This window comes from Ruegeria sp. AL2 (assembly GCF_056540845.1).
Window position 1 is genome coordinate 1 of record NZ_JBQFXM010000015.1, and the last position, 86,329, is coordinate 86,329.

83 protein-coding genes are annotated in these 86,329 nt (G+C 56.8%); 34 read left to right on the plus strand and 49 right to left on the minus strand.

What is annotated here, in order from left to right:
• Nucleotides 1-230: 230 nt before the first annotated feature.
• Nucleotides 231-1,079 (minus strand): HTH-type transcriptional regulator BhcR, encoded by an 849-nt coding sequence (gene bhcR / locus ACR0ID_RS15895; RefSeq protein WP_480606898.1) that lies wholly within the window; start codon nt 1,077-1,079, stop codon nt 231-233.
• A gap of 169 nt (nt 1,080-1,248) precedes the next feature.
• Between bhcR and bhcA the strand changes: the two genes are divergently transcribed.
• The 4 genes from bhcA (at nt 1,249) to bhcD (ending at nt 5,692) form a co-directional block, all read left to right on the plus strand.
• The gene (gene bhcA / locus ACR0ID_RS15900) at nt 1,249-2,439 is read left to right on the plus strand and encodes an L-aspartate--glyoxylate aminotransferase BhcA (protein ID WP_480606901.1); all 1,191 of its coding nucleotides are present in this window, start codon (nt 1,249-1,251) and stop codon (nt 2,437-2,439) included.
• The gene (gene bhcB / locus ACR0ID_RS15905) at nt 2,439-3,407 is read left to right on the plus strand and encodes a beta-hydroxyaspartate dehydratase BhcB (RefSeq protein ID WP_480496144.1); all 969 of its coding nucleotides are present in this window, start codon (nt 2,439-2,441) and stop codon (nt 3,405-3,407) included. Before bhcA ends, bhcB begins: the two co-directional genes overlap by 1 nt.
• 41 nt (nt 3,408-3,448) lie before the next feature.
• Nucleotides 3,449-4,612 (plus strand): 3-hydroxy-D-aspartate aldolase BhcC, encoded by a 1,164-nt coding sequence (gene bhcC / locus ACR0ID_RS15910; RefSeq protein WP_480606904.1) that lies wholly within the window; start codon nt 3,449-3,451, stop codon nt 4,610-4,612.
• Between the two features lie 114 nt (nt 4,613-4,726).
• Nucleotides 4,727-5,692, plus strand: a complete 966-nt coding sequence (gene bhcD, locus ACR0ID_RS15915) for an iminosuccinate reductase BhcD (protein ID WP_480606907.1) — start codon at nt 4,727-4,729, stop codon at nt 5,690-5,692.
• 143 nt (nt 5,693-5,835) lie between these two features.
• On the opposite strand, the gene ACR0ID_RS15920 is transcribed toward bhcD, so the two are convergent.
• Genes ACR0ID_RS15920 through puuE form a run of 3 tightly spaced genes read right to left on the minus strand, consistent with a single transcriptional unit; the run spans nt 5,836 to nt 9,210 of the window.
• The gene (locus ACR0ID_RS15920) at nt 5,836-7,260 is read right to left on the minus strand and encodes a uracil-xanthine permease family protein (RefSeq protein WP_480606909.1); all 1,425 of its coding nucleotides are present in this window, start codon (nt 7,258-7,260) and stop codon (nt 5,836-5,838) included.
• A 55-nt stretch (nt 7,261-7,315) separates the two neighbouring features.
• Nucleotides 7,316-7,801, minus strand: coding sequence for an ureidoglycolate lyase (locus ACR0ID_RS15925; protein WP_480478180.1), 486 nt, complete (start codon nt 7,799-7,801; stop codon nt 7,316-7,318).
• Nucleotides 7,798-9,210, minus strand: a complete 1,413-nt coding sequence (gene puuE, locus ACR0ID_RS15930; RefSeq protein WP_480606912.1) for an allantoinase PuuE — start codon at nt 9,208-9,210, stop codon at nt 7,798-7,800. Before puuE ends, ACR0ID_RS15925 begins: the two co-directional genes overlap by 4 nt.
• A 147-nt stretch (nt 9,211-9,357) precedes the next feature.
• Here puuE and uraH point away from each other — a divergent pair, with 147 nt between their 5' ends.
• Nucleotides 9,358-9,711 carry a hydroxyisourate hydrolase gene (gene uraH, locus ACR0ID_RS15935; protein WP_480496112.1) on the plus strand — a complete coding sequence of 118 codons (354 nt, stop codon included), beginning with the start codon at nt 9,358-9,360 and terminating at the stop codon, nt 9,709-9,711.
• 133 nt (nt 9,712-9,844) lie between these two features.
• Nucleotides 9,845-11,077, plus strand: a complete 1,233-nt coding sequence (locus ACR0ID_RS15940; RefSeq protein WP_480476997.1) for a urate hydroxylase PuuD — start codon at nt 9,845-9,847, stop codon at nt 11,075-11,077.
• Nucleotides 11,078-11,189: 112 nt separating this feature from the next.
• Here the strand turns inward: ACR0ID_RS15940 and ACR0ID_RS15945 are convergent, their stop codons facing one another.
• The 15 genes from ACR0ID_RS15945 to ACR0ID_RS16015 form a co-directional block, all read right to left on the minus strand.
• The gene (locus ACR0ID_RS15945; RefSeq protein WP_480606915.1) at nt 11,190-12,431 is read right to left on the minus strand and encodes an acyl-CoA dehydrogenase family protein; all 1,242 of its coding nucleotides are present in this window, start codon (nt 12,429-12,431) and stop codon (nt 11,190-11,192) included.
• 324 nt (nt 12,432-12,755) lie between these two features.
• Nucleotides 12,756-13,517: a Phenylacetic acid catabolic protein gene (locus tag ACR0ID_RS15950; RefSeq protein WP_480521248.1), complete on the minus strand. Its 762-nt coding sequence runs from the start codon at nt 13,515-13,517 to the stop codon at nt 12,756-12,758.
• A gap of 13 nt (nt 13,518-13,530) precedes the next feature.
• A complete protein-coding gene (locus ACR0ID_RS15955) occupies nt 13,531-14,604 on the minus strand; it encodes a 2Fe-2S iron-sulfur cluster-binding protein (protein ID WP_480521246.1) in 1,074 nt (357 codons plus the stop codon).
• A gap of 13 nt (nt 14,605-14,617) precedes the next feature.
• On the minus strand, nt 14,618-15,079 hold the full coding sequence (gene paaD / locus ACR0ID_RS15960) for a 1,2-phenylacetyl-CoA epoxidase subunit PaaD (RefSeq protein ID WP_480521244.1): 462 nt from the start codon (nt 15,077-15,079) through the stop codon (nt 14,618-14,620).
• Between the two features lie 6 nt (nt 15,080-15,085).
• Nucleotides 15,086-15,844 carry a 1,2-phenylacetyl-CoA epoxidase subunit PaaC gene (gene paaC / locus ACR0ID_RS15965; protein ID WP_480606920.1) on the minus strand — a complete coding sequence of 253 codons (759 nt, stop codon included), beginning with the start codon at nt 15,842-15,844 and terminating at the stop codon, nt 15,086-15,088.
• The gene (gene paaB / locus ACR0ID_RS15970) at nt 15,844-16,128 is read right to left on the minus strand and encodes a 1,2-phenylacetyl-CoA epoxidase subunit PaaB (protein ID WP_209507558.1); all 285 of its coding nucleotides are present in this window, start codon (nt 16,126-16,128) and stop codon (nt 15,844-15,846) included. Before paaB ends, paaC begins: the two co-directional genes overlap by 1 nt.
• 23 nt (nt 16,129-16,151) lie before the next feature.
• Nucleotides 16,152-17,129, minus strand: a complete 978-nt coding sequence (gene paaA / locus ACR0ID_RS15975; protein ID WP_480476985.1) for a 1,2-phenylacetyl-CoA epoxidase subunit PaaA — start codon at nt 17,127-17,129, stop codon at nt 16,152-16,154.
• Between the two features lie 15 nt (nt 17,130-17,144).
• Entirely contained in the window at nt 17,145-18,347 is a 1,203-nt protein-coding gene (gene pcaF, locus ACR0ID_RS15980) for a 3-oxoadipyl-CoA thiolase (protein ID WP_480476983.1), read from the minus strand.
• Between the two features lie 189 nt (nt 18,348-18,536).
• The gene (locus ACR0ID_RS15985; protein ID WP_480521238.1) at nt 18,537-19,352 is read right to left on the minus strand and encodes a PaaX family transcriptional regulator C-terminal domain-containing protein; all 816 of its coding nucleotides are present in this window, start codon (nt 19,350-19,352) and stop codon (nt 18,537-18,539) included.
• Between the two features lie 62 nt (nt 19,353-19,414).
• Nucleotides 19,415-21,445 carry a phenylacetic acid degradation bifunctional protein PaaZ gene (paaZ, locus tag ACR0ID_RS15990; protein WP_480606923.1) on the minus strand — a complete coding sequence of 677 codons (2,031 nt, stop codon included), beginning with the start codon at nt 21,443-21,445 and terminating at the stop codon, nt 19,415-19,417.
• A 119-nt stretch (nt 21,446-21,564) separates the two neighbouring features.
• On the minus strand, nt 21,565-22,752 hold the full coding sequence (locus tag ACR0ID_RS15995) for a cytochrome P450 (RefSeq protein ID WP_480606926.1): 1,188 nt from the start codon (nt 22,750-22,752) through the stop codon (nt 21,565-21,567).
• Nucleotides 22,752-24,104 (minus strand): TRAP transporter large permease, encoded by a 1,353-nt coding sequence (locus ACR0ID_RS16000; protein WP_480478172.1) that lies wholly within the window; start codon nt 24,102-24,104, stop codon nt 22,752-22,754. The genes ACR0ID_RS15995 and ACR0ID_RS16000 overlap by 1 nt, the downstream gene beginning before the upstream one ends.
• Nucleotides 24,101-24,607 (minus strand): TRAP transporter small permease, encoded by a 507-nt coding sequence (locus ACR0ID_RS16005; RefSeq protein WP_480606928.1) that lies wholly within the window; start codon nt 24,605-24,607, stop codon nt 24,101-24,103. Before ACR0ID_RS16005 ends, ACR0ID_RS16000 begins: the two co-directional genes overlap by 4 nt.
• Nucleotides 24,608-24,664: 57 nt before the next feature.
• Nucleotides 24,665-25,684, minus strand: a complete 1,020-nt coding sequence (locus ACR0ID_RS16010) for a TRAP transporter substrate-binding protein (RefSeq protein WP_480476975.1) — start codon at nt 25,682-25,684, stop codon at nt 24,665-24,667.
• A gap of 70 nt (nt 25,685-25,754) precedes the next feature.
• On the minus strand, nt 25,755-27,788 hold the full coding sequence (locus tag ACR0ID_RS16015) for an FAD-dependent oxidoreductase (protein WP_480606932.1): 2,034 nt from the start codon (nt 27,786-27,788) through the stop codon (nt 25,755-25,757).
• Between the two features lie 103 nt (nt 27,789-27,891).
• On the opposite strand from ACR0ID_RS16015, the gene paaG reads away from it, so the two are divergent.
• Genes paaG through ACR0ID_RS16035 form a run of 4 tightly spaced genes read left to right on the plus strand, consistent with a single transcriptional unit; the run spans nt 27,892 to nt 31,040 of the window.
• On the plus strand, nt 27,892-28,677 hold the full coding sequence (gene paaG, locus ACR0ID_RS16020; RefSeq protein ID WP_480606935.1) for a 2-(1,2-epoxy-1,2-dihydrophenyl)acetyl-CoA isomerase PaaG: 786 nt from the start codon (nt 27,892-27,894) through the stop codon (nt 28,675-28,677).
• Nucleotides 28,678-28,679: 2 nt separating this feature from the next.
• The gene (paaI, locus tag ACR0ID_RS16025; RefSeq protein WP_480547562.1) at nt 28,680-29,105 is read left to right on the plus strand and encodes a hydroxyphenylacetyl-CoA thioesterase PaaI; all 426 of its coding nucleotides are present in this window, start codon (nt 28,680-28,682) and stop codon (nt 29,103-29,105) included.
• A gap of 24 nt (nt 29,106-29,129) precedes the next feature.
• On the plus strand, nt 29,130-30,440 hold the full coding sequence (gene paaK, locus ACR0ID_RS16030; RefSeq protein ID WP_480478164.1) for a phenylacetate--CoA ligase PaaK: 1,311 nt from the start codon (nt 29,130-29,132) through the stop codon (nt 30,438-30,440).
• A 3-nt stretch (nt 30,441-30,443) separates the two neighbouring features.
• Complete coding sequence (locus ACR0ID_RS16035) at nt 30,444-31,040, plus strand: TetR/AcrR family transcriptional regulator (RefSeq protein WP_480478162.1); 597 nt, start codon at nt 30,444-30,446, stop codon at nt 31,038-31,040.
• Nucleotides 31,041-31,496: 456 nt separating this feature from the next.
• Here ACR0ID_RS16035 and ACR0ID_RS16040 read toward each other — a convergent pair whose 3' ends face one another.
• The 4 genes from ACR0ID_RS16040 to ACR0ID_RS16055 all read right to left on the minus strand — a co-directional run bounded on the left by ACR0ID_RS16040 (nt 31,497) and on the right by ACR0ID_RS16055 (nt 35,824).
• Complete coding sequence (locus ACR0ID_RS16040; protein ID WP_480606938.1) at nt 31,497-32,894, minus strand: pyridoxal phosphate-dependent decarboxylase family protein; 1,398 nt, start codon at nt 32,892-32,894, stop codon at nt 31,497-31,499.
• A 122-nt stretch (nt 32,895-33,016) separates the two neighbouring features.
• Nucleotides 33,017-33,859: a 3,4-dihydroxyphenylacetate 2,3-dioxygenase gene (gene hpaD / locus ACR0ID_RS16045; RefSeq protein WP_480606941.1), complete on the minus strand. Its 843-nt coding sequence runs from the start codon at nt 33,857-33,859 to the stop codon at nt 33,017-33,019.
• A gap of 54 nt (nt 33,860-33,913) precedes the next feature.
• Nucleotides 33,914-35,422, minus strand: a complete 1,509-nt coding sequence (gene hpaE / locus ACR0ID_RS16050; protein WP_480606943.1) for a 5-carboxymethyl-2-hydroxymuconate semialdehyde dehydrogenase — start codon at nt 35,420-35,422, stop codon at nt 33,914-33,916.
• A gap of 3 nt (nt 35,423-35,425) precedes the next feature.
• A complete protein-coding gene (locus ACR0ID_RS16055) occupies nt 35,426-35,824 on the minus strand; it encodes a 5-carboxymethyl-2-hydroxymuconate Delta-isomerase (protein WP_480606946.1) in 399 nt (132 codons plus the stop codon).
• Nucleotides 35,825-35,931: 107 nt separating this feature from the next.
• Here ACR0ID_RS16055 and hpaR point away from each other — a divergent pair, with 107 nt between their 5' ends.
• The 14 genes from hpaR (at nt 35,932) to ACR0ID_RS16125 (ending at nt 51,158) form a co-directional block, all read left to right on the plus strand.
• Entirely contained in the window at nt 35,932-36,372 is a 441-nt protein-coding gene (gene hpaR / locus ACR0ID_RS16060; protein WP_480521553.1) for a homoprotocatechuate degradation operon regulator HpaR, read from the plus strand.
• 384 nt (nt 36,373-36,756) lie between these two features.
• Nucleotides 36,757-37,557: a transporter substrate-binding domain-containing protein gene (locus tag ACR0ID_RS16065; RefSeq protein WP_480606949.1), complete on the plus strand. Its 801-nt coding sequence runs from the start codon at nt 36,757-36,759 to the stop codon at nt 37,555-37,557.
• A 72-nt stretch (nt 37,558-37,629) separates the two neighbouring features.
• Nucleotides 37,630-38,292, plus strand: a complete 663-nt coding sequence (locus ACR0ID_RS16070) for an amino acid ABC transporter permease (RefSeq protein ID WP_480606952.1) — start codon at nt 37,630-37,632, stop codon at nt 38,290-38,292.
• A gap of 11 nt (nt 38,293-38,303) precedes the next feature.
• Nucleotides 38,304-38,966, plus strand: coding sequence for an amino acid ABC transporter permease (locus ACR0ID_RS16075; protein WP_480606955.1), 663 nt, complete (start codon nt 38,304-38,306; stop codon nt 38,964-38,966).
• Nucleotides 38,963-39,685 (plus strand): amino acid ABC transporter ATP-binding protein, encoded by a 723-nt coding sequence (locus ACR0ID_RS16080; protein WP_480606957.1) that lies wholly within the window; start codon nt 38,963-38,965, stop codon nt 39,683-39,685. Before ACR0ID_RS16075 ends, ACR0ID_RS16080 begins: the two co-directional genes overlap by 4 nt.
• A gap of 37 nt (nt 39,686-39,722) precedes the next feature.
• On the plus strand, nt 39,723-40,682 hold the full coding sequence (locus ACR0ID_RS16085) for a dihydrodipicolinate synthase family protein (protein WP_480555183.1): 960 nt from the start codon (nt 39,723-39,725) through the stop codon (nt 40,680-40,682).
• Entirely contained in the window at nt 40,673-41,605 is a 933-nt protein-coding gene (locus tag ACR0ID_RS16090) for a 4-hydroxyproline epimerase (protein ID WP_480606960.1), read from the plus strand. Before ACR0ID_RS16085 ends, ACR0ID_RS16090 begins: the two co-directional genes overlap by 10 nt.
• Nucleotides 41,606-41,671: 66 nt before the next feature.
• A complete protein-coding gene (locus ACR0ID_RS16095; protein ID WP_480606962.1) occupies nt 41,672-42,922 on the plus strand; it encodes an NAD(P)/FAD-dependent oxidoreductase in 1,251 nt (416 codons plus the stop codon).
• A 15-nt stretch (nt 42,923-42,937) separates the two neighbouring features.
• On the plus strand, nt 42,938-44,038 hold the full coding sequence (locus ACR0ID_RS16100; RefSeq protein WP_480606965.1) for a cis-3-hydroxy-L-proline dehydratase: 1,101 nt from the start codon (nt 42,938-42,940) through the stop codon (nt 44,036-44,038).
• A gap of 8 nt (nt 44,039-44,046) precedes the next feature.
• A complete protein-coding gene (locus ACR0ID_RS16105) occupies nt 44,047-45,072 on the plus strand; it encodes a trans-3-hydroxy-L-proline dehydratase (protein WP_480555189.1) in 1,026 nt (341 codons plus the stop codon).
• Between the two features lie 227 nt (nt 45,073-45,299).
• Nucleotides 45,300-45,980 carry a GntR family transcriptional regulator gene (locus tag ACR0ID_RS16110; protein ID WP_480478132.1) on the plus strand — a complete coding sequence of 227 codons (681 nt, stop codon included), beginning with the start codon at nt 45,300-45,302 and terminating at the stop codon, nt 45,978-45,980.
• A 71-nt stretch (nt 45,981-46,051) separates the two neighbouring features.
• A complete protein-coding gene (locus tag ACR0ID_RS16115; protein ID WP_480606968.1) occupies nt 46,052-47,566 on the plus strand; it encodes an aldehyde dehydrogenase (NADP(+)) in 1,515 nt (504 codons plus the stop codon).
• A gap of 397 nt (nt 47,567-47,963) precedes the next feature.
• The gene (locus ACR0ID_RS16120; RefSeq protein WP_480606971.1) at nt 47,964-48,893 is read left to right on the plus strand and encodes a FecR family protein; all 930 of its coding nucleotides are present in this window, start codon (nt 47,964-47,966) and stop codon (nt 48,891-48,893) included.
• A gap of 45 nt (nt 48,894-48,938) precedes the next feature.
• Nucleotides 48,939-51,158 carry a CHASE2 domain-containing protein gene (locus tag ACR0ID_RS16125; RefSeq protein WP_480606974.1) on the plus strand — a complete coding sequence of 740 codons (2,220 nt, stop codon included), beginning with the start codon at nt 48,939-48,941 and terminating at the stop codon, nt 51,156-51,158.
• An 83-nt stretch (nt 51,159-51,241) separates the two neighbouring features.
• On the opposite strand, the gene ACR0ID_RS16130 is transcribed toward ACR0ID_RS16125, so the two are convergent.
• The 6 genes from ACR0ID_RS16130 to ACR0ID_RS16155 all read right to left on the minus strand — a co-directional run bounded on the left by ACR0ID_RS16130 (nt 51,242) and on the right by ACR0ID_RS16155 (nt 57,263).
• Complete coding sequence (locus ACR0ID_RS16130) at nt 51,242-52,237, minus strand: ABC transporter ATP-binding protein (protein WP_480606977.1); 996 nt, start codon at nt 52,235-52,237, stop codon at nt 51,242-51,244.
• Nucleotides 52,234-53,268, minus strand: coding sequence for a Gfo/Idh/MocA family protein (locus tag ACR0ID_RS16135; RefSeq protein ID WP_480606979.1), 1,035 nt, complete (start codon nt 53,266-53,268; stop codon nt 52,234-52,236). Before ACR0ID_RS16135 ends, ACR0ID_RS16130 begins: the two co-directional genes overlap by 4 nt.
• Nucleotides 53,265-54,104, minus strand: a complete 840-nt coding sequence (locus ACR0ID_RS16140; protein WP_267366204.1) for a carbohydrate ABC transporter permease — start codon at nt 54,102-54,104, stop codon at nt 53,265-53,267. The genes ACR0ID_RS16135 and ACR0ID_RS16140 overlap by 4 nt, the downstream gene beginning before the upstream one ends.
• A 12-nt stretch (nt 54,105-54,116) precedes the next feature.
• Nucleotides 54,117-55,031, minus strand: a complete 915-nt coding sequence (locus ACR0ID_RS16145; protein ID WP_480606982.1) for a carbohydrate ABC transporter permease — start codon at nt 55,029-55,031, stop codon at nt 54,117-54,119.
• A 66-nt stretch (nt 55,032-55,097) separates the two neighbouring features.
• Nucleotides 55,098-56,351, minus strand: a complete 1,254-nt coding sequence (locus ACR0ID_RS16150) for an ABC transporter substrate-binding protein (RefSeq protein ID WP_480520597.1) — start codon at nt 56,349-56,351, stop codon at nt 55,098-55,100.
• A gap of 24 nt (nt 56,352-56,375) precedes the next feature.
• Nucleotides 56,376-57,263, minus strand: coding sequence for an N-acetylmuramic acid 6-phosphate etherase (locus ACR0ID_RS16155; protein WP_480606986.1), 888 nt, complete (start codon nt 57,261-57,263; stop codon nt 56,376-56,378).
• A 166-nt stretch (nt 57,264-57,429) separates the two neighbouring features.
• On the opposite strand from ACR0ID_RS16155, the gene ACR0ID_RS16160 reads away from it, so the two are divergent.
• From ACR0ID_RS16160 to nagA, 4 genes are read left to right on the plus strand one after another with little or no spacing between them, the layout of a single operon-like run.
• Nucleotides 57,430-58,308 carry a glucosamine kinase nucleotide-binding domain-containing protein gene (locus tag ACR0ID_RS16160; protein ID WP_480606989.1) on the plus strand — a complete coding sequence of 293 codons (879 nt, stop codon included), beginning with the start codon at nt 57,430-57,432 and terminating at the stop codon, nt 58,306-58,308.
• Nucleotides 58,305-59,060, plus strand: a complete 756-nt coding sequence (locus tag ACR0ID_RS16165; RefSeq protein WP_480606991.1) for a GntR family transcriptional regulator — start codon at nt 58,305-58,307, stop codon at nt 59,058-59,060. Before ACR0ID_RS16160 ends, ACR0ID_RS16165 begins: the two co-directional genes overlap by 4 nt.
• 29 nt (nt 59,061-59,089) lie before the next feature.
• Entirely contained in the window at nt 59,090-60,118 is a 1,029-nt protein-coding gene (locus ACR0ID_RS16170) for an SIS domain-containing protein (RefSeq protein WP_480606993.1), read from the plus strand.
• Nucleotides 60,115-61,248: an N-acetylglucosamine-6-phosphate deacetylase gene (gene nagA / locus ACR0ID_RS16175; protein WP_480606995.1), complete on the plus strand. Its 1,134-nt coding sequence runs from the start codon at nt 60,115-60,117 to the stop codon at nt 61,246-61,248. Before ACR0ID_RS16170 ends, nagA begins: the two co-directional genes overlap by 4 nt.
• A 92-nt stretch (nt 61,249-61,340) precedes the next feature.
• Here nagA and ACR0ID_RS16180 read toward each other — a convergent pair whose 3' ends face one another.
• Nucleotides 61,341-62,228 (minus strand): c-type cytochrome, encoded by an 888-nt coding sequence (locus tag ACR0ID_RS16180; protein WP_480606997.1) that lies wholly within the window; start codon nt 62,226-62,228, stop codon nt 61,341-61,343.
• 14 nt (nt 62,229-62,242) lie between these two features.
• Complete coding sequence (locus ACR0ID_RS16185; protein ID WP_480478107.1) at nt 62,243-62,710, minus strand: c-type cytochrome; 468 nt, start codon at nt 62,708-62,710, stop codon at nt 62,243-62,245.
• Nucleotides 62,711-62,796: 86 nt separating this feature from the next.
• Between ACR0ID_RS16185 and ACR0ID_RS16190 the strand changes: the two genes are divergently transcribed.
• The 3 genes from ACR0ID_RS16190 to ACR0ID_RS16200 all read left to right on the plus strand — a co-directional run bounded on the left by ACR0ID_RS16190 (nt 62,797) and on the right by ACR0ID_RS16200 (nt 65,604).
• Nucleotides 62,797-63,642, plus strand: a complete 846-nt coding sequence (locus ACR0ID_RS16190) for a LysR family transcriptional regulator (protein ID WP_480607000.1) — start codon at nt 62,797-62,799, stop codon at nt 63,640-63,642.
• Nucleotides 63,643-63,736: 94 nt separating this feature from the next.
• Complete coding sequence (locus ACR0ID_RS16195) at nt 63,737-64,663, plus strand: MBL fold metallo-hydrolase (RefSeq protein ID WP_480607003.1); 927 nt, start codon at nt 63,737-63,739, stop codon at nt 64,661-64,663.
• The gene (locus tag ACR0ID_RS16200) at nt 64,660-65,604 is read left to right on the plus strand and encodes an MBL fold metallo-hydrolase (protein ID WP_480607006.1); all 945 of its coding nucleotides are present in this window, start codon (nt 64,660-64,662) and stop codon (nt 65,602-65,604) included. The genes ACR0ID_RS16195 and ACR0ID_RS16200 overlap by 4 nt, the downstream gene beginning before the upstream one ends.
• 1 nt (nt 65,605) lies before the next feature.
• On the opposite strand, the gene ACR0ID_RS16205 is transcribed toward ACR0ID_RS16200, so the two are convergent.
• The 14 genes from ACR0ID_RS16205 to ACR0ID_RS16270 form a co-directional block, all read right to left on the minus strand.
• The gene (locus ACR0ID_RS16205) at nt 65,606-66,664 is read right to left on the minus strand and encodes a YeeE/YedE family protein (RefSeq protein ID WP_480607009.1); all 1,059 of its coding nucleotides are present in this window, start codon (nt 66,662-66,664) and stop codon (nt 65,606-65,608) included.
• Between the two features lie 51 nt (nt 66,665-66,715).
• A complete protein-coding gene (gene hemA, locus ACR0ID_RS16210) occupies nt 66,716-67,939 on the minus strand; it encodes a 5-aminolevulinate synthase (protein WP_480555201.1) in 1,224 nt (407 codons plus the stop codon).
• A 1-nt stretch (nt 67,940) separates the two neighbouring features.
• Nucleotides 67,941-68,375, minus strand: coding sequence for a DUF302 domain-containing protein (locus tag ACR0ID_RS16215; RefSeq protein WP_480520613.1), 435 nt, complete (start codon nt 68,373-68,375; stop codon nt 67,941-67,943).
• 80 nt (nt 68,376-68,455) lie between these two features.
• Nucleotides 68,456-69,718, minus strand: coding sequence for an FCSD flavin-binding domain-containing protein (locus ACR0ID_RS16220; RefSeq protein ID WP_480555202.1), 1,263 nt, complete (start codon nt 69,716-69,718; stop codon nt 68,456-68,458).
• A gap of 24 nt (nt 69,719-69,742) precedes the next feature.
• Complete coding sequence (locus ACR0ID_RS16225; protein ID WP_480607013.1) at nt 69,743-70,423, minus strand: c-type cytochrome; 681 nt, start codon at nt 70,421-70,423, stop codon at nt 69,743-69,745.
• Nucleotides 70,424-70,452: 29 nt separating this feature from the next.
• On the minus strand, nt 70,453-71,493 hold the full coding sequence (locus ACR0ID_RS16230) for a c-type cytochrome (protein WP_480607016.1): 1,041 nt from the start codon (nt 71,491-71,493) through the stop codon (nt 70,453-70,455).
• Nucleotides 71,477-72,748 carry a sulfite dehydrogenase gene (gene soxC, locus ACR0ID_RS16235; protein ID WP_480607019.1) on the minus strand — a complete coding sequence of 424 codons (1,272 nt, stop codon included), beginning with the start codon at nt 72,746-72,748 and terminating at the stop codon, nt 71,477-71,479. The genes ACR0ID_RS16230 and soxC overlap by 17 nt, the downstream gene beginning before the upstream one ends.
• A 65-nt stretch (nt 72,749-72,813) precedes the next feature.
• Nucleotides 72,814-74,511: a thiosulfohydrolase SoxB gene (gene soxB / locus ACR0ID_RS16240; RefSeq protein ID WP_480607022.1), complete on the minus strand. Its 1,698-nt coding sequence runs from the start codon at nt 74,509-74,511 to the stop codon at nt 72,814-72,816.
• 87 nt (nt 74,512-74,598) lie between these two features.
• Nucleotides 74,599-75,444 carry a sulfur oxidation c-type cytochrome SoxA gene (gene soxA / locus ACR0ID_RS16245; RefSeq protein WP_480495916.1) on the minus strand — a complete coding sequence of 282 codons (846 nt, stop codon included), beginning with the start codon at nt 75,442-75,444 and terminating at the stop codon, nt 74,599-74,601.
• Between the two features lie 69 nt (nt 75,445-75,513).
• A complete protein-coding gene (gene soxZ / locus ACR0ID_RS16250) occupies nt 75,514-75,843 on the minus strand; it encodes a thiosulfate oxidation carrier complex protein SoxZ (RefSeq protein WP_480607025.1) in 330 nt (109 codons plus the stop codon).
• Nucleotides 75,844-75,877: 34 nt separating this feature from the next.
• Nucleotides 75,878-76,294, minus strand: coding sequence for a thiosulfate oxidation carrier protein SoxY (gene soxY, locus ACR0ID_RS16255; RefSeq protein WP_480555207.1), 417 nt, complete (start codon nt 76,292-76,294; stop codon nt 75,878-75,880).
• A 46-nt stretch (nt 76,295-76,340) separates the two neighbouring features.
• Entirely contained in the window at nt 76,341-76,817 is a 477-nt protein-coding gene (gene soxX / locus ACR0ID_RS16260) for a sulfur oxidation c-type cytochrome SoxX (RefSeq protein ID WP_480607028.1), read from the minus strand.
• Nucleotides 76,818-76,948: 131 nt separating this feature from the next.
• Nucleotides 76,949-77,527: a thioredoxin family protein gene (locus ACR0ID_RS16265; RefSeq protein ID WP_480607043.1), complete on the minus strand. Its 579-nt coding sequence runs from the start codon at nt 77,525-77,527 to the stop codon at nt 76,949-76,951.
• 14 nt (nt 77,528-77,541) lie between these two features.
• Entirely contained in the window at nt 77,542-78,282 is a 741-nt protein-coding gene (locus ACR0ID_RS16270) for a cytochrome c biogenesis CcdA family protein (RefSeq protein ID WP_480607031.1), read from the minus strand.
• 80 nt (nt 78,283-78,362) lie between these two features.
• Between ACR0ID_RS16270 and ACR0ID_RS16275 the strand changes: the two genes are divergently transcribed.
• From ACR0ID_RS16275 to ACR0ID_RS16285, 3 genes are all read left to right on the plus strand, one after another.
• Nucleotides 78,363-78,737 (plus strand): hypothetical protein, encoded by a 375-nt coding sequence (locus ACR0ID_RS16275; RefSeq protein WP_480607034.1) that lies wholly within the window; start codon nt 78,363-78,365, stop codon nt 78,735-78,737.
• Nucleotides 78,738-78,837: 100 nt separating this feature from the next.
• Nucleotides 78,838-79,146: a metalloregulator ArsR/SmtB family transcription factor gene (locus ACR0ID_RS16280; protein ID WP_480520690.1), complete on the plus strand. Its 309-nt coding sequence runs from the start codon at nt 78,838-78,840 to the stop codon at nt 79,144-79,146.
• A 42-nt stretch (nt 79,147-79,188) separates the two neighbouring features.
• Nucleotides 79,189-80,250 carry a YeeE/YedE family protein gene (locus ACR0ID_RS16285; protein WP_480555211.1) on the plus strand — a complete coding sequence of 354 codons (1,062 nt, stop codon included), beginning with the start codon at nt 79,189-79,191 and terminating at the stop codon, nt 80,248-80,250.
• A 92-nt stretch (nt 80,251-80,342) separates the two neighbouring features.
• Here ACR0ID_RS16285 and ACR0ID_RS16290 read toward each other — a convergent pair whose 3' ends face one another.
• From ACR0ID_RS16290 to ACR0ID_RS16305, 4 genes are all read right to left on the minus strand, one after another.
• Complete coding sequence (locus ACR0ID_RS16290; RefSeq protein WP_480607037.1) at nt 80,343-82,148, minus strand: ABC transporter ATP-binding protein; 1,806 nt, start codon at nt 82,146-82,148, stop codon at nt 80,343-80,345.
• Nucleotide 82,149: 1 nt separating this feature from the next.
• The gene (locus tag ACR0ID_RS16295) at nt 82,150-83,079 is read right to left on the minus strand and encodes an ABC transporter permease subunit (protein WP_480478073.1); all 930 of its coding nucleotides are present in this window, start codon (nt 83,077-83,079) and stop codon (nt 82,150-82,152) included.
• A 10-nt stretch (nt 83,080-83,089) separates the two neighbouring features.
• On the minus strand, nt 83,090-84,013 hold the full coding sequence (oppB, locus tag ACR0ID_RS16300; protein WP_209507493.1) for an oligopeptide ABC transporter permease OppB: 924 nt from the start codon (nt 84,011-84,013) through the stop codon (nt 83,090-83,092).
• A 66-nt stretch (nt 84,014-84,079) separates the two neighbouring features.
• A complete protein-coding gene (locus ACR0ID_RS16305; protein WP_480607040.1) occupies nt 84,080-85,708 on the minus strand; it encodes a peptide ABC transporter substrate-binding protein in 1,629 nt (542 codons plus the stop codon).
• Nucleotides 85,709-86,329: the final 621 nt, after the last annotated feature.

Here is an 86,329-nt window from a genome sequence, read left to right on the forward strand (position 1 = left end):
AACTCATGCAGAAAAACGGCCCCTTCAAAAACCTCTTCGACCAACAGTTCAATAAACACAAACAAAAAGTCGCAGAGTAATAGGGGGAGCTGAAAATCAGATAACCGGTAAGAGTCACGCCTGTTCTGCTGTTGAGTTTGTCTGTGCACAATGCGCGTCTCAGCGCGTTGGTGTTGTGGCGCGGCAAGCGGATCCGGGGTCAGCGTTCGCCGCAATCTGGCGGCAAAGCCTTAGGGTTGCGGTGGCAAAACTGTCCCACCAATAGCCAGCGTCAACTGGCGCGCTGCTTCCATCACCGGGCGGCTCAGCCGTTCGATTTCGGCCGCTCCGACGCGACTGGTTGGCCCGGACACTGAAAGCCCCGCGACCGCCTCTCTGTTGATATCGAAAACGGGTGCTGCAATGCATCGCATACCCGTAGTCTTTTCTTCGTTATCCACGGAAAAACCCCGCAATCTGATTGCTGCAAGATCTTTCTTCAACGCCTCAGCGCCGGTAATCGACTGATCCGTAAAAGCCTGTAAATTCGCTGAGGCCAACCTTCGGTTCAATCTGTCTCCGTCCATGTGGGCCAATAACGCTTTTCCGATGCCCGACGCGTGCATGGGTGACAATGTACCGGGCGGAAAAAACGCCCGGATACTTTCATGTGTTTCAACCTGGCTCAGGAACAGCACCAGACCTTCTTTCTCAATTCCCAGATTGGCGGTTTCACCCGTGGTTTCCATCAATTTGCGCATGATCGGCCTTGCCCGTTCCACCAGACTGGTACGACGCAAAAACCGCGAGCCGATCACAAACGCCTGCGGGCCAATGTGCCAAACCTGGTCTTCATGGTCGAACTCGACCAGGCCCCTGCCCTGTAACGTCACGAGGATGCGATAAACGGTGGCCGGAGCCTGACGCATTTCATCTGAAAGTTCAGTAAGAGCTTTGCCTTGCGCCTGGCTCAGATATTCGAAAACCTCCATCGCCCGATCCAGTGATTTGATCGTATTCTGCGCGGTTTTGTCATCCCACCCCCGCGGTCTTCCCCGGGCTTTGCGACGGAGTTTCGGGTCATTGTCTTGCAATTCCATAAAAACCCTCTGATCATTTATGAAAGACTATTTCAGGATATGAAAAATATAACCCACTGACAACTATAAGTTAAATCTCTTATCACGAATTCTGAAATGCGTTTTCAAAAAAATTTCCAATCGGGTTGCTGAAACTTATTGTGCTGGCAAGGACGGAAGGAGACCATCCATGAGCTTTCAAAACCCCGTTTTCATCCCGGGCCCGACGAACATCCCGGAAAGCCTGCGCAAAGCCTGCGATATGCCCACGATCGACCATCGTTCGCCATTGTTCGGGCAAATCCTGCATCCTGCGCGCGCTGGCGTGCGGGACATTCTGAAAAGCGACAGCGCCGAAGTCTTCATTTTCCCGTCGACCGGAACCGGGGGCTGGGAAACCGCCCTGACCAATACGCTGTCCGCCGGTGACAAGGTTCTGACGGCCCGCAACGGCATGTTCAGCCATCGATGGATCGATATGTGCCAGCGCCATGGGCTGAATGTTGAGATCGTCGAAACCCCGTGGGGCGATGGGCTGCCGGCTGACAGGTACGAAGAAATCCTTGCCGCCGACAAAAGCCATGAGATCAAGGTTGTTCTAGCCACGCATAACGAGACGGCAACTGGCGTGAAGTCGGATATCGCTGCTGTGCGCAAGGCGCTGACTGCCGCGCAACACCCGGCCCTGCTGTTTGTTGATGGTGTCTCATCAATCGCGTCGATGGATTTCCGGTTTGATGAATGGGGCGTGGATGTTGCCGTTACGGGGTCGCAGAAGGGTTTCATGTTACCCGCTGGCCTTGCCATCGTCGGTTTCAGCCGGAAAGCGATGGAAGCAACCAAAACCGGCACTCTGCCCCGCACATTCTTTGACGTCCGGGACATGACCAAGGGATACGCCAACAATGCTTACCCCTATACACCCGCTGTCGGGTTGATGAATGGCCTCAATCAAGCCTGCTCTATGCTGCTGCGTGAAGGTCTGGAGAACGTTTTTGCCCGGCACCACCGGATTGCGGAAGGGGTCCGTGCCGCTGTGGGGGCGTGGGGGCTGGAGCTTTGTGCCAGCAGCCCGGCGGTCTATTCCGATACCGTAAGCGCAATCCGTACGCCGAACGGCTTCAACGCGACGGATATTGTCACGCACGCAGCTGAAAAATACGGCGTTGCCTTTGGCGTGGGCCTTGGTGAGGTCGCGGGCAAGGTGTTCCGGATCGGGCATCTGGGCAGCCTGACGGATGTCATGGCTCTGTCCGGGATCGCCACTGCCGAGATGTGCATGGTTGACCTGGGACTGAATATCGACCTGGGGTCCGGAGTTGCCGCCGCACAGGAATACTATCGCGGCCATCCCGGTTCCGTTCAGAAGAACGCGGCATGATGAAGGATTGCACAATGTATATCCCAACCTATGAAGACATGCTTGCGGCGCATGACCGGATCAAACCCTATATCCGCCGCACCCCGGTGCGAACTTCGGACTTTCTCAATGAACTGTCAGGCGCGCAGCTGTTCTTCAAATGCGAAAACTTTCAGGAACCAGGCGCTTTCAAAGTACGAGGTGCTGCGAATGCGGTTTTTGGGCTGGATGAGAAACAGGCTGAAAAAGGTGTCGCCACCCATTCTTCGGGCAATCACGCCTCGTGCCTGTCTTATGCGGCGATGAAACGGGGCATTCCCTGCAACGTGGTCATGCCTCGGACAGCGCCGCAGGCCAAGAAGGATACGGTCCGCCGTTATGGAGGGAAGATTACAGAATGCGAACCCTCCACCTCGTCGCGCGAAGCGACATTTGCCGAGGTTCAGGCGGCTACGGGCGGTGACTTTGTTCATCCCTACAACGATCCTCGGGTCATCGCCGGGCAAGGCACCTGTTCGCGAGAGTTTATCGAGCAGACCGACGGTCTGGACGCGGTCGTTGCGCCAATCGGCGGTGGTGGCATGGTGTCTGGAACCTGTTTGACCCTGTCCAATCTGGCCCCAGAAACAGCGGTCATCGCGGCAGAACCCGAACAGGCAGACGACGCCTATCGCAGCTTCAAGGCCGGTCATATCATCGCGGATGATGCTCCAAAGACTATTGCTGACGGGTTGCTGGTTCCGCTGAAGGATCTCACCTGGCATTTCGTATCGAACCACGTTTCAGAAATTTACACTGCCTCCGAGCAGGAGATCATCGATGCGATGAAACTGACATGGAAGCACCTGCGGATTGTGATGGAGCCATCTTCGGCCGTTCCGCTGGCCACGGTTCTCAAGAACCCGGACGCATTCAAGGGCAAGCGTGTCGGACTGATTGTTACAGGTGGCAATGTCGATCTGGACCGGCTGCCCTGGATGAACGCCTGAATATTCCCCAACAAAAACAATCCCGGTATAGGATTACGGAGATGAAAGATATGAGCACTCTCGACCAGTTCGAAGTAGGTTACGACATTCCGGCCAAGCCTGGCATGGACGAAGCAGATATCCAGACACCCAGCCTGATTTTGGATCTCGACGCGCTTGAACGCAATATCAGGAAGATGGGCGATTATGCCAAAGCGCACGGGATGCGTCACCGCGTGCATGGTAAAATGCACAAGTCGGTCGACGTGGCCAAGCTGCAAGAGAAAATCGGTGGTGCCGTCGGTGTCTGCTGCCAGAAAGTTTCCGAGGCCGAAGTGTTCGTTCGTGGTGGGATAAAGGACGTTCTGGTTTCGAACCAGGTGCGTGACCCGGCCAAAATTGACCGCCTCGCACGCCTGCCAAAACTGGGCAGCCGCATTATTGTATGTGTCGATGATCTGGAAAACGTCGCTGACCTTTCGGCGGCGGCAGTCCGGCATGGAACACAGCTGGAAGTCTTCGTGGAAATCGATTGCGGCGCAGGTCGGTGCGGGGTCACAACGACACCCGAAGTGATTGAAATCGCCAAGGCGGTTGAGGCTGCTGACAACCTGAAATTCAGCGGAATTCAGGCCTATCAGGGCGCAATGCAACACCTCGACAGCTATGAGTCACGCAAGGAGAAACTGGATACCGCCATCGCGATGGTCAAAGACGCAGTAGACGGCCTTAAAGCCGAGGGTATCGAGTGCGAGCTGGTCTCGGGCGGCGGTACTGGGTCATACTACTTCGAATCCAACTCGGGCGTGTATAATGAGCTGCAATGCGGGTCTTATGCGTTCATGGATGCCGATTACGGTCGCATCCTGGACGAGAACGGCAACCGGATCGACCAGGGCGAATGGGAAAACGCATTCTTCATCCTGACCAGCGTCATGAGCCACGCCAAGGCTGACAAGGCAATCGTCGATGCGGGTCTCAAGGCTCAGTCGGTGGATAGCGGTCTGCCTGTTGTTTTCGGGCGTGACGATGTCGAATACATCAAATGCTCGGATGAACATGGCGTCGTGATGGATCCGAGCGGGGCGCTCAAGGTCAATGACAAGCTAAAGTTGGTGCCGGGGCACTGTGACCCAACCGCAAACGTACATGATTGGTATGTGGGCGTCCGGAATGGCAAGGTCGAATGCGTGTGGCCAGTGTCAGCCCGCGGCCGCGCGTACTGAGCCTGATTGCTCAAAGAATAAGCTTTCGGCCAAACATGGCCGGACAGTCGCCCGTGCGCGCCCGCTTTTTGTCGGTGAAACGCACGGGCGCACGAATTTTGAATGGAGAATGACATGCTGATCGTACCCGAGCGCGAAATCGCCAACCTCATGACCCGCGACGCGGCCTTTGAAGCCGTCGAACAGGTCTTTGCCTCTATGGCCGCAGGGGACGCCTACAACTTTCCTGTCGTGCGCGAAGCCATCGGGCATGAGGACGCTCTGTACGGCTTTAAAGGCGGGTTTGATCGCGCCGGGCTGACACTGGGCCTGAAGGCCGGGGGGTATTGGCCGAACAACCTGGAAAAGCGCGGGTTGATCAATCACCAATCCACTGTTTTTCTTTTTGACCCTGACACCGGGAAACCGTCGGCGATGGTTGGCGGCAACCTTTTGACGGCCTTGCGCACTGCAGCGGCCTCTTCTGTATCTATCAAGCACCTTGCCCGTGCGGGCGCGCGGGTGATCGGTGTGATCGGGGCCGGGCATCAGGCAACCTTTCAGCTACGCTCGGCGCTGGAGACCCACACCTTTGAAAAGGTCCTTGGCTGGAACTACCACCCCGAGATGCTGCCCAACATTGAAAAGGTCGCCAGTGAAGCCGGTGTTCCGTTTGAAGCGGTCGAACTTGATGGCATGACCGAAGCGGATGTCATAATCTCGATCACCTCGGCTTTTGCACCATCGCTGATGGCAAACCATGTCAGCCCCGGAACGCATATCGCGTGCATGGGAACGGACACCAAGGGCAAGCAGGAAGTCGAGGCGGCGTTGCTGGCCAAAGCATCTGTATTCACAGATGAAATCGCACAGTCGATTTCGATTGGCGAGGCTCAACACGCCGTGGCACAGGGCCTGATCAGGGAAAGTGACCTGGTCCAGTTGGGTGCGGTCATCAACGGAACGAACCCGGGCCGGACATCAGACGATCAGATCACGTTGTTCGATGGCACTGGCGTAGGTCTTCAGGATCTGGCGGTTGCTGCGTCTGTTGTCGAGCTGGCCGTACAGAAAGGCATCGCGATTGAGGTCGATTTCTGATGGCATCCCCGTGTGGTCGCCTAAGCGTCGCGTCGAAATACGCGTTTCTTATGTGAGCGATGGGCCAAGCCTGCCAGGCCTGAAACCAAAAAGCGGCGCACTACGTGCGCCGCTTTTTCATCTACAATTCCGGGCTGAACCGGTCAGACGTGATCGTCCTGTTTGATAGAGCCCAACCCGTGGCCTGCCATTCCACCGGACACCTCTTCCGTCGCTTCATCCGAAAGCTCTTCGGGCAGAACCAGATTCGAGACAATGGCAATGATAGAAGCAGGCAATATCCCGGATGTCGCCAGAACTTTGAGAGTTCCGGGCAGATGCTGTAAAGCGCCGGGCTCTAATTGCAAGCCCAGACCCAGGCTGAGTGAAATCGCAAAGATCACCATGTTGCGGCGGTTCCACGTCACGTCCGACAGCATCGAGACACCAGCTGCAACCACCATACCGAACATCACGATCACACCGCCGCCCAGAACCTCGATCGGAACGGACGAGATCACCGCGCCGATCTTGGGGATAAGCCCGCATATGATCAGGAACAGGGCACCTATGGTTACGACCGTGCGGCTCATGACGCCGGTCATCGCGATCAGGCCGACATTCTGACTGAACGACGTGTTCGGCAGGGCCCCAAAGATGCCTGATACAGCAGTTCCAAGACCATCGGCAAAAGTCGCGCCCTGAATTTCCTTGTCGGTTGCCTCGCGTCCCGCGCCGCCCTTGGTGATACCGGACACATCCCCGACCGTTTCAACAGCCGACACGAAAGACATCGCACAGAACCCAATGATCGCCGCGAATGAAAACTCGATACCGAAGTGAAACGGGTTCGGCATGGCAAACGGAGACGCGCGCCCGACATTGCCCAAATTCACCTGACCCAGTGCGAATGCCACCACGTAGCCGACCAACAGGCCAATCAGAACCGCCGACACCGACAGCATACCACGGGCAAAAAACTTCAGGCCCAAAGTAACAACAATCACAGTTCCGGCCATGAGCCAGTTCAGACCAGAGCCGTACTCTTCGGTACCGATGGCGGGTACACCGCCTGCCGCGTACTGGATGCCGACTTTGACAAGCGCAAGCCCGATCATGGTGACAACAAGACCGGTAACCAAGGGCGGAAGCGCAAAGCGAATACGGCCAATGAACAACCCAAGGCTGGCATGAAACAGGCCGCCAACGACTATACCACCCATCAATACGGCAATCGCATCAACGCCCTTTCCAACCACCAACGGGATCATGATCGGAATAAAGGCAAATGACGTCCCCTGCACGATTGGCAGGCGGGCACCAACAGGCCCCAGCCCAATGGTCTGGAACAGTGTCGCAACACCCGCAAAGAACATCGACATCTGGATCATGTAAATCATCTGCGGGAAATCGGGGCTGTTCGAACCAAACCCGAAACCCGCCGCACCGCAAACGATGATCGCTGGCGTGACGTTGGAAACGAACATCGCCAGCACGTGCTGAATTCCCAAAGGAACCGCCTTCAGAATTGGCGGGGTGTAGTTCGGGTCACGGAGCTGCTCCGGCGTCCCTAAAGTTGCATCTGACATCGCGTTTTTCCTCCCAAAAAACTACGTGGGCCGGCCCCTCTTCCGGCAATGTCCCCTATTCAGTGATCGTGTAGGCGTTCTGGAACCAATACTCCTCAAGGTTTGGCCCGTTTCCTATTCGGTCGACCACGGCGAACAACCCGGGGGGATGAAGCGGTGTCAGAACCCCGTGCCAGGTGTTCCGGTGATAATTCACGCCCTGTCCGGGCGCGGTGATGAATGCAACAGGCTCACCCGGCACACCCGCGTTGTCGGGCGCCACAACAACGACAAAGGGTTTATCTGAAAGCGGCAGAAAGGCCTGGCTGCCGTCGGGGTGGCGCTCGACCATTTCAAGTTTGATAGGCAGGTTGAAGGCCCGGGATTGGAAAACGCTGATCCCTGCGCGCCCCTCATGGAAATCCAGCTGGGCGCGATCATGGTATCGTGCGCATTTTCCCTGATTGATGTATTTGTCCACCGCCCCAGACACCTCGATGACATCGCCGAACGGCGCAAAGGCCTCGGCGGTCAGTGGCCGGAGTTTCAGCGTGGATGTCATTGCGCGAATTTCTCGATCAACCGCAACTCGGCAATCCGTTCGACCTGACGGCAGGCCTCAGCGAATTCGGTGTCTCGGTCACTGTCTATCCGACGGTGAAAAGCCTCCAGAATGCTTGCTTTGGTGTTGTCCTTGACCGCAATGATAAAAGGAAAGCCGAACTTGGTTGTGTAGGCGTCGTTCAGGGTCGTGAAGGTCACACGTTCTTCATCTGTCAGCATGTCCAGACCTGCCCCAGCCTGTTCTGCCGTGCTTTCCTTGGTCAGACGTCCCGCAGCAGCAAGTTTGCCTGCCAAATCAGGGTGGGCTGTCAGGACGCCAAGCCGCTGCTCGGTTGTGGCGGAACGGAATACGCGCGCCAGCGCGTTGTGAACACCTGCGGCATTGTCATGTGTGGGGCCCAGCTCCAGATCAAAGGCCGCTTGGGCAATCCACGGGCTGTGTTCGAACACACCGCCAAATTCAGCAACAAAATTTGGCCGGTCCATTTCCGACGGGGTCAGCTGTTGACTTGGCGGATGCGTTTGCGCCCAGTGATCAGCGATTTGTTCGCGGGTGGCAAACCAGACCCCGTCATGTTTCTTGAAGTGGTCGAGTGCGCGTTTCAGGGCCATGGCGCGACCAGGGCGGCCGATGAGACGGCAATGCAGTCCGATCGAAAGCATCTTCGGCTCGCCCGCTTGGCCTTCGGCGTAGAGCATGTCGAAGCTGTCCTTGAGATAGCTTTCAAACTGTTCGCCGTTGGTATAGCCCGCCTGAATTGCAAACCGCATATCGTTGCAATCCATTGTGTAAGGCACGATCAACTGATCCTTGCCACTAGCCTTGACCCAATAAGGCAAATCGTCGGCATAGCTGTCGGCAATATAGGCCAGCTCGCCTTCGGCGGCGGCCAGATCGACCGTGTTCATCGAACAGCGGCCCGTGTACCAGCCACGCGGTGGTTTGCCCACAACCTCGGCATGAAGCCGGATCGCCTCACGGATCTGGACGCGTTCTTCTTCCGCATCCATGTCCTTGTGCTCAACCCATTTCAGGCCATGGCTGGCAATCTCCCAGCCTGCGGCCTTCATCGCCGCAACCTGCGCCGGTGCACGGGCCAATGCTGTGGCAACGCCATAAACCGTAACAGGAAGGTCCTGTAAAAGCCGATGCACCCGCCAGAATCCGGCGCGGCTGCCGTATTCGTAGATGGATTCCATGTTCCAGTGCCTTTGCCCGGGCCAAGGGGCCGCACCGGTGATTTCGGAAAGAAACGCCTCGGATGCGGCATCCCCGTGCAAAACGTTGTTTTCGCCGCCTTCTTCATAGTTCAGCACAATCTGAACTGCGATTTTGGCCCCGTTTGGCCAGTTTGCGTTTGGCACTTGCCGGCCATAGCCGGTCATGTCTCGTGGATACCGCGTCACATCAATTTCCCTCTTGGTGAAAAGACGAATAACCCAAACAATCACCTATGTTTTTCAAAAAATACTGTAAGCAGTCTTTTGACAGACTGCCTTTGCCTGCCGCAAGGGTATTGCAATAGTAACAGCGATGCTTAGCGAGAGGTGCAAATGGCCGGTTACCTTACAACACATGTCCTGGATACGGCACGGGGCTGCCCTGCCAATGGGATGAAGATCGAGTTGTTCCGGATCAACGGAACAGACCGCGCGTTGCTGAAAACTCTGCTCACCAACGAAGACGGTCGCACCGATGAACAAATCCTTCCCGAAGCCGAGTTTTCGACAGGCGAATACGAATTGGTGTTTCATGCGGGCGAATACCTCGACGCCAGTGGCGTGCCGCCTGAAAGCCCGCGTTTTCTGGACTTGATTCCGATCCGGTTCGGAATGTCCGAACACGCCCATTATCATGTTCCGCTACTACTTTCGCCTTTCAGCTACGCGACCTATCGCGGAAGCTGAGCGTTGCGCCGCGTGATCCTGTAGACTGACATTGTATTGTTATTTTTGATACTGCTTGATCTTTCGTAGCAATACCCGATGAAAACTCTATCACCTAGAGTGCCGAAGAACTTGGATATGTAGGAGCACCGCCATGTATGACCTGGCTGTTTTGTGGGAGTGGATGGCCTTTTCCGTCCGCTGGCTGCATGTGATCACGGCGATGGCGTGGATCGGCGCGTCATTCTATTTTATCGCGCTCGACCTTATGCTTAAGCCGAACCCTGCCTTGCCAGAAGGGGCCTATGGCGAAGAGTGGGAGGTGCACGGGGGCGGGTTCTATCACACCGTCAAATATCTGGTCGCACCCGCGCGTATGCCCGAGCACCTGACCTGGCACAAATGGCAGAGCTATACGACATGGCTTTCGGGTGCGGCCTTGCTCATGATCATATATTGGGTCGGGGGCGAGTTGTTCCTGCTTGATCCGACCAAAGCGGATCTGGCTTTGTGGCAGGGGATATTGATCTCGGGCGGGTCACTGACCATCGGCTGGCTGCTTTACGACCAGATGTGCAAGTCGCGCCTGAGTGAGCAACCCACCGCGCTGATGCTGTTGCTGTTCGTGATTCTGGTGGCCATGTCCTGGGGTTACAATCAGATTTTTACCGGTCGTGCCGCGCTTTTGCACCTGGGTGCGTTCACTGCAACCATCATGACGGCCAATGTGTTCTTCCAGATTATGCCCAACCAGCGGATCGTGGTGGAAGACCTCAAGGCGGGTCGGACGCCGGATGCCAAATATGGAAAGATCGCCAAGGTGCGGTCGACGCACAACAACTACCTGACGTTGCCCGTCGTGTTCCTGATGCTGTCGAACCATTATCCTCTGGCCTTTGGCACCCAGTATTCATGGATCATCGCCAGCCTGATCTTCCTGACCGGCGTGACCATCCGCCACTACTTCAACACGATGCACGCAACCGGGAAAGGGCCGCACTGGACCTGGGGTGTTACTGTCATCCTCATGATCGTGATCGCATGGCTGTCTTCTGTCAGAACCGGCGAAACATGGGAGGACGCCGAAGCAAGGGCGCTGACATCTTACGAAGAAAAATTTGCGTCGGCTGCGGGGTTTGAAGAAGCCTATGACACTGTGCTGGGCAACTGCTCGATGTGCCATGCCCGCGAGCCGGTTTATGGCACCATGAAATGGGCCCCCAAGAAGGTTTATCTTGAAACACCCGGCGATGTTGCCCGGCACGCCGACCAGATTTACCTGCAGGCCGGAATCAGCCATGCCATGCCGCCACCCTCAGCGGTTCAAATGGACGTGGAAGCGCGCCAAACCATCATCGCATGGGTGCGCGAGGTCAGAGGGCAGTAGGATTTTCACAGGACGTCCTTTCTTTCGCTTCCTGCCCCATGCCGCTGGACAAATACCCTGTTTCTGCCGCTCAAACAAAGCAGGGCGCGCAAGACCTGATGCCGCCCCCGGCCTAGCGCGATGGAGGGGTCAGCCATTGGGCCGACATGCCAAAGTTCGAGTTCTTCAACTCTTGCTTGGCAATGGCCTGCAAATGCACCTCATCCGGCCCATCCGCGTAACGCAGCGCGCGCGCCCAGGTATAGCTGTCGGCCAGCGGAGTATCCGGGGTCATGCCCATCGCGCCAAAGACCTGCATCGCGCGATCCGTGACAGCAGCATGCACATTGGGCGCCACGACCTTGATCAATGAAATCTCTCGGAATGCTTCTTTTGCGCCCACCTGATCAATCTTCCAGGCCGCTTTCAAGGTTAGCAGTCGCGCCTGTTCGATCTCTAACCGGGACTTGGCAATCCATTCGCGGATCACGCCCTGTTCTGCAAGCTGCTTGCCAAACGCCTTCCGTTCCTGCGCGCGTTCGACCATCAGGTTAAGTGCCATTTCCGCCGCACCGATCGATCGCATGCAATGGTGGATGCGACCGGGACCAAGCCGGGCCTGCGCCAGAGCGAACCCGCTGCCTTCCTCTCCTAAAAGATTGCTGACCGGGACGCGCACATCCTTAAAGACCAGCTCGGCATGACCCTCGGGGTCGTGCATGTTCAGAATGGTGGGGTTGCGAACAATCTCAAAACCGGGCGTGTTCCTTGGGACAATGACCATGCTCTGCTGCTTGTGCCGATCCGCATTGGGATCCGTTTTACCCATGACGATAAACAATCTGGTGTTCGGGTGGCAGGCGTTTGTGATGAACCACTTGCGGCCATTGATGACGTATTCATCCCCCTCACGCCGTATCGAAGTGGTAATATTGGTCGCGTCCGAACTGGCCACATCCGGTTCAGTCATCGCAAAAGAGGATCGGATTTCACCGTTCAACAGCGGCACCAGCCACGTCTCGCGCTGTTCCGGAGTAGCAAACATGTGCAACAGTTCCATGTTGCCGGTATCGGGCGCGCTGCAATTGAACACTTCCGAAGACCAGGCCACCTGCCCCATAAGTTCGGCCAGCGGCGCGTATTCCAGATTGCTCAGCCGGGTGCCGGGTTCATCGTCGCGCAGGCTGGGCAGGAACAAGTTCCACAACCCTTCGGCCTGGGCTAACGCCTTGAGATCTTCCATAAACGAGACCGGGAAACTGCCTGCCGCCATTTCTTCTTTGTGATCGCGTATGCGCGGGTAAATATGCGCCTCCATAAATGCTTTCAGGCGGTCATACATTTCCGTGGCGCGCGGTGATGGGGCAAAATCCATGGCGGTTCCTTCCGGTGCGTTGTGGCAGTGATGTCCTCAAACCCTGTTCGCGCCAGCACGGCCGCCAAGGCACTGTCTTCTGGTGAGTTTTATCTGGCGCTTGATTACGCTCAGTTTGCGCAATCACTCCGATATGAAAAGAGGAAAATACCAATACCGCAATCTGCCGGCGTGAAACGTCAGGTCATTGCTCTCAGAACCTGGTGGACCAACAATACCTAAGGCGATGACCAGATCCCACTCGGAGATTTGCACCGCCGGGCGAGTTTCACATCGCCCGCGCCCGGAAGTGCCTCTCAACGCGCCTTTGGCGTTTACACAGAACTAGGCCGGTGGTTTCAGGCCCAACTGTTTCACGGCGGCGCCTGCTGTCTGAACCCATCGCTCTTTTAGGGCGTTGTTGCCATTGTGGCGCAAGCCCAGCGATTTCAGAAGCTCAAACCGTTTCAGATCATCGCCACCAAAGGACACAGCAACACGGGGCCACCAATAGTTAACCGCATCCTGCATCTGCTCGGTCTCTCCGTTCCCGGCAAGCTTCACAGCACCTTCCAGCGCCAACGCGCCATGATGGGCTTCGACCGGGGCGATGCTGCGGAACGCTTCGGCCAACGGTTGATAGGAAACCATTGAAAATTCGGCCAGTTGTTCCATGACCGCACGGCTCATCAGCAGGTTCATGATGACGGCGTCAGTCCAGCCCGAGATCGGATAATTGAATACCGCAAGGCGCATGTCATGCGCGCTGCGGGTCGCACCGATATCTGCGTCACGATCCAGGCGGGCCGTCCACGGATGATGTGTGGCATATCTCTCGGTATCGGCCCCAAACTCACCCATTATCCTGAGAACCTGATCGGCGTGATCCGTTTTCTCAAGAACAATCCTCGCGGCTGCGATACGTTCCTTGATTCCCGGACCCTGATTGATGATGTCTGCGAATCCGGCGGCACCGGCAAGTTCGCTGTCCACGAACGTGGCCATCAGCTTCATGAGTTCGGCGCGGTAGCGCGGCGGAACATTGGTCGGGTTGGTCAGCACACCGCCGGCGGCCAGATAGCTGTCGAGTGTCATGGTGTCAGTCATCTGTCTTCTCCCTTTACTGGTCGTAGTCCACGACCACGCGGTCGGTGACCGGATAGGCCTGACAGCTCAGTACATAGCCTTTTTCAACCTCGTAATCCTCAAGCGCGTGATTGGCGAGCATCTCGACCTCGCCTTCCAGAACGCGGCAGCGGCAGGTTGAACAAACACCGGCCTTGCAGGCGTAAGGGGCGTCCATGGCGTTTTCCAAGGCAGCGTCCAGAATGGATTTGTCCTTGGGCAGAGTTATCGTCTGAGTGGACCCATCAAGAGTGATCGATGCGCTGGTTTGGTTCGCCTGCGTGCCCGCATCTGCCGCACCTTCCTTGCGTTTGGCCCGGCCCGGCTGAGCGCTGGCAAAGAGTTCAAACTTGATCTGCCTGTCGTCAAGACCATGCGCGCGCAGCGCTGCAGCAATCCCCAGCATCATCGGCTCGGGACCGCAAATAAAGGCTGTGTCCACGTTCTGAATATCGACCCAATGTTTGAACAGGTCGGCGCATTTTTCCTGCGTCACCAGACCGGTGAACAGGTCGATCTCCTGTGCATCCGCCTCAAGAATATGGATTACGTTCAGGCGGCCCATATAGAGGTTTTTCAGATCTTCCAGCTCTTCGCGGAACATGATCGTGTTGATGCCCTTGTTGGCGTAGATCAGCGTAAAGCGGGACTTGGGTTCGCGGGTCAGGGTTGTCTTCAGGATCGACAGAACCGGCGTGATGCCAGAGCCGCCAGCGAAACCGAGATACTGCTTTTCCGCATCAGCATCGATCGGAGTGTGAAAGCTGCCCATCGGTGGCATCGCCTGCACAACGTCCCCGACGTTAAGCTCGGAATTGGCCCAACTGGAGAATGCGCCGCCCTCGACACGTTTGATCCCGACTTGCAGTACCCCGTCATCCTTGCCCGCACAAATGGAGTAGGACCGACGCAGTTCTTCTCCGTCAAAGTCGCGGCGAAACGTCAGGTATTGGCCTGCGGTGAAATCGAACTGATCCGCCGCGCCGTTGACAGGCTCAAGCGTCACGACAACCGCATCGCGGATGGTTTTGTGGATGTCGGTGACTTTCAGGTCATGAAAACGTGCCATCCGGTGCTCCTCCTCAGATGCACTTGAAATAGTCAAAGGGTTCCAGGCAGTCGGTACAGCGCCAATGGGCCTTGCACGGGGTCGAGCCGAACTGGCTGACCTTTTCAACCGCTTTACTGCCGCAATGCGGGCAGCGCTCTGGCCCGCCCGCCGGTTGTGGCGGGGCGATGCCAAACTCTTCCAGCTTGGCGCGGCCTTTTTCGCTCAGCCAATCGGTTGTCCAGGCTGGTGAGATGCAGGTTTCGATCCGCACGTCTTTGATACCGTGATCGTGCAACGCGGTTTCGATATCCATGCTGATGACGGATGTTGCCGGACAGCCCGAATAGGTTGGCGTCACCGTCACGAGCAGCGTTTCGGCATCCCAACGCACATCGCGTACGATCCCGAGATCGACAACCGAGATTACCGGAATCTCGGGATCCGGTACGGCATCCAGCCAGTCCCAGATCTGGTCGGTCGAGTGGCGTTGCATCACATGTTACCAGCTTGCACCGGGATATGCGCGCTGCAACCACTGCATCTGCGTCAAAAGGTGCCCCAGATGTTCCGTATGCATGCGCCCGTCACGCCCGCCTTTATGGGCAAATCGGCTTTCCGGAAGGGTCAATGTCGCCTTGGCCAGAACCCGTTTGACCAGCGCATCATATTCTTCGCGCAGATCGGCCAGGTTCGGCGCGATCCCGGTAGCAACCATCTGCGCGTCGATGTCATCGCTGACAAACATCTCGCCTACATATGGCCAGAGGTAATCCAGCGCTGCCTGCATCCGGGTGTGGCTTTCTTCTGTTCCATCACCCAGACCTACGACCGTTTCTGCCGAACGCTCCAGATGATAGGCGACTTCCTTGCTGGCTTTGGCAGCAATCGCGGCGACACGATCGTCAGAGGATGTCAGAAGACGGCCGAGCATGACCGAATGCCAGGCATCGAACAGGAATTGGCGCATCAGGGTGCGACCGAAATCACCGTTCGGGACCTCGACCAGCAACACATTGCGGAAATCCCACGCGTCGCGCAGAAATGCCAGATCATCGGCGCTTTTGCCGCCACCTATCTCTCCGGCAAGGCCAAGCCACATCTGGGTCTGTCCAATCAGGTCCAGCGCCGTGTTGGCCAGTGCAATATCCTCCTCCAACACTGGCGCGTGGCCGCACCATTCGCTGACGCGATGGCCTAGGATCAGGGTATTGTCGCCCATCCGCAGCAGGAACTGCTGAAACGCTTCGTCGCGGGTCATCACATCGCCCCCACTTCTTCGGGGATGTCGAAAAATGTCGGGTGGCGGTACACTTTGCTTTCGCTGGGCTCATACAACGGGCCTTTGTCGCTGGGCGACGAGGCCGAGATGTTGTTGGCTTCTACCACCCAAATCGACACGCCTTCGTTGCGGCGGGTATAGACGTCGCGTGCATTCTTGATCGCCATTTCCGCGTCCGGGGCATGCAGCGAGCCGACATGTCGGTGGCTCATCCCATGTTGACCGCGGATGAAGATTTCCCACAGGGGCCATTCGGTATTCATCGGGTTTCCTCCTCAGGCTAAGCTTATTCGGCGGCCAGATTGCCGGCCTGTTTCTTGCGCGCGTGGGCCAACAGCCCGTCACGCACCCATTTGCCGTCATCCCAGGCCTTGTTGCGCGCCGCCAGACGGTCGACGTTGCAGGGACCGTTACCCTTGATCACATCGAAGAATTCCGACCAATCCGGCTCTGAGAAATCGTAATGCCCGCGCTCCTCGTTCCACTTCAGGTTCGGGTCGGGGATTGTCAGACCCAGATATTCGGCCTGTGGGACGGTCTGGTCGACGAATTTCTGGCGCAGCTCATCATTGGTGTTGATCTTGATCTTCCAGGCCATCGACTGCGCGGAGTGGACGGAATCCTTGTCGGACGGTCCAAACATCATCAGCGACGGGTACCAGAAGCGGTTCATCGCGTCCTGCGCCATCTTGCGCTGCTCGGGCGTGCCTTCGGCCATCTTGCGGATCGCGTCATAGCCTTGACGCTGATGGAAGCTTTCCTCCTTGCAGATGCGGATCATGGCGCGTGAGTACGGCCCGTAAGACGTTCTTTGCAGCGGCACCTGATTCATGATGGCAGCCCCATCGACCAGCCATCCGACGGCGCCGATATCCGCCCAGTTCAGCGTCGGGTAATTGAAGATCGACGAGTATTTCATGCGACCGTCCAGCAGCATCTCGGTGATCTCATCGCGGCTGACACCCAGTGTTTCGGCCGCACAATACAGGTAAAGCCCATGGCCAGCTTCATCCTGCACCTTGGCTAGAAGGATTGCCTTGCGTTGCAGCGTCGGCGCACGCGTGATCCAGTTCCCTTCGGGCAATTGTCCGACGATCTCGGAATGCGCGTGCTGTCCGATCTGGCGGATCAGCGTTTTACGATACCCTTGAGGCATCCAGTCCTTGGGTTCGATCTTGATATCCGCGTCGATCCGCGCCTGAAATTCAGCAAGCTTTTCAGGATCATCGTTAGACGCCTCGGATTCTACCATCTGGGCATACATGTCCCGTCTCCTCCGTTACACGCGTTCAAGAATAAGTGCAGCGCCTTGCCCGACACCGACGCACATTGTGCAAAGCGCATAGCGCCCTTTGGTGCGTTTCAGTTGGTACGCTGCGGTCAACACAAGTCGGGCGCCGCTCATCCCCAATGGATGGCCAAGGGCGATTGCGCCGCCATTCGGGTTCACATGGGCGGCGTCATCGGGCAGGCCCAACTCTCGCAGCGTTGCCAAACCTTGCGACGCGAAAGCTTCGTTCAACTCGATCACATCCATCTGGTCGATGCTCAGCCCGGCGCGCGCCAAAACCTTTCGGCTGGCAGGAACCGGACCAATACCCATGACCCGAGGCTCGACACCCGCGACGGACATGCCAACCACACGGGCAATCGGGGTCAGGCCGTTCTTTGTCGCTGTCGCTTCATTCGCCATCAGGATCGCGGCTGCACCATCATTCACGCCCGAGGCATTCCCTGCAGTCACAGTTTTGTCCGGCCCGTTCACACCCTTGAGGCCCGAGAGTTTTTCCGCTGTGGTTCCCGGGCGCGGATGTTCATCCGTATCGACAACAATCGGATCGCCCTTGCGCTGTGGAATTGAAACCGGCGTGATTTCTTCTTGGAACACGCCTGCCGCGTGCGCCGCAGCCCATCGTGCCTGGCTGCGCTCGGCAAAGGCGTCCTGGTCTTCACGGCTGATCCCATAATCTTCGGCCACATTGTCAGCCGTTTGCGGCATGGAATCGACACCATACTGCTGCTGTAGCCTTGGGTTCACAAAGCGCCAGCCAATCGTCGTGTCGTAAACCGCATTGCTGCGCGTAAACGCCGACGTCGCTTTGGGCATTACAAACGGTGCGCGCGACATGCTTTCCACGCCACCCGCAACTGAAAGATCATAATCGCCTGCCTTGATGCCACGCGCCGCCATTCCGACGGCATCCATGCCACTGGCACACAAGCGGTTTATCGTTGTTCCAGGTACGTCCGTCGGCAATCCGGCCAGCAGGGACGCCATCCGGGCAACGTTGCGATTGCTCTCTCCTGCCTGATTGGCATCGCCATAAATGACGTCATCCACACTGGTCCAGTCGACTTGCGGGTTGCGCGCCATCAGGGCCGCCAGCGGGATAGCCGCCAGATCATCCGTGCGAACCGATGAAAGCGCACCACCATACCGCCCAATCGGGGTGCGGGTTGCGTCGCAGATGAAAGCGTCCATCAATTGCGTCTCCTGTTGGAACACGAGCATTAACCGTCTGGTCGGTTAATAAATGCTCAATCGATTCGGCGCAAGCTTTATGTTACCATGTAATCGTCTCTATCAGTTTTCTGTAACATTAAATGACGCTTCTTTCACATCCGCCTTCCAGCCCGCAAAAGCGCCATCCCGGGCTCGGCAAAAAACGAGTTAACCACCCACCGCAGATTCCAGCGTGGCAAGATTCGGTTTGGGCAATTGTCCCAGCAGTCGGGACACAGCCACTCGACATTCCGCGCCTTTCCAACCAACAGGCAAAAAGGCCGGAGGCAGGGATGGATGGCGTAGAACCAAACGACGCCACCCATGCACAATCAATACGCGCAGCACCGCTATTTTCAACGGATCATCGACGCCATCGACAGGCAACAGTTGCTCGGTGCTCTGAAGGGAGTGCAAGAACTGATCATAGGCAGACTTGAGCTGTTCAGGACCACAAAGGTCGCGCAGCCAGCCTGGAACCGAAATGGCGCTGCTTTCAACACCCAGCAGTTCTTCAAGGTTCTCGGGGGTGGGGCCTGCAGACATGGCTGTTGTGGGGTTAACCGAAATATAATCTCCGGTCAGCATCAGATCCGCTAACTCTTTTCGCGAACTGTCTGAACTGTTGGCGATAAGCACATGCCAAGTTTCTGGTGTATTCGTCTCGCGGGAATAGATGCGCGGGGCGGCGGCGGCGCTTTGACTACGGCCAAATTCGGTCAATCTGTGAACGCTGTTTCGCCCGACCCGCGTACTTTCGATCCAGCCTTCCTTGCGCAGCCTGTGCAGCGCAACACGCGTGGCTTCGGCCTTGATCCCTGCAAGGTTGGTCAGCGCTGTGATCAGCGCGCCACTAACCTGGTCAGACCCGCTCTGGGCCAGATCACCGAAAATCGTGACCAAAACAGACCACACACGTTGCGTGCCAGTTGTGGTCAACTGGCTGACGCAGGTTTCGAACCATTCTGGGGCCGTATCTTTCATAAGCACAGTATAATCGGGCCGGAGGGAATTGCCATCCAGCCTCTGCGCACCTGCACTTGTGCCTAGTAGGCAACCATGGTCAGTAACTCGTATTCTGCGACCAGCTCATCGTCTTGCTGCGTCAGGGTAACGTGCCAGCGAACCTCGCCGTAGTCGTCATTGCGCTTGGTCTTGTGCTTGACCGTCAAACGAACCTTGATGGCGTCACCAGCCTCGACCGGTTTCATGAAACGCAGCCCGTCAAGACCGGTATTTGCCAAAACCGGCCCCTCGTTCGGTTCGACGAACAATCCGGCTGCGAAAGACAACAGCAAGTACCCATGTGCAACCCTGCCCGGGAAGAACGGGTTACGTTCCGCCGCTGCCTGATCCATGTGCGCATAGAAGGTATCACCGGTGAAGTCGGCGAAGTGTTCAATGTCCTCCATGGTGATAGTTCTTGGCGCCGTGTGAAGGGTCTCGCCAATCGACAAATCGTGAAACCGGCGGGTAAAGGGATGAGCAGGGCCTTCGACTTCGGTCGCGCCAGGCACCCATTTTCGTCCAATCGCTGTCAGCAGATCGGGCGATCCCTGAATAGCGGTGCGCTGCATATAGTGTTTCACACCCCGTACCCCGCCCATTTCTTCGCCGCCACCGGCGCGTCCCGGACCTCCATGAACCATGTGCGGCAGAGGGGAACCATGACCGGTGGATTCCTTCATCGAGTCACGGTTGTTGAAATACAGACGCCCGTGATAAGCCCCTGATCCCATGGCAACCTGTCGCGCCACTTCTGGATCATGGGTGATTACTGACGCCACAAGAGAGCCCTGCCCCCGGTTCGCCAGCTCAATGGCATGGTCAAGATCGCGATACCCCATCACAGTGCTGACCGGACCAAAGGCTTCGGTATCGTGCACACGTTGCGCCGCGTCAGGATTGGCGCAATGGAAGAGCATGGGTGGTAGGAACGCACCCTTTTCGGCATCAGCGCCCTCAACCACAAAATCATCGGGGTTGCCGAAGACACGCTCGGCCTCTTGCCCAAGGATAGCGGTCTTCTCCAGAACATCACGCTTCTGACCGTTCGAAACCAACGCACCCATACGGGTGGTTTCCAGCTTTGGGTCACCGATGACCGTTTTCGCCAGTCGCGCCGACAGCGCGTCAATTACCGCCTGTACCTGCGGTTCGGGCGCGATGATCCGGCGGATTGCGGTGCATTTCTGCCCTGCCTTCGTGGTCATCTCGCGCTGGACTTCCTTCACGAAGAGGTCAAATTCCGGCGTGCCCGGCGCGGCATCGGGGCCAAGGATCGAACAGTTCAGGCTGTCCTGTTCCGCAACAAACCGTACCGAGTTCTCAAGGATCACCGGGTTGGAGCGCAGTTTCAGGGCCGTATCGGCGGATCCGGTAAAGCTGACCACGTCCTGCATGGTCAGACGGTCCAGCATGTCACCCAAACCACCCGAGACCAACTGCAATGCACCCGCTGGCAAGATGCCGGACTCAAGCATCAACCGAACACACAGCTCGGTCACATAACACGAGCTCGTGGCGGGTTTTACAATCGCCGGAACGCCCGCCAGAAGGGTTGGGGCAAGCTTTTCCAGCATCCCCCAAACCGGAAAATTGAACGCGTTGATGTGAATTGCCACGCCTTGTAGCGGGGTGCAGATGTGCTGCCCCAGGAAAGTACCGTTGCGCGAAAGCTGCTCGACATCGCCATCCAGATAGACATGACCGTCCGGCATTTCACGACGGCCTTTTGCGGCAAAGACAAACATCGTTCCGATGCCGCCGTCGATATCAATCATATGATCCGATTGCGTCGCACCGGTGTTGAAAGACAAATCATACATGACCTGCTTGTGTCGACCCAAATGGACGGACAGCGCCTTGAGCATTTTGGCGCGTTCATGGAACGTCATTTTGCGCAGTGCCGGCCCTCCGACATTGCGCGCATAGTCCAACATCCCCTGGACATCCAACGCGCTGTTACCCGCTGTGGCGATAACCTCGCCGGTCACAGCGCTTGTTATTGCGCGGGCACCCTCGCCGGGCGAAACCCACTCACCGGCTGCAAAGCTGGAAATCTGTTGGATAGTCATGAGCGTCTCCTCGTCTTAGTCGCGATCCCCGCGCTGCCATAGGCCGGTCTCGCGAAATCATATTTTAAACCGTACGGTCGGTCAATAAATTACCAAGCAATTTTCCCAAGCCGGGTTTCTCAGACCCGCGCGGGTAATCGTGCAAATCCCCGAAACCGGATACGCCCGCCCCGCTCGGCACCGTCGGTGATGCGATAGTCTGGAAAACGGGTCAGAAACCGGCCGACGGCCACTCGGCCCTCCAGACGCGCGAGGGTCAGTCCGACGCAGGTATGGGCCCCTCCGGCAAAGGCGTGATGCTTGTTGGGGCGTCTGTCCAAGATCATCTCGTCGGGCCGGTCAAACTGCCGTGGATCGCGGTTGGCCGCACCGATACACAGATGAACATCGGTACCAGCCGGAATGGTTTGACCGTGGAACGTTACATCAACAGTGGTCAGGCGATTGCCGAACTGGTTCGGGCTTTCCAGCCGCAGAAACTCGTCCACAGCCGGAACGATCAGGTTCGGGTCAGCCAGAAACTCCGCCCGCTTGTCGCGGTGCCGGTCCAACAGCTCCAATGCGTTGCCGATCAGGTTCGTTGTCGTCTCATGCCCCGCATTCAGGATGAATATGCAGTTTTGATACAGCTCTACCTCGGTCAGGCCACCATCCGTATCGTCCTGGATCAGCCGGGTCAGGACATCCGTTGCCGGATCTCCGGGGTTGGCGCGGCGATCCTCAATGATATTCCTCAGGAAGTCCTTGAAGTCCGAGACCGAGCGGTTACCCCACTCTTCCTGCTCTGGCGTCAATTGCGGCTCCAAAGCACCAAGAATGGCCAGAGACCAATCGCGCAATGGCCCGCGTTCGGATCGTGGTATACCCAGCAGATTGCCGATGATCTCAATCGGGATTGCTCCGGCAAAATCCTCGATCAGTTCGACATTGCCTTTGACCTGCATCTCGTCCAGCAGCCCATCGACAAGCTTGATCAGACCCGGTTCCATTTGCGCCAACGCGCGCGGGTTCATCGCCCCGACCATCACCTTGCGAACACGGGTGTGCAGCGGCGGGTCATTAAACACCAAACTGGTGGTGTGGTGTTCATACAAAGGGCTGTCGACCCCGTATTTTGGACCAAATACCGCTTTCTTGTCCGATATGAACCGCGTGATGTCCCGGTAAATAAGGTCCAGATCCTCGTACCGAGACAGAATAACCGATCCGTCAGGCTGCCAGCAGACGGGCGTATCCTCGCGCAGCGCGGCGTAGGCAGGATAGGGATCAGTGTGATACCCGTCAGGAAGCGCGGTCAGAGAGAACATCAGTGCCCCATCGCCCCCATTTGTTCAGGCAGAACCAACACCAACCACGGCACCAGAACGATCAGGGCCAGCCGGAAGATATCCGCCACCCAGAACGGAGTGACACCCTTGAAGATTGTTCCGGTTGATACATCCCCGACCACACCTTTCAGAATAAAGACATTCAAGCCGACGGGAGGAGTGATCAGGCTGATTTCAGTCACCACAACCACAACAATACCAAACCAGATCGGGTCATACCCCAACGATGTGACCAACGGGAAGAAGATCGGCACCGTCAGCAGCAGCATCGACAGGGATTCAAAGACGCAACCCAAAATGATGTAGATTCCAAGGATCATCAGGATCACCACAAAAGGTTCAACGTCATAGGCCGTAACCAACGCGATGAGCGCTTCAGGCAGACCGGCAAGGTTGATGAAATTCGAAAAGATCTGTGCCCCGATCAGAACGGAAAACAATGCCGCGGCGGTATAGGTGGTTTCCTTCAGCACCTCAAAAGTCGACCCCAAAGTAAGCCCGCCTCGTGACAGCGCGATCAGGAAAGCGCCCATTGCGCCCATGCCTGCCGCCTCGGTCGGGCTGAAGGTCAGGTTCAGTGGATGAAAATCGAATGCACCGTACAATCCGCCAATCACCAGAAAGAACAGCAGCAATACGGCCCAGACTGAGCGCACCGCCGACAGACGCTCGGCCCAGCCGTGACGTTCACCCGCCGGTCCCGACTCGGGCTTGCGTGCGACGGTCCAGCGGACGGCGAGCAGGTAGAACAGGATGCCAAGCAGACCGGGAATGATACCCGCAACGAAAAGTTTTCCAATCGAGGTTTCGGTCAGCAGCCCGTAGATGACCAGGATCACCGAAGGCGGAATAAGGATACCAAGCGTACCGCCCGCTGCAATCGATGCCGTCGACAGCTCGTCGGAATAGCCATAGCGGCGCATTTCCGGCATTGCGACCTTGGACATGGTGGCCGCCGTTGCCAGAGACGAGCCGCAAATGGCCGAAAAACCTCCGCATGCCGCAACCGTCGCCATGGCGATACCGCCCCGGAAATGACCCAGAAAAGCATTTGAAACTGCGTAAAGCTCGCGCGCAAGACCACCTTTATTCACGAACAAGCCCATAAGGATAAACAGCGGGACGACCGACAGGCCGTAATCCTGCGCCGTGTCGGTGATCTGACGACCCACCATCGACATCGCGGCTTTCAGCCCACGCTCGGACAGGATGCTGCCACCGCGTTCATAGGCAAACCCAAGCGTTCCGACCAATCCCATTGCAAACACGATAGGTAAGCGCACCAGCACAAGAACAAGAACAAGAACAAAACCGATCAGGGCAGCGGTCATTGGTGGTGCTCCGACAAGGTATGGGGGGCAAGAAAGTGCAAAATGCCGGTGATGACCATTGCAACAGCGGTGATCGCTATGAACCCCGAGATGAACCAGCCTACATAGAAGACAGGGATCGAAAGGTATTCCGTGACGTCCCCGTAATCCCGCGCGCGCTCGGCAAGTAGCCAGACACGTTGGATCGGCCAGATCAACATGACGCCGGACACCAGATACACGATCCCATCGCGCACCCGGCTTAACCGCAGGCGAGAAAACAGCCCATCCGTCAAGTCCACAGCGATTTGGCCCTTCCCTGCTGAGATCATCGGCAAGACCGAGAACACGAGGATGGCCATCAGGATCCGGGTCAGCTCTGTCGCCGCCTCGATCGGGGCGTTGAAGACAGAGCGCAGGATGACATCAAAGAATGTCATCACCATCAGGATGAATAGCGCGGCACAGGCCAGCAGCGTTGGCACGATACTGACGCGACGCGCAAAGGTCACGAGAGATTGCATAACGGGTCCCCAGCGGGTGAAATCGGCTGGCGGATCGCGTCCGCCAGCCCGACTGCGTTATTGCGCAGCCATTTCATTTACGATCATGTCGTAGGCGGCCTGGGCGTCGATGCCTGTGCCACTGACTTCGTCGATAACCTTGGCGCGTACATCCGCGGCAATCGCATTGAACTTTTCCAGATCTTCAGCGGATGCGGCATGGATTGCGTTACCTTCGGTGCCTTCGGTCTCTTCCCGGCCGATCGCATCGATCTCATCCCAGATCTTGCCAATTTCGCGGCTCAGCGGTTCCCCGAAAACGTTTTCTTCCAGCGCTGCCTGCAGATCGGCGGGCAGATCAGCAAAGGTGTCCTCGTTCATAATAAAGGCAAACGAACCGCGATACAGGCCGCCAGGGACCTCATAGACGTTCTGGGCCACTTCCGTCAGCTTGAAACCTTTGCGGGATTCAAAGGGCATGACGACGCCATCTGCGGCTTTGGAAGCCAGGGTTTCATACACTTTCGGTGCAGGAACCTGGATACCGGTTGCACCCAGCGCCGTGCCCACGTCACCACCAACACCGCCGGGGATGCGAACTTTGAGGCCCGAGACTTCGTCCAGTGTTGTTACCGGGTTGCTGGAATGCAGCTGAGCTGGACCATGCGTGTGCAAAGCGATCACTTTCACACCACGGTGTTCATCCGCTGCCTTCAAATGCGCGTCATATGCCCGCCAATACGCAACCGACGCAGCCTCGGCCGAGCCTTCGTATCCGGGTAGTTCGATCATCTTGGTGGTGACAAACCGGCCCGGCTGATAGCCGTGGAAAATGATCGAGGCATCAGCGGCGCCATCCATGATCAGGTCCATCTGCGCGGGGGGCGGGGCAAGGCCCAGCTTCAGCTCGGCGGTGACCTGACCATCGGTGGCCTCTTCGATCATCTCGACGAATTTCGGCCACATCTTGGCATTGATGCCATGGGTCGGCGGGGCCCAGCTGGAAATGGTCAGCGTATAGTCTGCCGCAAGCGCAACTGTACCTGAAACGGCCAGTGCAGCTGAGGCAAGAAGTGTGCTCAACCTTGTGAATTTCATAGTTCTGTCTCCTCCCTGTGAAACATGAGTCAAGAATGCGTTAATGGTCACTTTTGTAACCATCAACTTGTTAATTGTCTCGAAGACAGCCCGCGACGCGCCATGAACCGGGGCTTTCCTTGGCTACGGTTTCCATCATTGCCTGCGTCGTGCTGGCACCGATTTCCTTGCAGTAGTTTATCGGACCGCCGCGCCAGCGCGGAAAGCCGTAGCCGTGAATTTGAACCATATCGACGGCTTCCGCGGACTCGGCGATCCCCTGCTGAATGATCAACGCGCCCTCGTTGTCCAACACCGCTAAAATGCGCGACACGATTTCGTCCTGTGCGTATGCCCGCCGCGTTATGCCCTGATCAGCCGAGTAGGACTCGATCAACGCGTCCACTTCGGGATCACGGATTGGTTCGCGAGTACCGTCTTCATAGCGATACCATCCTTTGCCCGTGCGTTGGCCAAGACGACCCATCTCGCAAAGCTGGTCAGCAATCGTCACATAACGTTCGTTCGGGTCGCGGGTTGCTGCATTACGTTTTCGGTTGGCCCAGGCGATTTGGAGGCCGGTCAGATCTTGCAGCTCGTAGGGCCCCATGGGCATCCCGAAAGCTCGCATTGCCTGATCTACCTGATAAGGCAACGCCCCATCTGCCAGTAAATAATCGGCCTCGCGCCGATACGCAGCCAACATCCGGTTGCCGATAAAACCATCACAGATGCCCGACAGCACAGAAACCTTGCGTAGCCTTTTTCCAAGCGCAAACCCGGTGGCGACAACTTCGGGCGAAGTTTGCGGCGTATGCACGACTTCCACCAGCTTCATAACATGGGCAGGGCTGAAGAAATGCAGGCCAATACACCGCGATTGATTTTCGATACCCGCGAAGATATCGACTGGGCTCAGGTAAGACGTGTTCGTGGCCAGAATCGCGTCACGCTGCATATGGCGGGCCAATTCTGCAAAAACCTGTTGCTTGACTGACAAGTCTTCAAACACAGCCTCGATCGCCAGCTGAGCGTTCGCAGCTTCGGAGTAGCTGTCCACAGCTCGAAACGCAGCAAGGCGTTCCCGCAGCTGTGCTTCGGACATCTTACCCCGCTTGACCGCCCTCTGTAGCAGCCCCTCAACCCGGCTACGGGCGGCGGCAGCTGCATCCAAATCTCTTTCAATCAAAGTAACAGACAGCCCGCCACTCAGGGCAGCGGTGGCGATCCCTGCGCCCATCAACCCGCCACCGACAACTGCGATCCGGCTGATATCGCGCGGAGTAACTCCGGCAATCATGGAAGGTCTGGCCACCTTGCGCTCGGCAAAAAAGGCGTACCGCAAGGCGCGGCTTTCAGAGTTTTGACGCAGAGCCAGATGGCGCGCACGCTCTTTCGGCTGTGCGGCAGCAAAGGGTTCGGACGACCAGCTGAGCGCGGTCAGGTTTTCCAGCGGTGATTGCTGACCCCTGGCGCGTTTTATCAAAGCCTGACGGCTCGTCTCCAGAAGGTCAGACGCGAATTCGCCGACCGGCCTTTGACTGACAGGTGCCGGGCGCTTTGGCAGGTTGGCGACAAAGTCCAGAACAGCTGCCGTTGGGTTATCGGCAATCAGGTCAATTCCGCCGAGATTGGCCATTTCCTCGGCTTTCAGGGTTTTTCCCGAACAGGCGATGTCGATCGCTGCTTCCATTCCAACAAGGCGCGGCAATCGCTGCGTGCCCCCTGCCCCCGGGATGAGGCCCACATTGACTTCCGGCAACCCAAAGCTGGTGCCCGGCGCTGCGATCCGCCACGCGCAGGCCATGGCAATTTCAAACCCGCCACCTAACACGTTGCCGTGCATACAGGCGATAAACGGCACATTACTGTCTTCGATTTTCTGAACAACATCAGGCAAATGCGGCTCAACCGGAGCCGCATCAAACTCGGACATGTCACCGCCCGCGATAAATGTCCGACCGGCGCAGCACAGGACGGCAACCCGAGCTTTCTGAACTGCATCGACCGCGGCGGCCAGACCCTGCCGAACGCCCGTCGAGGTTGCGTTCACCGGCGGGTTGTCGACCGTGACCCAGGCCACGTCGCCCTTAAAGTCAACACTCACCAGCGACGGCTGCGACATTGGCAATCCCTTTGATCAGTCCAGATTCGGTTCGGGTTTATATATTGACCAACCGTTCGGTTAATGCAATGATTAAGTTGTCACGGGAACAGATGAGACTGCCATGAGCGATACGATCCTTGTACATGATCACGGAAACTGGGTAGAAATAACCCTGAACCGCCCCGACAAGCTGAACTCGTTCAATGAGGAGATGCATCTTACCCTTCAGGACGCGCTGAAGAGCGCGCGCGAAAATGGTTCCCGCGCGATTTTGCTGACCGGCGCAGGGCGCGGTTTTTGTGCGGGTCAGGACCTTGGAGACCGCGATCCCTCGAAAATGGATGGCCCGCCTGATCTGGGCAAAACTGTACGCACTTTCTATGCCCCTTTGGTTCGACTGATCCGGTCTTTGGATTTCCCGGTAATTTGTGCCGTAAACGGCGTGGCCGCGGGTGCAGGCGCGAACCTTGCACTGGCCTGCGACATGGTTCTGGCCGGGGAAAGCGCAAAGTTCATTCAAAGCTTTTCCAAGGTCGGGCTGATTCCGGACACAGGCGGCAGCTGGCACCTGCCCCGATTGTTGGGCGAAGCGCGCGCTAAGGGGCTGGCCCTGACAGCAATGCCCCTAACCGCCAAACAGGCCGAAGAATGGGGGCTGATCTGGAAGGCGTTGCCCGATGATCAGCTGATGACCGAAGCACGCGCTCTTGCCACGCAACTCTCCAACGGCGCCACCCTTGGGTTGGGCCTGACCAAGCAGTGCATTCAAACAGCGGCCACCACATCCTTGTCCGATCAGCTTGAAATTGAAGCGGACGCGATGAAAACTTGTGGGGAAAGTGCCGATTACGCAGAAGGCGTGTCCAGTTTCCTCGAAAAACGCGCACCGCATTTTCAGGGAAGATGATGATGACCCCAAACGAACGTGCCCAAAAATCCGCGGCAGCGATGTGGGCCAATGACGAAGCCAGTAAATGGTTCGGGATGGAGCTTGTGGAGGTCGAAGAAGGGCGCGCTGTCCTGTCACTGACTGTTGCACCGCATCACTGTAACGGACACGGTATTTGCCATGGCGGCGTCACGCACGCTCTTGCCGACAGCGCTTTTGCCTTTGCCTGCAACAGCCGGAATGTTGCAACGGTGGGACAGCATACAATGGTCAGCTATCTTGCACCGGGACGGAAAGGTGACCGCCTGACGGCTACCGCGACAGAAGTGAACCTGTCCGGTCGCAGCGGTATCTACGACGTCCGCGTCATCAATCAAGACAATACTCTGATCGCTGAATTTCGCGGCATGTCCCGCGCCGTTGGCGGCCAGAATTTTCAAGAATAGTTTCGTGACTGGAGGAGTTACGCTATGGAAGACCTTACCCCCAACAAAGCGGACCTGGACCCGATCGAAATCGCCTCGATCGACGAAATTCGCGCCACGCAGCTTGAGCGCCTGAAATGGTCCGTGCGTCACGCCTATGAAAACGTTCCGATGTACAAGCAGCGCTTTGACGAGGCTGGCGTGCATCCCGACGATCTTCAGCAGCTTTCGGATCTGTCAAAGTTTCCGTTCACATATAAAAACGACCTGCGCGATAACTATCCGTTTGGCTTGTTTGCAGTCCCGCGCAGCGAGATAATTCGCCTGCACGCTTCCTCCGGCACGACAGGCAAACCGACAGTGGTCGGCTACACAAAGAATGACATCGACAATTGGGCTGACCTTGGCGCGCGGTCTCTTCGGGCGTCTGGGCTGCGCAAGGGCGACATGGTGCACAATGCCTACGGCTATGGGCTGTTCACCGGTGGGCTAGGTGCCCATTACGGGATCGAACGCCTTGGCGCGACTGTCGTCCCGATGTCGGGCGGGCAAACCGAAAAGCAGGTCAATCTGATCAACGATTTCCGTCCTGACGGTATCATGGTTACACCCTCCTACATGCTCAATATCCTAGAACAGTTCCACAAGGCGGGTCTCGACCCACGTGAGAGCTCGCTGAAGGTTGGCGTTTTTGGCGCCGAACCCTGGACTGACGCGATGCGGGCCGAGGTCGAGGCAGCCTTCGACATGCACGCCGTCGATATCTATGGCCTGTCCGAGATCATGGGCCCCGGAGTCGCCAATGAATGCGTTGAAACAAAAGACGGACCTGTAATCTGGGAGGATCATTTCCTGCCGGAAATCATCGACCCGGCGACCGGAGAAGTCCTGCCCGATGGCGAAACCGGAGAATTGGTGTTCACGACTCTGACCAAAGAAGGGCTGCCGATGATCCGCTACCGCACACGCGATCTGACGTGCCTGCTGCCGGGGACAGCAAGGTCAATGCGCCGGATGGCAAAGATCACCGGTCGCAGCGACGACATGATGATCCTGCGCGGCGTCAACGTCTTCCCCAGCCAGATCGAGGAACAGGTCATGGCAACGGGCGGTCTTGCCCCCTATTACCAGATCGAGCTCTATAAATCCGGTCGCATGGACGCCATGCGGGTCTTTGTTGAATCCTCCCCCGATTCCACCGACGAGCTGTCAAAAACGGCCGCTGCTCGGATGCTGACCAAGCGGATCAAGGACGTCGTTGGCGTTTCAACCGAAATTGTAGTAGGGGACCCCGGCGACGTCGAACGCTCTCAGGGCAAGGCGAAGCGCGTTGTAGACAATCGCGATAAGGACTGAGCCGTGGCCCGGACAATTGCTAAAGACCACGACCAAAAGCGAGAGCAGATCCTGAAGATGGCGGCAAAAGTGTTTGCCGACCAGGGGTTTGACCGTGCTTCGATGACCCTTTTGGCCAAAGAATGTGGGATCTCGAAAGCAAACATATACCACTACTATGACAGCAAGGATGCCATCCTGTATGACATCCTTGAAACGTACTTGCGTGAGTTGCGAGACCGGATTTGCAATGTTGATCTGGACGGCCTTAGCCCCGAACAGAAACTGCGCAAAGCAGTGCGCGAGATCCTTTTTGCCTATCAGGGTGCAGATGACGAGCACCGGGTTCAGATCAGTGGCATGAGCGCACTGACCGAGGAACAGCAAAAAAGGCTACGGGGCTATCAGCTTGATCTGGTGAACTTTGTACGCGACATACTTCTGGAGTTGTCCCCCGGTTCTTTTGACGGAGCCAAGGACAAGCTTCGGGGAGCGACGATGTCAGTCTTTGGCATGTTAAACTGGTATTACATGTGGAACACCGGCGCAGGCCCCAAAGCCCGCGAGGATTATGCCGATCTGGTGAGCACCCTGACCATGCATGGTGTGCAAAAGCTATAGGCGTGCCCGCTTGGGGAAAACACGCTTGGGGCTGGTCACGTGTGTTATTCTGAAATCTCAGGTCAGACTGGTCGGCTATCCTGAGGCGCGCCAGTAAAGACCGCGACAGCGGCGAGCGCGCGGCCACCTTTTTACTTCTTGCGCACCTTCAGATTGTCCAAAAAGAGCCGTTTCGCTGCCATGACCTCTTCGTCCGACATGTTTGATCTGTTCAATTCAAGAAAGTACTCTGCGGCACCAGCCGTTTGAACATCTGACCTTCCCCCCGGTGGTCCCTCAATCAGAACGAGAGGGTGCGGGTTCGGTTTTCTTAGTCTTCAGTTTGGGCAAACTCACCTGTGGCGATAACCTCATACGGGCTGGAAAACTCGGGGAAATCACCATTCAGAGTGATCGCACCATCCTAGGTAATCGCGCGAAAGACTGTATCCCTTGCAGCACTGAACGTTGCGAATTTCATGGCAGGCTCTCCCAGACATCGCGGATGACATCCGCGGCCATCAGCACGTCATCGCGGGATGTGTCGAATTGCCCAACCTGAAAGCGGATGATCTTGCGGCCATCGAACATGCCTTGCGTCAAGTAAATTCGGCCATCGTCATTCAGCGCATCCACCAGCCGCTGCTGCGCAGCGTCATCCCCAGGACAGCGAAAGGAAAACAGGCTCAGGATCGGGCCGGTGGTGACCTCAAACCCCTCCATCGCGCCGATCTTTTCTGCAAGTTCATTGGCCCAGAGCACATGGTTGCGAATACGGTCCCGCAACCCGTCGAGACCGTATGATCGCAACAAGAACCAGATCTTCAATGCCCGGAACCGACGACCCAGGGGGATGGTCCATTCCGAATAATTCGTCACCTCTGCCCCAGTGGTCTTGAGGTATTCCGGTTCGATCTTAAGCGTGTTGAGCTGTGGCGCGGCGTCCCGCAGAAACTGGATCGCGCAATCGAACTGCGCACCCATCCATTTATGGGGGTTGAAGACAATGCTGTCGTAACGGTCCGCCCCGGGCCAAAGGGCCTCACGAAACTCGGGGCAGATCATCGCCGACCCCGCCCAGGCCGCGTCTAGATGTGTGTAGAGGTCGTATTTTTGCGCAATCTCAGCGACCGCTACCAGATCATCGCAGGCCCCAACCCCGGTACCGCCCGTAATTGCAATGATACCGGCAGGCACATACCCAGCCGCGATGTCACCCTGAATTGCGGCGTCAAGAGCCCCTGCATCAATCGCAAAGGTCGGACCACCTGTAGGCAGTTTCACCAGATTGTCCTGACCAATCCCCGCAACCCAGCAAGCCCGATCAATCGACGAATGCACCTGATCTGAGCAGTAAATGCGCAGCGCGCCCTTGGCGTTCAGGCCTTCGCGGTTGCCGGTAAACCCTGTTGCCCGTTCCCGCATTGTCAACACAGCCGACAACGTGGCTGATGATGCGCTGTCCTGAATAACTCCGGTCATACCTTCCGGCAATCCAAGCGCTTGCCGCAGCCAATCGACCATGACACCTTCGACTTCAGTCGCAGCTGGTGAGGTCTGCCATAACATGCATTGCGCCGCGATTGTGGTCACCAGCATTTCAGCCAGCATCGACGGGGGCGCTGCATTGGCCGGGAAATAGGCAAAGAACCGGGGGTGTTGCCAATGAGTAATACCCGGCATCACGATCTGTTCGAAATCGGCCATGATGGCTTCCATCGGCTCGCCACTATCGGGGGGCGATACCTTTAGCTGGGCCGCGATTTCTCCTTGTGTGGTCTGTGCGCGAACAGGGCGCTCGGCAAGAGTTCTGTGATAGTCGGTCGCCCATTTCGAAATGTGCTGACCCCAATGCGAAAACGTGTCCCAATCCATGCGCAAGCCTTCTTTTGTAACTGAGCACCAATTCGTCCAGTCCCCGACCTTACCTGTTCGGCTCGTGGACTAAAGCCGAACAGGTGTGCATTTTTCAATTGAAAAGGTCCCAGGTTCTGCCTTCAGACCGAAAAACTGACATTCGCCTGACCTGTGCCAGAGCTGCCGAAGTAGGGGGTGTAGATGTCGACCTCACCCTTGTAGCTGCCCCAGCCCAGAGCTCCGAACAGCAAAGCAGTGTCCTTCATGGCGCATTCGCCTGTACATTTCTTTGCATAGTCTGGAAGCATCTCAAGAAACTCTTCAAACCGTCCCTGCTCCCACATCTCCAGCACGTGCATATCCATCTGGCGGTTGAACTCGCCGTTTACCGCATTCAACCCTTCGACCGAGCGTTCATTCGTCGTAAAGTCATGGCTGAGTGAGCCGGATGCCATTACGGAAACCTTCCGGTCGGAACGTCGGATACCTTCGGCAATGGCCTCACCCCAGATGCGGTTTTCCTGGATCGACGAGAACTGGTTGACTGCAACAGGCAAAACGCGGGCATTCACCCCTTCGTTGATGAAATGCATAGGCAGAAGGGTGCCATATTCCATGCCCATATCGGGGTGCGAATGGCCAAGTGCCCGCTCACCGCGCTCGCGCAGAACATCAAGGATGGTTTCCCCCAACGCGTGATCCCCGCGATAATCAAACTCCATATCCGCCAGCATATGTGGCAGTTCGTGGCTAATGAAGCGGCCTTTATGGTGCTCTTTGGTATTCAGGTGAAACCCCTGATTGGTGATCCAATGAGTGTCGAACACAAGGAACGTCTCGACCCCGCGATCTATCGCGTCCTGGCGCAGGCGCGCATAACCATCAATGGCAGACTGCCGGATGCCTTTGTATTTTGGCATCGTATGGGACATCCAGATACTTGGCACATGCGTAATCTTCGCGGCTTGTACGATCTTTCCCATGACAGTTCCTCCTCGTGTTTACCGACGTTTGTGTACCAGAGCCATTGCCCGAGTTCACTTCCCCAGCTGCATGATATTGTGTTTTCCTGTTGCGAAGCCGACGTGTTTTTGTTCCATGTAGAACTCGAAGCTCCAGTCGCCGCCGTCGCGGCCGATACCGGATGCCTTGACGCCGCCGAACGGTGTTGGCAGGTGGCGGACGTTTTCCGAGTTCACCCAGATCATCCCGGCTTCAAGCTTGTCGGTGAACCGCAAGGCGCGGGTCAGGTCATTGGTCCAGACATAGCCGGTCAGACCGTATGGTGTGTCGTTGGCGATCTGCAGCGCCTCGTCCTCGGTCGAGAACGGGATCGAGGTCAGAACCGGGCCGAATATCTCTTCGCGCGCGATACGCATCTGGTTATTGGCATCGGTAAACAGGGTTGGGCGAATGAAATACCCTGTGTCGCCGACCTTGGCACCTCCGGCGGCGACAGTCGCACCGTCTTCTTTGGCGATGTCAAAATAGGAAGTCACCTTGTTATAATGCTCCTCGGTCACCAGTGGCCCGATCTCGGTCGCAGGATCCAGCGGATGGCCGACCTTGATGGTGTTGACCCGTTCGATCAGCCTGGCCTCGAACGCGTCCTTGATGGTGTCCTGCACCAGCAGGCGCGAGGATGACGTGCAGCGCTCGCCATTGATCGAGTAGATCATGAAGATCACCGCATCCAGCGCCCGGTCGAGATCGGCGTCGTCGAACACGACAACCGGGTTCTTGCCGCCCAGCTCCAGATGCATCCGCTTGAGCGTATCGGCACCTTGTTTGGTGATGCTGCTGCCGGTGCGGCTTTCACCGACAAAGGCAATCGCCTTGATCGACGGATGTTCCGTCAACGCTTTACCCGCATCGGGGCCGAACCCGTTCACGGTGTTCAGCACCCCCTTGGGCAGCCCGGCCTCTTCGGCGATCTCCACCAGCATGCGAGCGGACAGCGGAGAATCTTCGGCCGGTTTGTGAACCACGGTGCACCCGGCGGCCAAAGCAGGCGCGATCTTCCATGTCGACAGCATGAACGGCGTGTTCCACGGCGTGATCACCCCCACCGGACCAATCGGAACGCGCGTGGTGATGTTCATCAGGGTCTGCGACTTAAGATGCTGACCGTCCCGCGCCTGTATCACCTGATCCGCGAAATACCGGAAGTTCTCGGCCCCCCGCAGCGCGGCCTTGGACATAAAGCGCAGGGTCTGGCCTGTGTCCCAGCATTCACACAGCGCAATTTCCTCGGCACGGGCCTCGATCGCATCGGCAACGTTCAGCAAGATGCGGCGCCGCTCGGTGGCAGGCATGTCGCGCCAATCGGCAAATGCGACATGAGCGGCATTGGCGGCAGCGTCGATATCATCGGCAGTGCCATGGGCGACATCGCAGATCACCGACCTGTCAACCGGAGATGTGGATTGGAACACCCCTGCGGAACCGTCGCGATCTTCGCCCGCGATCCGGTTCTTGATGCCGGTCTCCTTAAACCGCGCCAGAAAGCCCGCCAGCTTCTCGATGTTCGTATCCAGTGCGCTCATGGATCAGGTCTCCTGGTTGGTCGCGCCCAAATGGTCCCGGATCGTGCCGGTCTTGGGCGAAAGGTCTGGGTCAATGTCACGCATCTCAAGCGAGAGCGCGATGGAATGTCCGGCGAAGGCGGGGGACAGATAGGCCACAACCGCCTCAAAAATGCGCTGCGTGGCGTCCCGTTTGACATCCGCAGCCCGGCCAGCGCGCAGGCGGATCGAGATATCGATAAACCCATGCGCCGGATTGCCGTCCGCGATGGCATAGTGATCGACCCGCGTGGCCCGGACACGAATACCGGGCAGGGGGAATGTCTTGATCCCGGCAGCCGTGGCCCGGATGCATTCGCACAAGCCACTCATATCGATCCTGTCTTCCAGATTGCCGGAATATTCGACGTGAAAATGTGGCATGTGCTCCCCTCAAATGGTAAACATGTTTAGTAAATTGGAACCCCCACTGTCTAGAACTTGCTTTGTTAATCTTTGCATCTTTTGACTCCGCGAATTACAAGACTGCCATGAGTGAACAAAGCCACACCAAAAACACCTCGCGCGCCCTACCGATTGCCTTGCTGCGCGCACGCGAAACCGTCATGGCCCCCATCCGGGACATGCTGCAGGGGATACAACTGACCGAGCAGAAATGGCGCATCCTGCGCGTGCTGGACGAGCTGGGTGAAGTGGAGCAAAGCTCAATCGCCAAAGAGGCCTGCCTGTTGTTGCCAAGCCTCACCCGCATCCTGCGCACGATGGAAGCCGAAGGCCAAATATCACGCCGCCAGGACAGCCATGACAAACGACGCACAATGGTGAAGATCACAAACGAAGGACGAAACATCCTCGCCGAAAACCTCGGAACCTCTCTGCAGATCTACCAAAGTATCGAAAAACAAATGGGACAAGAAAAACTCAATCAACTCCTCGACCTGCTCGAAGAACTCCAAGCCGTCAAAGTCTGACCGAACGCACATTTGGTCGCGCGGGCCAGCATTGCCGGTTTTCTTTAAGAGACGCAGGTTGGAGTTGCCTAGGCGTCACACACTCCCATCACAAAACGTTTTCCGTCTCAAGCTGAAAGCACCCCGGCTTCTGAGCACAATGCACCTTCACGTTTGACGACGGACCACTTTCGGCCAAAACCTCCAACTCAGTAATACCTGGTGCCAATTCCATTTGGCCACCGTCGAATGACGGCCTTCCACGCGGGCCAAGTCAGTCATTTCAATCGCACCCAAGAGCCATGACACCCTTTGAAAGCAGGCTTTCCCCGCTCAACAAAATACTGGATGTTGGATACAATATCCTCTATAGCTGCGCGTATCGATTGATTCAGGGAGGATCACATGCTCAAGAAACTCGCCGCACTGGCGGCCCTCACCACCATCACCACGGTTCCTGCGATGGCGGACACGCTGGACGATGTCGTAGATCGCGGGACATTGCGCTGCGGTGTTGTGTTGGATTTTCCGCCAATTGGGTATCGCGACGCGAATAACGAACCGGCAGGCTTTGATGTCGAATACTGCAATGATCTGGCCGCCGCTCTTGAAGTTGAGGCCGAAATCCTGCCGCTGACCTGGGCGGAACGCCTGCCAGTGATCGTCACCGGACGCGCAGACGTTGTGTTCGGAGCAACCTCGGACAGCCTTGAACGGGCGCGGACGGTGGGCTTTACCATTCCTTACGCCATCTATTATGCGCAGGGTGTGGTGAATGCCGAAAGTGGCATTGAAACCTTCGAGGATATCCGTGGCAAGCGCGTGGCTGCCGCGATCGGCACCGTGCCCGAGCAGGAATGGCTGAAGATAGCCGCCGGATGGGGTGAAGAAGGCAATTATCAGGGCTATCAATCCGAGAATGAAGTGTTCCTGGCGGTGGCTCAGGGCAAGGCCGATATCGGCATTACCACAAACACTGCCGTGCTGCCGATTACCCAGCAATATGAAACTGTTGTTGCCGGTCCTCGCATGCCATGGACCACCGACTACACTTCGGTTGTAGGCAAGCGCGAAGATGTCACCTGGCTGAACTTCCTGAACCTGTTCGTGACCCACCAGGTGCGTTCGGGCCGCTATCAGGAGCATTGGGGTAAATATGTCGGCGGCGAAGCGCCTGAGCTGCGCATTCCCGGCGTAATGTACTGACCCTTTCCTACTCCATGCTTTCGTCCGGCTATGGCCGGGCGAAAGGACCGGTAGATTGCGTGAGGAACACCCGTGTTCGACTATAACTTCCATTGGCGGCCGGTGATGAAAAGCCTGCCGGACCTGCTTGAGGCATCGCTGCTGACGATACAGGTTGCTGTGCTGGCAATGGTCCTTGGCATCATCATCGGGCTTTGTCTGGCGCTGACGCGGCTGCACCTGAAAGGTCCGCTTTACTGGTTCGCCTCAGCCTGGGTCGAACTGGCGCGCAATACTCCGGCACTGTTCCAGCTGTTCTTTTTCGGCTTCGGGCTTGGTGCCTTTGGCCTGCATCTGTCGCCGTACTTCATCGTGCTGGCCGGACTGACATTCAATTGCGCCGGTTATCTGGCTGAAAACTTCCGTGGCGGCTTTCAGGCCGTCCCCGAGACACAGTTACGTGCGTCGCGATCGCTGGGCATGAACGCGTGGCAGGCTTACACACGCGTCGTGATCCCGCAGGTGTTTCGCATTGTCTATCATCCGATCACGAACCAGATGGTCTGGGCTGTTTTGATGTCGTCACTGGGTATGCTGGTCGGCTTCCGGGAACTGTCGGGCGAGACGCAGTTCTTTGCCTCGCGCACTTTCCGAATCTTTGAATATTTCGCCGTCACCGCGGTCATCTACTACGTGATCGTCAAAATCATCCTTTTTGCCTCGCGCCTGCTGGCGTCCCGGCTTTTCCGCTACTGAAGGAGGCACAGATGCAACCCACTGTCAGCTTTTTCAGCGGCTTCAACATCAACGATCTGTGGTTTCTGGGCGAAGCCGCGCTGCGAACGCTCTGGATCTCAATGCTTTCGATTTCCATTGGAACGGTTTTTGGCGTGGTGTGCGGTTGGCTTCTGTACGAGGGCAAACTGGCAGCGACCCTGACGTTGGCTCCGGTTTTGGATATCTTCCGTTCGGTCCCTCTGATCATCCAACTGGTGCTGTTTTACAACTTTGCACCTATTGTCGGACTCAATCTGGACCCGTTCGCCTCGGGCGTGGTGATCCTATCCATCTACACAGCAGCACTGGTTGCGAATGTGGCGCGCGGCGGGATTGAGGCCGTCGGCGATCCGATGCGCCGCGCGGCGCGCAGTCTGGGCATGACCTATTGGCAGGATCTGCGCTATGTCGTCTTCCCGATCGGTGGGCGCGCGGTGTTCCCGGCATGGGTCGGGGTCGCGTTGGGTGTGATGAAAGACAGCGCACTGGTCTCAGTTCTGGGCTATGTCGAGCTGCTCAAGGCCAGCCTGATCCTGATCACCCGCACGCAGGAACCGTTCCTGATCCTGACAATCGCTGGCGCGTTCTATTTCGCGCTCAGCTATCCGATTTCGCGGTATTCCGCGTCACTAGAAAAAAGGTGGGCCCAATGATCGAAATTCGCGACCTGCACAAATATTTCGGATCGCTGCATGTGCTGAAAGGCATCGATCTGGATGTGCAGAAAGGAGAAGTTCTGTCGGTGATCGGTGCGTCAGGCTCCGGTAAATCGACCCTTCTCTATTGCATCAACGGGCTGGAACCGATCCAGCAAGGATCGGTCAGGGTTGATGGCATTGATGTTCATGCAAAAGGCACCGATATCAACAAGCTGCGCACAAAGCTGGGGATGGTGTTCCAGCAATGGAACAGCTTTCCGCACCTGACAGCACTGGAAAACGTTGCGTTGGCCCCGAAGATTGTCAAAGGCAAGTCGACGGACGAGGCGCGTGACATTGCCGCAAAGCAGTTGACCCATGTAGGGTTGGGCGAGAAGCTGAACGTCTTTCCCTCGGCCTTATCGGGCGGTCAGCAGCAGCGACTTGCCATTGCCCGCGCGCTGGCGATGGAGCCGGAATACATGCTGTTTGACGAAGCAACCTCGGCGCTGGATCCTGAACTGGTGGGCGAGGTTCTCGACACGATGCGGTTATTGGCCGAAGAAGGGATGACGATGATTTGTGTCACGCATGAGATGGGTTTCGCTCGTGATGTATCAGACCGGGTTGCTTTTTTTCATCAGGGCGTGATGGAAGAGATCGGTCCGCCCGCGCAGATTTTTAGCGAAGCCCAATCCGAACATACCCGCAAATTCCTGTCGAATGTGCGATAAAAGCCCCCACCCCAATACAATTAGGAAGGTTACCTTCATGTCCCAGAATATCTTCACCGGCACCATGCCAGCCCTAATGACCCCCTGCAAACCGGACCGGACACCGGATTTCGACGCGCTGGTGAAAAAGGGCAAGGAAATGATCGAAGCAGGCATGTCCGCCGTGGTCTATTGCGGCTCGATGGGCGATTGGCCTCTCTTGTCGGATGCCGAACGGATGGAAGGTGTCGAACGTCTGATCGCAGCCGGACTGCCCGTTGTCGTCGGCACCGGTGCGATAAATTCGAAATCCGCCGTAGCGCTTGCCGCACATGCGCAAAAAGTTGGTGCGGCAGGGCTTATGGTGATCCCGCGTGTATTGTCGCGTGGATCGTCCATCGCGGCGCAGCGCAACCATTTCAAAGCGATCCTGTCGGCTGCATCTGATATTCCGGCAATCATCTATAACAGCCCGGTTTACGGCTTTGCGACGCGCGCCGATCTGTTCCTGGAACTGCGCGCAGATCATCCCAACCTGGTTGGGTTCAAGGAATTCGGTGGCAAAAGCGATCTGCGCTATGCGGCAGAACACATTACCTCGAAAGATGATCAGGTCACACTGATGGTTGGCGTAGACACCGAAGTCTACCATGGCTTCGTCAATTGCGGCGCCACCGGCTCGATCACAGGGATTGGCACTGCCCTGCCAAAAGAGGCACTTCTGCTGGCGGCCCTGTGTCAGAAAGCGGCAGCCGGTCATGCCGAAGCCCGCCTTCGCGCGCGGGAACTGGAAGAAGCCTTTGGCGTGCTGGCCAGCTTTGACGAAGGCACCGATCTGGTACTGTATTACAAACACCTGCTGGTCCTGAACGGCGAAGAAGAGTACCGCTTGCACTTCAACGAAACCGACGAGTTGACGGATGCCCAGCGCAACTATTGCGAACAGCAATACGACCTGTTCCGCACTTGGTTTACTGATTGGTCCGACCAGGGCGGGGTCATTGCTGAATGCATGTGATTGACAGTCACACCGGGGGAATGCCTACGCGGGTAATCCTCGACGGTGGCCCCGATCTGGGGTCCGGCCCACTGGCCGAGCGTGCACGACGCTTGGCCACCGAGCATGAGGTGTTCTACAAATCCATCTTACTGGAACCGCGCGGACAGCCCGGAATGGTGGGCGCGCTTCTGGTCGCGCCCGAAGATTCAAGATGCGAGACCGGCGTGATCTATTTCGATGCGGATGCCGTTCTGGGCATGTGCGGGCATGGCACCATCGGTTTGGGTGTCACTCTGGCCCATATGGGTCGGATCCGGCCGGGCACGCACCGGGTGGAAACCCCGGTCGGGGTCATCTCGGTGGAGTTGCTGGACGCCAATACCGTGCGCGTCACAAATGTCGAGAGCCGCCGCGTGCGGGCAGCTGTGCAAATTGAGGTCGGCAGCCATGGGTCGATAACCGGCGATCTTGCCTATGGCGGAAATTGGTTCTTCATTGTTGATCCCAGCCCGATCCCGGTGAATCCGGGAAATATTCGTGCGTTGACAGATCTGACCATCGCCATACGTGAAGCCTGCATCGCACAGGGCGTGTGTGGTGAGAACGGGGAACTGGTTGACCACGTGATCCTACAGGATCAATCCCCCAACAAGAATGTTCACAGCCGAAACTTTGTATTGTGCCCTGACAATCAATATGACCGGTCGCCCTGCGGTACGGGCAGTTCGGCGCGCCTCGCCTGTCTGGCGGAAAACGGGGCGCTGGCCGCCGGGGAAGAGATTGTGCAGGAAAGCGTGATCGGCAGCCCCTATGTGCTGAGCTACCAACCCGGCCCGAACGGGGGCGTCATTCCCACCCTGACCGGGCAGGCGCATATCATGTCGGAAGGCAGGTTGGTTTTCGCGCCGAATGATCCGTTCCGTGATGGTATCGCGCTTTGAAATCAAGTCCGGGGACAGACACTGTCGGGTCCCCGACCCCGCACCACGATTTGAGAACCTGTAACCATGCAGCATGACACCAAAACGGACATAGTTGTGATCGGTGCTGGCATCATTGGCATCAGCGCAGCGCTGGAATTGCAAAAGCGTGGAAGGCAGGTGCTGGTGCTGGACCGTGAAGGCGTTGCAGCCGGAGCGTCAAAGGGCAATGCCGGGGCCTTTGCCTTTACAGATATCGTGCCGCTTGCAACCCCAGGGATCATGCGCAAAGCACCAAAATGGCTTCTTGATCCGCTGGGGCCTTTGTCGATCCCGCCCGCTTATGCGCTGAGTATTGCACCGTGGATGCTCCGGTTCTGGCGGGCCAGTTGGCGGGATCGTTATGCTGCCTCACTGTCCGCACAGGCCGCGCTGATGAACCAAAGCCGCTCCGCGCTGGAGCGCCAGATCGCATATGTAGACGGCGAGGCGCTGATGCAGCGCCAAGGCCAATTGCAGTTGTTCGAGAGTGAGAGAGATTTCCGTGCCAGCCTGCCCACCTGGGACCTGCGCAAGGACCATGGCATCCCGTTTGTTCTTTTGGACAGTCCGGATGCAATTGCCGAGATTCAACCCGGACTGAACCGGCGTTTCGCCCATGCGGGTTTTACCCCGACATGGATGAATACCGTCGACCCGGCCCGCTGGACGGACCATCTGGCGGAACAGTTCATCGCGCGCGGTGGGCAGGTTAAGATCGCAGGGATCACGGCACTGATACCAACCGATGACGGCGTGCGTCTCGTCACCGTCAACGGTGACATTTCGGCAGGTCAGGTGATTGTCGCCGCCGGAGCCTGGTCACACCAACTGGCCAAATCCCTAGGGGATCATATCCCGCTAGAGACCGAGCGGGGTTATAACACGACCCTGCCCGAAGGCGCTTTTGACCTGCGCACGCATCTGACCTTTGGGGGGCATGGGTTTGTGGTGACCCGGATCAACGGCGGTGTGCGCATCGGTGGCGCGGTCGAACTGGGTGGATTGAAGCTGGCCCCAAATTACCGGCGCGCTGACACGTTGCTGGCCAAGGCCGGGCGCTTCATGCCAGACCTTAACCTAGAGGGCGGCACGCAATGGATGGGCTTTCGCCCGTCACTGCCCGACAGCCTGCCAGTGATTGACCGATCTTCGCGCGCACCAAAGGTGCTTTATGCCTTTGGCCATGGTCATCTGGGGCTGACCCAATCCGCAGGCACGGCCGAACTGGTGGCCGATCTGGTCACTGACGCCAAGCCGGTGCTCGATATGTCACCTTTCGCATCCACACGCTTCTAATCTGGAGAACACCTTATGAAAATCAGCGGGCTGAACGTATATCAGGTGAATCTGCCGCTGAAAGAAGGCCGCTATAGCTGGTCCAACGGCAATTTTGTCGAAGTGTTTGACAGCACCGTTTTGGAAATCATCACGGATGAGGGGTTGAAAGGCTATGCCGAATGCTGCCCGCTTGGCTCGGCCTATCTGCCGTCTTTCGCGCTCGGCGTCCGGGCCGGGCTGGCAGAGCTGGCCCCGCATTTGATCGGGCAGGACCCATTGAATATCGGTCAGATCAACCGCACGATGGATGCGGCCTTGCGGGGTCATCCTTATGCCAAGGCCCCGGTGGATATTGCCTGCTGGGATCTGCTGGGCAAGGCCACGGAACAGCCGCTTTACACCTTGCTGGGTGGCGCGGCGCAGGACGATGTGGTGCTTTATCGCGCGATCAGTCAGGAAGCACCCGAGATCATGGCCAAAAAGATCGAAGGCTATGCCGCCGAAGGCTACACCAAGTTTCAGCTCAAGGTGGGTGGCGAGGCCAATGACGATATTGACCGTATCCACGCCACCCGCGCCGTTCTGAAAAAGACGGACCTGCTGGTAGCGGACGCCAATACCGGCTGGACCCGGCACGAGGCCGCCCGCGTGGTGGGAGCAATTTCGGGTCTGGATGTTTATGTGGAACAGCCTTGCCTGACCTATGAGGAATGCGTGTCGATCCGCCGCCGCACCGCATTGCCTTTCGTGATGGACGAGGTGATCGACACCCCCAACACGCTGGTCCGCGGCATTGCCGAAGACGCGATGGATGTTATCAACCTCAAGATCTCGAAAGTCGGAGGGTTGACCAAAGCCCGCCTTATGCGTGACCTCTGCGTGGCGCACGGCATCCCCATGACGATCGAAGACACCTGGGGTGGCGACATTACCACTGCGGCGATTGCACATCTGGCCCGTTCAACGCCGTCCGGGTTCACATTCTCTGCCACGGACTTCAATTCCTACGGCACGGTGGACATTGCCGAGGGTGCGCCAAAGCGTGTCAACGGCCGGATGACCGCACCCGCCCGTCCGGGTCTGGGCGTTACACCGATTTTCGACGCTCTGGGCGAGCCTGTCGCACAATATTGAGAGATCCGATGCGGAGCAGCAAAACCGTTCATGTCATTTCAGCCCATGCAGAAGGCGAAGTAGGGGATGTTATCGTTGGGGGCGTCGCCCCGCCACCGGGCGATACCTTGTGGGAACAGCGCAGCTTTGTCGCGGGCGACCAGACGCTGCGCAACTTCGTTCTGAACGAACCTCGGGGCGGTGTTTTCCGTCATGTCAATCTTCTGGTGCCCCCGAAACACCCCAAGGCCGACGCGGCCTTTATCATTATGGAGCCCGAAGACACACCACCCATGTCCGGTTCGAACTCGATCTGTGTTTCAACAGTATTGCTGGATGGCGGGATCATTCCGATGCAGGAACCCGAAACTCATATGGTGCTTGAGGCCCCGGGCGGGCTGGTTCGTGTACGGGCGGAATGCAGCGGTGGAAAAGCGCAACGCATTTTCGTGCAGAACCTGCCCAGCTTTGCCGACAAACTGTCCGTCCCGCTTGAGGTACCCGGATTGGATACGATCATGGTTGATACCGCCTATGGGGGTGACAGTTTTGTCGTGGTCGATGCACAGGCATTGGGATTCGAGATTGTCGAACACGAGGCCCGTGACATCGCCCGATTGGGGGTGAAGATCACCAATGCAGCCAATGAACAGCTTGGGTTTTCGCATCCTGAAAACCCGGATTGGGACCACATTTCATTCTGTGCTTTCTGCGGCCCGATCAGCCAGACCGAGACCGGATTAACTGGCAAATCTGCCGTCGCAATCCAACCGGGCAAAGTTGATAGATCGCCCACGGGTACAGCGGTTTCCGCACGCATGGCGCTGATGGCTGCAAAGGGGTTGATGTCGCCGGGTCAGACATTCGAGGCGGTCTCGATCATCGGATCACGGTTCACTGGCAGGATCGTCGATGCCACCGAGGTGGCGGGCCGTGCCGCGATTGTCCCCGAAATAAGTGGGCGCGGCTGGATCACCGGCATTCATCAACACATGCTTGACCCAGATGACCCCTGGCCTGGCGGGTATCGCTTGTCGGACACCTGGGGTGTCTGACTAAACAGTGCATTGACCGTGCCCGCTTTCAGGGAAAGGCGGTCACAGAAGGTTCCATTCGCACTTGGTCTTACCTCGCTGTCTCAGCAGGGTTGAAACAACATGGATATTGGATGCATTATTAAACGGAGTGTCCTTAATCAGCTTTCTAAGTGGTCGCGTCGCGGCTCAACTTGGAATAACCGCCGGTAACCGGTAGCTGTACCCAAACAAGTGGCAGGAAAATTATGGCAGGAAAGCGCGCAATAACCAAGCAAAGCCTACCAGATGTCATCGCGAACGATCTTCGTGAGCGGATACTGAATGGTGAACTTGCCGAAGGTGAAGCTATTCGCCAGGAAGCTCTGGCCGAGGAATATGACGTATCGCGGATGCCCATCCGCGAGGCCCTGAAGCGTCTGAACGCTGAAGGCCTGATTCAATGGGCCAATAATCGGGGCGGATCAGTCACCAAGCACTCCCTGAATGAAATCGGAGAGATATTCGACCTTCGAATGCTTATTGAAGTCGATCTTTTCCGCAGAGCCATTCCGCAGATGACATCTGCCGACTTTGCGCGATGCAACGACATATTGACACAGATGGAAGCGTCTTATGACGAGAATGACGTCGGGAAGTGGGGGATCCTGAACTATCAATACCACTCCGCCCTTTACGCGGCATCGCAGAGGAAACTGACAAATGAATTGCTGGATCGCGTCAATCTGCAATCAGACCGCTATGTCCGAATGCATCTGAGCGTGATGAAGCAGCGGGAACCGGCGAAAAAAGAACATCGAGAGCTGTTGAAACTAGCGCAAGCAGGGAACGTCGACGAAGCCTGTGACATGCTGATGCGGCACATCCGGCGAACAAAGGAACAACTGCTGGAGATGATCGTGGCAAAACGCGCCATGGAGGAGACCTAACAGGGCGCTTGATTGCCCTCCTTAATTGGATACATTATCCATAACATTAGAATCGTAGATATGGAACATTCATGACCTGCTCCCCCCATGGTAAGCACCTCATCGCTGGAAATTGGCTTTCAGGTGACACGGTTTTTCAGTCACAGCCCGCTTTTGGATCTTCACACAGTTTTTCGGTGGGGCGTCTTCAGGATGTTGATGCAGCTGCGGAAGCTGCCGAAGAAGCGTTCTGGAGCTATGGTTTTTCGACCCGGGAAGACCGCGCGGCATTTCTGAATACCATAGCAGATGAGATCGAAGCCCGCGCCGAGGCGATTACTGCAATAGGCACGCAGGAAACCGGCCTGCCCGAGGCCCGTCTGCAAGGGGAGCGGGGTCGCACATCGGGCCAACTTCGCTTGTTTGCGACACATATTCTGAGTGGTGAGTATCTGGATCGGCGCCACGACGGCCCGTTGCCAGACCGCTCGCCGCTGCCGCGCCCGGATCTGAAAATGCTTCAGCGCCCGATTGGCCCTGTCGCCGTATTCGGTGCTTCGAATTTCCCTTTGGCCTTTTCAACCGCAGGCGGCGACACCGCAGCCGCTTTGGCTGCTGGGTGCCCCGTTGTCGTAAAAGGGCACAGCGCTCACCCGGGTACCGGTGAGATCATAGCCGAGGCCATACATGCTGCCATCGAACGCTGCAAAATTCATCCCGGTGTTTTCAGTCTGATTCAGGGGGGTGACCGGACCGTGGGTTCCGCTTTGGTACAACACCCGCTGATCAGGGCTGTCGGATTCACTGGCTCATTGGCTGGTGGACGGGCACTGTTCGATCTATGTGCCGCGCGTCCTGAGCCAATCCCGTTTTTCGGTGAACTTGGCTCGGTCAACCCGATGTTCATTCTCGATGCTGCGCTGACGAACCGGGGCGACAACATTGCTCAGAACTGGGCGGGGTCGCTGACCATGGGCGCAGGTCAGTTCTGTACCAACCCCGGGGTCGCCGTTATGCTGGCGGGTGCAGCAGCGGACCGCTTCGCTGAGACCGCGCGAACCGCCCTGTCAAAGACACCCGCGCAGACCATGCTAACCGACGGCATCGCCGACGCTTATCGAGCTGGTCAGGCAAGGATCGCCAATACAACAGGTGTGCAGGAGGTTCTGACCTCGATGCGTGGCCAACGCTCCGCGTCCCCGCACCTGTATCGCACCAATGCTGTGAACTGGCTGGCAAACGAAACCCTTGGTGAAGAGGTTTTTGGCCCGCTAGGCGTTATTGTGACCGCCGAAACGCCTGACGAAATGCAGGCCGTCGCACACAGCCTGCAAGGTCAGCTGACCTGTACACTGCATATGGATGATGCGGACATGGACACCGCGCGTTGCCTGATGCCGATCCTCGAGCGCAAGGCCGGACGTGTGCTTGCCAATGGCTTTCCCACGGGCGTCGAGGTCTGTGACAGCATGGTGCATGGCGGCCCCTACCCCGCTTCGACCAATTTCGGTGCCACCTCGGTTGGCACGTTGTCAATCCGGCGGTTCCTGAGACCCGTGTGTTACCAAAACATGCCGGACGCATTGTTGCCCGAACAATTCCTCTGACCCTTCAACAACACGCTGCAAAAGCATCACGGCTCATCGCGAGAAAAGCGATGAGCCACGTGCCCTATGCGCGAATTTGACGGATACTGCGCTTTGGCCTGTTCAGTTGCCTTGCTAAACACCTGCCAGTTAGCCCCACTTACGTCTCTCTTTTCCATTGGTGTTAGCATGTTGTTCACACCTACTGACCATGGCGGAGACCATCGCCCACATATCCGTAAGTGTTTAAGCTGGTAAACGCGGATTAAAAAACAACTTGCTACAAATACACACCATAATGCATAAATATTGCTAGCATTTTAGAGCATTTGAATAAGAATAACACATTTCTGGGGGCAAAAATCGAGCTTGGCGCGCTTCGCGTTTACTTAGACCCGTGGGGGGAAGGGGCTCTGGTTTGACTTGGTTAAAGATTGTGTTGGTTGTATTTGTTGTCGCGCTCATGCCGGCGCAGGCCCTTGCCAACATCGGAACAGTTATCAGCGCCAAGCAAGGCGCTCAGATCATTCGCGCCGGAAACACTCAGCCTGTCATTTCAGGAATGGACGTTGAATCAGGCGATACGATATCTACAGATCACAGCGGTTTGGTACAGATCGTATTTGTGGATGAAACAAAAATTGCCGTTGGCCCCAATGCGCATATGGTGTTGGACGTGACTATGCTGCGCGGCAATCGAAAGGCCAAAAGCTTTGCCGTGCAGGCCTTGGGTGGCAGCTTTCGATTCATTTCCGGCAAAAGCCGAAAAGGTGCATATTCGATCAAGACACCGACTGCGACTATGGCCGTTCGCGGAACAACTTTCGACATGTGGGTCGTATCACAAACCCAGAGTGCAATGCTTGTCCTGCACGGAACGGTTCAAATGTGCAGTGCACAGGGGTCTTGCAGGTCCACAGGCCGCGTATGCAGCATGTATGCCACCAGTGGAGGCGGGACAGTCGGGCGGCCTGCTGATCAGGAGCAGTATGATCAGGCGCTGAAATCTGGTTTCCCATTTGTTCAGTCGCAGGAAGGCCTGCTGCCTCCATTGCAGGTGAGGGTTGAGGGGTGTTCTGGCGAAGGTGCACCCGTGCAGCAGGCCAAAGTCGACAGGGCCGACATTCGCAGAACTGCGCCGCAGCCGCGCGCAATCAGCGTCGCAGCACCGCCATCGCCCCCGTCACAACCAGAGCCGGAAGTAGAACCCGAACCGGAACCGGAAGAACCTGAACCGGAACCAGAAGAGTCTGAACCGGAAGAACCGGAAGAACCTGAACCGGAACCAGAAGAGTCTGAACCGGAAGAACCGGAACAACAGGAGCCGGGAAACGAACTGGTCCAATAGCGCTTTTGACCAATTGGGCTTTGCCTCACTTTTTCGGAGAACGACGTGAGCAACGAGAAGCGCAAAACCAGGACAGGGAAATGGGCGTTCCGCCTTGTCGGATTGTGTCTGATCCTGGTGGGCTGTTTCATCAGGGTCATGGATCCCTATCCGGTGCGAATGACCCGTCTGATCTATTTCGACGTTCTGCAAAGGTCATCTCCGCGAGAGTTCAATCCCGACCTTCCCATACGGGTTGTAGATATTGACGAAGCCTCTCTGGCCAATTGGGGGCAATGGCCCTGGCCCCGGACTCTGGTGGCGCAAATGGTTCAGAATCTGGGTGAATACGGTGCTGCGGCTATCGCATTTGATATGTTGTTCGCTGAGCCTGACCGGTTTTCCCCCTCACGGCTTCTGAACGATCCGTCTCTGGAAGGGGTTCTTACAGTTGAACGGCACGCTCAAAAGCTCGATAACGATGTCTTGCTTGGGATGGAAATCGCCTATTGGCCGGTCGTTCTTGGGACTGCCGCACGAATGTCGGCGGAAGGAAACCCCATCACTGCAAAAGCAGGTATCATTGAATTCGGTGAAAATCCCGCCGCGGGTCTAATTTCAGTTCCTCATTGGACGCCAATTGCGCCTCCGTTGGACCGGACCGCGGCAGGTATTGGTGGGGTCAACGTCTCGCCCATCGGGGGAACAGGTATCATGCGCCGCGTGCCGGTTCTTTGGCGCGGGCCGGATGGGTTGTTGCCGGGTCTGTCAATTGAAGCCCTGAGAGTTGCCTTGGGCGAGACCAATATTGTGGCCGAAGGTGCACAGGATGAAACAGGCATCATGTTGGCGGTTGAGGTCGGGGGATACCGGATACCAACAACAGAAAACGGCGAGATTTGGCTGAGATACAGGCGCGATGCGCCCGAGCTGTATATTTCGGCCAACGATATCCTCAAAGGCTCGGATGATGCGGACGTTCGGGCGGAAGTTGAGGGGCGGATCATACTGATCGGAACGTCGGCCGCCGGTTTATTCGATATGCACCAGACGGCGCTTGGCGAGAGCGTTCCCGGCGTTTCAATTCACGCCCAGGTGCTGGAACAGGTCCTGACCAACGAAATGCTAAGCCGCTCGGATGTGACCGCTGCGCAGGAAATGCTTGCCTTCGCCTTTCTCGGGCTTGTCGTGATTGCCGTCATGTCCAGTTTTGGTGCGGTTGCATCTTTCATTGCAGGCGGTGTCGCCGCTGCCGCCGTTCTGATATTGAGTTGGCTGGTCTTTCAAAACCAGTCGGTTTTGTTCGACGCCACATTTCCGCTTATCGGTGGCATGGCTAATTTCGGGCTGCTGGCAGGATATCTTTTCCTGTCTACCGAACGGGAAAAGCGCAAAATCCGAAAAGTCTTTTCTCATTACGTCGCCCCGGAGATCCTTGATGAGATGGAAGCCTCGGGACATCAGCTGCAATTGGGAGGTGAGACGCAGGATATCACAGTGATGTTTTCCGACATCCGGGGTTTTACACCTTTGTCTGAGTCCGCATCTGCCACCGAGCTGGTCTCGCTGCTGAATGCGCTTTTTTCCAGTATCGGCGACCAGATACTGGCTGAACGAGGAACCATCGACAAGTTTATCGGCGACGCTGTTATGGCGTTCTGGAACGCGCCTTTACCTGTCGCTGACCACCCGTGCCGGGCTGCATTAGCCGCGCTGAAGATGCGGCGCGCTTTGGCAGAGTTCAATGCATCCGACATCATGCGAAACCGCCCCCCTATCGCGCTGGCAACGGGGCTTGCGACCGGACAGGCCTGCGTCGGCAATATCGGCTCGCAGAAACGGTTCAACTATACGGTCATCGGTGACGTCGTGAATGTCTCAGCGCGGATCGAACAATGCTGTCGAACGGTCGACTACGACATCGTCGTTTCAAACGGCGTCCATGAAATCACGCATGGGAATCTGGCCATGTTAGAGGCCGGGCATGTTGATCTGAAAGGCAAAGCCAACCCGGAATCCGTCTTTGTTTTGGTGGGCGATCAGGCCCTGTTGCAAACAGCGGCGTTCCAGGAACTCAGGGTTGCACATGCAGAGCTGATTTTGGCGATCACAAATCGACACCCTAACAGCCTGGTCAATACCTTGTGCCAACAGTGCGAAAATCTGGCTGAAGACATCGAGCCCGGCTTGCGTCAGTTCTACAGGGCGCTGTCCGGTCGTGCCGCTGACTTCCGGTCGAACCTGCCATCCGGGCAATTCATGTTCACACGCCACAATCTTGGATAACCAGTCATGTTTTCCAGCGGTTGCACTCTTTGGGTCACGCTCACACCAGAACAAACTGGTGCAGAACGGGTCGAAAACTGCCGTTACTGTAATCTCTGTCCGTCATTCCCGAAGTAATATGCGCGGCTAGGATCAAACCCGAATTGTACATCGTCACCCGGGGCAATCGCGTACTGGCCAAACAACCGGACTGTGATTGGCACGTTGCTGGTTTGCAGAATGACATTGGTATCACCACCCAACTGTTCAACATGTGAAACGGTGCCGGCAATCGGTCCGCCGCTTTCCAAGCGGATGTCCTCCGGGCGCAGCCCAAGTTCACGCGCATCGCCCGGGGTCAGGCTGTCTGCGGGCAGAAAATTCATGGAAGGTGAACCAAGAAATCCGGCGACAAAGCGGTTTGCCGGGTTGTTGTACAGCTCCATCGGGGTGCCGACCTGTTCCACCCGTCCGTCGCGCAGCACCACAATCTTGTCGGCCAGTGTCATCGCTTCTGTCTGATCGTGCGTGACGTAGATCATCGAAGCCGAGAGTTGCCTGTGTAGATTTGCAATCTCAATCCGGGTGTTCATGCGCAAAGCGGCATCAAGATTGGACAGCGGCTCGTCGAACAGAAACAGCTTGGGTTGGCGCACGATGGCGCGACCGATGGCAACACGCTGGCGCTGCCCCCCCGACAGTTCGGATGGGTAGCGGTCAAGGTAGGGCTCCAACCCCAGCATCCGGCTCGCCTCGGCGACGCGCTCGTCGATCACGGTTTTCGGCTGGCGTTCCTGTTTCAGGGCAAGGGTCAGGTTGCCGCGTACATTCAGGTGTGGATAAAGCGCGTAGCTCTGGAACACCATGGCGATGCCGCGTTTCGAGGGCGGGGTCAGATTGACCTGCTCGCCCGCAATTCTGATCTCGCCCGATGTGGCGTCTTCAAGCCCTGCAATAACGCGCAGAAGAGTGGACTTTCCGCATCCGGAAGGGCCGACAAAAACCACAAACTCGCCGTCCTCAACCTCAAGACTGATGTCCTTCAGGACCTCTACATTGCCAAAAGATTTGTGAATGTTTTTCAGTGACAGGGCGGTCATTGGCTGGTCTCCTCAAGAGAAACGGGTTGGCCGGTGCGGATGCTTTGGTCAGCGGCCAGGCAGATTGCAAGGGATTGTACGGCGTCGGACATGTGGCGGGTCAGGTCGATATCCTCGGCGATGGCGCGCAGCATATAGGCTTGTTCAGCATCGCAGAGTTCCTGATGACCGGGCTCATCAGGCATGTCGATAGTCCGGTCGCCCTGCGGCGTGTGAACCAGAAGGCAACCAACCTTGGTATGACCATCGATGTCTGCTGACGCGCCCTTGTTTCCGTCGGTGATCGAAACAGACCCGTTGGGCGAAACGATGTCCTTCACGAAAAACGCAGTTTCGGACATCATCGGACCCCAGCCAGCCTCGTACCACCCGATCGAACCGTCATCGAACACCACCTGAAACTGGCCGTAATTGTACATGTCAGGCGCGATCTCATCCGACAGGCGCAGTCCCATGCCATGGACGCGAACAGGCTTTGCATCGGTGATCTGGCACATCACATCGACATAATGCACACCACAATCCACGATGGGTGACGTGGTCTGCATCAGGGCCTTGTGCGTCTCCCACTCAGGCCCTGAGGATTGTTGATTCAGGTTCAGACGGAACACATAGGGGCCACCCAGAGTGCGAGCCTCGGCGATCAGGCGCATCCAGGATGGGTGGTGGCGCAGAATATAGCCCACCACCAGCTTTCGGTTCAGCCGCGCCGCTGTTTCGACCACACGCCGCACATCGACAACGTTGGTGGCGAGTGGTTTTTCGACAAACACATGGGCACCCGCCTCCATCGCAGCGCAGGCGTAATCCGCGTGACTGTCCGAATAAGTCGCGATAACAACCAGATCCGGTTTGGTTTCGGTCAGAGCGGCTTCAAAACTTGAATACACCGGATAGCGCGTCAGATCAGAGTGATCCACGCGGCCGGATCGGTTCACCAGCCCGACAATCTGCGCGTCCGGGTGATGGTGATGTGCCAGCGCATGGCTCAGCCCCATGTTCCCAAGGCCTGCGATCAGGACGCGAGTCATTTCACCGCTCCTGACGTGATGCCGCGGATAAGCTGTCGCGAGAAGATCACATAGAGGATCAGCACCGGCAGAATCGCCATTGAAAGGGCTGACAGGACCGCGTTCCAGTCTGTCACAAACTGACCGATGAAGACCTGGCTTCCCAGCGTCAGGGTCTTGGTCTCTTCCGCAGGAGCCAGGATCAGCGGGAACCATAGATCGTTCCAGATCGGGATCATGTTGAACACGGCGACCGTTGCCATTGCCGGACGCACCAGCGGCAACACAAGCCGAAAGAAGATTGTGTATTCACTAAGGCCATCAATGCGGCCCGCATTCTTGAGGTCGTCACTCACCTGTTTCATGAACTCACTGAGGATGAACACCGCCAAGGGCAGGCCCTGCGCCGTATAGACAAGGATCAGCGCCCACAGGGTGTTCACCAGCCCGGTCGCCACCATCATTTCCAGGATGGCCACGGTGCCGATGCGGATCGGGATCATGATTCCAAGAGCGAGGTACAGACCCATAAGCATGTTGCCTTTGAACCGGTATTCACTCAGCGCATAAGCCGCCATCGCGCCAAACAGCAGGACCAATGTCAGGGATGCAACAGTCACAATCAGAGAGTTCTGGAAATAAAGGAAGAAATCCCCCTGCTTCATCACTGTCTGATATCCGATCATCGAAAAACTGTCGGCATCGGGCAGCGCCAGCGGTTCGCGAAAGATAGCCTTGCGGGTCTTGAAGCTGTTGATCAGGATCACGAAAACCGGAAACAGTGCGATCAGCGTATAAAAGATCAGTGCACCATGCATCGCGAAGGTGTTTAGCGGGTTGGAGCGGGCCTTATTCATGTCATCTGCTCCTTACAGCTGGTACCGGCGCATCCGGGTCTGGATGCCGAAAAGGTAGACACAGACACCCAGTAGGATAATTGCAAACATCGCACCAGCAATGGCCGAACCCATATGCGGATCACCTAATTGCAGCTGGAAGCCAAAGAATGTGCGATACATGAAGGTACCGAGAATATCGGTCGAGAAATCAGGCCCCGCCAGAGCACCCTGTGCAGCATAGATAAGATCGAAGGCGTTAAAATTGCCGACAAATGTCAGGATTGAGATGATCCCGACCGAGGGCAGGATCAGCGGCAGCTTGATCTTCCAGAAGGCGCTTGTACCGGTGATGCCATCCACTTCCCCGGCTTCCAGGATTTCTTCGGGGATCGACAGCAAGGCCGCGTAGATCAGCATCATAGGGATACCAACAAACTGCCAGACCGAAATCAGCGCCAGAGTGGTCAGAGCGTATTCCTCCTTCCCCAACCACGGGGCAAAGAGGGATTTCAGCCCAACCGCGTCCAGCATCGAAGGCGCGATGCCCCAGATGGGCGACAAGATCAATTTCCATGCAAACCCGACAATCACAAAGCTGAGGATTGTCGGAATGAAGATCGCCGACCGATAGAGCACCGCAAATCGCAGGCGCGGATGGCTGAGCAGCGCGGCCAGCGCGACGCCGATGGGGTTCTGCACCAGCATGTGAACCAGAAAGAACCAGAAATTGTTGCCCAGCGCATTCCAGAACTGTTCCGACCAGATCGGATCAAAAAACAGCGTTTGAAAGTTCTGCAGTCCAACAAATACGCGGCTCTGGTCGACTTCAGAGTAAAGGGCCAGACGGAGCGTATTGAACAGGGGAAAGATCATCACCGCTGTGTAGACAAGCACGGCTGGTGCCAGAAACACGACGATATGCCAGCGGATGCGGGGGCGGGTCATGGGGAGCGCTTTCAATGGAATGCTGGGCGTACCCGGGCAACTCATGCTGCCCGGGTATGGTTCAGCTTACTGATGTGGTGCGTACCACGAGGCGAGGCCTGTCTGCAGTTCTGCACCCAGCTCTTCGGGCGACTTGGCACCTTTGATCGCGGCAACGGATGCACCCCAGGTCTCATTCTCGAGGTTTGGTGTGCCGCGCGACAGGATTTGGTAGGTCGAGCGGATGGTCGATTCACATTCTTCACGCCAGCCGACGATCTCCTTGGCCAGCGGGTCCTGCAACTCGACCGGAGTGCTCGACAACGGGAAGAATCCGGGCAAAGCGTTGCCGAAGATCTCAGCAAACTCAGGGCTTGCGACCCAGGTCAAAAACGTTTCGGCGGCTTCAGGATTCTTCGTGGCCGCGTTCATGCCGATGCCGATATCCGTATGGTCCGAGATATAGCAGGTGTCGCCTGCGTTCTGAACCGGAGGCTTGAAAGCTCCCATCTCGAAATCGGCTTGTGCGTTGAAGCCGGAAATCTCCCATGATCCCGCAGGATAGATGGCTGCGCGGCCCAAAGTGAAGATGTTCTGGCTGTCGGGATAGGTCTGTGCTTCGTAGCCATCACCCAGATAGGCACCCCAGCGGGCCAGCGTTGCGTACGGGGCTGTCCAGGCTTCATCGGTCAGCTTCTGTTCGCCTGCGATCAACGCCTGACGACCTTCTTCACCCTTCCAGTAGTTCGGCCCGATGTTGTTGTAGCCCATCGTGGCAGCTTCCCATTGGTCGTTGGTACCCATTGCCATTGGGATGTAAGTGCCGTCTTCCTTGATCTTGTCCAATGCGGCAAAGAACTCGTCTTCCGTGGTCGGCACTTCGAGGCCCAACTCGGCAAAAGCGTCCTTGTTGTAGATGAAGCCGTGAATAACCGATGCCATCGGCACGCAGAAGCTGGCCGAACCGTCATCCGTCTGCCAGGCAGACTTTGCAACGTCCGAGAAGTTGTTCATCGCCTCGACCGAGGACAGATCGGTCAGGTGACCAGCCTCATAAAGTGCCAACGAAGCATCGAAGGGGCGGCAGGTAATCAGGTCACCGGCAGACCCCGCATCAAGTTTCGAGTTCAAAACCGCGTTGTATTCTGCCGGAGCAGACGGCGTGAACTGGACTTTGATGCCAGGATGCTTTGCTTCAAAGGCCGGGATGATCTGGTCCTGCCACAGGGTCAGGTCATCGTTACGCCAGCTTTCGATGGTCAGCGTGACGTCTTCGGCATAGGCGGCAGAGGCTAACAGCGTCCCACCAAGCAAGGCCAGTTTCAGGCTATTACGTTTCATTGTACTCTCCCATTTGGTTTGCAGTTATTTATCAGGTGTCAGTGCCGCGCTCAGAACTCCGCCCGTTTCTTTCAGGCGCGCATCGGCTGCCGCCAGTGAAACGCCGCGAGCAGCGATAAGGATGGCGGATTTGGCGTCTCCTTGCGCTTGTGCCAGGGCGTTTTGGGCGGTGCTTGCATCAACTCCGGCGATCCGGGCGACGATGCCGGTCGCACGCGCCCGCAGCTTTGCATTGTCTGCTCGCAAGTTGACCATCATCCCGTCATGAACATGACCCAACTTGATTGCCATAAGGCTGGAAAGCATGTTCAGCGCGATTTTCTGGGCTGTACCGGCGCCCATTCGGGTTGAGCCTGAAATCAGTTCAGGCGGGGTGGCAAGCAGAATCGCGTGATCGCATTGCGCCAACAGCGGGCTGCCCAGGTTGTTGGCTATCCCGATCGTGCATGCACCCGCAGCACGCGCAAGTCGCGCCGCCTCAAGTGTATACGGGGTGGTGCCGCTGGCAGAGACAGCAATGACCGTGTCGTTGCACGTAAGTCCGGCCAGCGCTTCAACCAGCCCGTCGGTGTCATCCTCGGTTCCACCGGGCATATGCGCGGATTGCGGCAGCCCTCCGGCCATCAGGATATGGATACAGTTTTCGTCGATACCGAAAGTGCCGCCCAGTTCCATTGCATCAGCCGCAGCCATCAGCCCCGAAGACCCCGCCGCCACGTAATACAATGAACCGCCTGATGCCAGACTGCGGGCCATAACTTCGGCACCTTCGCATATCGCACGCAGGGCGCCCTGCGGGGCACCGGCCGCTTCCTGCTGACCCCTGCACAAGGCCAGCGCCGCTTCTTCCAGCGGTCGGTTGCCCAAATCATATGCGTCCGGGTGGAGTTGTTCGGTGATGTGTGGCAGCACGTGTTTCTCCTCGTTGCCAGAAAGCATACCTATACAATACCATTTGTCCACTAATTTTTTTTCAGCCGCTATTGGCCTTATTAATCAGTGTACTTTTGATCTTTCTGCCCTTATTGGATTTACTTTGGCATTTACATTACAGCATAGGCATTATATAGGTATCATCATGCTTAGGTCGAAAAACAATCCAATCATCGCAGCAGATGGCGGCGGAACGACCTGTCGGATCGCCTATGACGATGGGGAGCAGCGGCTGGTGGTCGAGGTTGGCCCAGCCAACGTTGCCAGCGATTATGACGGTGCGATTGCACGTCTGAAAGACGGCTTGAAAATGCTTGCGACCAAGCTCAGTGTTCAGCCCGACACCTTTCGGCCCGTGCCGGCGTATTTTGGACTGGCTGGTGTTACCGGTGAACAGATCGCCCAGCGAGTGGCCGCGGATTTGCCGTTGGACAGTTTACTGGTCGAGGATGATCGTCACCCTGCGCTGGCGGGTGCGCATCAGGCAACCGACGGTGCAATCGCCCATTGCGGGACGGGTTCTTTTCTGGCCCTTCAATCGCAAGCCGGCCGACGCTTTGCCGGTGGCTGGGGCTCCGTGCTGGGGGATGAGGCTTCTGCTCAGTGGATTGGGCGCAGAGCGCTTTCGGTGACGCTGGATGCATGGGATGAGCTGGTGCCAAAATCCAACCTGACTGAGGCCTTGCTGAACGAATTTGGAAGTACAAGCGGCATTGTCGCTTTCGCGGCTGCGGCCCGACCTCATGAATTCGGCCAAATTGCGCGACAGGTGACAGCGGCAGCAAGGTCAGGGGATGAACGGGCGGTTTCGCTTATGCGCGAAGGCGCCGTGCATCTTTTGCAGGCACTGGAAGCAATGGGCTGGACGCCGGCCATGCCATTATGCCTGACCGGGGGTATTGGCCCACATTACGAGGCGTATCTGCCGGATCGTGCGCGTGGCGCAGTAACAGAACCCAAAGGTGCGCCTATCGACGGAGCCATCGCGTTGGCCCGGGCTTTTCAAGTGGAGCATTCGGCATGAACGCAGCTTCTTTTCTGGCTTCTGACGACTGGCTCGAAAAAAGCGGAGGGCCGCGCTATGTCCGGCTGCGCCAGCGGCTGGAAGAAGGCATCGACGCTGGTGTCCTTCCCCCGAATTCCTCATTACCGCCCGAGCGCGAAATCGCCGAGATCACCGGCCTGTCCAGGGTCACCGTGCGCAAGGCCATTCAGGAATTGGTGAAACAGGGCGCAATCGTACAGCGGCAGGGTTCCGGATCTTTCGTGCGGAACGCCGCGCCGAAATTAGAACAATCGCTTTCGCATCTGACTTCGTTCAGTGAGGACATGCGCCTGCGCGGCATGGAGTCAACCTCCAAGTGGTTGGAACGGGGCGTTTTTCTGCCATCACCCGAGGAAACGGCGGTACTCGGGCTGCCCGCTGACGGACAGGTGGCCCGCATTTGCCGCCTGCGAGAAGCTGGCGGGCGCCCCATGGCAGTCGAACGTGCCTCGTTGCCATTGGACATTCTGCCAAACCCACTAGCCGTGCGCGACTCACTCTACGATCTTCTGGAAGAAAACGGCTGCCGACCAGTTCGCGCTATCCAGAAGATTTCCGCCGTTAATCTTGAGGCTGAAGATGCCGCGCTGCTCGGTGTCGCCGAAGGCGCAGCAGGGCTGAGCATCCAGCGGATTTCCCATCTGGAAGGCGGGCGCGTCGCCGAGTTCACAAAATCCAACTATCGCGGCGATGCCTACGACTTCGTGGCTGAGCTGCGACTCACTCCATGATCTGTGATTCCGATGGAAAGGCTGCCCCGATGACCCCGAAAACGACCCTGATGCGTCAGGAAATCGAAGAGATTCCTGTTGCTGTCGAGCGATTACTCAGCAATGGCGGAGATGCCCTGAGCACAGCGACGGACGTCGCCCGGAACGGCGGGCTGAAGTTCATGATTTCGGCGGCGCGTGGCTCTTCGGACCACGCCTGCACATTTCTGAAATACGCAAGCGAACTGCTTCTTGGTTTGCCCATGGCATCCGTCGGCCCATCAGTCGCGTCCGTGTATGGCGCCGACCTGCATGTGGCCGGGGCGCTTTGCCTTTCTGTTTCACAATCAGGAAAAAGCCCGGATATCGTGCAGCTTACGAAAAGTGCCCGAAAGGCCGGGGCCAGCACGGTGGCAATCACAAATGATCCGTCGTCGCCCCTTGCACTGGCGGCTGAGGCGGCTTTGCCGCTGCACGCGGGTCCTGAGCTTAGTGTAGCGGCGACAAAGACATTCGTGACCTCGCTGGTTGCCGGGCTTTGGCTGCTGGCGGAACTGAAAGGCGACAAAGATCTTCTGGGTGCGCTGCGTGAACTGCCCAAGCACCTTGATGCCGCGACTCGGTGTGACTGGAGCAAAGCGGCGGCTGTCGTCACCCAAAGCTCGCTGTATACGCTTGGTCGCGGACCAAGCGTAGCGATCTCGAACGAGGCTGCGCTGAAATTCAAAGAAACCTGCCAGATCCATGCCGAAAGCTATTCCTCGGCCGAGGTGTTGCACGGCCCGGTCTCGATCGTGGAAGGCGGATTCCCGGTTATTGCCTTTGCCGCCAATGACCCGGCAGAGCCGCTGTTGGCCGAGGTTGCCGACACTCTCGCAGCCAAAGGGGCACAGGTATTTGCTACCAGCCCAAAGGTAACAAAGGCCGAGGTGCTGCCTCATGTCCGCACGGATCACTGGTTGACGGACCCGGTAGCCGCCATCGTGTCCTTTTATTCAATGGTCGAGCAGGTCGCCGTACAACGCGGGATCAACCCGGATGCGCCACGTCACCTGCGAAAAGTGACGGAAACGGTATGAGCGGCCAGGCGATCATCTACCACGGCGGGCTTGTTTACGACGGCACCAGATTGCACGACGGTGCCGCGCTGCGGCTGGAGGCGGGCCGCATCACTGACATAGGCGTTGACGTGAAGACAGACGCTGGCAAGCTTGTCGACCTGCATGGCGATATACTGGCGCCCGGTTATGTTGACCTGCAAGTGAATGGCGGCGGCGGAATGATGTTCAACGCCGCCCCATCTGTCGAAACACTTGCACGCATTGCCAAGGCGCACCGGGCGCTTGGGGCAACCTCGATCCTTCCCACCCTGATCACAGATACCGCAGCCAAGACCCGCGCCGCCATCGAAGCGGCCAAGGCCGCGATTTCTGCGGGTGTTCCGGGGATCGCTGGCCTGCATCTGGAGGGACCTCATCTTTCGGTGGCTCGGAAAGGTGCCCATGATGCAGCCCTGATCCGCCCCATGGATGACGAGGACCTGACGACGCTTGTCGCGGCTGCGCATGCCCTGCCCGCATTGATGCTGACGGTTGCGCCAGAAAACGTGTCAATTGCTCAGGTGAAAGCGCTGGTCTCAGCAGGCGCCGTAGTTTCGCTGGGCCACAGTGATGCGGATTTTGATACCTGCTTGTCCTATGCCGAAGCCGGTGCGTCCTGCGTCACGCATCTGTTCAACGCAATGAGCCAACTTGGCAATCGATCTCCCGGGCTTGTCGGGGCGGTTCTGGCCTCGGGCCGGTTGAGCGCCGGACTGATCGCCGACGGTATTCACGTTCACCCCGAAGCCATGCGCACGGCTTGGGCCGCCAAACGGGGCCCGGGCCGGATATTTCTGGTCAGCGATGCGATGGCACCGGCTGGCACGGACCAGCGCATGTTCGAACTGGAAGGCCGCCGCATTTCCCGCAAAGACGGCCGTTTGACACTGTCTGATGGCACTTTAGCGGGGGCTGATTTGGACTTGACCACAGCACTGCGTGTCCTGACCACGCAGGCAGAAGTGCCGTTGGAAGACGCATTGGCTGCCGCAACTCGCATACCCGCCGAAGTGATGGGATTAACCGACGCGGGTCGGCTGGCCATAGGAGAGCAATGCCCGCTGATCCGCATTGCCAGAGATCTGAGCAATGTAGCCGTGCTGGTTTGACCCAGCAATCCAAACGTTTTTTGCGTTGCTCAGAACCAGTGTCATAAGACCTGCGCTGACAAATGCCCGAGTTTCTGCAACCAGTAGCCAATTCACTGAACGGGAACGGATTTCAGATAAGCAGCAATGGCCAATCGGTCTTCATCGCTTAGTTTCGAGGTGTTCTCGATGACTTCGACCATTTCGCCTCCGGCGCTGTCATAATCCGGTGTGAAACCGGATTTCAGATATTCAGCGATGTCAGCCTCGGACCAGTCAAGCTGGGCGGTGGTCAGACCGGGGATGCGCCCCTTGCCATTCGGATTTGGCGCTCCGGTCAGCCAGAGATCCCGCTTCAACCCTCCCAGTCCGTTTCGCGGTGTATGGCATTCCGCGCAGTGCCCCAAAGCTTCCACCAGATACCGCCCCCGGATTTGCTGATCGGTCAAATCACCTTCAACCACCCAGCCCGAGCCCGAAAACAGAAATTTCCACAACCCCAGCCCGCGCCGGATATTGAAAGGGAAACCAACGTCATGCGGGATACTTGCCGCATCAGATGCAGGCAGGGTGTTCAAAAACGCATGAAGCGCCGCGACATCCTCGACCGTCATCTTGGCATAAGAGGTATAGGGAAAGGCCGGGTAATAATGTTGTCCCTTTGGTCCTGTTCCGTGTTTCAGGGCATTGGCCAGATCCAACGCGGACCATGATCCAATTCCGACGTCTGGTTCACTGGAAATGTTTGGAGCTACAAACGTACCGAAATCCGTTTCAAACCGGCGCCCGCCTGCTAGAACAAGCTTTCCTTCCGCGCGGGCATCCGGGGCCGAGTGGCATGAGGCGCATCCTGCTGAATAGAAGACAGACGCCCCTCTGGTCACGTCGGGGGTCAGACCGGCCAACCGGGCTGAATCAACCCTTTGCGGTCGGGTCAGCAGCAAACCGGCCAACCCGACCAAAAGCATGACTAGAACGGCGAAAAGTAGAATGCGCCGCACTGATCAATACTCCTTTAATTTTCCGGTGCTCTGTATGCTTTGTGACAGGCCGAGCAGGCTCCGCCAAGTTGGCCCATCGCCCCTTTCAGAGCTTCAACATCCTGACCTGCCGCAGCCTGCATCGCAACAGCGGCATCGGCGAGTGCCTGCCCTTTGGCCCCGACATCTGCGAAGTTTTCCCAAATAGCGGGCAAGGCGCGGGTTGACGGGTCTGACACATTATCCGATCCGGCTGGCCACATCGCGGACTGGTCGATCTGCGACACAACGACAATATTATTTGCGGCTCGCGTAGCCGCTTCGGCATCATATTCTGCCTCTCCCTTGGCCATGGCGCCCAGCGTGCCAAGGTTGAAAGCGTAAAGCTGCATAATCGAAGTCCGCGCTTTTACAGCCGGGTTTTCGCTATCCTGAGCAATTGCAGTTCCAACTACGGCCAAGGACAAAAGACCTGCCGCAAAGATCGAAGACTTCTTAATCATGGTGTGGCTCCCTGTTTAATGTACCATATGATAGCTTGAACGATTTTTCTTGTAATTGTTTGTTATTCGGCCTCACCTGTTCATTTATGAACAACGACAATTGGGACGATATTCGGTATGCCCTCGCCGTCAGCAAACACGGCTCGTTGAATGCGGCGGCGACAGCCCTGGGCGTTGCACATGCAACCGTCCTGCGCAGGGTTGCCGCCTTCGAACACCGATATGGCTGTGTTGTTTTTCGGAAAGACCCGTCGGGGTATTCAGTACTTCCCGAAGCCAGAACAATTCTGTCCGCCATGGAAAGCGTTGAAGACGCCGTGCTTTCGGTAGAACGCGCCGTTGTGGGCGCAAATCGTTCGCCTGCGGGTCATGTGCGTATCGCGTCCACGGACAGCCTTTGCCAGTTTGTCCTGCCGCAGGTACTAAACTCAATTTCCGCCCTCTATCCGAGCCTCGAACTGACGATCCTCAGCGGTAACAGTCACCATGATCTGACCAGGTTAACTGCGGATATAGTTGTCCGCCCTTCGGTTCAACTTGGTGAAGGGTTGACCGGAGAGCGCGCAGGAACGTTGCACTTTGGGGTTTATAGTGACGGTACCCGTGACCAAAAATGGATTCGGCTTGATGGGGCTCTCAGCCGTTCACTCCCGGCCAAATGGTTGGCTGAACATGTTCGCGCCGATGACATGACAAACGGAGCAGACAGTTTTCTGGTGCTTCAGCAGATGGTTGCATCCGGTGTGGGGCGAGCTTTCTTACCTGCTTTTATTGGCGACGCTGATCCCCGGCTTCACAGGTTGAACGACATTGATCCCGGAATCGAGGTTCCACTTTGGGTCGCGACGCTAGAGGAAATCGCACACACGCCAAGATTTGCGGTCGTGCAACGGGCTCTGGTTGAACACCTGCCGCATGTACTGGCTGGGTGACGTCACAATTATAGTGGTGGAAAGCCCCAGAGATAATGTGCCGTCCGGGCCATTCATCATTTACAAATAAAAACATTCATCTTAATGATTATGTATGAGCAGAGACCCACATTTCTCCCGGCGCACCTTCCTGTCTCAGGGCGCATGTCTGGCGCTCTGCCTGCGACCCAGCTTTGCGATTGCGGAAATGACACTTGGCCAATCGGCAAGGATTTCGACTTTGTCAGATGGGTATCTGTCGTTGCCGCCCGAAATGGTCTTTGGCGCAATGCCCGAGGCAGAGCTGACAGAACTTCTGAACCGCTATCAGGTAGATCTGACCAGATACGAGCCCGAGTGCAACATTGTGCTCTACCGCGATGACCAGAATACCATACTGTTCGATGTTGGAGCCGGGCCCGACTTCATGCAAACCGCTGGCAAACTTCCGGAAACTTTGGACGCCGTCGGGTTGTCTCCGGATGAGGTCACGCAGGTGATCTTCACCCATGCACATCCAGATCACATCTGGGGTGTGCTGGACGACTTCGGAGATCCCCTCTTTCCCAATGCCAGATTTCATCTTGGCCGCACGGAATGGGACTATTGGTGGAACCCCGCAACCGTGGAAAAGATAGGGGCCGACCGCACGGCCTTCGCGGTGGGCGCAAAGCGGCGCATGGAAGCCATCGAAGGCATGGTTGCGTTTTTTGATGATGGGCAGGAAATCCTTCCCGGTATCGCAGCACGCGCTAGTTTCGGGCACACGCCCGGACATATGTCCTTCGAGATTCGCAAAGGCAGTGACGCGGTGATGGTCGTGGGCGATGCGCTCGGCAATCCGCACGTCGCGTTCGAGCGTCCGGATTGGCGCAGCGGTACGGATCAGGACCCCGACGCCGCGGCAAGTGCACGGAAATCGCTGCTGGATCAGATTTCTCATGCCCAAATGAATATTATTGGATTCCATCTGCCAAATGGCGGATTTGGCCGTGTCGAAAAGGCCGGTTCGACCTATCGATTTATTGGAGAGCCTGCATGATGCGCGCTTTGTTGATTGCCTGTACCCTGGCCACACAAACCTGGGCCAGTGAGGATATTGCTGACCAGTACCCGCAGAGCGTTCTTTACTCGAAACCTGTCGAGTTTATTCCCGGCGTCTTTTCCGCCATCGGTGCAACCGCACCCCCAACCTATGAGAATTCGGGCCACAACAACAACCTCAGCTTCATCGTGACCGGAGAGGGCGTTGTCGTCATCAACGGTGGCGCGGCTTATGCGCTTGCCGAAGCGCTTCACAAAGAGATCCAAGCGATCACGGATCAGCCCGTGAAGCTTGTCTTTAACGAAAACGGTCAGGGGCACGCCATGCTGGGGAACGCCTACTGGTCGGAACTTGGAGTGCCCATCGTCGCTCATTCAGATGCGGCGGCTGAGTTCGAAGAATATGGGCCGCAAATCCTTGAAGGGATGCAGGCATATAACAAGGACAAGGCAAAAGGAACTTTTCTGGCCGGTCCGACAGAAACGTTTGACGATGAATACATCGTCGAACTCGGCGATTTTCGCATCGAGGCCAAACATCTTGGACCTGCGCACAGCCCCGGCGACATTTCGATCTGGTTGCCCAATCAAAGCCTTGTCATCGCGGGTGACATGGCATTTCACGAACGTATGCTGCCGATCTTTCAGGACACCTACACCGCAGATTGGCTTGAGACCTGGGACAATGAGTTCGAGGCACTGGAAGCCACATATGTGATCCCCGGGCACGGTCATCCTACGAACATGGATCAGGTGCGCCGGTATACACGTGATTATCTGGTCTACCTGCGCGCAAAGATACTGGAACATATGGATGCAGGCGGGGATCTGGCCGAGGCCTATTACGTCAACCAAACCCCTTATGCCCATTTGGACACGTTCGAGGAACTGGCCACAAAAAACGCCGGTCGTGTCTACGAACAGATGGAATTCGAATAAGTCAGGACCGCCGAAGAACGAGCATTCGCATCATCATCCGATGGGTGGCGACGGCCCCGACCCACATCGAGAAGACGGCAAGCCACGCAGTTATCGACAAGGACGATCCCCCGGACAATCCGGCACCAACGGCGCAGCCACCTGCCAACATTGCACCAAATCCCATCAAGACGGCCCCCACAAGGTAGCGCTCCATCGGAGTATCCGGGCCAAATTGTTCGATCTTCCACTCGCCGGAAAGAATGGCAGAAACAGCGGCGCCAATTGCAACGCCCGGAACCAGACCAATGCCAAAGGACAGGGCAATGTTCCGCTCAGCCACCAGCGCCATCAATGTGTCCGTTGCCGGGCCGGTGAACGTGACCGAAGACACCGGCACGACGTCGAAGGAGGCTTGTGCAATCGCAAATGTCATCAACCAGCCAAGCGCCACAGCGACACCAACTCCGGCTGCCATGACAATCTTTGTCATTGTAACCTGCTGGCGCGCTGCAAACGCAACGGCCAGAACAAATGTCCCCGCGGCAAAGGCTGAGTATGCGATCGGCGAAAATCCAAGTAGTGCCGAAAGGTCGCGCGCGTTGCCACCTGCGATCGTCCAAAGACCGGACAGCGCCTCGCGCGCGGGGCTGAGCACACCTGTGTAAGCCGCTTGCGCGACCAACGTCAGAACCAGCCCCGTCACCATTGCCCTCAGGTTGCCGCATGAGGCCAACACCAACAGGCGCGACGCGCATCCGCGCGCCAAAATCATTCCGACGCCAAACATCAAACCGCCGATCACCGCGCCACTCAGGCTGCCTGTCGACGCAATTGACCGCGCCTCGGACAAATCCAGCCATTCAATCGAGACGAACCCCTGTACCAGCGTCAGCGCCGACGTGAACGCGACCAGCCAGACGGCCAGACGGGGGCCAAGCTCGCCCTCGGCGACTTCAACAGTGGATGCCCGCAAACAGAATTGAGATTTCTGAGCGGTGACTCCGAACAGGATGCCAACAAGCAAACCGGCGGCAGCCAATGTGCCCGAATCTCCCAGCAGATCGATGAGGCGTTCCATAGACAAAACTCTCACCTCTTTACGTGTCCGTCTTTGCCTTCCGTCAAGTTCTCACTGTGCGGCCATCGGTTTGCGCGCAAGCTGGCACTGTGTCCACAATGCACCCAACGCCTCGACCAACAGGGTTACATCTTCTGACGAATGTACAGGTGACGGCGTAATCCGAAGGCGTTCGGTGCCTTTCGGGACAGTAGGATAGTTTATCGGCTGGATATAAATCCCGTAGTCGCGCATCAAAACATCCGAGATGAAGCGGCACTTGACCGGATCACCGACCATGACCGGGATAATATGGCTTGGGTTGGGCGTGTGCGGGATGCCCAAAGCGTCCAGCCTGCTCCGAACCTCGCTTACGCGTTGCTGATGCAGGCACCGCTCCTCATTGCTATGCTTGAGGTGCCGGACGGATGCTGCGGCGCCGGCGGCGACGGCCGGGGGCAATGCTGTGGTAAAGATAAATCCGCTGGCAAAGGAACGGACAAAGTCGACAAGTTCCTTTGACGCCGCGATGTATCCACCAACCACGCCGAACGCTTTGCCCAACGTGCCTTCGATAACCGTCAGGCGATCCATCAGCTCTTCGCGTTCAGCGATGCCGCCACCGCGCGGCCCATACAGCCCGACGGCATGAACCTCGTCCAGATAGGTCATCGCGCCGTACCGATCCGCCAGATCGCAGATTTCGGCAATCGGCGCGATATCGCCATCCATCGAATACACACTTTCAAACGCGATCAGTTTTGGTGCGTTGGATGGCAGGTCCATGAGATGTCGTTCAAGGTCCTTCAAATCGTTATGCTTCCAGACCCGCTTTGCGCAACGACTGTGACGGATACCCTCGATCATCGACGCGTGGTTCAATTCGTCGGACAGAACCGTGATACCGGGAATTCGCGAAGCCAGAGTTCCCAAAGCAGCCCAATTTGAAACATACCCGGACGTGAATAGCAGCGCTGCTTCCTTGCCATGCAGATCCGCAAGCTCCTGCTCAAGCAGAACATGTTCATGCGTGGTCCCCGAAATATTCCGAGTCCCGCCAGCCCCTGCGCCACAGGTGTCGATCGCGCGGTGCATGGCCGCCAGAACCTTTGGATGCTGACCCATTCCCAAATAATCGTTCGAGCACCAGACTGTGACTTTCTCAGGTCCGTTTTCTGCATGGTTGTGTGCAGTTGGAAATGCTCCGCAATGACGCTCAAGCTCGGCGAAGACCCGGTAATTTCCTTCGGCCTGCAATTGCCCTAGCTGATCAAGAAAAAACTGTTGGTAGTTCATGTCAGTTTCCAACGGCTTCTTCTACGATACCGGCCAACAGGGCTTCGACTTTCTCCATCGGTCCGTCAGGATAGCTTCGGTAGCCCACTTTGACACCGCCTTCGTCCTCGGCCACGAAGATCCCGTAGGGGCAATAGCCGATATTCATCGGGTCGGCCTCCATCATTTCGCGCGAGAGCTTTGCGGAACAAAAGATAAATATTTCAGCGGCTGTGAAGATCTGCTTGTCGCTGCCGACATCCGCCCCCGTCCGGTTCAGCATGTCACCAACATGGCTCACATAATCGATAACCAGCCCCTGCCCAACAATTGCTGATTCAACGGCAAAGGTGGCGTCATCAAAGCTGCCGTCAAAGGGGACGGCAATGACCTCCCCTGCAAAAACCGGGTTTGCTAATGCAACCGAAAAAGCGGCTGATGCGATAAAGTGTTTCATGATGATGTTCCTCCTCCTGAACCACATTTCTTCAGATTTCACCGCCAAGGCTTTGACACCGGTCAAAGCCTTGGCGTTTCTTAACCGAACATGTCCGATGTGATACCGGCATACCAACCCAGCGACTCTTGGTAGGTTGCTTTTCTCAGGTCGGAGTCTTCGCCGGTCTGGCTGATAAAGCCGTCCACCTTGGCAATCTTTTCTGGCGTTGCTTCATAAGTCGCACCAACCTTGATCCCGTCATCCGTATCAATGAGCGACCAGCACGTGTTCGAAAACTTGGCCGGGAATATCTTTGATCCGGTCAATGCACCGCGAACGGCATTGGCGCAGACTTTCGCCTGGCTGTTGGCCGAAAAACCGGATTTCGGCATGTCGCCTTGCTGGCTGGCATCACCAAGAACATAGATGTCAGGGTCAGCTTTCGATGACATGTCCGCCGCGTTCACCGGTGCCCAGTTGCCATCGGTCACACCGGCCATTTCCGAAATACGCCCGGCTTTCATGGCCGGGATCACGTTGCAGACATCGACCTTGGTTTCTTCACCATCGATGGTCACCGTCATGGCATCCGGATTGACCGAGACATTGCCGCCGCCAAAATCCTCTCCGATCCAGTCGATCATGCCTTCGTAGTGGTCGGCCCAACCTTCCTGGAACAAAGACATCTTGGAGAATTTGTCTTTCGGATCAGCAATGATGATTTTCGCTGTCGGATTGTTCGCCTTCAGCACATGCGCAACCATCGAAACCCGCTCATAAGGTCCGGGGGGGCAACGGTACGGGTTCGGCGGCGCGACCATCGCAAAGGTTCCACCCTCGGGCATCGCCAGAACCTGCGCCTTCAACAGCTCGGTTTGAGAGCCCGCCTTATACGCATGCGGCATCTTGTTTTGTGCAGTCACATCCCACCCCTTGACCGCGCCATCGACAAAGTCGATACCCGGACTCAGGATCAGTTTGTTATATGGAATAGATCCGCCACCCGCTAACGAGACGGTTTTGGCGTCGCGGTCGACACCCACGGCCCAATCGTGAACCACGTTGATACCGTATTTTGCGGCAAGCGTGCCATAGCTGTGCGCAATGTCCGAAAGCTCCTGAAACCCGCCCAGATACAGGTTCGAGAAAAAACAAGTGTAATATGTTTTGGACGGCTCGATCAGGGTGACGTCAATCTCGCCCTTGCTGTCTTTGGCAATATAGCGCGCGGCGGTTGCGCCGCCTGCCCCGCCCCCGACCACCACGACACGGGGCTTTCCCTGCGCCAGCACCATCGGGGCCGACAGCCCGGCGGCAAGTACCCCTGCGGTTCCCAGAAATGTCCGTCTGTTGAGTGTCATCGCGTTTCCTCCCCTTGGGCATTGTCACTGTGGGTTGTTGAAGTAAGCGGCCAATGCCGCGATCTCATCGCTGCTCAGGCGGCCCGCGATCATCTGCATGACGGGATGGGGCCGCTGCTTGTCCTTGTAGGCGTGCATGGCGACAACGAAATCCTGGTCGGGCCAGTAAACGATCGAGGGAATCCCATCATCGCCTCCCTCTATCTGGTGGCATGTCGTGCATTCGCTGCTCAGATATTCGCCGTATTCTGGATCACCCTGTATCGCGAGGATTTCGGGGTTGACGGAATGGTCCGTTCTCTTTGCCGTTGGGTCGGCTTCGGGGATGTCCTGCGGGTTGTCGGAAAACACACGCAAATAGGCAATTACATTGGCCCGATCTTCCGGGTTCTCGAGTCCACGAAAGCTCATTCTGGTGCCGGATGCGAATGCGCGGGGGTTTTCAATGTAAGCCGACAATGTGTCGGCGTGCCATTCCAGCCCCGAAGTACCTGCACGGATCAGGCTTTTGGAATAGGTGAACTCCTCTAGCCCGGCAGCCCGGCGGCCAAATACACCATTCAGGTGCGGACCGATCCTGTTTTCAGCATCGGCGCCGACCTGATGACATTCTTTGCATTGGGCAAACAAAAGTTTGCCGGCTACAGCATCGCCCAAGTCTTCGGTCGCGGTGGCGGCAGTTGTCAGTATACTCGCAGCAAACATGACACCTGTTGCCCACCGCCGCCACATGATCAGCTTCCGAACGACTTCAGGTAAACGATGACCGCGTCGATTTCATCCTGTTTCTTCAGCCCGGCAAAGGACATACGCGTCCCCTTCATGTAGGCTTTAGGCTTGGCCAGAAACGCGGCCATCTCTTCATCCGTCCAGATCAAGCCATCCTCGGCGGCAGCTTTCATGGCCTTGGAGTACTTAAAGCCTTCGACGGCGGCCGCATTGGCACCGGCAACGCCGTTCAATGCCGGACCCGTGCGATGCTTGGCCCCTTCGCCGACCTGATGGCATGACTTGCACTTCTTGAAAACTTTTTCGCCATTTTCGATCATTTCGGGATCAAGTGCCGCTGTGTCGTCAGCGGTTTCTTCGACCTCGACGGGTGCTTTCTCGGAAACAGATGCCGGGTCCGCGCTTTCAGCCCCGGCTTCGTCAGGCGTTACATCCAGAACGGCGGCGCGCATGGTGATTTCCACGCCTTCTTTGCAATCCGTCATGCATGGCTCATCCGTCCAGAAATGCGCCTCGGACGTTTCGCGGTCATCCACGATGAAACCCCCGGCATTCGGCATTTCCACTTCAAGGAAATTTTCGTGCGACAGCGTGAACTCATCATCAACGATGTCGTTGGAAAACAGGATATAGGCGACAATCGCGTAAACATCGTCAGGCTCCAGCGATTGTGCGTCTCCAAACGGCATCGAACGGTTCACATAGTCCCATACCGTCGAAAGGTGCGGCCAGAAGGAGCCCACTGTTTTCAGCGGGTCCTTATCCGCAAGCGTGCCCTCGCCGCCCGCCAGTTTCGGCCAATTGCCCACACCTTCTGCAAAATCGCCATGACAGATCGCGCACCGTTCGGCAAAGACCTCTTCACCGGTGAACACGTCGCCGGACCCTTCGGGCAATCCGGTTCCGTCAGGTGCAACGTCGTGGTCCCATGCTGCGATTTCTTCGGGCAACGCAGGGCGCCCAAGTCCAAGCTTGTCTGCATGGGCTGGAACCGCCACGCACAACCCAAGGGCCGAGGCGGCCAATAGCTTACGATACTTCGACATTTTCCGCCTCTCCGTTTTCCTTGATCCACCAGGTCTGGATACAATTGTTGTGGTAGATCGAGTTCTCACCACGCACGTCGCGCAGCTGAGCTTTGCTGGGTTGGACGTAACCGGTCGAATCCTTGGCGCGGGCCTGCAACAGCATCTCTGTACCGTCCCAGTTATGGTCCAAGTAAAACCGGGTCAGCGCCTTGTCTGTTCCGGGGGCCGCCAGACGGGCCGCAGCCCAGTTCTTGCCACCATCCACCGACACATCGACGCCGGTAATCGAGCCCCGCCCGGACCAGGCCAACCCGGTGATCACCAACGGCCCCGGCCCATGCGTGATCGGCGCTTGCGGGCTGGGCGAGGTGACGACCGATTTGGCGTCCATTACCCATGTCCATTTGCGTGATGTTCCGTCTTCGAGTGTATCCGTATACTTGGATGTCTCTTCGCGACTTTCGATAGCAATCTCGGTGACCTCGACCCGGCGCAGCCACTTAACCCACATGTTGCCTTCCCAGCCGGGAACGACCAGCCTGACCGGATAGCCGTGTTCTTTGCGCAATGCCTCACCATTGGCTTTGAACGCAACAAGTACGTCGTCCATTGCCTTTTCCAGTGGGATTGAGCGGCCGTTCGAGGAAGCATCCGCGCCTTCGACGTAAACCCATTTGCCTTCGGTCTTTACCCCCGCTTCTTCCAGCAGGGTGCGCAGCGGCACACCGGAGTATTCCATGTTGTGGATCATTCCGTGCGTGAACTGCGCGCCGTTGAGCTGCGCACCGGCCCATTCCATACCGGTATTGGCAGCGCATTCGCAGAAATAGATACGGTTTTCGCGCGGGAAACGTTCCAGATCTTCATATGTGAAGATCAGCGGAGTTTCGACCAGACCGTTGATCATCAGACGGTAGTCCGCCTTGCTCAACTCGATCGCACCCGAATGGTGCCGCTCGAACGCGCATCCCTGCGGGGTGATCGTACCATCCAGCGCGTGGATCGGCGTGAAATTGATCGAACTGATCGTGTCTGCGGTCAACCACTCGACATTGCGCCGTACAACATCACTCTCGAATTGGATTGGCAGGCCGTAGGGGGTTGCATCCACGCCTTCGCCCGTTGCCTGTGCCCATTCCTGAACCTGCGTGATCAGCGGGTCAGGGCCTGCGGCGCGCGCCGCTGAGGCTCCGACCGCACCTACGCCAACCGCGGCGGCACCGCTTAGAAACTGGCGACGCGATGGGGCTTTTCCCCTTGGGTTCTCGCTCATCTTGTTTGCCTCCGTCATTCGATCAGCAAATCTTGTATTCAATGTTTGAAGTTCGGTTCGCGCTGTCAGGCTCCGATCACCTCGACCGATGTATTCGGTTCGACGGTTACGGTACCCTGGCTGCGAATGTGGTTTTCGACGACATCCCAGATGGGCGGGCCTTCGGTGCCTTCGTTGACGCTGGCCCAACCGGCCACAACATAGGATTTCGCCGGATCAATCGCCTCACCAGTCTTGAGCAGGGTCATGTCGCTGATCCGCAGCCCTTGCGGTTTGGTCACATCGATACGGTATCCAAGTCCGCCGACCCGCACCATGTCGCCACCCTGCTGGTAATAGGGATCGGGGTTGAACAGGTTGTCGCCAACATCCTCGAGGATCACGTGAATGAACTCACCCGTCATTTCCGTGCGATACGCATTCGGATAAGACATCGAGGTGACGTTCCAGATATCCTCGCGCGTGATCTCGTGACCGGGCAGGATCGACGGTCCCCAGCGCACACCCGGCGACATGGCAATGTCTGCCTCGCGCTCGCTGATCAGTGCGTCACAGATCAGATCGTCCCACGTGCCATTGAAGTTTCCGCGGCGATACAGCAGCGAGTCCGTCTTGCCAATCACTTCGCTTAGCGCCGCATCATATGGTGCACGCTGTTCGTTGATCAGGGCCGTGATTGCCGGATCAGGCGCGATGACGTCTGAAAAGATCGGGATCAGCTTGTGCTTCAACCCCATCATCTGGCCATCCCGCACGTCCAGATCAACGCGGCTGACGAACTTTCCGTTCGAGCCGGACGCGATGATATGCGTCTTTTCGACCAGAACCGGTTCAGGCAATGCGTCATGGGTGTGACCGCTCAGGATTACGTCAATCCCCTGAACACGGCTCGCCATCTTCTTATCCACGTCAAAGCCGTTATGGCTGAGGACAACGACCACATCGGCACCGGCGTCGCGCACCTCGTCCACCATGGCCTGCATGTTCTCATCCCGGATCCCGAACGAGTATTCCGGGAACATCCAACTGGGGTTGGCAATTGGCATATACGGGAAAGCCTGTCCGATAACGGCAACTTTGGCCCCGCCGCGCTCGAAGAACTTGTAGGGCTTGAAAAGTTCCGCAGGTTCATCCCATTCCGCGTCAAAGATATTCTGACCTAGCGCCGCAAAGGGCAAACCTTCGACGATCTCGTTGACCCGCTCGCTGCCCAACGTGAACTCCCAATGGAATGTCATCGCATCGGGCTTGAGTGCATTCATCACGTTGACCATGTCCTGACCCGCCGTCTGATAGCAGGTATACGAGCCATGCCAGGTGTCGCCCCCATCCAGCAACAGCGCATCTGGCCGGTCGGCACGGATGGCGTTGATAACAGTCGAGACCCGGTCAAGCCCTCCGACGCGGCCATACGTTTTTGCCAATGCAGCAAAGTCATTGTAGGTAAGCGCATAGGCGGACGGGCTGCCATCTTCGATTCCGTAAGCCTTGCGAAACGCGGCCCCCGTCACATGCGGCATTTGCCCGCGCGCGTCTCCGATGCCCAGATTGACCTCGGGCTCGCGGAAGTAGATCGGTTTAAGCTGCGCGTGGATATCGGTGATGTGAATCAGGCTGATATTTCCGAAGGTCTCAAATTCCAGCAACTGGTCCTGGCTCAGGCTTTGCTGGGCCGCCAGCCTTGCCCAGTTCCCTAAACCGGATGCCCCATATAGCGCTGAGGCCGCCATGGAGACCTGTAGAAAATCACGTCGCGATATCATCTGTCGGCTTTCCTGTTTCACATATAAATGTGTGAATGTAGTAGAAATGAAAAACCCGCGCCCGACAATCCCGGCGCGGGTTCTTTGTTACTGGCGTACCGACGGCGTTTCGACCGAAAGCCCATTGCCGCGCGATGCAACATAAAGCTCCAGTGCGCGGAATTCGTCCGAGCCTTCTGCAAAGGTTTCAGCGCGTGTATCGCGAATACAGCCGCGGAAGCGATTGTGGCGCGAGATCAGCTTGGCCTGTTTCAGACGATAGGTCGGGAAACCGTTGACCATCCCCTGGCTCAGATGGTCGGCCCGGATCATGTTGCCCCAGTTGTCTTCGTGACAGTTGGCGCAGCTCAACTCCAGCTGACCATATCGTGTGTAGTACATTTCCTTGCCCTGCTCCCAATACGGGGCCGCATCACCATCAATGGCGACATTCATGGGCAATCCACGCGATTGCAGAGCGATCAATGCCACCACACCCTGCATATCCGCACCCGACCACTTCCACGCGTCCGCTTCCATGCGTTCCGTGCGGCACTTGTTGATCAGGTCTTCCATTACCACCAGCTTGCCGGTTTCCGCATCGACCTTTGGCATAGATGCCTGCAACCCCTCAAAGCTTTCCACGTCACTGTGGCAGGACGCGCAGCTTTTGCCAGCCGCCCCATCGACAGTCTGGTACAGGTCCGAGGCCTGATCGACAAATACCATCGCCGGGTTGTCGAAATCGTCGATCTGCAAAGCCTGGGTTTCATCGGTCCTGAAATGCCACCCCGAGTAGATCGTATCGAAGTTCTCGACATGGGCCGGGGCTTCGGTCACCGAAACCATTTCCAGTTCTTCGTTGATCACCAACTTGTCTTCGTCAGGTCCGGCGGCCACTGATACTGGGAATGCCAGAACTGCCGCGATCGCCGTGAGTGCTTTTTTATTCATTGCGTTCCTCCCTTGGGTGATCAGCGCAGGTTTCGCCACCGGCGCTGATCTGCCAGTGCGGTCGAGCCGTCAGGCGATCTCGATCGAGTTTTTTGTGTCGTAAACAGAACCGTCATCGTCATACCACGTGAAGACGAATTCCCCGGCTTCGGGCACGGTTGCATCGAATTGAAAGTACGGGTTTGTCGAAATCGCTGGTTCCATGGCCACGTCTATCACGAGCTGGCCGTTAAACTCGCAGGTGAATCGGTTGATGATCGACCGCGGGATAACGTTGCCTTCCTTGTCCTTTCGCTGACCGCTTTCCATATTGTGGCTGATCAGCGTTTTGATCGTGACTGCTTCGCCAACAGCGGCTGTTTTTGGAACCTTGACGCGGGGTTTTACACCGGATGCCATTGGTTGTTCTCCTGTTCTTCAGGGCGCGTGGCGATCAGCCGCCGCAGCCGCCAATTGTCACTTTTACGGTTGCCGAGGCCTTGGCAAAGCTGCCATCAGCCATTTTGGCCACAGCAATGACATCCTGCGTTCCGGCAAGTCGAATACGGGTCGAAGCCGCCTGTGCAGCAGCCAGCGGGCCAAAGTTGAACGTGGCAACGCCGGGCTCGGGGTTTCCGGCTGCTACGATCAGGATTGCAGCCGCACCCGGTGCGCTGACTTCGATCGGAACGGTGTTTCCGTTCTCGGCAATTTCCGGCGCCGTCAGTGTCACACCGCCGTCGGCCATGTCTGCACCGCCAGTAAACGCAGCTATCGCGTCTTCCGCAGCCGCATTTGCGCGGAACGGCATCAGGGTCAGGACCGCAGCGCCCAGACCAAGAGCCAGAGTCTCGCGACGAGAAATTTCCATTTTCAATCTCCTTTGGATCCTCACGAATTCACGCCTGAAAGCGTGATTATTGTTCTTTAAGGGTTGCGAGGAACGCGACGACGTCCTCGATTTCCTGTGCAGTCAAGATTGACGTCAAAGGCCCTGATGGGGCTTTGCCCGTATAGGCGTCGCCCGGGCGGATATAGCCGTCATCCTTGTAGAAAGCCGGCATGACCGTTCCGTCAAACGTCATCTTGGCATTTGCGACCAGTCCTCGAAGCTCCGCCTCGGACCACCGATCCCCGGCCCCATCCAGCAGCGGACCGACTTCGCCATGGAACGGAATATCCGCCAAGGCCGTGACCTGGTGACAGGCCACACAGTTGCCCTTGGATTTCTCGCCCACGATGATCGCACCGTTTGCCGCATCGCCGTCGACGCCGGTCAATGAAGCCTCGATCGCACCATAATCGTCGAACTGTACGTCTTTTGGTCCTGTTTCTGCCGCGATGGCGGCACTGCCTGTTATGATACAAGCCAAAGTCAAGTGTCTCAGCTTCATGATCCCTCCCATTTGCTACCGCGCCGATGGCGCTTTGCGACCCAAAGCCTCTGTGTACCGTAGTCGACGGGCAGGGTTCATCGCAACATTAAATTCATCTTAATGAATTTTTTTATTTATATTACGCCGCATCAATCTTGCGAAACATTGTTTCGCTCTTGAATGCGGCGCGCATGATACCGTTGAAAATCTTCCCCATTATCAAGCTCGTACCGTTTTTCATTGACCCAGGTAAAAAGATCGAGGGTCGTTCCCTTCGAGAACGCCCCGGGCATGACCGCAACGGCCGCTTCGATTGCTGTGGCATCCTCTGATACGTCCTCCGGTAAGAAAACCAATGTAGGGGTGAACAGAATCCCCCATTTGCGCATCAGTGATCTTTGCTCGGCTTCTTCTCCGTCAAAATCGGTGGCCAAGGTGCTTCCGTGTAAGTCCAGCTGAACGACAAAGAAGTTTTCTTCGATATACGAAGACAGGTCGGGTTGGGGGAAAACCTCTTCATGCATTTTTTTGCAGTAGATGCAGCCCTGTTGTTCAATGAACAGAACCAGCCGCTTACCTTCCCCCCTCGCCTCTTCAAGGTCTTCACGAAGGTCTTTGAACGTGTCTCGCATCCACGGCGTTTTATGCAGACCGTCATCCCCCAGTTCAGCTGCGGAAACCGCCCCTGCAAACAGCCCTGCAATCAAGAACAGTATTACCCGTGTCATGGTGTCCTCCCGAATTAGCCGATGGCCGCCAGCCAAGGCATGTGATCCAGCATCCATTGTGCGATTAAATTTATGGAATTGGTCGCGATCAGGATGCCAAAAAGAATCAGCAAGACACCCATCGCCTTTTCAATCAATCCCAGATGTTTCCGGAAGGGCGCCATCCATTGCATGAAGGGCCGAACCAGAAAGGCTGCGAGAACAAACGGCGCCGTCATGCCAACCCCATAGACAAACAAAAGCGCGGCACCGCGCCAGGCGGTCTCGGTTCCGGCCGCCGTGAACAGGATCGCCGCCAGAACCGGCCCGACGCAAGGCGTCCAGCCAAAGGCAAAAGACAGCCCCAGAACATATGCCCCGATCACGCTTGCATTTGTCGTCTTGCCGATATCTGCACGGAACTGTCGATACAGGAACCCGATACGGAAAAGACCCAGAAAATGCAGGCCCATCGCGATGATGATGAGCGCAGCGATCCATCGCAGAATGTCGAAATACGCGCGTACCATCTGACCAAAGATCGACGCCGTGGCCCCAAGCGCCATGAAGACCGTGATGATCCCGGCGGCAAAAGCTATCGCTGACAGGGTCGCCCGGCGGCGAACATCCGGGGTGATCGTCGAACCAGCCGAAATCTGCTCCATCCCGACACCCGCCAGATAACTTAGGTAGAACGGGACTATGGGCAGAATGCAGGGGGACAGGAAAGACAAAAGCCCCGCGATCAGAGCCCCTGCAAACGTGATGTCGAGCATGGTCAAATCAGTCCTGACAGGCTATTATTCATACATTCAAAATAATAAAGATATACCACCTCGGTCAATCGGAGCTTTTGATGCGTCACGCAATTCAAACATTGTTCGTCATCACATTGTTGATCTGGCCTGCTGCGTCGCGGGCCGAAATGGTGTTGCTGATGGCGGAAGAAGACGGGTGCATGTGGTGCGCCCGCTGGGACGCCGAGATTTCCGAAATCTACCCGCTGACAGCGGAAGGAAAAGTTGCCCCATTGCAACGAACGGACATCCACGCAACCACGCCCGAATGGATTATCCTGTATCGGCCCCTTTTCTATACGCCGACCTTTGTATTGCTGGAGGACGGTCATGAAATCGGCCGGATCGAGGGTTATCCTGGCGAAGACTTTTTCTGGGGGCTATTGGGTGTTTTACTACGTGACGCCGGAGTAATGATCGAGAGCTCTGGTTAAATCCCCAGGATTTACATATACTGTTTTGAATACGTGAAGCCACGAAAGCGAGAGGATCTTGTTGGACAAACAGTCGAAACTGCCCGTGTTCACCAAGGACATGTACAACGAGGACTTGGACAGGATGATGGATAACGCCCAGACGGCGTCCAATTTCCTCAAGGCGATCAGCCATGAGGGGCGGCTGATGATTCTGTGTTATTTGTCATCTGGTGAGAAATCCGTCACGCAGATGGAGGAAATGCTGTCGGCCAGACAGGCTGCCGTTTCCCAACAGTTGTCCCGCCTGCGCTTTGAAGGGCTGGTCAAGACACGACGCGAAGGCAAAACGATCTACTACAGATTGGCGGACGACCGGTCGACTCAGATTCTGGAAGTCGTCTACAATCTTTTCTGTCGGGACAAGTAGAAGCCCGAGAGAAACACCGCCAGCTTTGGGAGGAGACTGGCCATGTTCGAACTTCTGGGAGACGCCAATACAGTTGCGCTGGTCGGTCTGGTCGGCGGCATTGTACTTGGGCTTGCCGCGCGCATTGGGCGGTTCTGCACCTTGGGTGCGATTGAAGATTATCTTTATGCAAATGACGACCGGCGCCTGCGTATGTGGGCCGTCGCGATTGGTGTTGCGATCGTCGGCAGCCATTTGGGCATGGCGTTAGGGTGGATTGATCCACTCAGCACGACCTATATTGCGCAGACGTGGAATCCGATCGGATCGGTCATTGGCGGATTGATGTTCGGATATGGCATGGCCATCAGCGGAAACTGTGGCTATGGCGCGCTCGCGCGCCTTGGCGGCGGTGACCTTCGGTCATTCGTCATTGTCCTGATCGTGGGCCTTTCCGCATATGTGGTCATGTCCGGCCCTCTGGCCTATGTCAGGATCTGGCTTTTTCCCGAAGCCATGGATCTCGGTAATCCACAAAGCGTCAGCTTCCTTGCCGAACGGCTGACGTCGATACCTGCATGGGTTACAGGAACGCTTGTCGGCTCTGCCATAGTAGTGTTTGCCCTGACAAATGATCGTTTTCGTAAATCACCTGCGCAGGTTTTTTGGGGTGCGGCGGTCGGATTGGCAGTCGTTTCAGGCTGGCTTGGCACCAATTGGGTAGCCACACACGGGTTTGACGGTGAGACCTTGCAGACACACACGTTTGCCGCGCCTTTGGGTGATACCGTGTTCTATCTCATGACCGCCTCAGGCAACACGCTCTCGTTTGCGGTCGGTTCGGTTTCAGGGGTTCTGATTGGTGCTTTCTTGGGGTCATGGTCAAAAGGTCATTTCCGATGGGAAGCCTGCGAAGATCCACGTGAGCTTAAGCGGCAGATGTTGGGGGCGGCGATAATGGGGCCCGGGGCAATAATTGCGGTTGGATGCAGTGTCGGGCAAGGCATCTCCGCTTTTTCTCTGCTGGCCTATAGCGCGCCCATAACCTTTGCGGCGATCTTTGCCGGAGCAGCTCTTGGCCTGCGACAGCTTGTGTCAGGATTGTCTTTCATTCCCGAACGTTAAGCCCCACCACACGCTGCGGTTTCTTCGAACAGTCCCTGCGCAGGTTTTCGGTGCACGCACCAAGCATCGAAAACCTGCAACAGACCTTTCGATCAGACATTGGCCATGATGGAATCCAGCGTGTCGTGTTCCGCTACAAAATGGTCTGGTGCGACTTCTTGCAGCTTTGGAACATAATCACTGTGACCGTTGACCAGTCGGCTGGGCAAAAACCGCAACGCGGCTTTGGGATCCAGCGGCGATGGCAGCTCACCCGGCAGTTTAAGGCGCTGCCGCGTCCGCTCTACATCCGGGTCCGGTATCGGCACGGCCGAGATCAGTGATTGAGTATAAGGATGGATCGGCTCCGAGCAGATCACCTCTCCATCACCCATTTCCACAATCCGACCAAGATACAGAACCATGATCCGGTTCGATACCGCACGCACAACCGACAAGTCATGGCTGATGAATATCATCGACAGGCCAAATTCCTGCTGAAGTTCCTTTAGCAGCTCGACAATCTGTGCCTGAATGGAAACGTCGAGCGCTGAAACCGCTTCGTCACAGATAATCAGCCTGGGCTTGTTGATCATCGCCCGTGCAATGCCGACGCGCTGGTTCTGCCCTCCGGACAGCTCGTGCGGGTAACGGTTGATCATGTTGGCCTGTAGACCAACCCGCTCCATCATCTCGGCGACCATCTGTTTGCGTTCCCGGTCCGTCAGATCGGGGCGGTAGGTTTTCAGCGGCTCAGCAATCGACGCTGAAATGGTCATGCGTGGATCAAGACTGGCCAACGGGTCTTGGAACACGATCTGCAGGTCCTTGCGGTATTTGTTCAGCTCGGATCGCTTCAAGCCGACGATCGGATGGCCCAACCAGCTGACGCCGCCCGCGCTGGGTTCGATCAGTTGCAAGACCGCGCGCGCCAGTGTCGATTTTCCGCAACCGGATTCGCCCACGACACCCAGAGTTTCGCCCTTGCGAATATCAAAGCTGACACCGTCGACAGCTTTCAGCGGAACCTTGCGCCCGAACAACCCGCCAGAGACATGAATAGGGAAATGAACTTTGACATCATCGACCTTGAGAAGGGGTTCTTCGGCCTTTTCCAAAGCGCGCGGTGCGTCGCCGGAATCAATCCGGGGCATCGCCTCCAGCAGGGCCCGCGTGTATTCATGTTGCGGATTTCGGAACAGCGCGCGTGTTTCACCGGCTTCGACGAATTCACCCATCCGCATGACCTGAACCCGGTCGCACATGCGCGCAACGACGCCCATGTCATGCGTGATCAGTGCAATTGCGGTGCCCTCATCTTTTTGCAGGTGAACCATCAGGTCAAGGATGTCTGCCTGAACAGTAACATCCAGCGCTGTCGTCGGCTCGTCCGCAATAAGCAGTTTGGGGCTGCACAGCATCGACATCGCAATCATCACACGCTGCCGCATTCCGCCGGATAATTCGTGCGGGAACTGGTCCAGACGACGGCCCGCTTCGGGAATTCGCACCCTGTCCAACCACTCCAGACAGCGCGCGCGCGCCGCGGACCCCTTCAGGCCCTCGTGGACCTGCAGCACTTCGCGCATCTGCTGCCCAATCTTCAGATGTGGTGTCAAAGCGGTCAGAGGATCCTGAAAGATCATGCCAACATCATCGCCGCGGATCTGGTTCAGCTTGTTCACTGGCAGGTTCAATATCTCCTGACCGTTCAGCTTGGCTGACCCGCTGGCGTGTCCGGCAGAGGGCAACAAACCCATAGCGGCCATGAAAGTCTGGCTTTTGCCGGATCCACTTTCACCAACGATACCAAGGCATTCGCCCGGATTGATATCAAAACTGATATCCTTGACCGCCTCGACGACACCATCGGGGGTGTCAAACCGGACGCTCAGGTTCTTTACGGAAAACAGACTCATATCAGCGGTCCTTCGGGTCCAAAGCGTCACGCAGACCATCGCCGATGAAGAACATCGTGATGATAATGGCGACATAGAATGTCAGCGGGAACATCAATTGCCACAGCGTTCCATAGCCCATGGTTCCCGCCCCTTCTGCGATCAGTCTTCCCAGCGACGTGTAAGGTTCGGAAATTCCCAGACCCAGGAATGAGATGAAGCTTTCGGTCAGGATCATTTCGGGCACCAGAAGCGACGCATAGACGATCACGACACCCAGCAGATTAGGCAATATATGGCGATACATGATCGTGAATTCACTGACGCCCGCGGCGCGAGCAGCCTCGATGAATTCGCGGTTCTTCAGGGCAAGCGTCTGCCCGCGAACGATACGTGACATGGTCAGCCATCCAACCGCGCCCAGTGCGATGAAAAGCGTGAAGAAGGATCGCCCGGCAACAACCAGCAGAAGGATGATGATCAGAGTTGTCGGGATAGCCAGAAGGATGTCGACAAAACGCATCATGGCGCCATCCGTCCGACCCCCAAAGTAACCGGCAGTAATGCCATAACACGTACCAACGATCAGAGCGGTCGCCGCCCCGATCAACCCCACAAGCAGGGACGTCGTGGTAGCCTGAATGACGCGGCTGTACAGATCGCGCCCCAGATCATCGACACCGAAATAGTGACCCGTTTCCATCGACGGCATTCCCATGCCCCGGACATCGCCCATGACATTCCAGTCGATCTCTTCATTGCTCCAGACCGCAAAATACGGGCCAAGGATTGTGAACAACACGATAAGCAGCAAAATGAACACACTGGCCATTGCCGCTTTGTTTCTTACAAAGCGCATGCGCGCGTCCTGCCAGAGCGAACGCCCCTGAACGGCTGTATAATCGGTGATTTCTTCGGCCAGATGCGCGGCTTTTTGTGATTTTCCTAGCATATCCAGCCCCTCAGTAGCGGATCTTCGGATCGAACCAGGCATAGGCCAGATCGGTCAGCAGGTTTACCAGAACGGTCAGAACGCCATAGAGGATCGTAACCCCAAGCAGCACAGCATAGTCGCGTGACAAGGCCGAGCCGACATAAGCCTGCCCCAGACCACCGGTCGAGAAGTAGATGTCAACAAAGACGGATCCGGTCAGCACATAAACAAACACCGGCCCCAGATAAGATACGACCGGCAGCAAGGTCGGCTTCATCGCATGGCGCCAGATCACGGTTCTTGTCGGCAGGCCCTTGGCACGGGCGGTTCTGATAAAGTTCGAATTCAGAACCTCCAGCATTGAAGACCGGGTGATCCGTGCAATCGATCCCATGTAAGATGTCGCAAGGGCGATAACCGGCATGATCAGATAGGGCCATTGACCACCATTCCACCCACCGCCGGGCAACCATCCCAGCCACAGGGTGAAGGTCAGGATCAGGATCGGACCCATGATGAAGTTGGGCAGCGCCTGCGCTGCAATCCCCAGCCCAACCGCAAAGTAGTCGATCCAGCTGTTGTGCCGGATCGCGGCGGCAATCCCCAGCCCGATGCCAACCACAGTAGCGACCAGAAAGGACAGCGACCCATAGGTCAGCGAGATCGGAAAGCCCTGCGCGATGATGTCGTTCACATCGCGGTCCTTGAACTTGAAGGACGGTCCAAAATCGAAATGCACAACGATATTGTACAGATAGTCCCAGAGTTGCTTCCACAACGGCTGGTCCAGACCATACCGCGCCTCGATATTGGCCAGAACCTGCGGCGGCAATGTCCGTTCCGAGGTAAAGGGCCCACCGGGCGCATAGTGCATCAAAAAGAAACAGGCGACGATCAGCAGCAGGATCGTCGGTATGGCGGTCAGCACCCGCCGAATGACATAGGCAAGCATTCAATGCCCCCAATAGATGGCGCTGCCCCGAAGAAAACTTCGGGGCAGGTCATGGTCAGAAGATGATTACTCGGCGATTTTGTAGAGGTTCTTGGAATACCAGTTTTGCTCTACGTTTTTGACCGGCCAGTTTCCGACATCGCTGTCCATCATGTAGACACCAGCATAGTGATAGATCGGGATAACGGGGGTTTCCTGAGCGATAATACGCTCGACCTCGGTGTACAGCGGTGCCGGATCGTCCGAAGTTTTGGCTTCGGCCAACAACTCGTCCACACGGGCATTGTTATACTTGCCGTCGTTGTAGCCCGAATCCGACTGCAACAGGTCAAGGAAGGTTGAGGCTTCGTTATAGTCGCCACACCACGCGCCGCGGGCCAGATCAAAGTTCTGGTTGCCCCGCTCTTCCAGGAAGACTTTCCATTCCATGTTGGCCAGTTCAACATTGGCGCCCAGTTTTTGCTTCCACATCTGACTCAGCGCGACAGCAACTTTCTTGTGGGCTTCCGAAGTGTTGTAGACCATCGAGAAGGTCAAAGGGTTATCCGCACCAAAGCCGGCCTCGGCCAACAGTTCCTTGGCCAGCTCATCGCGCTCGGCCTGGCTCATTGACGCCATTTCAACGACCGGAACCGTAAAGCCTGCGGTTGCTTCTGGCACAAATGTATACGCGGGCGGCTCGCCACCGGCCTTGATGTTCTTGGTGATGATGTCCCGGTCAACGGCTAGCGACAGAGCCTGACGAACTTTGGGGTTCTTGAATTCTTCAGGGCCGCTGTCAGACACGTTAAACGTGTAGTAATAGTTGCACAGGCGCGGGAAGCTGATGGCCTCGCCCGGATGCTCTTCTTGCAGACGCGGGAATTGACCGGCAGGAACTTCGGTCCGGTCCAATTCACCGGCCAGATAGCGGGTCAGGGCTACGTTTTCATCATTGATGACCAGTGCCACAACCTTGTCGATGATGGTGTTGTCATTGTCCCAGTACATCTCGTTGCGCTCACGGACCGAACGTTCCTGCGGCAAGTGCTCGGTCAGAACATACGCGCCATTCGACACGATGTTTCCCGGTTTGGTCCATTCGTCACCAAATTCCGCGATCACCTTCTGAGGTGCCGGGAAGGTTGTCGAATGCGTCGTCATCTGAGGGAAATACGGCAGCGGCGCGCTCAACGTGACTTCCAGGGTTGTGTCATCGATGGCTTTGACGCCCAGATCATCAATCGGCTTTTCGCCTGCGATGATTGCCGAAGCGTTTTCGATCGACATCAGCTCCATGAACCACGCGTAAGGAGAGGACAGTGCCGGATCAACTGCGCGTTTCCATGCAAAAACGAAATCTCCGGCGGTTACCGGGTCGCCATTCGACCATTTCGCATTGTCGCGCAGTGTGAAGGTGTAAACCTTCTTGCTGTCATCGACGGTGTAACCTGTTGCAACGCCCGGAACCAGATTGCCATCCTCATCCTGGTTCATCAGCCCTTCAAACAGGTCACGTACAATTTCAGCACCGGAAACGTCTTCGACAACCTGCGGATCGACCGAGCTGTGCTCGTCCAGAATGCGGTAGGTAAAGGTCTGATCGTCCGCCAGCGCTTCGCCGGTTTCAGGATGCGTGCCAGCGGCAAACGCGGCACCTGTGATCATGGTCGACGACAAAAGCCCCGCCACTGAGTTCCGAATGTATCTGTTCATGATTTCTCTCCCATAAGTTCGTCGCTGCGCGGCCCCACTTGATCTGGGTCGCACGCAGCAGCCGGATTAGACCGACGCCCGCTGAGACTTCGTTCATTTCGATTTTGATTTTGCCAATTCGCAAGGAACACTGCGTCGCAGCTTTCTTGGTTTCTGTCGGTAAAGAAGTTGCGAAAGTTGTCTTTCGCTGCCGCAAACCGTGACATCTTTTGGCTCTGGGATAAAGCCTTGATGAAATTTCAAGCAACCATAAGCAGAAATATCCCCAACGACCTGTCGCTGGCAATTTTCTGAGGATCGGCCCGGTTTTCGTGACATTTTCGTGAAGCCACGCGGGTTCCGAACGATCCCTCGTGCCCGAATGGCAACCGCATCCCGGTCTCCGACAAACCAAAACGGCGCGAATCAGTGGCGACGTTTTAACAATCCTGCAATCCGTTACCCGTCACGCGTGGTTTAGAATATCACCGGTCAGAACGTTGAGCTTTGCAAGCCCCTCTCGCAAGTGGTCTTCCGGCAGGGCAGAGCTGAACGAGCGTGTTGCACAAATCGTTTCCGATGCGTAGCTGGTCCTTTGATTTGACTGCGGGATGCTGTGATGCCTTTCAAATTCAATGCGTC

Bases quoted from the DNA above. Each gene is read 5' to 3' on its own strand.
- bhcR (WP_480606898.1), bottom strand. From the start codon at position 1,079: ATGGAATTGCAAGACAATGACCCGAAACTCCGTCGCAAAGCCCGGGGA.
- bhcA (WP_480606901.1), top strand. From the start codon at position 1,249: ATGAGCTTTCAAAACCCCGTTTTCATCCCGGGCCCGACGAACATCCCG.
- bhcB (WP_480496144.1), top strand. From the start codon at position 2,439: ATGAAGGATTGCACAATGTATATCCCAACCTATGAAGACATGCTTGCG.
- bhcC (WP_480606904.1), top strand. From the start codon at position 3,449: ATGAAAGATATGAGCACTCTCGACCAGTTCGAAGTAGGTTACGACATT.
- bhcD (WP_480606907.1), top strand. From the start codon at position 4,727: ATGCTGATCGTACCCGAGCGCGAAATCGCCAACCTCATGACCCGCGAC.
- ACR0ID_RS15920 (WP_480606909.1), bottom strand. From the start codon at position 7,260: ATGTCAGATGCAACTTTAGGGACGCCGGAGCAGCTCCGTGACCCGAAC.
- ACR0ID_RS15925 (WP_480478180.1), bottom strand. From the start codon at position 7,801: ATGACATCCACGCTGAAACTCCGGCCACTGACCGCCGAGGCCTTTGCG.
- uraH (WP_480496112.1), top strand. From the start codon at position 9,358: ATGGCCGGTTACCTTACAACACATGTCCTGGATACGGCACGGGGCTGC.
- ACR0ID_RS15940 (WP_480476997.1), top strand. From the start codon at position 9,845: ATGTATGACCTGGCTGTTTTGTGGGAGTGGATGGCCTTTTCCGTCCGC.
- ACR0ID_RS15945 (WP_480606915.1), bottom strand. From the start codon at position 12,431: ATGGATTTTGCCCCATCACCGCGCGCCACGGAAATGTATGACCGCCTG.
- ACR0ID_RS15950 (WP_480521248.1), bottom strand. From the start codon at position 13,517: ATGACTGACACCATGACACTCGACAGCTATCTGGCCGCCGGCGGTGTG.
- ACR0ID_RS15955 (WP_480521246.1), bottom strand. From the start codon at position 14,604: ATGGCACGTTTTCATGACCTGAAAGTCACCGACATCCACAAAACCATC.
- paaD (WP_480521244.1), bottom strand. From the start codon at position 15,079: ATGCAACGCCACTCGACCGACCAGATCTGGGACTGGCTGGATGCCGTA.
- paaC (WP_480606920.1), bottom strand. From the start codon at position 15,844: ATGACCCGCGACGAAGCGTTTCAGCAGTTCCTGCTGCGGATGGGCGAC.
- paaB (WP_209507558.1), bottom strand. From the start codon at position 16,128: ATGAATACCGAATGGCCCCTGTGGGAAATCTTCATCCGCGGTCAACAT.
- paaA (WP_480476985.1), bottom strand. From the start codon at position 17,129: ATGTATGCCCAGATGGTAGAATCCGAGGCGTCTAACGATGATCCTGAA.
- pcaF (WP_480476983.1), bottom strand. From the start codon at position 18,347: ATGGACGCTTTCATCTGCGACGCAACCCGCACCCCGATTGGGCGGTAT.
- ACR0ID_RS15985 (WP_480521238.1), bottom strand. From the start codon at position 19,352: ATGAAAGATACGGCCCCAGAATGGTTCGAAACCTGCGTCAGCCAGTTG.
- paaZ (WP_480606923.1), bottom strand. From the start codon at position 21,445: ATGACTATCCAACAGATTTCCAGCTTTGCAGCCGGTGAGTGGGTTTCG.
- ACR0ID_RS15995 (WP_480606926.1), bottom strand. From the start codon at position 22,752: ATGTTCTCTCTGACCGCGCTTCCTGACGGGTATCACACTGATCCCTAT.
- ACR0ID_RS16000 (WP_480478172.1), bottom strand. From the start codon at position 24,104: ATGACCGCTGCCCTGATCGGTTTTGTTCTTGTTCTTGTTCTTGTGCTG.
- ACR0ID_RS16005 (WP_480606928.1), bottom strand. From the start codon at position 24,607: ATGCAATCTCTCGTGACCTTTGCGCGTCGCGTCAGTATCGTGCCAACG.
- ACR0ID_RS16010 (WP_480476975.1), bottom strand. From the start codon at position 25,684: ATGAAATTCACAAGGTTGAGCACACTTCTTGCCTCAGCTGCACTGGCC.
- ACR0ID_RS16015 (WP_480606932.1), bottom strand. From the start codon at position 27,788: ATGTCGCAGCCGTCGCTGGTGAGTGTTGACTTTAAGGGCGACGTGGCC.
- paaG (WP_480606935.1), top strand. From the start codon at position 27,892: ATGAGCGATACGATCCTTGTACATGATCACGGAAACTGGGTAGAAATA.
- paaI (WP_480547562.1), top strand. From the start codon at position 28,680: ATGACCCCAAACGAACGTGCCCAAAAATCCGCGGCAGCGATGTGGGCC.
- paaK (WP_480478164.1), top strand. From the start codon at position 29,130: ATGGAAGACCTTACCCCCAACAAAGCGGACCTGGACCCGATCGAAATC.
- ACR0ID_RS16040 (WP_480606938.1), bottom strand. From the start codon at position 32,894: ATGGATTGGGACACGTTTTCGCATTGGGGTCAGCACATTTCGAAATGG.
- hpaD (WP_480606941.1), bottom strand. From the start codon at position 33,859: ATGGGAAAGATCGTACAAGCCGCGAAGATTACGCATGTGCCAAGTATC.
- hpaE (WP_480606943.1), bottom strand. From the start codon at position 35,422: ATGAGCGCACTGGATACGAACATCGAGAAGCTGGCGGGCTTTCTGGCG.
- ACR0ID_RS16055 (WP_480606946.1), bottom strand. From the start codon at position 35,824: ATGCCACATTTTCACGTCGAATATTCCGGCAATCTGGAAGACAGGATC.
- hpaR (WP_480521553.1), top strand. From the start codon at position 35,932: ATGAGTGAACAAAGCCACACCAAAAACACCTCGCGCGCCCTACCGATT.
- ACR0ID_RS16065 (WP_480606949.1), top strand. From the start codon at position 36,757: ATGCTCAAGAAACTCGCCGCACTGGCGGCCCTCACCACCATCACCACG.
- ACR0ID_RS16075 (WP_480606955.1), top strand. From the start codon at position 38,304: ATGCAACCCACTGTCAGCTTTTTCAGCGGCTTCAACATCAACGATCTG.
- ACR0ID_RS16080 (WP_480606957.1), top strand. From the start codon at position 38,963: ATGATCGAAATTCGCGACCTGCACAAATATTTCGGATCGCTGCATGTG.
- ACR0ID_RS16085 (WP_480555183.1), top strand. From the start codon at position 39,723: ATGTCCCAGAATATCTTCACCGGCACCATGCCAGCCCTAATGACCCCC.
- ACR0ID_RS16090 (WP_480606960.1), top strand. From the start codon at position 40,673: ATGCATGTGATTGACAGTCACACCGGGGGAATGCCTACGCGGGTAATC.
- ACR0ID_RS16095 (WP_480606962.1), top strand. From the start codon at position 41,672: ATGCAGCATGACACCAAAACGGACATAGTTGTGATCGGTGCTGGCATC.
- ACR0ID_RS16100 (WP_480606965.1), top strand. From the start codon at position 42,938: ATGAAAATCAGCGGGCTGAACGTATATCAGGTGAATCTGCCGCTGAAA.
- ACR0ID_RS16105 (WP_480555189.1), top strand. From the start codon at position 44,047: ATGCGGAGCAGCAAAACCGTTCATGTCATTTCAGCCCATGCAGAAGGC.
- ACR0ID_RS16110 (WP_480478132.1), top strand. From the start codon at position 45,300: ATGGCAGGAAAGCGCGCAATAACCAAGCAAAGCCTACCAGATGTCATC.
- ACR0ID_RS16115 (WP_480606968.1), top strand. From the start codon at position 46,052: ATGACCTGCTCCCCCCATGGTAAGCACCTCATCGCTGGAAATTGGCTT.
- ACR0ID_RS16130 (WP_480606977.1), bottom strand. From the start codon at position 52,237: ATGACCGCCCTGTCACTGAAAAACATTCACAAATCTTTTGGCAATGTA.
- ACR0ID_RS16135 (WP_480606979.1), bottom strand. From the start codon at position 53,268: ATGACTCGCGTCCTGATCGCAGGCCTTGGGAACATGGGGCTGAGCCAT.
- ACR0ID_RS16140 (WP_267366204.1), bottom strand. From the start codon at position 54,104: ATGAATAAGGCCCGCTCCAACCCGCTAAACACCTTCGCGATGCATGGT.
- ACR0ID_RS16145 (WP_480606982.1), bottom strand. From the start codon at position 55,031: ATGACCCGCCCCCGCATCCGCTGGCATATCGTCGTGTTTCTGGCACCA.
- ACR0ID_RS16150 (WP_480520597.1), bottom strand. From the start codon at position 56,351: ATGAAACGTAATAGCCTGAAACTGGCCTTGCTTGGTGGGACGCTGTTA.
- ACR0ID_RS16160 (WP_480606989.1), top strand. From the start codon at position 57,430: ATGCTTAGGTCGAAAAACAATCCAATCATCGCAGCAGATGGCGGCGGA.
- ACR0ID_RS16165 (WP_480606991.1), top strand. From the start codon at position 58,305: ATGAACGCAGCTTCTTTTCTGGCTTCTGACGACTGGCTCGAAAAAAGC.
- ACR0ID_RS16170 (WP_480606993.1), top strand. From the start codon at position 59,090: ATGACCCCGAAAACGACCCTGATGCGTCAGGAAATCGAAGAGATTCCT.
- nagA (WP_480606995.1), top strand. From the start codon at position 60,115: ATGAGCGGCCAGGCGATCATCTACCACGGCGGGCTTGTTTACGACGGC.
- ACR0ID_RS16185 (WP_480478107.1), bottom strand. From the start codon at position 62,710: ATGATTAAGAAGTCTTCGATCTTTGCGGCAGGTCTTTTGTCCTTGGCC.
- ACR0ID_RS16190 (WP_480607000.1), top strand. From the start codon at position 62,797: ATGAACAACGACAATTGGGACGATATTCGGTATGCCCTCGCCGTCAGC.
- ACR0ID_RS16195 (WP_480607003.1), top strand. From the start codon at position 63,737: ATGAGCAGAGACCCACATTTCTCCCGGCGCACCTTCCTGTCTCAGGGC.
- ACR0ID_RS16200 (WP_480607006.1), top strand. From the start codon at position 64,660: ATGATGCGCGCTTTGTTGATTGCCTGTACCCTGGCCACACAAACCTGG.
- ACR0ID_RS16205 (WP_480607009.1), bottom strand. From the start codon at position 66,664: ATGGAACGCCTCATCGATCTGCTGGGAGATTCGGGCACATTGGCTGCC.
- hemA (WP_480555201.1), bottom strand. From the start codon at position 67,939: ATGAACTACCAACAGTTTTTTCTTGATCAGCTAGGGCAATTGCAGGCC.
- ACR0ID_RS16215 (WP_480520613.1), bottom strand. From the start codon at position 68,375: ATGAAACACTTTATCGCATCAGCCGCTTTTTCGGTTGCATTAGCAAAC.
- ACR0ID_RS16220 (WP_480555202.1), bottom strand. From the start codon at position 69,718: ATGACACTCAACAGACGGACATTTCTGGGAACCGCAGGGGTACTTGCC.
- ACR0ID_RS16225 (WP_480607013.1), bottom strand. From the start codon at position 70,423: ATGTTTGCTGCGAGTATACTGACAACTGCCGCCACCGCGACCGAAGAC.
- ACR0ID_RS16230 (WP_480607016.1), bottom strand. From the start codon at position 71,493: ATGTCGAAGTATCGTAAGCTATTGGCCGCCTCGGCCCTTGGGTTGTGC.
- soxC (WP_480607019.1), bottom strand. From the start codon at position 72,748: ATGAGCGAGAACCCAAGGGGAAAAGCCCCATCGCGTCGCCAGTTTCTA.
- soxB (WP_480607022.1), bottom strand. From the start codon at position 74,511: ATGATATCGCGACGTGATTTTCTACAGGTCTCCATGGCGGCCTCAGCG.
- soxA (WP_480495916.1), bottom strand. From the start codon at position 75,444: ATGAATAAAAAAGCACTCACGGCGATCGCGGCAGTTCTGGCATTCCCA.
- soxZ (WP_480607025.1), bottom strand. From the start codon at position 75,843: ATGGCATCCGGTGTAAAACCCCGCGTCAAGGTTCCAAAAACAGCCGCT.
- soxY (WP_480555207.1), bottom strand. From the start codon at position 76,294: ATGGAAATTTCTCGTCGCGAGACTCTGGCTCTTGGTCTGGGCGCTGCG.
- soxX (WP_480607028.1), bottom strand. From the start codon at position 76,817: ATGAAGCTGAGACACTTGACTTTGGCTTGTATCATAACAGGCAGTGCC.
- ACR0ID_RS16265 (WP_480607043.1), bottom strand. From the start codon at position 77,527: ATGACACGGGTAATACTGTTCTTGATTGCAGGGCTGTTTGCAGGGGCG.
- ACR0ID_RS16270 (WP_480607031.1), bottom strand. From the start codon at position 78,282: ATGCTCGACATCACGTTTGCAGGGGCTCTGATCGCGGGGCTTTTGTCT.
- ACR0ID_RS16275 (WP_480607034.1), top strand. From the start codon at position 78,363: ATGCGTCACGCAATTCAAACATTGTTCGTCATCACATTGTTGATCTGG.
- ACR0ID_RS16280 (WP_480520690.1), top strand. From the start codon at position 78,838: ATGTACAACGAGGACTTGGACAGGATGATGGATAACGCCCAGACGGCG.
- ACR0ID_RS16285 (WP_480555211.1), top strand. From the start codon at position 79,189: ATGTTCGAACTTCTGGGAGACGCCAATACAGTTGCGCTGGTCGGTCTG.
- ACR0ID_RS16290 (WP_480607037.1), bottom strand. From the start codon at position 82,148: ATGAGTCTGTTTTCCGTAAAGAACCTGAGCGTCCGGTTTGACACCCCC.
- ACR0ID_RS16295 (WP_480478073.1), bottom strand. From the start codon at position 83,079: ATGCTAGGAAAATCACAAAAAGCCGCGCATCTGGCCGAAGAAATCACC.
- oppB (WP_209507493.1), bottom strand. From the start codon at position 84,013: ATGCTTGCCTATGTCATTCGGCGGGTGCTGACCGCCATACCGACGATC.
- ACR0ID_RS16305 (WP_480607040.1), bottom strand. From the start codon at position 85,708: ATGAACAGATACATTCGGAACTCAGTGGCGGGGCTTTTGTCGTCGACC.